We start from the raw sequence: 115,343 nt of genomic DNA, 5'->3' as shown, positions 1-115,343 counted from the left end.
CTAACCACTATAAATCAAGAATTAAAAATATTCACAAAAGAAGAGTGTCGTTTCGGATATCGTGAAAGCATCTTTAAAAACGAAGTAAAAGACCAATACATAATTACGTCAGTGGTTTTCAAATTAACAAAACGAAACCACAATATCAATACGTCCTACGGTGATATCACGAATGAATTATCTAAAAACAACATTACAAACCCTAGTTTGAAGGAGGTAAGTGATGCTGTTATTGCCATTCGACAAAGTAAATTACCCGATCCCAAAGAACTAGGAAACAGCGGTAGCTTTTTTAAAAACCCAATCCTTTTAAAATCTGATTTCGAAAAAATACATCAGCAATTTCCTGAAATGAAATACTATGACATCTCAGAAACCGAAGTAAAAGTACCTGCAGGATGGCTGATAGAGCAGGCTGGCTTTAAAGGAAAACGCTTTGGAGACGCAGGAATCCATAAAAACCAAGCGTTAGTTTTAGTGAACTATGGAAAGGCGACGGGACTAGAAATTCTAAATGTTTCAAAAAACATTCAAGAAACGATTTTTAAAACATTTGGCATTTACATTGAAGCCGAAGTGAATATAATATAAATTAAAGTTTCAATACCAAAATTCTAATGCTGAGTAATGCGATTTAGTGACCAAATTATAAAAACGTTAATCTAAAATCAAAAATCACATGTTCATCCCTGATATTTACAAAAATGAAAATCAAGAAGACATTCATGCTTTTTTACAAGCAAATAGTTTTGGCATCCTTATCAATCAAACAGAAGCCAAGTTAACTGCAACCCACATCCCGCTGGAGCTGGACACTAACAAAGAAGGGAAAACTATTTTGCAAGGACATCTTTCAAAAGAAAATCCACAATGGAAAGGTTTCTCTGAGAATGATCAAATACTGGCTATTTTTTCTGGTCCGCACTCCTATATTTCATCCTCATGGTACGATCATGAAAATGTTCCTACTTGGAATTATATCGCGGTACACGTTTATGGTAGAATTAGAATTATCGAAGGAGAAGCTGTTATAACATCTTTAAAGAAATTAGTAGATAAATACGAGAAATCATCTGAGAACCCTGTTCGTGTTGAAGGTTTATCAAAAAAAACCATGATGCAAACTCGCGGAATTGTCGCTTTTGAAATTGAAATTACCGAAATTCACGCGACAAAAAAACTATCTCAAAATCGTGATGATAAAAATTACGAGAATATCATATCAGAATTAGAAAAAACTGAAGACAATCAGTCAGTTGCACTTGCAAATGAGATGAAAAAATGTCCTCGATAATTTTTTAAAAATTCAATAATTTATCATTTACAATTCACAATTCTATTCATACCTTTGCGCTTTCCCGAAATTTCGGGTTTAATAACTCATAAAACTCAGATGCTTATAATAATTCTTTACTTTTTTATTGTTGTCGTTGCCATTCAACTTTCATATTATTTAGGTGTTTTCGGAAAATTTTCTTTCGCTAAAGCACAAAAAACAACACCGAAAAGACTTTCCGTATCTGTTATCGTATGCGCCAAAAACGAAGAGGAAAATGTGGTTAATTTTATTCCGCTACTTGCTGAACAGAACTACCCTGATTTTGAAATCGTCTTGATAGACGACGCTTCAAGTGATGGTACTTTGGATATATTTGAAGACTTTGAAAAACAATATCCAAATATCCGTTTGGTAAAAGTCCAAAATAACGAGGCCTTTTGGGGAAATAAAAAATACGCCCTAACCTTAGGAATAAAAGCTGCTAAAAACGATTATTTATTATTTACAGATGCTGATTGCTATCCTACTTCTAAAGAATGGATAACAGCCATGAGTTCTCAGTTTACAATGCAAAAAACGATTGTATTAGGATACGGAGGATACGAAAAAATCGCCAACTCCTTTCTTAACAAATTAATTCGTTTTGAAACTCTACTTACTGCAATACAATACTTTTCATGGGCAAAAGCAGGACATCCTTATATGGGAGTAGGTAGAAATTTAGCCTACAAAAAAGACGAGTTTTTTAATGTAAACGGTTTTATAAATCACATTCAGATACGATCGGGAGATGATGATTTATTTGTAAATGAAGCTGCTACAGCAAAAAACACGGCTATTGCTTACGCTCCCGAAAGTTTCACATATTCGAAACCGAAAACCAAATATAGAGATTGGATTACCCAAAAAAGAAGGCATGTTGCTACCGCAAACCATTATAACACATTAGATAAATTACAATTAGGCCTTTTCTATTGTTCCCAGTTATTGTTTGTTATACTTCCTATTATCTTACTATCCTTTCAATTTCGTTGGATTCTGGTATTAAGTTTAATTGCTGTGAGATATATTGCTGTTTGGATTGTTATCGGTTTTTCAGCGGGAAAATTAAAGGAGAAAGATTTAAAATATTGGTTTCCTATTGTTGAATTAGTGCTTATATTCACACAAATCAATATCTTTATATTGAATACTTTCTCAAAACCGGTACATTGGAAATAAATAATCAAATCGAAAAAGCAAAAAAAGGAGATCAAGCGGCCTTCACCTTTCTATTGAATTATTACTGGAATGAAGTATATGGCTTCATGTTAAAACGCACCGAAAACGAGACCAGCGCTGAGGATATTACTATAGAAACATTTTCGAAAGCTTTTGATAAAATTGCGAGTTACAACCCTGAATTCCAGTTTAACACTTGGCTTATTAGTATTGCTAAAAATGTGCATATCGATTTATTACGCAAAAAGAAATCCAGTCTTTTTGTAGAAATTACAGACCAAGAAGACAAGAAAGCTTACAATATTGCTGACACTACTCCATCTAAAGAAGACGAACTGATAACAGAACAAAATCTTTCTCAGTTACTGCGATATATAAAAGAGCTCAAACCCCATTACCAGGAAGTAATCCAATTGCGTTATTTTCAAGAAATGAGTTATCAGGAAATCGCCAACAAAATTGACGAGCCGTTAAGTAACGTGAAAATTAAACTCCTTCGCGCTAAAAAATTACTAGCAGAAATCATTCGAGATAAGCGCTAATTCAGTTCCTCATTAGCACCTTGTTAGCTTAAAAAATCCCCCTACACTATACTTTTCTACTCTTCCTATTTTTCTTGCAAAAATAACCTCTGTTTTACATACTAAATTTCTTGTTATTTGCGTTAGTACTTAAAATAGCACATGCTTATGATTTAACTGATACTTAACCCATTAAATCCATGAATTATGTCAAAACTAAGTCTTTACGAAACCAGCTGGATTAATCTAGTTTTCGAAAACAAAAACAAAGAATACGGGGCATATCAATTGCGTCAAGAAAGTGCCAAAACTTCCTTATTTGCACTTTTTATGGGTTTACTATTATGTGCTTCTCTAGCAAGTATTCCAAAGATTATGAGTCTTCTTAATCCTGAAAAAAACATACCTACACTAACTCCCGACAGTATTGATCAAATTATTCAGGTGACTAAAATTTTTCCGAATCAAGTAAAAAAGATTGAACAACCGATTCTCCCGAAGGCGATCCAACAAAAACCTACGGTCCTCATTGAAAAACAACAGTTCATAAATCCCACAATAGTAAAAGCTGCATTAGCGACTCCAGACATTGCGAAAAACATTGAAAACACAGCACCAATAAATGAGAGTTCTAATGGGGTTGCAATTATCGGGACCAATCCTGTTGCATCACAAGGAATAGGAAATGCTACTCCCGCAATCACTGATTACGGAAATACCGTTGTAACCAGTGCGCTACTAGACAAGCTTCCTGAATTTCCTGGGGGAATTGCTAAATTCTACACCTACATAGGGAAGAATTTTGAAAGCCCTGAAATAAACGCTGAAAGAAGTATTCGTATTTATGTTTCTTTTGTGGTTGAAAAAGACGGAAGTATGACTGACGTACAAGTAAAAAACGATCCTGGTTATGGACTAGGAAAAGAAGCTATTCGGGTGTTAAAGTCTTTAAAAACAAAATGGACTCCAGGAATGATAGGTTCTAAACCAGTGCGAACCTCCTACAATCTACCCATCATTGTTCAAATGAATTAGTCTTCAACAAAAAAGCAGAATCGAGAGGTTCTGTTTTTTTTATGTCTACACCTAGAAACAAAACATTAACAAATACCTATAGTTCTAGCCTAGAAAGCAATGAAAAGCTGGAATTAGCTCCAAAAAGCAGTATAAAAAAGCAATATAAAAACGGCGCTCAAGCTTCATGCCCGAAACACCCTATTTTAAATCAACATTCCTTATATTTGCAGTCTCAAAATTGATTTATGGAAACTGTTTTAGAAAATACTTTACCTGTTCAAAAACCAAAATGGTTGAAGGTAAAACTCCCGATAGGACAAAAATACACTGAGCTTCGTGGCTTAGTGGATAAATATAGTTTGAATACGATTTGTGCATCAGGAAGCTGCCCTAACATGGGTGAATGCTGGGGTGAAGGGACTGCTACATTTATGATTTTAGGAAATACCTGTACCCGTTCTTGTGGTTTTTGTGGCGTAAAAACCGGTAGACCTGAAACGGTAGACTGGGATGAGCCTGAAAAAGTAGCGCGTTCCATAAAAATCATGAATATCAAACATGCTGTAATTACCAGCGTAGACAGAGATGATTTAAAAGATGGAGGTTCTATTATTTGGATAGAAACTGTAAAAGCCATCCGAAGAATGAATCCAACCACTACTCTGGAGACTTTGATTCCTGATTTCCAAGGTATCGAAAGAAACATTGACCGTATTGTGGACGCGAATCCTGAAGTAGTTTCTCATAATGTGGAAACCGTACGCAGACTAACTCGTGAAGTGCGTATTCAAGCGAAATATGACCGTAGCTTAGAAGTTTTAAGATACCTAAAAGAAAAAGGAATCAAGAGAACAAAGTCTGGGATTATGCTTGGTCTTGGTGAGCAAGAAGAAGAAGTTTTTCAGACAATGAGAGATCTTCGTGAAGCTAATGTAGATGTGGTAACAATAGGTCAATACTTGCAACCAAGTAAAAAACACTTACCGGTTAAAGAATTTATCACACCAGATCAATTTGCCATCTATGAAAAATACGGATTAGAATTAGGATTTCGTCATGTAGAGAGTGGCCCATTAGTTCGTTCTTCCTATAAAGCACAGAAGCACATTCTATAATTATGTTAACTGTTGAATGCTAAATCTTAAATGAATATAAAAACAAAAATTGCCATAAATGGTTTTGGAAGAATTGGTCGAAATCTATTTCGATTGCTTTTAAACCACCCTACTATTGAAGTTGTTGCTATAAATGACATTGCTGATACAAAAACAATGGCCCATTTATTAAAATACGATAGTATTCACGGAGTTTTACCTTACAAGGTTAGCTCAGATGAGAAAGGAATTCTTGTGGAAGAAGACCATTTTCTATTTTTTCATGAGAAACAAATTTCAAATTTAGATTGGAAAAGTTTAGCTATCGATTACGTAATCGAATCTACTGGTAAATACAAAACTTATGAAGAGTTAAATGCGCATATAATCGCAGGAGCTAAGAAAGTAATCTTATCTGCTCCTTCTGAAGTCGACAGTATCAAAACTGTTGTTATAGGCGTAAACGATCATATTCTTGACGGTACAGAAACTATTATTTCTAATGCGAGCTGCACAACGAATAATGCAGCACCTATGATGAAGGTAATTGACGAACTATGTGGAATAGAACAAGCATATATCACTACCATTCATTCGTACACCACAGACCAAAGCCTGCACGATCAACCCCATAAAGATCTACGCAGAGCACGTGGAGCTAGCCAATCCATTGTACCTACAACAACTGGAGCAGCCAAAGCATTAACAAAAATATTCCCTACATTAGACGGCAAAATAGGCGGTTGCGGAATTCGAGTACCCGTTCCAGATGGATCATTAACGGATATTACATTCAATGTAAAACGTGCCGTTACAATAAATGAAATCAACGAAGCATTTAGATATGCTGCCCAAAATAATTTAAAAGGAATTTTAGATTACACAGAAGACCCTATCGTTTCTGTAGACATTATTGGAAATAAAAATTCATGTGTCTTTGATGCACAGCTTACATCCGTAATAGACAAAATGGTTAAGGTAGTAGGATGGTACGACAATGAAATAGGATATTCATCAAGAATAATAGATTTAATACTACTGACTGTAAAATAAAAATTGCCCAGAAAAATAAACAACAAATGAGATACCTTTTGGTTTTTATGTTTTTTATTAATTCATTTCTTTATTCTCAAAAAAAAGAGAGTACAGATAGCATTGCCTATTATACCAATCTGGCAAATTCTAGCATCAAAGAAAACAAATACAAAGATGCGCTTCTTTTTACTCAGAAAGCAATCAATTATTGCGACAACAATGGACAAACAGAAGCCCAAGCAATCCAAACGTATAATTTAGGTGTACTTTATTATAACCTCAATAAATACGGTGATGCCAAAGATATTTTTAATGAAAGCATCGCTTTATTCGAAAGTTTACCACCATCACACGAAGCTGCTAAAAATTATTATTACCTAAGCCTTTCCTACATTGGTGTAAACAATTACAAAGCTGCTGAAACCGCTCTTAATAAGGCATTATTTATTTATAAGGAATTAAATATCGATACTGACGAAGATTTACTTAATCTTCAAAAAGGGATTATTTACAAAGCGAACGGGAATCTTAATACTGCAGCATTCTGTTTTAATTCTGTAATTTCTAAACCGGACAATCCAGCTATCCTCGACGCTAAAGTAGAGGCTTTATATCAAATGGGCCTTATCGAAGCCTCTAATAATAGAAATAATCTCGCGCTAACTTATCTTAACAAAGCATTTGACCTTAACTCCAAGGAGAACAACTTAAATCAAAAATCAAGAGTTTTATTAGCACTAAGTAAAGTATATGAAAAAACTTTAGATAAGAGCAATGCCTACTTGTATTTGAAACAGCACCTAAACTTAAAAGAAAGTTTAGAAATTGCAAATAATGAAAAGTTAGGCATCGATGATTACGAAAACTTTAAAGAAACGCAGCGAATAAAAAAAGCAAAAAGAATTAACCATAAAAATGCTGAAGAAGAAAAAACCAATAAATTTTCTAAACTCATTAACATTCTGGCAATTGCCTTAATCACCATTTTATCACTGCTGAGCTTATCATTGTACAAAAACAATATCATCAGAAACAAATCAAACCTATTACTCAAAGAAAAAAACAATGAATTACTGATTGAAAAAGAAAAGACGGAAAAAGCCTCAAAAGCCAGGTCTGAATTTTTATCAACAGTAAGTCATGAGCTTAGAACACCTTTAAATGCCATAAATGGAATAACCCATCTGTTGCTGGAAGAAAACCCAAAGGAATCACAATTGCATTATTTATCCTCGTTAAAATTCTCCGGAAATTATTTAGCCACCTTCATTAATGAAATTCTTGAAATCAACAAAATCGATTCTAACAAAACTGAAATAGAGTACATTAAATTTAATCTAAAGGAACTTTTAGAAGATATAAAGAACTCGTTAAAAGGGCTGGCAATTACCAATAATGATGTTTTTACTCTCAATATCGATTCAAATATTCCAGATAATTTAATTGGCGACCCCACTAAGTTATCCCAAATATTCATGAATTTGATTAATAACGCCCTCAAGTTCACAAAGGACGGGAGCGTAACAGTTACTACCAAAGTAACTCAGTTAGAAACCGAAACCGTCATCCTATCCTTTGAAATTACGGATACCGGAATAGGAATATCTGAAGACAAATTAGAAACTGTATTTGAGAGTTTTTCACAAGGATCTGTGGAAATCAACCGCAAATTTGGAGGAACAGGCCTTGGGTTAACCATTGTAAAAAAACTGATTGAAATACTAGGAGGAGAAATAAAGCTCCAAAGTATCCTAGGGCAAGGTTCTACTTTCTTTTTTGATTTACAATTTAAAGTAGACAAAAATCAATTGCCAGAAGAGGCCCCTATACAAACTTATGACGATGAAACTTTAAAAAACAAAAAGATACTTATTGTTGAAGACAATAAAATCAACCAAATGATTACCAAAAAAATGCTCGAAAATAAGGGTATCGTTTGTGAAATCATTGACAACGGTGAAGAAGCAATTGAAACTGTTAGAAACAATAATTATGACATGGTTTTAATGGACGTTCATTTACCTGGAATCAACGGTACCATTGCAACAAAGCAGATAAGAGAATTTGATTCTGTTACTCCAATTATTGCAATAACAGCCATTTCTCTAGATGAAAACAGAGAAATGTTGCTATCCTTTGGTATGAATGATGTAGTTACTAAACCATTTGCTCCTGAAGTTTTCTACACTGTAATTGCAAATAACCTTTCTTAGTTTAGTACTTTAAAATTAATTCTTTGATTAACTTTCTTACGTTAGGTTCTGCATTTTGTGCTGCTTCTAATACTTCGTCATGAGAGATGGAGTCAATATTATCTTCGTCTCCTATGTCTGTAATTACAGATATTCCAAAAGTTTCTAAATCCATGTGACGCGCCACAATAACTTCTGGGACAGTTGACATTCCTACACAATCAGCACCTAGAATTTTAACCATTTTATACTCTGCCAACGTTTCAAAACTAGGCCCTTGCAAACCTAAATAAATCCCGTCTTTAACTTCTATATTTAATTCTAAAGCTAGCTCTTTTGCTTTTGCAATCATTTTTCTCGAATAAGGCTCACTCATATTTACAAAACGGGGACCAAAACGTTCATCATTTGCACCACGTAACGGATGCTCTGGCGTAAAATTAATATGATCCTTTATGATAATAATTTCTCCAATTTTATAAATAGGATTCACTCCACCTGATGCATTTGAAACTATTAGTTTTTTAACTCCTAAAAATTTTAATACACGTACTGGAAAAGTAACTTCCTTCATAGAATAGCCTTCATAGAAATGAAAACGCCCTTGCATGGCTACTACCTTTTTATCACCAATAGTCCCAAAAACCAAAGCCCCTTTATGGCCCTGAACAGTAGATACAGGAAAATTAGGAATTTCATTATACGGTAGTGTAAATTCTATTTTAATATCCTCCGTAAAACTTCCTAATCCAGAACCTAATATAATCCCGTATTCAGGATTGAAACTATTTATTTTATTGATATAACTTACCGTCTCTTGTACTTGTTCCCACATAATTAATAATTGTTTTTCTAAACTTTTCATCTGCTGCGAGAAATTGACTTTTTATCGGTAGATAAAAAAGCTGATCGGCGGGCAATCGTCCCTGCAATCGAACATAATCCTTCTCAGTAGTAATAATGATCTTGTTTAGCGATTTATTTTTAATGTCTAAAATGTCTTTTTCACTAAAATGATGATGGTCTGGAAAATCCATCGTTACATCATTTGCAGCCTGCAAATATGCAAAAAAAGATGCTGGTTTTGCAATACCCGCCAAAAGTAATTTATCTCGCCCTACTAAATCCGTTACTTTTATTTGCTCTTCATCAGAAAAAACAAATTCATCGTACTCAATGCTTGTAAAATACAACTCTTGATTTTTGGTGATTTTCAATCTATTTTTAATGCTATCCTGCTCTGCTGCTGACAGGTTTGAAGGGCATTTCGTAACGACAATTACATTGGCTCGTTTTGCTCCGCTCCTACTTTCTCTTAAATTCCCCGTAGGAAGAATAAAATCATCACAATATAACTCGCCATAAGACGTAAGCAAAATATAGAAACCCGCTTTTACTTTCCTATGCTGGTACGCATCATCCAGTAAAATAACCTCTGGCTTTTGCTTTTGCGAAAGCAGTTGTTCGATCCCGTTCTTCCGATTGGCATCAACAGCCACTTGAACGTTCTTAAATTTTTTATAGAATTGAAAAGGCTCGTCGCCCAACACTTCAGCATTAGATGTAGCGTCCGCTAAAATAAAACCTTCAGACTTTCGCTTATATCCCCGACTTAATGTCGCGACATTGTAGTTCTTTGCAAGTAACCTAATTAAGTATTCTATTTGAGGTGTTTTACCTGTACCACCCACACTAAGGTTCCCAACTGCTATAATAGGTAGATCAAAAGCATAGGATTTTAAAATTCCGTCATCAAACAGAAAATTCCGAATACCCGTTATGAAACCATATAAAACAGCAAACGGAAAGAGTATTTTTCGCAGTAAAATCATTATACGAAAGTATAATAAATTATCTTTGAATTGAAATCAAAAGTGTATTTGTTAGCTTGAGTATTCTTTTTTTCGAAAAATCAAGCCACTAAATAATCCAATATCATGAAAATAAAAGAAATCCTTTTAGTACTCGAAGAAATGGCACCGCTTGCTTATGCGGAAGATTTTGATAATGTAGGCTTACTTGTTGGAGACCAAAACACAGAAGCTACGGGCGTATTGGTATGTCATGATGCACTGGAAAATGTCATTGATGAAGCGATTACAAAAAAATGCAATCTAGTCGTATGCTTCCACCCTATTTTATTCTCAGGATTAAAGAAAATAACAGGCAAAAATTACGTGGAACGTTCCATAATCAAAGCCATAAAAAATGATATTGCCATTTATGCTGTTCACACGGCTTTAGACAACCATCAAAACGGAGTTAATAAAATATTTTGTGATGCGCTAGGACTTAAAAACACCAAAGTCTTGATTCCCAAACAAAACTTCATTCGGAAATTAGTTACCTATACTATTCCTGAAAATGCTGAAAAAGTGCGCAACGCACTATTTGACGCCGGAGCCGGAAACATTGGTAATTATGAAGATTGTAGTTTCAACTCTAAAGGAATTGGAACCTATATGGGTAACGAAAATAGCGATCCACAATTAGGAGAGCGATTTGAATTTGTGGAAACCGCTGAAATTAAGATCGAAGTGACATTCGAAAAATATCTAGAATCAAAAATACTTAAAACCCTATTTAGTAATCATGCTTACGAGGAAGTCGCGTATGAAATTTATGAATTACAAAATAGCCATCAAAATATAGGTTTGGGAATGATTGGTGAGTTTGAAACTCCAATGAATGAAAAAGCATTTTTAACTGCTGTGAAACAAAAAATGGAGGCAGAAGGAATTAGGCATTCTGCATTTACAGGAAAACCGATAAAAAAGGTGGCCGTCTTAGGTGGATCAGGAAGTTATGCGATAAAAAATGCAATTATGGCTGGAGCCGATGCTTTTTTAACCGCTGATTTGAAGTACCATCAGTTTTATGAGGCCGAAAATCAGCTTCTTTTGGCAGATATTGGACATTTTGAAAGCGAACGCTATACAAAAAATTATATTGTTGATTATCTTCGGAAAAAAATCCTTAATTTTGCAATCATTTTATCAGAAGAAAATACAAATCCAGTTAAGTACTTATAGAATATGGCGAATACGAAAGAATTAAGTGTTGAGGACAAGTTAAGAGCAATTTACGATTTACAACTTATTGACTCTAGGATTGACGAAATCAGAAACGTAAGAGGGGAACTTCCTCTAGAAGTGGAAGATTTAGAAGATGAAGTTGCAGGTTTAAGCACACGTTCTGAAAAATTGAAAAGTGAACTCGAAGTTATCGAAGACCTTATCAAAGGAAAAAAGAATGCAATTGACGAGCACAAAGAGGCTATCAAAAAATACACGAAACAACAAGAAACTGTTCGTAACAATAGAGAATTCAACTCTTTGACAAAAGAAGTTGAGTTTCAAGAGCTTGAAATTCAATTAGCTGAAAAGCAAATGAAAGAAATGAAAGCTTCTATCGAGCACAAGAAAGATGTTATTTCTCAATCTAAAGAAAGATTAGAAATAAAATCAAATCACTTGAAACATAAAAAATCAGAATTGGACGCTATTATGTCTGAAACTGCTAAGGAAGAGGAATTTTTAACAGAAAAATCTGCTGAATACCAAGAGCAAATTGAAGCTAGATTACTTGCTGCTTATACTAGAATTAGAACAAGTGTTCGTAATGGTTTAGCTGTTGTTTCTATCGAAAGAGGTGCATCTGCAGGATCTTTCTTTACAATTCCACCTCAAACGCAGGTTGAGATTGCTTCTAGAAAGAAAATCATAATCGACGAACATTCAGGAAGAATATTAGTTGACAGCGTTCTAGCTGATGAAGAAAAAGAAAAAATGGAAAAATTATTTTCTAAATTTTAAATCTATTTAAGTCCCGATTCACATCGGGACTTTTTTTTTATGGAATGAGCATGACCGTAATTTCTTCGCAAACACCAATAATCGTATGCGAATTACACATGACCGATAAAAATCAATAAATATCTACATGTGAAAAAAACAATCTACTTCCTCTTTACCAAATCTGTCGGATTATACATTAATGTTCTGAGTTTTCTATTGCCTGAAAAAGCGACCCAACTTGCGTATACTTTATTTAGTGAACCCCGAGACGGCAAGCTCTCTAAAGACAATCTTCCTGCAATACTACAAGAAACAGAGAAAGAAACCTACCACCACAACGAAACTCATTTTCAAACCTACACTTGGAAAGGAAATGATACTATTATTCTTTTAGCTCATGGCTGGGAAAGTAATGCCTCACGATGGGAAAATATATTACCTTATTTAAGAAAGTCAGGAAGCACTATCATTGCAATTGACGCCCCTGCCCACGGTCTTTCGGGCGGTACCGAATTCAACATTCCGCAGTATGCCGCATTTATTGATGTTCTAGTTCAAAAATTCAACCCACAATACCTCATCGGACACTCTTTAGGTGCCAAAACCTGTTTGTACTACCAATCGAATTACCCCAATAACAGTATTGAAAAAACAGTAATATTAGGCTCGCCGAGCGATTTCAAAATCATACTCAATAACTACATTGAGATGCTTAGTTTAAATTCAATAATTTTAGGAGGCATAGAAGCACACTATCTGAAGCATTTCCAACTCAAGTTAGAAAATTTTTCAGGAAAAGTATTTGCTGCCAACATACAAACAAAAGGATTTATCGCTCATGATAAAGATGACACCATCGTTTTATTTGAAGAAGGAAAAAAAATAGCCAGCACATGGAAAGATTCGGTTTTCATTGAAACTAGCGGCCTAGGTCACAGCATGCACAGTGACGAATTATACACAAAAATCTCTCAGTTTTTATTTGAATAATTTAAAATAAACTATTTTGCAAAGATTCACAAAGGATACACAAAGCTTCACGAAGAATTTTATAATTTTTAAAAAAAAACTTTGAGCATCTCTGCGTTTTAACTTTGAGCATCTTTGTGTAACAATACTTTTCAAATCAATTTTAAATAGTATCTAATTACCAAATTGATTACTTTTGCAGAATGGAAGATAATCTAAAACGCCTTAATAAATTCATAGGAGAAACTGGGTATTGCTCCCGTCGAGAAGCGGACAAACTAATCGATGAAGGACGTGTAACCCTAAACGGAGTAGTTCCGGAATTAGGCACGAAAGTTTCGCCAGATGATGAAGTGCGTATTGACGGTAAACTAATCCGTGAAAAACACGAGAAACCAGTCTACTTGGCTTTCTACAAACCTGTAGGAATTGAATGCACTACCAACTTAGATGTTCGTAATAATATCATCGATTATATTAATTACCCGAAACGTATTTTCCCAATTGGACGATTGGACAAAGCTAGTGAAGGATTAATATTCATGACTAATGATGGTGACATCGTCAATAAAATATTACGTGCTAGAAATAATCACGAAAAAGAATATACGGTAACTGTCAACAAACCCATTACAGATCGTTTTATTGAAAGAATGGGAAATGGAATTCCTATTTTGGATACGGTGACCAGAAATTGTAAAGTAGAGCAAATCAGTAATGATATCTTTAAAATTATTCTTACACAAGGTTTAAATCGTCAAATTCGTAGAATGTGTGAATATTTAGGATATGAAGTTATAGGTTTAAAACGAATCCGAATCATCAATATTTCACTTGATATCCCCATGGGACGATACCGCGATTTAACTGATGCCGAAATAAAAGAACTAAACGAGCTTATCGAACCTTCGAGTAAAACGGAAGAAGCGAGTTTGCCAAAAACAGAAACTCCTAAAAGAAGAACGGAATTCATCAAAAGAGATGATCCTAGATTTAAAGGAAGAGGAGATTATTAAAAATACAAAAACGGTGTAAAATTATTTACACCGTTTTTGTATTTTTAAAACCATCTTTTTCTCTTAAACAAGAATACCCCAAAAATAGAGAGAATAATGGAAACGAACACCAATACCCACAAACCCATTGGATTATCCTGTAAACCATTTGGAACATTCATTCCGTAGAAGCTGGCAATTACCGTGGGAATCATCAAGATAATGGAGATCGAGGTCATCTGTTTCATGATGTTATTCATGTTGTTAGAAATAACTGAGGCATATGCATCCATTGTTCCTGTCAAGATATCACTATAAATATTAGTGGTTTCCTGGGCTTGACGCAATTCGATTTCTACATCTTCTAGTAAGTCTAGATCATAATTAACACGTTGCGATTTGATGTTTTTAATTCGATGCAACAAAATATCATTTCCTTTTAAAGAGGTCATGAAAAAAACCAAACATTTTTCTATTTGCAACAAAGCCTGCAGTTCTTCATTTTTTATGGATTTCTCCAAATTGTCTTCGGCTAGTTTTATTTTTTGATTGACTTGTTTCAAATATTTCAAATACCATATACTTGAAGATAACAGTAGTCTTAAAACCAAGTCGAAGTTGTCTTTGATATCGATATTCTTTCTTTGCGTATAAGTTACAAAGTCGGTTAACATTTCTGTCTGATGAAAGCTAACGGTAACACAAACCTCATCTTTAAAGACAATTCCAACAGGAATAGTATGAAAAGGGAGCTTTACGTCGTTACTCTTCACTGGAATACGCATGATGATTAATGTCCATCCGTTTTCTACCTCGATACGAGGTCTTTCGTCAATATCTTCAATGTCGCTGTAAAATGCCTCTGGAATTTGAAGCTCTTCTAGTAAATATTTTTTCTCTGCTTCCGTTGGACATTCGATATTTATCCAGCAGTTAGGAAACCATTCTGGCACTGCAATTAATCCGTTATTGTTTTTGTAAAAAGCTCTCATTTCAAAATTCTATAGGTTTAGCATAGCCTCTTGAAATAACACAAGCGCTACAATTAGTTCAACATTTCCGAATAATAATCGTCCATTATAAAGTACTATTTTTTAGTGCTGCAAAAGTATTCTTTATTTCATACTCCTTAGCTATTTGCAAATATTTTAAGAAAAATTTAAGTTGCCAATACAACAAAATCTAGCCTTAATGACGTTTCCCTTACTTGACGATTAATGAACTTATTGTATCTTTCTTCTCCTAGCTTTAACAATCTGTTCGTCAATTGAAATAGCCTGATAGATCTGCTGCTTTAAAGAATCTACATCAATCTCACTAATTGAAGAAAATAGTGACTTCGAACTAAAACTAATCGTCTCAAAAGTCTCGTCTAAAAGCGAAGCGTCTTTACAGAAACCTATTCCCACACCATTATTAACCTTCTCCCAGGGAATGGAAGCGGGCCAAATATAACAAATCTTGGAATGGCGGTAATAAAAAGGCACATTATATGCTAATCTCTCTTTACAATCTGGCATACATTCCAGCACAATCTTACGAAGGAAAAGAACAATTTCTAATTCTTCCTCAGGCAAATAGTCCAAAAACTCTTGTATAGATGTTAATTCTATTTCTTGTGGATTTTCCATAATTCTAAAAAAAAGCCTATTCAGAGGAATAGGCTTAGTATTTATTTATTTATCTAATTTCAGTATTTTCATTTCTCTTGCCAGCAGCGTGTTTTTCATCAACATCGCAATAGTCATTGGCCCTACTCCTCCGGGAACAGGTGTGATAAAACTCGCTTTTTTACTTACATTTTCAAAATCAACATCTCCAGTAATCACATAACCTTTTGCGGTACTTTCATCAGCTACACGTGTGATTCCAACATCAATCACTACAGCACCATCTTTTACCATCTCTGCTTTCAAGTAATTTGGAACACCTAATGCGGTAATTATAATATCCGCTTGAGTTGTAATTTGAGCAATATTCTTAGTATAACTATGTGTTAAAGTCACCGTTGAATTTCCAGGAAACCCTTTTCTTCCCATTAAAATACTCATAGGACGTCCTACAATATGACTACGTCCAATAACTACAGTATGTTTTCCTTGTGTTTCTACACCGTAACGTTCTAACAATTCTAATATTCCAAAGGGAGTTGCAGGAATAAAAGTACTCATATCTAAAGCCATTTTACCAAAATTCTCTGGATGAAAGCCATCTACATCTTTACTAGGATCTACGGCCATCAACACTTTTTGTTCGTCAATTTGCTCTGGAAGTGGCAATTGAACTATAAATCCATCGATATTATCATCTTCGTTTAACTCCTTAATTTTTTTAAGCAATTCAGTTTCAGAAGTAGTACTTGGCATTTTGACCAAAGTAGATTCAAAACCTACTCTTTCACAAGCTTTTACCTTACTTCCTACATAGGTTAAACTTGCTCCATCGTTACCCACAATAACTGCAGCTAAATGAGGTACTTTTCCCCCTTTATTTTTTATCTTTTGTACTTCAGCTGCGATTTCAACTTTAATATCTTCCGCTGTTTTTTTTCCGTCTAGTAGTTGCATTTTATTTTTAGTTTCAAGTTTTAGTTTCTGTTTTTTTTTTACAAGAACTGATACCCCTATAAAAGAGTAAGGTTTAAAATTTCAATAAACATGAAACTTTAAACCTTAACCAAATATATTAGCGCATCGCTCCACCTCCAGGCATTCCTTTCATTCCGCCCATCATCTTCATGAGGTTTTTTCCTCCTGGCCCTTGCATCATTTTCATCATTTTGCTCATTTGCTCAAACTGTTTCATCAATTGATTAACTTGTTCAATTTTTGTTCCTGATCCTTTTGATATCCTTGCTTTTCTTTTGACATCAATAAGAGAAGGCTTACTTCTCTCTGCGGGAGTCATCGAATGAATAATAGCCTCAATATGCTTGAAGGCATCATCTTCAATCTCCACGTCTTTCATGGCTTTTGAAGCACCTGGTATCATTCCAACCAAGTCTTTCATATTACCCATTTTTTTCACTTGTTGAATTTGAGAAAGAAAATCATCAAAACCAAATTCGTTTTTCGCGATTTTCTTTTGAATTTTTCTAGCTTCTTCCTCATCAAACTGCTCTTGTGCTCTTTCCACTAACGACACAACATCTCCCATTCCAAGGATACGTTCCGCCATACGAACAGGATAAAACACATCAATCGCTTCCATTTTCTCTCCTGTACCCACAAACTTAATCGGTTTGTTAACTACAGTTTTTATCGAAAGAGCCGCTCCACCACGTGTATCACCATCTAATTTGGTTAATATAACACCATCAAAATTTAATATATCATTGAAGGCTTTTGCCGTATTTACTGCGTCTTGACCTGTCATTGCATCAACAACAAACAACGTTTCTTGTGGTTGAATTGCTTTATGAACACGTGAGATTTCATTCATCATTTCAGTATCAACTGCCAGACGTCCAGCTGTATCCACAATAACAACATCAAACCCTTTTGCTTTAGCATGCTTAATTGCATTTTGTGCAATTTCAACTGGATTCTTATTTTCAGGTTCTGAATATACCTCAACACCAATAGAATCTCCAACAACGTAAAGTTGCTGAATTGCTGCAGGACGGTAGATATCACAAGCTACTAAAAGCGGTTTTTTATTCTTTTTAGTTAAAAGATAATTTGCTAGTTTTCCAGAAAAGGTAGTTTTACCTGAACCTTGTAGACCTGACATTAAAATAACGGTAGGATTTCCAGAAAGGTTTATTCCAGCAACATCACCACCCATTAATTCTGTCAGTTCGTCTTTCACTAACTTCACCAACAACTGTCCTGGTTGAAGCGTGGTTAATACGTCCTGTCCTAAAGCTTTTTCTTTTACTGTATTCGTAAAATCTTTCGCGATTTTAAAATTTACATCGGCATCCAGTAAGGCTCTTCTAACTTCTTTTAAAGTTTCAGCTACGTTTACCTCGGTGATTTTCCCGTGTCCTTTTAGTATATGAAATGCTTTGTCTAGTTTATCGCTTAAATTATCGAACATAGTTTTTATTTCTCTTTAATTAAGCTGCAAATTTAAGCATTTGATTTTGAAGTTTAAATAGTATTTTAAATAAAATAAGGCCATCTTAAAAAGACAGCCTTATTTTATTTAAAATCACTTTTATTTTTAATTAATCCTTATCATCCAAATGTGTTTCATTTTCAAGCAAATCTCTTATCAGTTCACCTAAATCATGATGCCCATCATCATCATTTGTACTAATTTCAATAGTTCCATCCCCGTCAGTATCGACTAGCAAACCTTGTTTAGCTAAATCTGTAATTTTAACCATAATGGCATCGAGCTGAATTTTTATATTAAGAGATAAATCATTACTATTTACCGTAAAGTCTTTAGTAGGATCATTAAAATCCATTTCTAACTCTACCTCTTTAGCGCTCCATACTTCAAAAGGCTTTCCATCAACCGTACCTTTAATCAAGTAACTCTTCCCATTCATATCACCAACTGCAGTACTTGGTGCAAATTTAAATTTTATCTCTTCATATTTTGCATTTGGAATATTGACAGAAGTAATGATTTGAGATAAAGTTTTACCTGGGTCCAATAAATCTAACAAAAATGGTCCGTTAAGTTTAACATCTTCATGTGAAGGATCTGTGTCATGCATTTCATCTTGCTCATCAACTTCAAATTTGATATTCCCGATATTTATCTTAAAATCAGTAATCACTACTGTTGAAGTTGCTGTTGAACGAGCCGTTAAAGATGTTTTTCCTGTTGTTGAAACGGCAGAGGCTTTTAAGGCAACAGTTCCACTAGTTGTAGCTGAGTCATTTGTACATGCACTCGCCATTATGACAAGTAAAGCTAAGGTTGAAATTTTTTTCATTTTTTTCATTTTTTTAAGGGTTAAGTAATATATAATTAGGGGTTAATAATTAATATTTGGAATAAAGATTTCAAGGCGCGCCTTGAAAGTTTTATTAGTTTGGGTTATTTTTTAGTAAAAGACAGATACTCATCTTCATTTTTAAGTCTAATACTAGTACTTGTATACTCTAATATTTTCCAATCTCTTTCTAATTTATCTAATTTGTTGTTATCAAAGTCTAACTCCAATCCCTCTTGACCGTTATTAACAAAACCTGACCAATCGCCTGCACTGTTACTACTACCATCAGAAACTGTAATACTTCCATTAGGATTAAAGCTGAATTTATAAATTTTGTAACTTATGGTTTCATCTGTACTTTTAAAAAAATAAGAAACCTGCCATATTCCATTTGTTAAAACTGAAACGAAATTTGCATTCCCCGCTCCTCCTGAATTACTACCACAATCTTTAATACTAGATTCAATAATAGCCTCGAACTCTAAATTATTTACAATTATAACATTTTGACTATTAGAATTTGTAACAGAAATAGGATAGTTGATAGCGATAAACACGTTACTTCCAAAATTCTTTAATGCATTAAATAAATCTCTATCGTTTTGAATAGCAACCGTGTTCGCAATTTGATTATTTGCATTATAAACACTAATTTTTATTGGATAATTTATGTCTACACAGTCAATTTCATCAAAATCATCCTCATTATCTTCATTACAATTACTAATCACTTCGGCTAATTGATCTGAATTTAAAATTTGTTGCGTATTGAAATTTTTAAGCTGAATCGTTATTGGATAAACAAAATCTATTTCATCATCATCGTCAGAAAAAGCATCCAAAACCGACTGTACTGTTTTATAATCATTTTCATTAGAAACAATGATTTGTTTTCCGTCTACAATTACAACCACTGGTAAATGAATGCTGAAGCAACTAGAATTATCTAAAACATTATCCTTAGAAGTAGCACTTTGAGCTACTCTAGAAAGCAAATTTGTAAGAGGCGAATTATAACTTAAGTTTTGGGTGCTATCTTGAATAATCAATAGTTCATCCTTTTGACAAGCTATAAACAAAATCGCCACACAACTTAACAACAAATATTTAATCGGTTTCATAATAGAGCAAATAATATTAGTTTATATTAAAACAGTTAAAAAAGGAAATACCCTACCTAGATTAGTTATTTTTTTTAATTTCGTACAGAATTATTTATTTAACTTATGAAAGACCCATCATTATCAGGCCTTTGCGAAACAGCTGTTTTTTCAAACTTTTTTGAAAAAAATGCAAAAACTTTGCGAAACTACCTCTATTATAGATATGGGAACGAAGAACATGCGCAAGATATTTGCCAAGAAGCTTTTATAAAATTATGGAACAACTGTCATAAAGTTCCTTTGAATAAAGCAAAGTCATACATCTACACTATTGCAAACAACTCCTATTTAAATCAAATTGCACATCAAAAAGTAGTTTTAGAATACGAGAAAAGTTCAAACCATATTCAACATACATCTGAAAGTCCCGAATTTATTTTAGAGGAGAAGGATTTTAAACATAAACTCCAAAAAGCAATTGATACCCTGACCGAAGCTCAAAGAACTGCCTTTTTATTGCATCGGATTGAAGGAAAGAAGTATCTGGAAATTGCTGAGATACTAAATATTAGTGTAAAAGCAGTAGAAAAAAGAATTCACAGCGCATTAGTGTCTCTTAAAAAAGAAATTGACAACATCAGGTAGGGTTTTACCAACCTTATCTGTTTAATATAAAACAAGATATAATGAAAGAGAATCATAATCTAGGGAAATGGCTAGCAGGGGAAATGACAGCAATTGAGTTAGAAGCCTTTAAAAAAAGTTCTGAATATAGCACGTATACTAAAATCAAGGATTTTTCAGGGCAGCTAACCCCTCCTAGTTTTGACATTGATGCTACATATCAAAAAGTACTTCGATCCAAAAAAGGCACAACTGTATTTTTATTGCAAAATAATTGGCTTTGGAAAATTGCCGCGGTATTCACTTTGTTTATTGGTATTGGATTACTTTATTCAAACTTAAGCTCAACAACTCAAATGGCTGAAGCTGGCGCAAGAAATTCTTTCCTATTACCTGATCATTCTCAAGTTGTATTAAATTCAGTATCTGAATTGACCTATAAAAAATCCAACTGGGATAACAATCGAGAATGTAAGCTTCTAGGAGAAGCTTTTTTTAAAGTAGCAAAAGGAAAAACATTTGATATAAAAACAACTTCAGGGACGGTAACTGTTGTCGGGACACAATTCAATGTGAAATCCAGAAAAAACCGCTTTGAAGTCGAGTGTTATGAAGGTAAAGTAAAAGTACAATTCGACGGGAAAATGATATTTCTTACAAAAGGTCAGAATATAGTTGTTCAGAATGGCAAACAAATTGATGCTTTGAAATTAAATCAATCACAACCGAACTGGATGAATCGTGAAATGAAATTTAATTCAGAAAATTTAGTTGATGTTGTTGCTGAAATTGAAAGACAGTATAATATTACTGTTGAGTTGAAGACCATCTCAACTGATCAAAAATTTACAGGAATTCTCCCAACAGATAATATTGATATCGCTATGAAAATTATTAGCACTACTTATCATTTAGAACAAACTAAAACTGATAAAAAATTGATACTTCAATCAAATGACAATAAAAGTCTTTAAATATTTTTTACTTTTTTTTATTGTTTCGCTATCTACTTTTTCTCAAGAAAGAAACACTTTAAAAATTCCACTTAAAGATATTTTAACTACTATTTCAAATCAACATGAAGTAGGGTTTAGCTATATCGATGAGGATATCTCTGTTTTTAAACTAATCCCTCCTAATTCCAAATTATCACTAAAACAGAAACTGACCTATCTCAGAAAAAACACCTCTCTTTTTATAAATATTTTAGATGAAAAACATATCACAATTTCAAGTAAGAAAACGCTGTATGGTTATGTTTTTGATAAAGAGACAAATAAACCTTTAGGAAATGTAACTTTTAAAAATCCAAATGAAGCGCTCCCTATAATTTCGCAAGAAAATGGTTATTTCGAATTTACCAAATCCATCTCAAGTGCTATTGTTATCAGTTGTATTGGTTATGCAACAAAAACAATTACTATCAAAAATATACTTCAACAAAATTTTACCAATATCTACTTAGATCCAGTTATTGAAACATTATCTGAAGTAGTAGTCTCTAATTATTTAACTACCGGAATATCAAAAAAGCTAAGCGGTCTTTATGAAGTAAAACCAAAAAAATTCGGGATTTTACCTGGATTGATTGAACCAGATATACTACAAACTATTCAACAAATTCCGGGCATTAATAGTCCAGACGAAACTATTTCAAATATTAGTGTTAGAGGAGGTACTCACGATCAAAATTTATTTCTTTGGAATGGCATTAGAATGTTTCAAACGGGACATTTTTTCGGCTTGATATCTGCTTTCAATCCTTCTTTGGCACATACTATCAAAATATATAAAAACGGTAGTTCCGCTTTTTATGGCGAAAGCGTTTCCAGCGTAATTGACATTTCTACCCACCCAAAAGAAGTAGAGAGTTCTAATACAAACATTGGCGGTAATTTAATCAGTACTGACTTTTACAGCAAAATAAAAACCTCTTCGACCTCATCAATTGAAATATCTGGAAGACGTTCGTTTACCGATTTAATTTCTTCTCCAACATATAAAAAATACTACAATCGAGTTTTTCAAAATACAATAGTAACCAATTTAAACAGCAATAATATTATTAATTATAAGTCAAGTGAAGACTTCTATTTTTATGATTTCACAACACAATTTCAAAAGAAAATAGGTCATAAAAATGAATTAATAATTGATTTAATTGGAATAAATAATCAATTGGCTTTTACCCAAAACTCAATAGCATCCCAAACTCCTATTTCAAAAAACAGTAATTTAAGTCAACTAAATTTTGGAGGAAGCCTCCATTGGAAAACAAATTGGAACGAAAAAAATTCAACTCAGTTTAATTTTTATGGCACCACTTATAAATTAAATTCAACCAATCAGGCAATTGAAAGTAATCAAACTTTAGATCAACAAAATGGTGTATTTGATATGGGCTTTAGGGTAGAGAATCAGTATAAATTAAATGCTGTTTTCAGCTTCAATAATGGCTATCAATATAATAAAATTGTTGTCTCAAATATTGATCAAACTAACTTCCCCTCTTTCTATCGAAAAAGTAAAGAAGTACAAGAAAATCATGCTTTAATCTTGGAGACCCAATATAATTCTATCAACAACGCTACTTTTTTAAAGTCAGGTATTCGAATAAATTATCTAGAAAAGTTCAATAAATTCATAGTAGAACCTAGAATCCAACTCAATCATAAGTTATCTAACACTTTAAATTTAGAAATACTAGCGGAACTGAAAAGCCAAACCTCGTCTCAAATTATTGATTTACAGCAAGATTTTTTAGGACTAGAAAAAAGACGTTGGACATTGACAAATGACGGTACAATCCCGATTCAAAAAAGTCAACAACTATCATTGGGCTTCACTTATAAGAATAAAAAATGGTTAATTACCCTAGATAATTACTATAAAAGAGTAACAGGAATTACAAGTAGCGATCAAGGTTTTCAAAATCAATTAGAATTCACAAACATCTATGGAGAATACACGATTTGCGGTACTGAATTTTTGATTCAAAAGAATTTTAATCATTTTCATACTTGGTTGAGTTATACCTTTAATGATAATAACTACTCTTTCAAGGAATACCAACCCAATGTATTTCCAAACAATGTAGATATTGCACATACTTTTTCATGGGCAGGAAGCTACGAGTGGAACAATCTAAAAATAGCTTTAGGAAGCAAATGGCATTCTGGCAAACCCACAACAATTCCTTTGAATAACAACTTGGTTTCAGACTACCCCTATAGCCCTAAAATAAATTATAACAATCCTAATAGCGGGCGGTTGAACGATTATTTTCAACTAAATTTTTCAGCATCACAAAATTGGGATTTGAATTCAAAGACAAAGCTTTCAATAGGCGTTTCAATTCTGAACATTTTAAATAAAAAAAATATCCTTAATCGATACTACCGTGTAAACACAACCAATAATTCTATCGAAAGTATCGACACTTATTCTTTGGAGCGAACCCCTAATTTAAGTATAAAATTAAGCATTTAAAAAGAACAAACAATTAATCAAGTCTAATACTGTTTTAATATTTTGAACACGGATGTATTATTATTACGAATTACCCATAACAAAAAAAGCGGCCCCAAATTGGAGCCGCTTTTCTTTGATTATTTTGGTTTTATTACATTCTTTCCGGAACATTAATACCTAACAAGCTAAAAGAAGCCGCTATGGTATCTGCTACCTTTTTTGACAACTGCACTCTGAATATTTTTTCTATTGCTACTTCTGAACCTAGAATGGGCACTGCCTGATAAAAAGAGTTGTATTCACGTACTAAATCATATACAAAATTAGCTAATAAAGCAGGACTATGATTGTGTGCCGAATTTTGAATCACCTCTGGAAACAACTCCAATTGTTTCAATAACTCTTTTTCTTTTGCATGAAGTTCCACCATTCCTGATTCATTTGAAAAATCAAAATTAGCTTTACGAATAATCGATTGGATTCTCGCATACGTATATTGTATAAACGGCCCTGTATTCCCTGCAAAATCTACCGATTCTTCTGGGTTAAAAAGGATACGTTTTTTAGGATCTACTTTAAGAATATAATATTTTAAAGCACCTAGGCCAATCGTATTGTATAATTTCGTTTTTTCTTCAGTAGAATAACTGTCTAATTTACCTAAATCTTCAGCAATTTTTTGAGCAGTATCGGTCATTTCTTGCATCAAATCATCAGCATCTACTACAGTTCCTTCACGGCTTTTCATTTTTCCAGAAGGTAAATCCACCATTCCGTATGATAAATGATACAGGTTCTTAGACCAATCAAAGCCTAATTTTTTCAATATTAGAAACAATACTTTAAAATGATAATCTTGTTCATTACCCACAGTATATACCATTCCGCCCACATCTGGATAATCTTTGACACGTTGAATCGCAGTTCCAATATCCTGTGTCATATAAACGGCAGTTCCATCAGAACGCAAAACGATTTTACGGTCTAATCCTTCATCAGTTAAATCAATCCAAACAGAACCATCAGGATCTTTTTCGAAAACCCCTTTTTCTAAACCAATCTGAACTACATCTTTCCCTAATAAATAGGTATTGCTTTCATAATAATAACAATCAAAATCAACTCCTAAGTTTTTATAGGTAGTTGCAAAACCATCATAAACCCATTGATTCATTTTTTTCCAAAGTGAAATCACTTCTTCATCACCAGCTTCCCATTTCAATAGCATTTCTTGAGCTTCCAGAATGATTGGCGCTTGCTTTTTGGCCTCGTCTTCGGTTTTTCCTTCACTCATTAATTGAGCGATTTCCACTTTATAGGCTTTATCGAAGGCAACATAATAGTTCCCTACTAATTTATCTCCTTTTTGACCTGTAGACTCAGGAGTTTCTCCGTTTCCAAATTTCTGCCATGCCAGCATCGATTTGCAAATGTGAATTCCTCTGTCGTTTATGATTTGCGTTTTGTACACTTTTTTACCTGAAGCCTTAATAATTTCAGCAACAGAATATCCCAATAGATTATTACGAACGTGACCTAAGTGCAACGGCTTATTTGTGTTTGGCGAAGAATATTCTACCATTACTGCTGTATCTTCCGGATTTGGAGTTACGAAACCAAATTTCGCATCATCCTTTATTCCATTAAAGAAATTCAAGTAGTACTCATCTGATATAACAATATTCAAAAAACCAGAAACCACATTAAAACGGCTCACCTCAGATACATTTTCCACTAAATAATTTCCAATTTTATTCCCTAATTCGACAGGGTTGCTTTTGATAACTTTTAATAATGGAAAAATTACCATCGTGATATCTCCTTCAAATTCCTTCCGTGTAGTTTGAAACTCTACTTTGTCAATAGCGATATCAAATAAGGCTTGGACAGCTTTTTCAATTGAAGGGGTAAGAATTTGTGATAATGTCATTTTGCGTGTTTATTTTAAGGTTGCAAATATAGTTATAATGTGACAATTTGTAAATTGGAAAGCAAGATAATTTCCTATTTAAAAATCAGAACCTTTCTCTTAAAAACTTAAAATGTCAGGGTTTTTTATAAAAACTGTAACAAAATCAAGACTTGATAGTCTATTAAGTATCTTTTACTCTTCTAATTTATTTTATGCATAAAACAGTACTATGTATTGCATATATTTAAATAAATATTATACCTTTGCATCATCAATCAAATTTTTAATCAAAAATCATCAATCATGAAAATCAAATTAATCTTAGTATGCCTATTCGGGACCTTAGTTTCGATGCAAGCACAAACTTCAGTTAAAACATCGCTTCTAGAAAACCCTGGAAGTATTACCGGAAAAATAATTGACAAAAACAGTAACGAAACCCTTCCCTATGTCAATGTCATTGTAAAAGAAGGCGACAAATTTGTTACCGGTGGAATTACATCTGAAAAAGGAATTTTTTACATCAAAAACCTAGATTTAAAAAATTATACTGTCGAAATACAATTTATGGGATACAAAACCATTTCAACAGCGGTCACATTATCTACTGACAAAAAGAACGCAGATCTGGGAATATTTGCACTAAAAGAAGATGCTATCGAGCTTAAAGGTGTTGATATCGTCAGTGAAAAATCGACTATTGAACAAAAAATCGATAGAAAAATCATCAACGTTGGTAAAGATTTAATTTCGGCAGGAGCTACTGCAAGTGAAATAATGAATAACATTCCCTCCGTTAGTGTTGATCCACAAACAAAAACAATCAGTTTAAGAGGAAATTCTAACGTACGTGTTCTAATTGACGGAAAGCCATCTAATATTGACGCTTCCCAGTTATTACAACAAATCCCTTCGTCGTCTATCAAGCAGATCGAATTAATCACAAATCCATCTGCAAAGTACAATCCGGAAGGAATGAGCGGTATTATCAATATTGTATTAAACAAAAACAGTAAAATAGGTCTTAACGGAAGCATCAATAACGGAGTCACTTTTGGAAAAACACCAAAAATCAATTCAGCTTTCGACTTAAATTACCGAAATGGAAAATTTAATTTTTATGGAAATTACGGTTTAAATCATGGTAAAAACAATAATTATGGTTTTATAAAAAGCGAACAAGAAAACAAACAAAACACACAACTCTTTCAATTCAACAATCTTACCACCTCGCATTTAGCTAAAGTTGGAGTAGATTACTACATCAATGACAATAATACTGTTTCTTTTTACACCAATCAAAACTTCTATCGCGGAAAAGGATTTGGAAGCACTGATGTGGACTATGTGAATAATGCTACTACTGACTTGCTACAACTTTTCACAAGTGATAGTAAGAATCATTCTCAAACCTACAATTTCGATTATAAAATTAAATTCAAAAAAGAAGGTCATAGTCTTGAATTAGAAGCAAATTACAATGAAAATGACGATCCCGAAGATGCAGTTTACACAAATTTAAACAGAGACAATAAATCCCTAATCAATTCTTTTACTAATGACGTAACTACTCTTGGTAAAAACAGCATCATCAATCTTGATTATGTAAATCCGTTGACTGAAACTACCAAATTAGAATTGGGATTAGAGGCACGAGATGAGTCTACTGCCAATAATTTATTTAGAGATAATGCGTACAGTTCTGACTTTACATATGACCGAACAATCTATTCGGCTTACGCAACCCTTGGTAAACAATGGAAAAAATGGAGTTTTCAAGCGGGAGCACGTCTGGAACAATACAATGTTGAAGCAATATTCAAACAAGCATCTGCAGCAGACGGACAATTTAAAGATGACATCTTAAGTATTTATCCGTCTACATTTTTAAGTTATAATCCAAGTGAAAATAATTCCTTTAACCTTAGCTTTTCAAGAAGAGTAGACAGGCCGAGTATCGGACAGGTAAACCCTATTAGAGAATGGAGTACCGCTACTATAGATTCAGAAGGAAATCCAAACCTTATTCCGCAATTCACAAATTCATTTGAATTGAACTATACTAGAAAAACAAAAATAGGATCAATCACTTCGGGTATTTTTTACAGAAGAATTGAAGATGAAATCACACGAGTTATCTTTACAAATCCTGAAAATCCAAACAAGCAAGTATTGTCTTTTGATAATTTTGAAAACAACAATGCTTACGGTATTGAAGTATCCGGTAATTTAGACTTTAAGAAATGGTGGAGCGCTAATATTAGCGTAGACGCTTATCAGAAAAAAGTAAAAGGAACAGTAGAAAGCACACCTAGCACTTATGAATTTATCGAAGTAAATGCCACAACTTTCAACGCCAGAATCAATAATACCTTCAAAGCTACTAAAGATTTACGCTTTCAATTATTTGGTATGTACCAAGGTAGAGACCAAAACCTTCAATTTGACAGAGCGACAATGTGGAAAATGGATATTGGTAGCAGCTACAATATTTTAAAAGGTAGCGGAACAATCAGCGCACGTTTCAGCGATATTTTTAACTCGATGAATTTTGCTTTTGCTGGTGATCGACCATATAAATCAAACGGACAGTTCAACTGGGAAAGTCAATCTGTTTATGTAGGATTCAATTATAGATTTGGAAGCGGTAAAAACAAAGCCATTCAAAGAAAACAAAGAGACAAGAATGAAACCCAAGGTGGCGGTGGACTTTTATAAGAATTAGTTTTAAATTTTGTTACCAAAGAAAAACCCGGAGTATGCCAACTCCGGGTTTTTTAATATAAAAAAAAATCTATTTTAACTAAAATAAGGAGTTTCTTACCATCTAATGATAGCACTTCCCCATGTAAAACCACTTCCAAAAGCTGCTAAAACAACAGTGTCTCCACTTTTAATCTTTCCATTCTCCCATGCTTCGGTCAAAGCAATTGGAATAGAAGCGGCCGTTGTATTCCCGTATTTTTGAATATTATTATAAACTTGATCGTCATTAAGACCAAATTTCTTCTGTATAAATTGAGATATTCTCAAATTTGCTTGATGTGGTATCAACATATCAATGTTTGAAACGGATAGATTATTCGCTTCAAGTCCTTCATTAATTACCTCAGCAAAACGAACTACTGCATTTTTAAATACAAATTGTCCATTCATATGTGGATAATAACTTTCATCATTAGGATCATTATCTGCAATAATATCCGTTACCCATCTCGCACCCATACCCGGTGCGGTAAGTGCTAATTCCTCAGCATGTTGTCCTTCAGAATGTAAATGCGTTGAAAGAATCCCTTTAGTCAAGTCTTCTTCTCTACTCAAAACAGCTGCTCCTGCTCCATCACCAAAAATCACCGATACACTTCGACCTCGTGATGTCATATCTAATCCAGTTGAGTGTACTTCTGACCCAATAACCAAAACGTTTTTATACATTCCCGTTTTTATATATTGATCCGCAACAGATAAGGCATAAATAAATCCCGAACATTGATTTCGGACATCTAATGCGCCTACTGTTCTCAAACCTAAATCACGTTGTACTAGAACTCCTGGCCCAGGAAAATAATAATCAGGACTTAGTGTTGCAAAAACAACAAAATCAATATCTTCTTTGGCCAAGCCTGAACGCTCAATAGCAATTTCGGCAGCTTTAACCCCCATAGAAGTCGTTGTATCTTCTCCTCTTATAATGTGTCTTCTTTCTTGAATACCTGTTCTTTCTTGAATCCACTCATCATTGGTGTCAATAATTTTTGACAAATCGTCATTGGTGACCACATTGGAAGGAACATAAAATCCTAATCCTGCAATTTTTGAATGATACATATAATTGTTATTTTATAATAATAAGATTGTAAATTTAAAAATACTTTAAAACATTAGCCCACAAATTACTCTTTTTTTAGCAATTAACAATTTATAAATTTCAGTCGCTATTTCAATCACATTAAAAAATTAAGTTACAAATAGAAAAATACTATATTTTTACAAAATAAACCAGAATATGCTGTAACAATTCAAAAAGAACTAAGACCTATATTTCTAATCAAAAAAACAAAACCTATTTATGAAATCAAAATTGAGCCTGATTTTATTTCTTGGATTAAGCATACATGCTTTTGCACAAGAAAATCTTACTTATCAAAAACCTTCTAAGTCAATTCTCGATTTAGTAGACTATGAGAGAGCACCATCTGTAAGCATGGATACGAAGAAGGAATACATGATTCTAACTTATAGAAATACCTACAAAACCTTAGATGACTTAAATCAAGACGAAATGCGTTTGGGTGGTTTAAGGATTAACCCAACTACAAATATTTCCAGTACGGTTACGTATACAAATAACATCAAGCTTCGCAAAATCAAAGATAAAAATGAAATTCAAGTTAGCGGACTGCCTGCTGACGCAAGAATCTCTAATATTTCTTGGTCCCCTAATGAGAAGAAAATTGCTTTTTCACATACTACAAACTCAGGTGTAGAACTATGGGTTATTGATATCGCTTCGGCAAAAGCGACTCAGCTTACTGAAGACAATGTTAATGCTAACCTTGGAAATCCGTTTAGCTGGTATAGCGATAACGAAAATATCTTAGTAAAAATGCTCCCAAAAAACAGAGCTGCTTTATTAGATGAAAAGAAAAACTTACCGACAGGTCCAATTGTTTCAAATGCAACTGGAACAATTTCTCAAAACAGAACCTATCAAGATTTATTAAAGAACAAAACTGACGAAGCTAATTTTCAGAACATTTTGACTGCTGAGTTATACAAAGTAAATCTTAACGGAAACAAAACTTTATTCAAAGCGGCTGACATGTATTCAGGAGAAAATTTTTCTCCCGACGGAAATTACCTGATGATAAGCACGATTCAGAAACCATTTTCATACATTGTTCCGCTTAACCGTTTCCCTTCAAAAACTGTTGTTTATGACAAAGACGGTAAGGAAGTTAAGGTCGTTAACGAAGTGGCTTTAAACGAAATTATGCCAAAAGGTTTTATGGCGACACGTACTGGTAAAAGAAATATGAACTGGAGAAATGACGATGCAGCTACATTGTATTATGTGGAAGCGCTTGATGAAGGAAACCCAGAAAACAAAGTCGATTTCAGAGATGAAGTGTTCCAATGGAAAGCTCCTTTTAACGAAAACCCTTCGCTAATATTAAAAACAAAACAACGTTTTGGTGGTATTATTTGGGGAAATGAAACGACGGCAATTGCTTTTGATCAATGGTACGACACTCGAAATGCTAAAACCTATTTATTCAATCCATCTGATGCTACTCAAGAGCCTAAAATAATTACTGATAGAAACTCTCAAGACATCTACTCTGACCCAGGTAATTTTGAAACTATTAAAAATGCTTATGGTAAACGAGTTCTAGCGATTGAAAACAACAATCTTTATTTGTTAGGAGACGGATTCACTAAAAACGGGCAATTCCCATTTATAGATGAGTTTAACCTAAAAAACCAACAAACTAAGAGACTGTATACCTCAGCATATAAAGATAAAAAAGAAGACTTACTGTCTATTGAGGATTTCAAAAAAGGAGAAGTATTGGTACAAATTCAATCTAAGAATGAGTATCCAAATTATTACTTTAGAAACATCAAGAAAAAAGACCAGCTTACTCCAATTACTAGCTTCAAAAACCCTTTTGAAAGCATTAAAAATGTAAGCAAAGAAGTAATTCAATATAAAAGAAAAGATGGCGTAGCACTTTCTGGGACATTATATTTGCCTGCAGGTTACGATAAAGCAAAAAAAGAAAAATTGCCTTTATTAATTTGGGCTTACCCAGCAGAGTTTAAAGACAAAAATTCAGCAGGGCAAAATAACCAAAACCCTAATGAATTCACTTTCCCTTATTATGGATCATTTGTTTATTGGGTAACCAAAGGATATGTGGTATTAGATGACGCTTCATTCCCTATTATTGGTGAAGGAACAACAGAGCCAAATGACAACTTCATCACGCAGTTAGTTGATAATGCTGAAGCAGCAATTAACGCTGTCGATGCCTTAGGATATATCAATAGGAAAAAAGTAGCTATTGGAGGACATTCTTATGGTGCTTTTATGACCGCTAATCTATTGACACACTCTAATTTATTTGCTTGTGGAATTGCTCGTAGTGGTGCTTACAACAGAACGCTTACTCCTTTTGGTTTCCAATCAGAGCAACGCAATTACTGGGAAGTGCCTGAGGTTTACAATACCATGTCTCCATTTATGAATGCAGATAAAATGAAAACTCCATTATTATTGGTCCATGGAGAAGCTGACAATAATCCTGGAACATTCACTTTGCAAACCGAGCGTTATTTCCAAGCCTTAAAAGGTTTAGGAGCACCAGTAAGAATGGTTATCTTACCTAAAGAAGCTCACGGTTATGCTGCTAAAGAAAACATCTTACACCTGCTGTGGGAACAAGATCAATTCTTAGAGAAATATTTAAAGAACTAATACAAAAGCAAAGCCCCGAAATTAATATTTCGGGGCTTTCTTTTTTATGCTATCATCAAAGTCACTTCTTGATTCAACTCTAAAGGAACATCATGTTCAAAGAAAATTACTTTTCGATCAAAAACTGCTTTAATCAAATAGTGACTTCCTTTAAAATAAGATTGCTTCACTACTGCCAGTAACATTCCGTTGTCTACCACTGTTAACTGATGTGGATACAATAAAAGCAATTCATCTTCGTCTCCTTCTTCCAGTGCAATTAAATTTGATGCTTTTAACTCATTTACTTCTCCAAATAGCGAAGCCACATATTTATTTATAGGATTGTTGTACAAGCCATATGAACCCGCTTTATCAACTAGTTGTCCACGCTGTAAAACAATGGTCTCATCAGCAAACGAAAGCGCATCTGTACTATCATGTGTAGCTACAAGACAGGTAACTCCATTTGATTTCAAATAGGCAAACAAATTTCGACGAAGTGCGTTTTTTCTAAAATTATCGATATGACTAAAAGGTTCATCTAACAATAATATCTCCGGTTCTAAAGCCAAAACCCGAGCCAAAGCCACACGCTGCTGTTGTCCCCCGCTTAAATATTTTGTTTTCACATCAGCAAATTCAGTCATCTCAACGATCTCTAATAATTCGTTTATCCGTTCTTTTTTCTTTTCTGGAAAAACGTTAGAAAGAAACTTACCCACATTCTCAGCAACTGTCGTGTAGGGCATCAGGTCAAAATCCTGTGATAAATATTTGATAAAAGGCATGCCCGGCACTAAATTGTATTTTGGCCCTAACACTTCTGTGTCATTCCAGAAAATATTACCTTCCTGCAAATCATGAATACCGTAAATCAGTTTTAGCAGCGTGCTTTTTCCGCAGCCACTTTCGCCAATTATGGCAATATTTTGCCCTTTCTCGATAGTGAAATTGATGTTTTGAAGAACTATTTTTTCGGTATAACCGAATGTGATGTTTTGAACTTGAAGCATTTTTATGGTACTGAAATTTTGAGACTGCAAAGATAGATTTCTTTGACAAAAAGAATTTAATGTAAAGTGAAATTTATGTGAAAAAAGAAAGCCGTCTCGTTTTAAAAACGAAACGGCTTTCTATATATTTAAAAACACTACTGTTTTAGTTTCCTGCTTCTAGCTTAGCATCTTCACGCATTTTATCATTTGCTGTAATAGCAAACTCAACACGACGGTTTTGACTTCTTCCTTCTGCAGTATCATTTGTTGCAATTGGATCAGCAATACCTAAACCTGTAACATGAAATCTAGCAGAAGCTACTCCTTTACTCACTAAGTAATTTCTAACTGATGTAGCTCTTTCTTTAGAAAGTTTTAAGTTATAATCAGCAGGACCTGTAATATCAGTATATCCAAAAATAGTAATATCAGTATCAGGATATTCTGTAAAAACAGGAACTAATTTATCTAAATTCGCTTTTGCAGCTGCAGTAAGACTAGATTTGTTAGTGTCAAAACGTACCGCATTTTCATTTAATACTAATTGAATCCCTTCACCTACTCTTTTTACTTCAGCCCCTGGGATAGCCTCATCAATTTGTCTCGCTTGTTTGTCCATTTTATTACCAATAACTCCACCGGCAACACCACCAACAACTCCACCAAGTACAGCCCCCATTGCTGTGTTACCACCTTTTCCTAAATTATTTCCTAAAATACCACCTATTATCGCACCACTAGCTGCTCCAATTCCTGCACCTCTCTGCGTATTGTTTGTATTTTTTAACGCTTCACAACTTGTAAAAAACGTTCCGATTGACATTAATAAAGCCAATGTTACTATAGAAATCTTTTTCATAATTATTTTTTTTATTTAATTAGTTTGCTCTTTGAAATTGGTATACTACGCTGATTGTTTTACCCTCAACATTTCCTTTGTCGATTAATTGAAATGCATTTTCAGTTTGATTTGCTACATGTAATACGTAACCTTCTCTTACTTTTTTCGCTTTAATATCAGCATCTAATACTTTCAAAACAAACTCCCCATTTTTATTTACAAACCAAGTAATTGGCGAACTAAATACTGGACAGTCATACTTTGTCAAAGCCATATTTCCTTTGTTGTTATTAGAAACAAATTTCCATGTGCTTCCAACAAAACATTGTGAATCTGCAATTTCAAATGAGTTCACTTTAATGTATTCTGATCCCGGATAAGTAACAGAACTGATTACCCAGTTTCCTTTCATTGCCACCTGTGCCCCTTTATCTAATTTTGTATCAGTAGCAGAAGTCGATTTACAAGAAAATAACACTAAGGCCATTGCTGTTAAAAATAATATTTTTTTCATTTTATTTGGTTTTATTATTAAACTTAGACAAATATACGACAGGAACTAATTTTAACAGTTTCAAAATTAAGTTATTTTGTTTCAAAATTAACAGTTACGCCAATTTGTCACTTTACTGTTAATTGGTATTCTATTTGAAAGAATTCGAGGAGATTGTAAAACTCTTTAATAAAATATAAATATGACAACAGGAAAAATTAATGTTTCGGTAGAAAACATCTTCCCTTTAATAAAGAAGTTCCTATATAGTGATCACGAGATTTTTTTACGTGAATTGATTTCGAATGGAACAGATGCAACGTTAAAATTAAAGCACCTAACAAATATTGGCGAAGCCAAAGTAGAATATGGTAACCCAATTATAGAAGTAAAAGTTGACAAGGAAGGAAAAAAACTTCACTTTATCGACCAGGGAATTGGTATGACATCTGAAGAGGTTGAAAAATATATCAACCAATTAGCATTTTCTGGTGCTGAAGAATTTTTAGAAAAATACAAAGACACGGCAAAGGATTCAGGAATTATTGGTCATTTTGGTCTTGGTTTCTACTCGGCTTTTATGGTCGCTTCAAAAGTGGAGATTATCACTAAATCATACAAAGACGAGCCAGCAGCACATTGGACTTGCGACGGAAGTCCTGAGTTTACCTTAGAGCCTGCTGATAAAACGACTCGTGGAACGGAAATCATTCTGCATATCGCCGAAGATTCTTTAGAATTCCTAGAAGAGTCTAAAATCACGCAACTTTTAAACAAGTACAATAAATTCATGCCTGTTGCAATTAAATTTGGAACAAAAACGGAGAAAATTGAACAAAAAAAGGGCGAATCTGTTGACGCAGAAGATAAAGAAGAAACATTCAAATCGGTTGAAGTAGACAATATCATCAACAACCCAAATCCAGCTTGGACAAAACAACCAACTGAATTAACGGATGAAGATTATAAAAGCTTCTACCATGAGTTGTATCCATCTCAATTTGAAGAGCCTTTATTCCACATTCACTTAAATGTAGATTATCCTTTTAACTTAACTGGTATTTTGTATTTCCCAAAATTAAGTGGTGATTTACAAATCCAAAAAGATAAAATTCAGTTGTACCAAAACCAAGTTTACGTTACGGATAACGTAGAAGGAATTGTACCTGAATTTTTAATGATGCTTCGCGGAGTAGTAGATTCGCCAGACATTCCATTAAACGTTTCTCGTTCAGGATTACAAGCTGATGGTGCTGTGAAGAAAATTTCGAACTACATCACTCGTAAAGTAGCTGATAAATTGAAATCATTATTCACTGAAAACCGTGAAGATTTCGAATCAAAATGGAATGATATCAAAATCGTTCTAGAATACGGAATGTTATCAGAAGATAAATTCTACGAAAAAGCAGGAGCTTTCGTTTTATACCCAACCGTTGCTAATAAATATTACACGCTTGAGGAATTAAAAGAAAACCTAAAAGACAAGCAAACGGATAAAGACGGAAAATTGGTCGTGCTTTATGCAGGAAATAAAGAAGCACAACACTCTTATATCGAAATTGCACAAGAAAAAGGATACGAAGTTTTATTACTAGATTCTCCAATTATCTCTCACTTGATTCAAAAAATTGAAGGAGACAATAAAGACATCACTTTTGTACGTGTCGATTCAGATCATATCGATAATTTAATCAAGAAAGAGGAAAATACCATTTCTAAATTATCTGAAGAAGAGCAAACCAGTTTAAAAACAGTTCTAGAAGCAATTGTACCAAAACAAAACTACCAAGTTCAGCTAGAAGCAATGGACAGTCAAGCAGCTCCTTTTATCATCACGCAACCAGAATTCATGCGTAGAATGAAAGAAATGAGTCAGTCTGGCGGTGGTGGCGGAATGTTCGGGATGGGAAACATGCCGGAGATGTACAATCTAGTAGTGAATACAAATTCGCCATTAGCAACTACAATTCTAAACAATACAGACAAAGCTGACCAAGAGCACTTAGTAAAACAAGCGCTTGACTTAGCTAAATTATCTCAAAACTTATTAAAAGGAGAAGCATTAACTGCTTTTGTGAAAAGAAGTTTCGAAATGATCAAATAATTCCTCCCCAACCCCTCCGAAGGACGGGAGAAAGAGTATAATATAAAGACCCTCAAGTGAAAATTTGCGGGTCTTTTTTTTTGGAGCAGAACGAATGATTTTCATAAGAACTTCCCTCCCGCTATTCGTTACAATCCGTTGCTTTTGGCTAACGCCAACGCAAAGGATTTCCACTGCTATCGGGGCTATTGAGAGGATTTAGTTTTTATGATGATGATTAGGAAAGCGAATAATTACAAGATAGTTAAGCATATCAAAAAATCTGCCTATAAAAATCTAGTTGATGATATGTAATTAAAAAAACTATACATTTGATTATTAAGAGCCGCTATTGAGTAGCGCATCTATAAGTTAGGCGACATAACTCCGAAAAAAGAAACTCTGAAAATACTTAAAATGAAAAAGATTATTTACATATTACCCTTACTCTTTAGTTTATCTATAATTGGGCAAACTGAAAATTCAAAAAAAAAAATTAGAATTGAATTATTAACTATTGAAAAAAAGACTAAAGACACTTTAATTGGTTCATTTACTGAAATATATTCTGGACATAAAAGAATCAAAGCAAAATGCTGTACAGATTTTGATGGAATTGACATTTTTTATATTGATACTAAAGACATTGTCGATAATAGTATTTATATGAAAATTTATGGACGAAAATGTAAACCCTATAAAAAGAAATTTTCAATTAAAGATGACTTAAAAACAACAGTTTATCTTAAATACGGAAAAACAGAATATAACACTAAAATAAAAGACTTTGAAATGATGTTTAAAAAGTTAAATATAGAAACTGACTCTTTTAACTGTGGGGACAGTTGATTAGCCCCAACTAGCACTCGGTTCGTCTAATTATTCTGGTGCTTGTCTGCGACGAGTACCTACTTGAATAAGATAACAAATCGTAGCGTTTGCAACGCGGGCAATTAAAGTATTTCAAGTCCTCCACAAACCCTTTACGCAAAATCTAAAAAAAATCTAAAACCGATTATATGAAAAAAATAATTTTACTTGGATTTTTAATAATTTCCTTCTATGTTCATTCACAAAATAACAAACTAAATGAAGTAAATGTCAACGTGTCTAAAATTGAAAAACTAAAACAAAAAAACAAATTAGATTTAGTTGAAATTAATGACACAAAAACTTGTGGAGGAAATACAGTAGGATATTTTCATTTAAACAATCTATCCCAACTAGCACTCGGTTCGTCTAATTATTCTGGTGCTTGTCTGCGACGAGTACCTACTTGAATAAGATAACAAATCGTAGCGTTTGCAACGCGGGTAATTAAAGTATTTCAAGTCCTCTATTTTTATGAATTAGTATTTTTTATCGTATTTTCCTTTAGCAAAAAATGTGATGTTTTAAAATCTATAAACTCGCTAAATGCAAAGAAGTTGTACTTATTTTAAATCCAGTAATCCTTAAAAAAGAATTCCTGCAAACAAACTATTAATCATAATGAAAGTTGCCTTTTCCTTTTTTTATCTATTTTTTTGTTCCTATAGCTGCTTTTCACAAAGCAATTATCCAGAACCCACAAAAACAGCGACACGGTTGTTTTATATTCAACATAGCAATAACCACAATACATACGTGTATGATGCTAATATAAAAGGAGGAATTATTGATTCGTCTCAACCTATTAATGAATACCAGATAGTTTATACAGAGAAAGGCATACAGAAACCTTTATCTAGAATACAAAAAAAATTAGCTTATGGGATGGTTATACAAGAATCGAAACCTAATTTATTCAAATTACACCTTGCAGCTTCAGAAAAAATATATTTCTATCTTAATTATAATGAAAGTGCAGGAGCTAGAATCTATGTTACGGTAAACAATCAAAAGATGTACTTAGACAAGATGTTTGTACAACTTAAAGAGGGGCTTTTAGGCCTCAAAGCAAAAGCAGAATATGTACTATTTTTTGGTAAAAATTATGATTCTGGCAAACCAATAACAGAAAAAATCATACTTGAATAAGTTTCCGAATCTCTTCAAAACAAAACTTAGATCCGCTTTTATAAATAAACGAACGTATAGAATGTCAGCAAGACAATACTTATAGGACCTATATGTTTCAAAAAAAGACTATGTTCTTTCTCTTCGCATCTCTGTGAAACAAAAAACTATTTACGGTTACATTGTTAAAAAAACAACTAGTACTCACTTATACATGTATCCGATCGCGCAAATTTACCACAACAGTTAGCGCGGATTTGCAATCCGTGCCCTTTCCAATTGGCTTTTATACTGCGGTCAAAACAAACCTCGACCGCTATGACTTATTACCTCCATAAACTATTTCAATATCACAACAATTTTAATTGTAATTTTGAGGTTCATTGGCCAGACACAAAAAAGGAGCACTACTTGCTTCATTAACTGGTCAAGAAAAATAAAACTCCTAACACATGTGGTGGCAATATCTATTAGTTTTTTTTGGCGCTCTATTATTTGACATAGTCCCTTTTCCGTTTGCTCCGGCATTTACAATAATGGTGTTTTTTCAAATTCTTTTTGATTTAAATGTCTGGGCAGTGATTATCATTGGAGTTATGGGGTCGGTTTTGGGTCGGTCTATTCTACTTTTATATACTCCGCTAATGGCAGACAAATATTTAAAAGCATCTAAAAATGAAGACATTAAGTTTCTTGGAGATAAAATGAACCAAAATAAATGGAAAGGTATTTTAGTGGTACTCGCTTATTCTTTGCTGCCTCTTCCTACAACACCCCTTTTCTTAGGTGGAGGTATTTCAAAAATAAAACCACTTTATATCATTGCTCCTTTCTTAGTAGGGAAATTTACTAGTGATTCTATTGCTTTACATTTAGGCAAATTTGCATCCGAAAACCAGCAAAGTATAGTTGACAATATTTTTTCGTGGCAGTCTATAGCTAGTTTTGTTTTGGGATTTGTGATGCTGTTTTGTTTGTTTTTTATCAATTGGCGAAGCTTAATTCAAACTAAAAAACTAGCCTTTGATTTTAAAATCTTTAACTAAGTCATTCTAGCCTACCGCGAGGATAGATACAATATAATACCAATTATAAATTATAGTATGCCTCAATAACAATAGCGTTCTATTCTTTAACAAACTACACCACTTAGTTTGTCTCGCTGAAGGCGTCTCAAGATACCTGAGCCACTTTGCTGAGACGCTTCCAGCGTGACAAATAGTACGAGTGATTGTTAACTAAATCACATTAGACTGTAAAATAAGTATAATTTATATGTTTTAAAAAAAACGCTGTTCTTCCTCCGAGCGTCACTGCAAAACAAAAACTACTTTACTTTTACATTGTTAAAAAAACCGTACTATCTTTGTTAAATTCCATTCCTAAAAACTGATCTAATGACTCCAGAACTTCATAACTATTATTTAAATAAAAAGAAGTGAAAAAGCTAGAAAACACAACCACTAGCTGGACTAGTTGCCCGGAATGCAAAGGACAGGGCAAAAAAAGCCGAAGAATCAATAAGAAAGTCCGCCTCCACTACCTCAAAGCAGTCGAACAATTTGAAAAATCGAATGGTGAAGGAGCAGCTCCTATTCGCCCTAAGGCACATCTAGATTCTTGTTCGAACTGTTCCGGATCTGGTTTGGTTCCCTCTACTAGTCCTCCTATTGTGGATACAGAAAACTATCCAAACGTTGCTATTATTGGTGGCGGAATAGGCGGCGTAGCACTGGCTGTAGCCTGTTTACATCGCGGAATCCCGTTTACTCTTTATGAGCGTGATTCAAGTTTTGATACTCGATCTCAGGGCTACGGGCTCACTTTGCAACAAGCCAGTAAAGCGATCGAGGGATTGGGTGTTTTTTCACTTGAAAACGGAGTGGTTTCAACAAGACATTTAGTTCATACTACAGACGGAAACGTAATTGGAGAATGGGGAATGAGAAAATGGATGCAATCCGATGCTAAAAAGTCTCCCAAGCGCACCAACGTACATATCGCACGACAGTCTTTGCGCTTGGCATTGCTGGAGCAACTCGGCGGACATGAGGCTGTGCAATGGGGAAACCAATTAGTAGATTTGAAAAAAACGGAGGACGGAACTGTTGAATTGAGCTTTGAAGTAAACGGAGAAATAAAGAACGCCAAGGCAGATCTTGTGGTTGGAGCCGACGGGATTCGAAGTTCAGTACGTAAGCTACTTATTGGCGACGACATAACTCCTTTGCGATACCTCGATTGTATTGTAATATTAGGTATTTGTCCTTTGAGCGCACTCGAAGGGGTTGATAGTGCTTTACTGGACTCGGCGACCGTATTTCAAACTGCTAATGGCAATGAGCGCATCTACATCATGCCTTATGATTCAGAATCGGTGATGTGGCAACTTAGCTTCCCAATGCCCGAAGAAGAGGCTAAGGCATTAAGTGCTCAAGGCCCTAAATCACTCAAGGAAGAAGCCTGTCGCAGAACGCAGTGGCACGATCCAATTCCGCAGATTTTAGCAGCGACTCTAGAATCGCAAGTTTCTGGCTATCCCGTGTATGACCGAGAAATACTCGATAAAGAATTGTTGGAAAAGAACGGACAAATAACGCTAATTGGAGATGCAGCTCACCCCATGAGCCCGTTTAAAGGTCAAGGTGCAAATCAAGCGCTATTGGATGCGTTGTCACTGGCTCGAAGAATCACAAAAGAATGCCGCCCATTATCAAATTGGAGAGAAGCTGGAATAAGGAAAAGTGTGTTAACGGAGTTTGAATCAGAAATGTTAGAACGCAGTGCTATCAAAGTAAAGCATTCAGCAGAAGCTGCACAGTTCCTACATTCTGAAATTGTGCTCCATGAAGGAGATGAACCTAGAGGACGCTGCCTTAATAGAAAAAAGAAATAACAATGAATAATATTTGAAATGATTAAGTAATTTAAGTCAGTCTATAAAACCTGCAACCATAAGTCTGCAAATTTTTTTATGATTAATTTTCATATTTTTACTACAAAAACTTTTAAATGAAAAACAAAATTCTATTTCTCCTAGTTACATTCTGTCTTACTGCCCAAGGTCAAATTCGCGAGCAATTATCCTTTAATGATTTGTACAGAGAAAATCTTCGTGGAAAAGTGAAAGAACTAACAAAAATAGAATATGAACCGGTTTATAAAACGGATGGAAAATTTGATCTTGAAGTAAAATGGATATTTCTTATTGCAAACAATTACACTGAAAAATTTAATCGATTAGGTTATAAAATAGAACAATTAGAAATAAGCAAACACAAAGATTCTCTGTTGACTACTGGAACTTGGAAATATGAATACGATAGCTCTAATAGAATTTTAAGAGAAAACTATGATAAATTACATTCAAGATGGGATTATATTTATATAGGAGATAGTATTACCAAAATAACAAAAACAGATTTATCAAATTATTATAAACCTGAATACTATATCTACACTCAAAGAGGAAATAAAGAATTACTTAAAAATTATATTGACAGTAATTATATCTATAAAAGAATCTATACTTACGATAAATCTAAAAGAATAATTCGCCATGAAAACTTTGAAAACAAGGATTCCATACAGGATATTTTCATGAAAGCCTATTCTGACAGGAGTTCAAAAAAAGTAAAAAGTTTTTTTTATAAACGGGGGAAAAATGAACCCGTTAAATACTCTTATGAATATGATAAGAACAACAATGTCATTAAAGAAATTAAAACTATGTCTAGTAAAACAATCACCAAATTTTATGAGTATGTATATGATACGAATTCAAATTGGATTGAAAGTAAAGAATTCGATACCAACTATAAATTACTGACGGTTACTAAAAGGGAAATAAGCTATTATGATTAAAAATTCATATTTTAAATAACAAGTCAATTGTTTTTAGAATTTAACAGTACGAATCAAAGTACAATGTTATCCTCCATGTCGATTTTTAGAATAAAGAACAAAATATATATTTTTTACGCAAGTCTTCTACTTCTTGCAAGGGATTTTTTTTATACAAAAAAGTAGTTATCCGGAAAAGTTTATCGAAATTTGGTAATTCAAACCTACCAATCAATTACTACAAATGACACTACACATAGAAACTCCAGCTTTATTATTCTCAGCTACTTCACTTATACTTTTAGCGTACACCAATCGTTTTCTAACCATTGCTACAATCATCAGAAGCTTAAAGAAAACCTACGATGAAAACGAAAATAAAAGTATTTTAATCGAAATTAAAAACCTCAACTTGCGATTAACACTAATCCGTTATATGCAACTTTTTGGCGTGCTTAGTTTGTTCTTGTCGGTTTTTGCAATGTTATTGTTGTTTTTTGATTTTCAAATAGCTGGGCTATACTTTTTTGGGTTTAGCTTGCTAAGCTTACTTATTTCATTAGCACTTTCTTTCTGGGAAATCAGTATTTCTGTAAAAGCCTTACAAGTACATTTAAGTGATTTGGTGAAGTAACCAAATACCAAAAAAACATTTAAATAAAAAAGAGCTGTGAATGTATTTCACAGCTCTTTTTTATTTACTTCACGGATAACTATTGGTTTAAAATCCCGCTATCTTCTTTTTTATCTTTATTCAATAAGTTTGGATTTTCTTTAGCCAACTTGTTTTTTGTTGGAATCTTATAATTCAGGCTAAAGCCAAATTTTCTCGTGTCCATTTTATTGCTAATTAACAATGGTGTTTCGTAAGAATTAAAAGCATTTTCATTCGAGTTCAAGATATCATCCGCATAAATTGAAAGCGTTAATTGATCTTTCATGAATTTCTTAGAAAAACTTAAATCCAATGCATTTCTGAAAGGCTTAACCGCAATGAAATAAAAATAATTCCCTTTTGGAATAATGTAATTATAATTGGCAACAAATTTTATCTGTTTTGGCAATACAATTTGCGACATGAAGTTAAACATCCAGAATCCATTAGTATCTACATTTGGAATTTGATGGTATTGATAACCGGCATACACATATAAAAAGTTCATCGTATCTGGATTAACATTCATTTTCATGGTTTCGGCCAGTCCTTTGGTAAACAACATATAAGGTATTGGCATTCCCACACTAAAATTATGAATTTTTATCTCTGGAATATTCTCGTTACTATTTACTACTAAATCATTATTAAGCGTCACTCTATTAATTACTTGGTTTTTAGCCGAACTAATATTATAACTAACAAAGGCATAATCATAAGCACTTAACTTCACCTCATAATTATCAAAAATCGTAGGTTGAAGATTTGGATTACCTGAATAATCAATGTTCGGATTTTGATAATTGGTATTGTTAGGATTCAATGCAGATGTACTAGGCAGCGTTATCTTTTTATTATAATTCATATTAAAATAGATCGAATTATTAAAATTATACTGTGCGCTTGCATTTGGAAAAAAGCGAAACTGCTTGAACGTCGTTAATTCTGCCGTAGCTGTTGTACCTGTAATATTGTAATCTTCGGCTCGACCGCCAAGAATAAAATTCACTTTGTCAAACTTAGATTGCAACTCGATATAAGATGCCGCCGTTCTACGTTTATAATCTAAATTAGTAACCCCTTTACTTGCTGCATCAAAAAGTAATTCTTCGTACAAACTACCAAAACTTAATTTCCCTTCATCTGAAAATTTAATAGGCTGCGAATAATCAAACTTGAAGTTGTACAAGTTTTGGTTTGAGGAATTGTCTAAAGTCGAAGCCGAATTACCAATCGGACTTAATTCGAAATCATTTGTATTGTTATTGTAGTTAAATTTAAACTCGAGTTTTTTGGCCGTGTTTTCAAATTTTTTCTGGTAAGTAACTACTGCATCTTGGCGCAAGCCCGTGCTTACTGAGGCATCATTAGTTGTAAAACCAGGTCCGTTACCTAAAGTATAGCTATCATTATTGTTTTGCGTTAAATCATAATTCAATAACAAACGGTCTTTACCAATATCAAATGTCAATGCCGATTTAATAAAATTATTTCGCCCTATACGATCTGCATCGGTTCTTGACAGTAATGAAGTCATACCGTTTTCTTCTTTCTCAAGCGAGGTCCAAATCGCGCTTTCTCTGTAATTTTGACCTACATTCAATTGCCATCCAAAATACTTGTTTTTAGCACTCAACAATAAACTGTTATTCATTCTCCAGCGTACATCATCATAGCTCGTAAAACTCGTACTGTTAGTATAAGTAGCACTCAAGTAATTCTTAGCGTTTTTATTCGTAATGATATTCAAAATCGCTCCGCCAGAAGTAGCTGGGAATTCGGCGCCAGGCTGAGTGATAATTTCGATTTTCTCAATCGCATTTGCCGGCATTCCTTCTAAAAAGGCATTCAATTCTGTAGTAGAAATATTAAGCGGTCTGCCGTCCATAAAAACGTCTAGTTGTTTTCCTTGATACATCATTCCCGCAATATCTGAAGCTATTAATCCAGGTAGTTTTTTAATCCCTTCTAGAACCGAACCCGTATTCAAACTAGCTTGTCCCGCAAAATCAAAGATGGTTCGATCTGCTTTTTGCTCTATTACTTTCTTGGTTTTTATAATTGCAACCTCATTTAGCTCCGTTGTTTTCTCTGGAGCTTTTTCAGGCGTTGTTTGAGCAGAAAGCGTGGAAAAACTTCCTATAGCGAGCAAAGCAACCAAATATATTTTTTTCATGTTTTTTGTATCAGATATTCCATAAGTCAACGTTATACATTAGTTGTTACAACTTTGCCAAAAAAAATTTAATCAATTAAGCATTAAACCTTTTTCGATTTAAAATATCTAAACATATACCCAGCTACTAAAAATCACTTCTTATGAATCAAAGCGCACTATGGTCTCTACGATTAGGTTTTTCGAATAAAGAAAACAGCCGCATTGCGCAAAAAGGATTACGTCCCTTTCTAGAGGACTCCTTTAAAGTTTCTTTTGACAATACCATTCCTGACTTTTTAAAGGACAGTCCAAAAACGATTGAAGAATTAAAACAACTGCGTCTATTGTTTAAAAATGCTTCAGAAGAAGATAAAAAAGAAGCGAGACAAAAAGAAAATCAAACAGCGCAAGCCATGAAACAATGGTGGATAGACCGAATGATCGATGCCGAATATCCATTGCAAGAAAAAATGACATTGCTGCTACACAATCATTTTGTGTCAACCTATCAAAAAGTAAAAGTGAATTACTGGGTGTTTCAGCACAATCAGATTTTACGTAAAAATGCTTTTGGAAACTTCAAAACCTTAACTAAGGAAATTTTGAAGACTAATGCAATGGTGCGTTATCTTGATAATACTGATAATAAAAGAGGGAAAATAAATGAGAATCTCAGTAGAGAATTACTGGAACTATTCACCCTTGGAATAGGTAATTACAGTGAAGATGATGTTAAAAATGGTGCAAAAGGACTTGCCGGATTAAACCTTGGTGAAGAAGGAGCTCAATACAGAAGCGTTTTTGAAGACAACTCGGTTATCACGTACTTGGGAAAAACGGGTGTTTTTAAAGTCGATGAATTAGTAGATATTATTTTCGAACAAAAAAACATTCCCTATCTCATGACTCGAAAAATACTGGAATGGTTTATTTATGATAATCCAAAAGAGGAACTCGTGCGTTATTATGGCGATTATTTTAGAGAAATGAATTTTGAATTCCAACCGTTACTATTGAAAATTTTTACCGAAGAATTTGACAAGAATACCGCTGGTTCTAAGATTAAAAATCCTTTAGAATACAGCTTACAATTACTTGATGAATTGCAATTAGAAAATGTAAAAAGCAACGTAATTGTTAACTTTTTAAAACAGCAAAGCATGGATTTGTTCAATCAACCCAATGTGAAAGGTTGGGAAGGAGGAAAATCTTGGCTGACGACTCAAATCTATTTGCAGCGCGCCATTGTAGCAGATGCGTATTGTCAAGGCCGACTATACAATCGGCAAAAAACAGAACGGGATATGGAAGACAATATGGAGGAGAAAACGAACCAGAAAAATAAGATACCCAAAGACAAACCTATCGCATTAAACTGGCAAAAAGGCACCAATAAGGTAATTATCAAAGGCCTCACCGATCGTTTGTTATTTGGCGTAAGCCCAGAAGCTCAAAAAGATTTTGAAACGGTTTTAAAATATGATTTTGATCCAAATGCTCCAAATGCGGATCAGGTGGTTTTGAGATTATTCAATACCATAATCAAAGAACCTGAATTTCAATTAATCTAATAACAGCTTCTAATACCTTTTCATTATGAATAGAAGAATTTTTTTATCGTTAACGGGTACTTTTACAGGAGGATCGCTATTATTACCTGATTTTTTATTCTCTTTTAGCAAACAAGAAAACCTAATTATAGGCGAACAATGTGTCGTATTTGTACAACTAAACGGCGGTAACGACGGCTTGAATACTTTTATCCCTTATTTAGATCCTTTGTATTATGAAATGCGTCCTAAAATTGCGCTGTCAAAGGATGAAGTTATCGCAGGAAATAAAGAAATGGCTTTTCATCCCGCGCTAAAAGGCTTTGCGCAAATGCAACAAAACGGGGATTTATCCGTAATTCAAAATGTAGGTTATCCAGAGCCGAATCGCTCCCATTTTCGAAGTCAAGAAATTTGGCAAACCGCTTCTGCTTCTGATCAATATATAAATGAAGGTTGGCTCGGGCGTTATCTAGATTTGCAATGCACAACCCACACGCCTACTGCCGGAATTAATATTGACAATATCGACAACTTATCGCTAAAAGGGGAAATACCAAATGCGATTACCATTAAAGATCCAGAGAAATTTAAAATAAAAAATGGTAAGGAGGAAAGCACTGAACTATCCGATAATCCCGAATTAGATTTTGTTCAAAAAATAGCCAATTCAGCCGTAGAAGGTTCTGAGCAAATCCAGAAAGCTTTGGCACAAGCCACACAAGAAAACTCGTATCCGAAGACGGGTTTAGGAAAAAATCTAGCTTGGATAGGCCGTTTAATAAAAGGAAACTTGAACTCGAAAGTCTATTATACTTCCCTTGGCGGTTTTGACACGCACGATAATCAATTGGCCATTCATAAAAACAAACTGTCCGAGTTAAACGATGCTTTATTCAGTTTCTATACCGATATGAAGGATGCTAAACTGCTTCAAAATGTTACTGTTGTTGTTTTTTCAGAGTTTGGACGAAGAGTAAAAGACAATGGAAACGGTACAGATCATGGAACTGCCGCTCCTATGTTCATCATTGGCGGAAGCAATAAAGGAAAAATAATTGGAAATAACCCGAATCTTTCCGACTTACAACAAGGTGATTTGAAACATCAGATTGATTTTAGAAGTGTGTATGCTACCCTATTACAAGATAAATTAAACTTCAACCCAAGCTCCATTGGAATTGAAAATCCTGTAGTAAACGACTTATTTTAAAAAATAATGACTCCTCTAAAGTTGTGTTACACTTGAAAGCGTACCTTTGCCCCTCAAAAAAATAAAGAATGTCAAATAATAATGTTTTAAAAGGAGTTTTTTTAGTGGGTTTTGGCGCAACCAGTTATGGTATGCTAGCCACTTTTGTAAAAATGGCCTATAATGAAGGATACACCACGGCAGAAGTTACCACTTCTCAGTTTATATTGGGTATCATAGGAATACTACTTATTAATTTGTTCCAAAAAACTAAAAATAAAAATACTGCAATAAAAGCATCTCGCCAAAACATTTTTCATCTAATGCTTGCTGGAACTTCTCTTGGAATGACAAGCGTTTTCTATTATTTGGCTGTAAAATACATTCCTGTTTCTATAGGTATTGTATTGTTGATGCAAACCGTTTGGATGGGTGTTTTACTCGAAATGATTTTAGAAAAGAAGCTTCCTTCTACTCAAAAAATAGTATCCGTTATTATTGTCTTGATTGGAACTGTATTGGCAACTAATCTAATTCAAAATGAAGTTAAGTTAGATTGGCATGGCATCATGTGGGGAATGCTGGCAGCAGCATCTTTTACCACTACTATGTTTACTGCAAATCGCGTCGCAACTAATATATCTTCGGCACAGCGCAGTTTGTATATGCTTCTGGGTGGTGCAATAATCGTATTTTCATTTTCGATCGCTACACAAATCACTCCATTTAACTTTGACATTTTTCTAAAATGGGGAATTGTTTTAGCCCTTTTTGGAACTATTATTCCACCAATGCTTATGAATGCAGGATTCCCGCTTACCGGAATTGGGCTTGGGAGTATTGTATCAGCACTTGAACTTCCCGTCTCAGTAATGATGGCCTTTGTACTATTAAACGAAGATGTAAAACCAATTCAGTGGTTTGGAATTGTCCTTATTATTATCGCCATCGTAATTATGAATGTTAATTTTAAACGCAAACAGTTATAATAGTACTGCTGTTTGATTATAAAAAAATAGTACATTCGTAAACCTCATCTTTAACTTTCTCATTATGAACTTCCCTTGGCATTTGTACTTAATGGCTTTTATTTATACGCTAGCTGGAATAAATCATTTTAGAAACCCTAGGATGTATCAAAAAATAATACCTGACTATTTTAGCAACCCTAAATTATTAAATATCCTCAGCGGATGTGCCGAAATAATTTTAGGAATAGCACTAGTTATCCCTTTACTATCAACCTATGCAGCCTGGGGAACTATCGCACTTTTAATTGCTGTTTTCCCATCTCACATCTATATGTACCAAAATGAAAAGGCGAGAATGGGTCTTCCAAAATGGGCCTTAATAGCACGCATGCCATTCCAATTAGTTTTGATTTATTGGGCTTACCTATATACCTAAAACCTTGAGCAAAGCGAATTAATAATTAATTTATCGTTATGTCGTTATATCTAAAAAATGAGTATTTTTGGAATAAACAATAGTACTATGAACGAGATAATTAATTATTTTTCCACCATACCGTCCTCACATAGGAGTCTGATTTTAGTAAGTGGAATTACTATTTTTTGGTTAATCGAAAATGCTTTCCCGCTTTTTAACTTTAGTTACAAGAAATGGCACCATGCTGGTATCAATATATTTCTCACTTTAACGACTATTGTTATTAATTTCCTGTTAGCTTTTGTTTTATTAAAAACTGCTGACTGGACGGTTGAGAATAATTTCGGAATTCTTCAATGGCTTCCAGAAATACCATTATGGTTGTATACACTGATCGGTTTGTTGTTATTAGATTTAATCGGAGCCTATCTCGTACATTTAGTAGAGCATAAAACCAAATTCCTATGGCGATTCCACCTAATACATCATACGGATACCTGGATAGACACTACAACGGCTAACAGACATCATCCCGGCGAAAGCGTTATCCGTTTTACTTTTACAACTCTGGGCGTTTTAATCGTGGGAAGTCCTATGTGGATGGTATTCCTGTACCAAACATTATCAGTAATTGCAACTCAATTTAACCATGCTAATATTGCCTTACCAAAAAAATGGGACACTATCATGAGCTACTTAATTGTGTCTCCAGACATGCACAAAGTACACCATCATTATAAATTACCCTATACTGACAGCAATTACGGAAATATATTCTCCGTTTGGGACCGTCTTTTTGGAACATTCAGAACACTTCCCAAAGAAGAAATTGTATATGGAATTGACACACATATGAAGAATGAGGAACACAATGAATTGAAGAATTTATTGAAAATTCCTTTCCAAAAACAACGTTCCTCAGAAAAGAATTAAACCCCATAAAAAAAAATCGTTTTTATGGTTATAAGTAATTATATTTTTATTAATATTGTTCTATCTAATTTAGAATCAATTATATTAATCATTAAAAACAAATTGAATTAATTTTCACGTGATGAAAAAGAGTAACCGCAAAGAATTAACCTGGGAACAAACAGAAAAACTTGTTACATTGGCCTTAGAGGAAAAAAATCCTTTTGAAATTATTAAAAAGGAATTTGGCTTGGTCGAAAAAGAAGTTTTGGAAATAATGAAAAAGAAGATGCCGGCAGAGAAATTTGAGATGTGGAAAAAGAAAGCTACTGCAAATAAGCCAAAACCAAAACCCATTAAAATCGATGATTTTGATGAAGACTTGGATGGTAAATACTATATCAAAAACAAATTGGACTAACCAATTAGAAAACACCCTCTTTAGGGTGTTTTTTTTTACAAGAATATCAACCCTCTTTTAAATATATTTGCTATTGATAAAGTGTAACATTCTTAGCTTTTGACAGACTAATAACAAAAATCATATAGATAATGAAAAAAATAATTTTTGCATTTGCATTTACATCGATCCTTTGGAGTTGTAAAACTGCCAATTCGGTACCGACTGCAGCAACAAAAGATCAGGTTCAAGTCGCAATTAATCTGGATGTAATAACGAATGACCAAGTAATGGTAACCGTAAATGCGCCGTCAATCAAAACAGATGAAATTACGTACCACATTCCTAAAACAGTTCCTGGAACCTATTCAGAAGACAACTACGGTAGATACATCGAAGATTTAAAAGCTTATGACACAAAAGGTAATTTACTAGCCGTAAAAAAAGTTGACGTTAATTCTTGGTCCATTTCAAAAGCAAAAACGCTGGACAAAATCACTTATTTAGTAAATGATTCATTTGACACAGAGAAAGGTACAAAATTTGGCGATGAGGATATCTTTTCACCAGCAGGATCTAATATCGATGCAGGAAAAAACATTATGTTAAACACACATTGTTTTGTAGGTTACTTTACAAACTTTATGTCCACACCCTATAAAGTTACTATTACCCATCCCGAAACACTATGGGGTTCTACTTCAATGACTGATATGGATGCCAGCACTACTGCCGACACTTTTATCACGACTCGTTATGCTGAATTGGTCGAAAACCCTATTATGTATTCAAAACCGGACTACACGACTTTTACTGTTGACGGAATGGAAATCCTTATTAGCGTTTATTCTCCTTCTGGAAAAGTTACTGCTGAAAGCATAACACCAGAGATGAAAACGATGATGACGGCACAAAAGACGTTTTTAGGTAAAATAAATGCAACTAAAAAATACAGTGTATTATTGTATTTATCAACCATGCAGGAAAATGATGCAAAAGGTTTTGGAGCTTTAGAGCATCCTACAGCTACTACAGTTGTTTTACCAGAATTGATGCCAAAAGAAGAATTGGTAAAGTCGATGATGGATGTAGTTTCACATGAATTTTTTCATATTGTAACTCCGCTTAGCATTCATTCGAAAGAAATCCAATATTTTGATTACAACAATCCAAAAATGTCAGCTCATTTATGGATGTACGAAGGTGTTACTGAATATTTTGCCAATCTGTTCCAAATCAACCAAGGTTTAATCACGGAAGAAGATTTTTACAGTCGTCTTTCAGACCAAATGGAACGTGCTGCTGCGATGAACGACACCATGTCTTTCACCACAATGAGTGCTAATGTTTTGAAACAACCATACAAAGACCAATACATCAACGTATACCAAAAAGGATCGTTGATAGGAATGTGTTTGGATATCATTATCAGAGAAAAAAGTAATGGTGAAAGAGGAATTCTTGATTTGATGCAAAAACTATCTAGTGAATATGGCGTTTCAAAACCATTTAACGACGACGAACTCTTTGCTAAAATCACTTCTTTAACCTACCCTGAAGTAGGCGCTTTTCTTGCAACTTATGTAGCTGGAACTACTCCTATTCCATACGAAACTTACTTTGCAAAAGTTGGCGTTACACAGTCTACTGTAAAATCTCCTGGAAATGTATTCCTAAAAGGACAAGTACCGTACATCACTGTAAATCCAGAGACCAAAGAAATTGTTGTTATTCCGAATATCGAATTAAATCCTTTTTATACTGCCTTAGATCTTAAAGGAGGTGATATTATAATGGCTATAAACGACAAGCCGTATTCTCTGGACAACATCTACGATATGATTAGCGAAAGTCAGAACTGGAAAGAAAACGACGCTATTACTGTTAAAATAAAACGCAATGGAGCTGAACAAGTTCTTAAAGGAAAGATCAATCTTCCTTATGAAGAGAAAGCAGCCCTAGATGCAACCGACGCAACTAAAAAGACATTAAGAGAAGCTTGGTTAAAAGGTTAAAACTAAAAATCAGACAAGAAATCCCAATTTAGAAATAGATTGGGATTTCTTTTATAAAATTCACCTAATTTAGAGAGTAAAGTTTCCAACAATTTTCTTTATTTTGCAGCAAAATATTTAACCAATGAAAAAATCACTTCTTGCATTCGCTTCCCTATTACTTTTGGCATCATGTGCTAAAAATGAATCAAAAACAAACTTACACGTTACCGGAAATATTAAAGGCCTAAAAACAGGTACCTTATATATCCAAAGAGTAGTGGACAGCGCTCTTGTTGCCATTGACACCATTAAAATCGACGGCAGCTCTGCTTTTGAAAGCGATATCGATTTAAAATCACCTGAAATGCTATACCTGTTCCTTGACAGAGGAGTAAGCAATTCATTAGACAATAATTTATTGTTTTTTGCTGAGCCTGGAAACATCAATATAGACACGAACTTAGACTCTTTCCTTTCAGGAGCTAAAATAACAGGATCAAAAAATCAAGATTTATATGAAGAGTATAGAAAAATCAGCTCCCGTTTTAGAGATGAAAACTTAACTCTACTTGAGCAAAAATTCAATGCTATCAAAAACAACAACAAAAAAGTGATAGATAGCCTGAGTGCAAGACAAGACTCTAACACAAAAAGAAGGTACTTATATGCTACTAACTTTGCTATTAACAATAAGGATTATGAAGTAGCGCCCTATGTTGCTTTATCTGACATTTATGATATTAATCTTAAGTACCTAGACACGATCCAAAAATCAATGACTCCAAAAGTAGCACAGTCTCTTTACGGAAAGAAACTAACTAAATATGTAGCTGAGGTGAGAACTCAAGAACAAAACGATTAGAAAGCCTCGTTTCAACGAATTCTTAAAGCATAAAAAAATGCCCCAATACAATTGGGGCATTTTTTTGGTCCATACAGGAAATCATTATTCTATCCTCCATTGCATTAAAACAAAAAACCACCTAACAAAAGTTAGATGGTTTTACAAAGAGCCGGCGGAGGGACTCGAACCCACGACCTGCTGATTACAAATCAGCTGCTCTAGCCAACTGAGCTACGCTGGCATTCTTACGGCTGCAAATATAGTTCTGATTTTCTATTCTCCAAATAAAAAAAACAATTATTTATTAATAATTTTTACTTGATAACATCAAACTAATTACCTGCTTGCCTCTATTAAATACAAAAACCACCTAACAAAGTTAGATGGTTTTAAAATGAGCCGGCGGAGGGACTCGAACCCACGACCTGCTGATTACAAATCAGCTGCTCTAGCCAACTGAGCTACGCTGGCGTCTCATTACGGGTGCAAATATACAGATGAATTAGTGTTTTCCAAAATAAATCTGCACTTTTTTATCGTTTTTTTTGACTACAATTCGTTGATTTTAGCAATCAATTGATTTGCAGTTTGTTCCAATTCAACATTGATTTGTTTGAAGTGAGCTTTTTTATCTTCTACCTTCTTAGCGTTCACTTTTGTGATCAAAACATCAAAAGCAGCGATAGCTTCATCAATTAAATCATTAGTTTCTGTTGTTGGTTTTCCAGTAGTTGAAATTTCAAACAAGTAAACTGCTTCAATAATATCTCCTAATACGTAGTTGATGTCTTTTTTTAAATTCTTAATATTTGCCATTTTATTTTTAATTTTAATTTGCGTCTGCAAAAGTACATATAATCTTTCTATTACTAACTATGAAATGTAAATTTCTAAAATTGAAGCTTTTCCACTCATCACATAATAATCCATTGCCGCAGGAATTAATACAGTATCTCCTTTTTGATACTGATACATATTCATATCGTACTCAATTTCAAATGCTCCGTCAATACACATATACACTGTAAAGCTATTTCCTGTCTTCGAAATGTTTATTGTATCTGATAACGGAATAAAATTTGTCGTGAAATAAGGACAATTAACAATTGAGTTCGACTGATTTTCTTCTTCTAAATATTCTTTGTGAGTATCAACCTTTTCATAATTTATTGCTTCCAGCGCTAAATCAACATGCAGTTCTCTCGTATTGCCCTGCGCATCTATTCGATCAAAATCATAAATTCGATAGGTAATATCTGATGTTTGCTGAATCTCTGCCACCACTAAACCAGCGCCAATAGCATGCACCGTTCCTGTTTCAAGAAAGAAGACATCTCCTTCTTTTACATTTACACTATCGAGAATACTAAGCAAATCATTGCTTTTCAACTTTTCTACATATTCATTAGCATTCGAATCTTCTTTAAAACCAACAATTATTCTAGCTTCCGGATCCGCTTGCATGATGTACCACATCTCTGTTTTTCCAAACGAATTGTGTCTTTTCTTTGCCAAAGCATCGTTAGGATGTACTTGAATAGACAAGTCTTCACGAGCATCTAAATATTTAAAAAGCAATGGAAACTGTTTCCCAAAACGTTCATAAACTTCTGTTCCTAATATTTCATTTGGAGCTTCATCAATGACTTCTGTCAATGACTTCCCTTTCAATTCTCCATTAGCAATTACACTAACATCTCCTTCAACAGTCGACAACTCCCAACTCTCTCCAGTTATTTTCGAGCTAATTGGTTTATTAAGGACCGTTTTTAGCTTTTCACCGCCCCAAATTCTTTCTTTTAATATGGGATCAAACTGTAACGGATATATTTTTTTACTCATTTTTATTTATTTAAAAAAACAGCAACCTCTGTTTTACGATTGTATCTAATGCTATTTACTGATTTAAGGGACAAGTTTTCTAACCGCTTCTAACGCCTTTGGAATATGCTTAGAAGCCATCATACTATCAAAAATCATTATTATTTGCCCTTTTTTATCTGTCACATAAGTCACCCTCCCTGGAAGCAAGCCAAACATCCCTGATGGAACTCCAAAAAGCTTCCTGATTTTCTTATCATGATCTGACAAAAGAATAAATGGTAGTTTGTACTGTTTTGAGAATTTCTGATGAGACTCTACGCTGTCACTGCTAATTCCAATAACCTCAGCACCTAAATGTTTGAAATCTTCGTATTGATCCCGAAAGCTACAGGCCTGTGTAGTACATCCCGGAGTATTGTCCTTGGGATAGAAGTAAATAACCAATGGTTTATGACCTACGAGATTTTGACTATCAAAGTCATCTCCATTAGTATCTTTCGCTTTAAAACTCGGAATACTGTCTCCTATTTTTAATTCCATTACTCTCCTTTATAGGTTACGAAATTACGAGGAGTTTCATAAAGAACAACTTCTAAATCAAATTCTGCCTTAATTCTTTTTCTTATTTTATTCCAAATCACCACGACAATATTTTCGGCTGTAGGATTTAGGTTTTCAAACTCAGGAACATCTACGTTTAGATTTTTATGATCAAACTGGTTCTCCACTTCTTCTTTAATAATATCCGATAAAATTTTTATATCCATAACATAACCAGTCTCTCGATCGATTTCACCAGTAACACCTACAATCAACTCGTAATTGTGTCCGTGATAATTAGGGTTATTGCATTTCCCAAATACAGCATCGTTTTTCTCGAAAGTCCAATCCTTGCGATACAATCGATGTGCTGCGTTGAAATGTGCTTTTCTACTTATAGTTACCTTCATAATTGATTATAATTTTAAACTTTGCTTCCTTTAAAAGTCACAAATGGTTTTTGCATATCTAAAACATCCCGTAGAACATTCTTAAATTTTATGATCTTCCAAAAAATGATAGAATTCGTCGAAAATTATTTTAAACCAGACGGTATAGATTTCGGGATGGGACTGCATGTCATTTTTTACTTCATCAATAGCCATCCATTTCCAAGCTTCTACTTCTTCCGGATTTATAACTGGGCTTTCATCAGAATAACCAATCATCACATGATCTAGTTCATGCTCTGTCAAACCATTGTCAAACGGAGCCTTATATATAAAATGAAAAAGTTCTTTGAGATCAGTTCTAAAACCCATTTCTTCAAACAATCGTCTACTCCCCGCCTCAATATTCGACTCTCCATCTCTTTGATGACTGCAACAAGTATTTGTCCAAAGTAGTGGCGAATGGTATTTGTGATGTGCACGCTGTTGTAGCATGATTTCATTTTTACTATTCAACACAAAAACTGAAAAAGCACGATGCAAAATTGCTTTTTCATGAGCTTCTAATTTGGGCATCAATCCAATTTGCTCATCGTTCTTATTAACTAATATTACATTTTCTTCTATCATAATTATTTTTAGCCTCACAAAAATACAAAAAAGATAAATAATAGCGTGTCCTTTAACGTTCTGTTTCGAATTGTTGAAGTTAAAACAACACGATAGAATTAGATCGGTATTCGATAAAAACCATTCGCATATTCTTTCTTACTTTTGATACACTAAAACCGCCATGACAATGAATAAAATAAATATCCGCAAAGCCCGACTTGAAGACTTGAACATACTTCTCGAATTCGAACAAGGAATCATTACTGCCGAACGCCCTTTTGACCCTACTTTAAAAGAAGAGAAAATTAATTATTACGACATTGAAAAAATGATTACCGCACCTCATATTGAAGTACTAATCGCTGAAATCGACTCTGAAATTGTAGGCTCCGGCTATGCTCGAATAGAAACCGCAAAGCCTTATTTGAATCACGACAACTATGCTTATCTAGGATTTATGTACACGGACCCCAAACACAGAGGAAAGGGAATCAATGCAAATATTATTGACGCCCTAAAAAAATGGTGCCTATCTCAAAATATAACAGAACTTCGTTTAGATGTATATAATGATAATCCCTCCGCAATTAGAGCTTATGAAAAAGTGGGATTTAAAAAACACTTAGTGAATATGAGAGTTGAATTGTGACAATTAACCAATAACAGCACCAAAAGCATCTTTCGTACCTAAATAACAATAGTTAAAACTTACATAAATAGCTGTTAATACAAAACGCAGACGACATCAGGAAGTCAAATAGCTACTTATATTTGTGTGACATCAAGAAAACTAAATTAGCCATTAAGACGGGATGCTAAAACCTAATAAAAAAGGCATTACTTCAATAAATACTCCGTATTTACAAATGAAAAAAACAGCCTTTATCCGCTTTTTATTCATATTCTCCTTGTTTATGCATACCGCTTGTGGGTAAATAGCGAAAGATTACAATAAAACTAAAAAAACAGAAATTATGGAAAACAAAAATAGCAAACCAGAAAACCCATATTACTCCAATACAGATACCACAAAACTACATGTCACGGATGCCGAATGGAAAAAAGTATTAGCCGAAGACGTGTATGAAGTAACTCGAAATGCCGATACCGAACGACCTTTTACTGGAAAATATTGGGACTCGGATGAAAAAGGAACCTATTACTGTGCCGCCTGCGGTAACAAATTATTTCGTTCCGGAGCCAAATTCTCTAGTAGCTGTGGCTGGCCGAGTTTTTTCGAACAAGAAAATAAAAATAGTGTTATTTACAAAAAAGACAACTCCTTTGGCATGCAACGAATTGAAGCGCTTTGTGGAAGATGTGATGGTCATTTAGGTCATCTTTTTGACGACGGCCCTGCTCCTACGGGAAAAAGATACTGTATGAATTCTATAGCACTTGATTTTATATCTGACACAAAATAATAGCTAGAAAATAGTTATAATCATTGGATGTAGCACGTTGAGAACAATCCTGTTTTTCAACTTGCTACAGCCTTTTAATTTAAAAATAACGTACAAATCGCAACCAACAATCTTCTATAAAAAAGATAACTCAGCTAAATAAAAACAATTATTCATGCTAACATTCCAAACTATATTATAGATTTATTCACATGATTTACCGTCTAATAATTAAATAATATCACATTGTTTTTTATGTATCTTTACCTGATTTTTATTGAAAAAGGAATCTTAAATTATTACTATTTAAAAACACAAAAACACTGCAGTATTTAATTTAACATTCTATGGATAGTAGCGACTACATCAGCCTATTTGAACAATCTCCCGCCCTATTATTAGTGTTAGATTCCCATTTTAATATAGTCACAATCTCTGATACCTATTTAAAAACTACAATGACTGAAAGAGCAGATGTTGTAAACAAAAGTATTTTTGATGTGTTTCCTGATAATCCCACAAACAAAACCGCAGACACACTGAATTTGTTGCGTACTTCCTTAAATCGCGTACTTGAGTATCATGTTGCCGATAAAATGGACATTCAAAAACATGATATTAGAAAACCACAATCAAAAGGCGGTGAATGTGAAGAACGCTACTGGAGGGTTGTCAACTCACCATTGCTAGACAAAAATAACAATGTGAATTACATCATTCAGATGATTGAAGATGTGACCGCAAATAAAGAACTAATATCCAACAATCTTAAACTTAAAACTCACACTGAGCTGTTGGCAGAATCATACGAATATTCTGAAGAAATTATTGCAACGATCAACGAACCCATGTTGATACTCAATGAAGACTTAGAAATTAAATCTGCCAGTACATCTTTTTGCAAAGAATACTCCATCCGTAAAGGCGAGGCCGAAGGAATTGCTCTATTCGACCTTAACAACAAGCAATGGGACATCCCCGAATTACGGCTGCTAATTCAAAACATTCTTACCTCTGGAATAAGCTCTCAGGATCTAGAAGTGACAAATCCATTTTCTGATAAAGGTGAAAAAACAATATTATTTAACGCTAAAAGCATTTTTCAAAAAACACACGGAGAGCAATTAATCCTGTTAGCTATCAAAGATATTTCTGAAATACGACGATTATCCCTTGAACTACAGTCGAAAGAAAAAAAAGCATGGGAGAAGCAGCTTGAGACTGAAAAAAAAGCACTGAAAAAAATTGAAGATAGTGAGAAGCGCTATAATATGCTACTTACCAAATCCCCTTTTGCCATAGCAATATTAAAAGGTAAAAATATGGTAGTTACTTTAGCAAATGACAGCATCAAAGAAACTTGGGGAAAGGGTAATGACGTCATAGGAAAAGAGTTTACCACTATTTTACCTGAACTTAAGAATACAGAATTCCCTACATTGCTAAACAATGTATATACCACAGGGGTTCCTTTTTACGGAAATGAGCTTTTGGCACCTTTAGTTCGCAATGGCAAATTAGAACAGGTTTATTTTAACTTTGTATATCAGCCCTATTACGAGGCAGACAAAACGATATCGGGAGTAACCATAATTGCCTACGAAGTAACAGAACAGGTATTGGCAAAAAACGCATTAATTGAATCAAAAATTAATGCAGAGCAAAAAACACTAATTGCAGAAGAAGCCGTAAGGTCAAAACAGCAGTTTTTGTCAAATATGAGCCACGAGATTAGAACTCCAATGAATGCGATTATTGGATTTACCAATGTCGTTTTAAAGACCGAGTTAAATAAGTCTCAAAAAGAATATATCAGCGCAATTAAGGAATCAGGAGATGCTTTAATTATCTTAATTAATGACATCTTAGACATTGCAAAGGTAGATGCAGGAATGATGAGCTTTGAGAAAACGGCTTTCAAACTATCGAAGTCCATTTCTGCAACACTTCATCTTTTTGAACAAAAGATGCTAGAAAAAAACATAGCATTATCCCATAACTATGATCCAGCTATTCCTAAACTTTTGATTGGAGATCCGATGCGTTTGCGTCAGATTATTTTGAATTTAATGAGCAATGCCATTAAGTTTACTTCAAAAGGAAAAATAAGCATAAACACGCGGCTGTTGAACGAAAACACTGAGTCTTGTACCATTGAATTTCTAGTAACTGACACGGGGATTGGAATTGCTCAAGACAGACTTGAACACATATTTAAAAATTTTGAACAGGCTACTAAAGCAATTAGCAACTCCTATGGAGGAACAGGTCTCGGCCTTGCTATCGTAAAGCAATTGGTCGAAATGCAAGGAGGAACAATAATAGCATTTAGTGAAGAAGGAAAAGGATCGTCTTTTGGGTTTAAAATGAATTTCATAAAACCTAACCCACAAGAAATCGCAAGCGACACTGAACCGGAAACAATAAGACTTGATATTTCTACAGAATCAATGACCAAAGGAACAAAAGTATTGGTTGTCGAAGATATAATCCTAAACCAACTTTTAATAAAAATAATATTATTAGATTTTGGATTTGATATTGAGATGGCTGACAATGGCCAGATCGCGGTCGATTTACTTCAAAAAAACAACTATGACATTGTTTTAATGGACTTACAAATGCCGGTAATGAATGGTTTCGAGACTACGTCATACATCCGTAATGTTCTAAATTCTAAAATTCCAATTATTGCTCTTACTGCTGATGTCACCACTGCCGATGTAGAAAAATGCATCTCAGTGGGAATGAATGATTACATATCAAAACCAATCGACGAAAAATTATTGTTAGATAAAATTAACAAACATCTTTTTAAAAAATAAGTTGGTCAAGGTCAATTGTATCTTTTTTATGATTGCATTAAACCCGACTGAATTTTAATTTCCCGTACTTTGCCTTTCAAAAAAATACCATTTCAAACATGAAAGCACTTACTTTTTCGGCATTTGGGAATTCAGATGTCCTTGAATATATAGATATACCTGCGCCAGTACTAAAAAAAGATGAAATTCTAGTCGAAATGCGCGCAATAGGATTAAATTTTGCCGATGTGTACCGACGAAAAGGGAATTATCATTTAAAAGGAAATCCTCCGTTCATTGCAGGTTATGAGGGTGCAGGTATTGTGGTTGACTCTAATAACACGGAGTTCAATGTTGGAGATCGCATCGCATTTGCTGATGTTCCCTTTGCCAATTCAGAATTAGTAGCTGTTCCCCAAGAACATGTCATTCCATTACCGAATGCCATTAGTTTTGAAACTGCCGCTACCATTCTTCTTCAGGGATTAACTGCTCATTATCTAGCGACTGACAGTCATAAAACACAAAAAGGCGAAACCGTGCTTATACATGCTTCAGCGGGAGGAGTCGGTCAATTTCTAACTCAAATCAGCAAACTACTAGGCGCCAACGTCATTGGCCTAACTTCATCAGTATCTAAAGCTGAAATGGCTATGAAAAACGGAGCTGACAAAGTGTTTTTATATTCTGAAGACTGGAAATCTCAGGTATTAGAATATTGTCCTAAAGGAGTAGATGTCGTTTACGACAGTGTGGGCAGCACATTAAGTGATAGTTTTGAAGTAACTAAAGCTTGCGGACAAGTAGTATTTTTCGGGATGGCAGGTGGAGATCCAGATTTTATCAACCCAAGAATGTTAATGGACACTTCAAAAACCTTAACTGGCGGAGATTTATGGAGCTATCTGACATCTAAAGAACAACGTATCAAAAGAGCCCACCAATTGTTTGACTGGATCAGCAGCAATAAAATTACAATTGCTCCTCCTACTATCTTTAAATTATCCGAAGGTAAGAAAGCACATGATTATCTAGAAAGCAGAAAAAGTACTGGAAAAATAATTCTGATTCCTTAATTAGAATGAACAACTAAAATACTGGCCTCGATTTATTTAAAATTAAATCGAGGTTTTTTTATGCAAACTTTCGCCAATCATCAAAGCACATTTCTCTCCATCAATAGCAGCCGAAATAATTCCGCCCGCATAACCTGCTCCTTCACCACACGGATACAATCCTTTTATTTGCAGATGTTCATAGGTAATTGGGTCTCTTGGAATTCGTACTGGCGAAGACGTCCTCGATTCGGGTGCATGTAATATCGCATCATTAGTCAAATACCCACGCATAGATTTCCCAAACTCAGAAAATCCTTCTCTTAATATCTGAGTTAAGAAACCAGGGAAAACCTGTCCCATTTCAACAGAAGTTGTCCCAGGAACATAAGAGGTTTTTGGAATATCTGAAGAAACTTTACTTTGTGTAAAATCAATCATTCTTTGTGCCGGTACTTTTTGAGTTTCCCCAGCTAGATGCCAGGCGCGTTGTTCGATGCTTTTTTGGAATTCCATTCCTGCCAAAGCACCAAATTTAGCAAAGGGTTTAAAGTCTTCTAGCTTTAATTCAACTACAATACCAGAATTTGCTGTTGCCTGATCTCTTTTTGAAGGAGACCAACCGTTTGTCACTACTTCACCCGGACTGGTAGCACAAGGAGCGATTACGCCACCGGGACACATACAAAAAGAATACATTCCTCTGCCTCCCACTTGCTTTACAATACTATAAGGAGCAGGCGGCAAAAGTTCGCCACGATAATCGCAACTATATTGAATACTATCAATTAAAGATTGTGGATGCTCGGCTCTTACGCCCAAAGCAAAAGCTTTTGCCTCAATAAATATCTTTTTTCGATCTAATAATTCAAAAATATCTCTTGCAGAATGTCCAGTCGCTAAAATCATTTTATTGGCTAAAATCGTATCTCCCTTTTGGGTTACGATTCCCTGAACTTCATTATTTTTCACTAAAATATCAGTTACTCGAGTTTCGAATAAAACTTCACCGCCACATTCTATGATTTTCTCGCGAATATCTTGAATAATTTGGGGTAATTTATTAGTTCCAATATGAGGATGCGCTTCTACCAAAATATCCGGAGTAGCACCATATGCCACTAATAATTCCAGAATTCGGGTTACATCTCCTCTTTTTTTAGATCGCGTATATAATTTTCCATCAGAATACGTTCCTGCTCCGCCTTCTCCAAAACAATAATTAGAATCTTCATTTACAAGATGATCTACATTGATTGCTTTTAAGTCACGACGACGACCACGTACATCTTTCCCTCTTTCGAGAACTATTGGCTTTAAGCCTAATTCAATTAACTGCAAGGCGGCAAACAGTCCGGCAGGTCCTGCACCAACAACAATTACTTCCTGAGCGTTTGCTACATTTCCATAATCTGGAAGTTGTATTTTATTTTCTTCAAAAGGTTCCCCTTTCAAATACACCACCACTTTAAGATTGATTTTAATTGCTTTTTGACGTGCATCAATAGAACGTTTTAAAATGGAAACATGCTGAATTTCTTTTGGAGAAATTTTTAGTAGTTTTCCAAGGTGTTCCTTAAGCAACATTTCGTTTGCAGCAATTTCTGGAGATACTTGTAATAGGTGTTCTTGAGGCATTTCTTTAGTGCTAATTCGGTTATTTGTCCCTTGTCTTTATCGAAAAACAAAGTGCAAAAATAGTATTTTGAAGTGGATTTGATTGTTTGTTTTGGCGGTAATTATTTTTCGTCTTGGAAACTTTGTAACTTTGCCTCTTTGAACCTTATACTATCTTAGCATGTCCAGACAAATAAAACTAATATGGGATTTCCGCGGACCCGCTTCCGCAAAAACAGCTGAACATCACGAAATTCACCTTAAAGAATACATCGCAATTGAAAAATTACCATTAAACATTACTGGTTTTAAGATCCAGGGCGAAATGCAAGCAATTGCTTTTATGGTTGTTACTGATGAAAATATGATTCAGGTACGTGATGCCTTGAAACCGCATCGTGGCGAACTTTATGAAGAAAGTAATCAGTAGTCATCATTCAGCTTACTGTATTTCTGAACGCTGAAAACTAGTTTGTCATTCTGAGGAACGAAGAATCTCATCAAGCTGCTCAGCTAACAGCGATTCCTCCTTCGTCAGAATGACAAGTTTGCGGATATGTTTTATCAGTATTTTCAAAAGTCAAATAGTAGCAGAATCTCTGAATACTGTTAACTGAATACTTTTCTAATTCGCTACTTCACTGATGAATTTTATTCGCATCAAGCGCAATTCATCAATGTCGTAATCCCCTTCAAATTCTTTTAAGGCGCCTTCTATCTTATCTGATTCTGATTCCATAAAATAATCATAAATCTCTTCTTGTTGTTCGTCATCAAGCATTTCATCAACCCAATATTTGATATTCAATTTAGTTCCTGAATAGACAATTTGCTCCATTTCCTTAAGTAAGGCTTCCATTGTCAACCCTTTTGCTTTAGCGATATCATCTAAAGACAATTTTCTGTCAACATTTTGAATAATATATAATTTCATGGCTGACTTAGTCCCTGTAGATTTTACAACCAAATCATCTGGACGAACAATCTCATTATCGACAACGTAACGATTTATTAAATCCACAAATTCGGCACCATATTTCTTCGCTTTTCCTTCTCCAATTCCATGAATATTAATCAATTCATTTAAAGAAATAGGATATTTCAAAGCCATATCTGCCAATGAAGGATCTTGAAAAACAACAAATGGCGGTACGCCCAGTTTTTTAGATACTTTTTTACGCAAATCACGTAACATACCCATCAATACCTCATCTATAGCGCCAGCAGATTTAGACGCAGTCACAATTGCTTCGTCTCCTGCCTCATTGTATTCATGATCTTCAGACATCATAAAAGAGCTTGGATTCTTAATAAAATCTAGTCCTTTATCTGTTATTTTTACGATACCATAGGTTTCAATATCTTTAGATAAATAACCTGCCACGAGCACTTGTCTCAATAAGGCCATCCAATATTTTTCATCAAAAGCGATACCGCTCCCAAAAAAAGGTTGCGAATCCGTCCTGTGGGCTTTTATTACTGCATTGACTCTACCGATTAATGTAAAAACAATTTCTTTTGATTTATATAAATGTTTAGTATCGCGTACCACTTCCAATAGTTTCACTACCTGATTTTGAGCCTCTACTTTCGCTTTTGGATTCCTTACATTATCATCCATATCAGCACCTTCTCCAGTTTCACTGTCGAATTCCTCACCAAAATAATGAAGTAGAAACTTTCTTCTCGACATTGAAGTTTCGGCATATGCCACCACTTCTTGCAATAAAGCAAATCCTATTTCCTGCTCAGCAACCGGTTTACCAGACATGAATTTTTCTAACTTCTCCACATCTTTATAAGAATAGTAAGCAAGACAATGTCCTTCTCCACCATCCCTACCAGCGCGACCTGTTTCCTGATAATAACTTTCTAGCGATTTTGGAATATCATGGTGAATTACAAAACGAACATCTGGCTTGTCAATTCCCATTCCAAAAGCAATTGTCGCCACCACTACATCGACATCTTCCATAAGAAACATGTCCTGATGTCTTGCCCGTGTTTTAGCGTCTAATCCTGCATGATAAGGTACTGCACTTATTCCGTTGACCTGTAATACCTGAGCAATTGCTTCTACTTTTTTACGGCTTAGGCAATAAATAATTCCAGATTTCCCTTTGTGTTGTTTTATAAAACGAATAATATCTGATTCTATATTTTTGGTTTTTGTTCGTACCTCATAATATAGATTAGGTCTGTTAAATGATGCTTTAAAAGTAGTCGCATCACACATATCTAAATTTTTCAGAATATCTTCCTGAACTTTTGGCGTAGCCGTAGCGGTAAGACCGATGACAGGCACATCGCCCAATTGTTTAATTATATTTTTTAGATTTCTGTATTCCGGCCTAAAATCATGACCCCACTCGGAAATACAATGCGCCTCATCAATGGCTACAAAAGAAATAGTCACATTTTTAAGAAAATTGACATTCTCCTCTTTTGTCAAAGATTCCGGAGCAACATACAACAGCTTCGTCAATCCAGAAGTAATATCCTTTTTAACTTGAGCGATCTCTGTTTTTGTGAGTGATGAATTTAAAACATGGGCAATACCACTTTCTGAAGACAAACTTCTAATGGCGTCTACTTGGTTTTTCATTAAAGCAATCAAGGGAGAAACAACAATTGCTGTTCCTTCTTGAACTAAAGCTGGTAGCTGATAACAGAGTGATTTACCACCGCCAGTAGGCATAATTACAAAAGTATTTTGTTTATTAAGCAAACTTTTGATGACCTGTTCCTGCAGCCCTTTAAATTGGCTAAAGCCAAAATATTTCTTTAATTCTTTATGTATATCAATTTCGTTTGAATTCATTCTTTATTGTATGGTATTATGTGGTATTTTGTATAAATTTGCATCACATAAAGATACTAAATTCTTTTACACTCACAAATTTTAAACATTCTGTTTTGATATCTAAAGAAAACATATTGGCAATAGCCAAAAAAACCATTCTGTCTGAGAGCGAGTCAATTACCAAACTAACTGATTTTCTGGACGATAATTTCTCAGATGCAACGCAGGCAATCTATAATTCTAAAGGAAGATTAATCGTAACAGGAATCGGAAAAAGTGCCATTATTGCTCAAAAAATGGTCGCTACATTTAACTCTACAGGAACACCATCGATGTTTCTTCATGCCTCTGAAGCGATTCATGGAGACTTAGGTATGGTACAAAAGGACGATATTATCATCTGTATTTCAAAAAGCGGAAATAGCCCTGAAATAAAAGCTGTTGTTCCTTTTTTAAAACGTTTTGGAAACACATTGATTGCCATAACCGGCAACATGACTTCATTTCTTGCTAAAGGATCTGACTATGTTTTAAACACTACTGTAGATGCTGAAGCTTGTCCAAACAACCTGGCTCCTACCAATAGCACTACTGCTCAATTAGTGATGGGTGATGCTATTGCTGTTTGCCTAATGGAAATGCGAAATTTCTCAGCAGAAGATTTTGCAATATATCACCCAGGAGGTGCTTTAGGTAAAAAATTATTACTTAGAGTTAAAGACATGTTAGAGTATACTTTAAAACCTATGGTTTCTCCAGATACAGCAATAAAACAAGTGATTTTTGAAATCTCAGAAAAACGCCTCGGTGTTACTGCAGTTATTGAAAACGATAAAGTAATCGGAATTATAACAGACGGTGATATTCGAAGAATGTTAAACGAAAGAGATTCATTTGCAGAATTAACCGCAAAAGACATCATGACCAAAAATCCAAAATTAATTCAATCAAACGATATGGTTGTTGACGCATTGAATATTCTCGAAGATTTCTCTATCACACAATTAGTTGTGGTAGACAATGGAGAGTACAAAGGCGTTTTACATCTACACGATATTTTAAAAGAAGGAATAGTATAATGGCAAAGAAAAATCAAAACGAAATGTCGTTTTTAGATCATCTAGAAGATTTAAGATGGTTATTAGTACGCAGCACGATAGCAATCATAATTATGGCTATCGCCACTTATTTTTTTAGTGACTTCCTGTTTGACACGATCATATTTGGACCTACAAGGCCAACATTTTTTACCTATCATTTTTTCTGTGATCTATCTCATTCATTGGGTTTCGCAGATAGTATATGTATTACTGAAATGCCATTTATCATTCAGAACACCGAGATGGAAGGCCAAGTAAACGTATTTATTTGGGTCTGTATTCTTGCTGGATTTATATTAAGCTTTCCTTATATATTATGGGAAATATGGAAATTCATCAGTCCTGCACTCTATATGAATGAAAAGAAAAATGCTAAGGTATTCATCTTTTTTTCTTCGTTACTTTTCTTTATTGGTGTGCTGTTTGGCTATTTTGTAGTCATCCCCATGTCAGTAAACTTCGTGGCCACCTTTACGGTCAGTCCTGTAGTACTCAATCAGTTTACTTTAGATTCCTATATCGGAATGGTAAAAACATCTGTCCTAGCGAGTGGATTGTTTTTTGAATTACCAATTATTATCTATTTCTTGACAAAACTAGGACTTGTAAGTCCTGAATTTTTAAGAACCTACAGAAAATATGCAATTGTACTTGTTCTTATTATCGCCGCTATCGTAACACCACCGGATGTAGTAAGCCAAACTATTGTTGCAATCCCAATGCTATTAATCTATGAGGCAAGTATCTTTATCTCGGTATTTGTATCTAAAAATAAAAAAGAATAATTATGGCTGCTATTATTGAAGAATTTAATGAATATCGTTCTAGAATGAACGAAAAATTACTGGCTGACAACAACAAAATTGTAAAACGAATTTTCAACCTAGACACTAATGCTTATGCTGAAGGTGCTCTTAATGTGAAGACGAAAGAACTATTGGGCTTAGTGGCTTCTGCCGTTTTACGTTGTGATGATTGCGTGAAATACCATTTAGAAACCAGTCATAAAATTGGAGTAACCAAAGAAGAAATGATGGAAGCAATGGGAATTGCAACCTTAGTGGGTGGAACCATTGTAGTGCCTCATTTACGCAGAGCTTATGAGTTTTGGGAAGCTTTAGAAGAAACCACAACAAAATAAAATTCTTCTTCATTGATTAAAAAAGCAATTCTTGACCTCTTAGACTACTAACTAAACCGGGGAAGAAACTAAATAATTGTTAATAGGGTTATTTGTTTATTTGGTTATTCGTTTATTTGACGCGATTAAACAATTAAACGACTAACGTTTAAACCAAAGCATATGATTTTAAGAGCGGATAACTTAGTAAAAACATACAAAGGAAGAAGTGTAGTAAAAGGCATTTCGGTCGAAGTAAATCAAGGTGAAATCGTTGGTTTATTAGGACCTAATGGTGCCGGAAAAACAACTTCTTTCTATATGATTGTAGGATTGGTTAAACCAAATTCAGGTAACATCTACCTTGACGATTTGGATATTACCGATTATCCTATGTACAAAAGAGCACAGCAAGGAATTGGATATTTGGCACAAGAAGCTTCTGTTTTCAGAAAACTAAGTATTGAAGACAATATCTTGAGTGTTTTGCAACTAACTACTCTTTCTAAAGAAGAACAGGTCGCTAAAATGGAAAGTCTGATTGAAGAATTTAGCTTAGAACACATCCGTACCAATCGTGGTGATTTATTGTCTGGTGGAGAACGTCGTCGTACTGAAATCGCACGATGCCTAGCTACCGATCCTAAATTCATCTTACTTGATGAACCATTTGCTGGTGTCGATCCTGTAGCTGTAGAAGACATTCAAAGAATTGTAGCGCAATTAAAAAATAAAAACATCGGAATCCTTATCACGGATCACAACGTACAGGAAACTTTAGCTATTACTGATAAAACCTACCTAATGTTTGAAGGAGGAATCTTAAAAGCAGGAGTTCCAGAAGAGTTAGTGGAAGATGAAATGGTTCGTCGTGTCTACTTGGGACAGAATTTTGAATTGAGGAAGAAGAAGATCGAGTTTTAAGGTCCTCCCCCTGGCCCCCTCCGAAGGAGGGGGAGACTGTATGTGTGAAAATACTATCAAGAACATTGGAGTAAGGAAGGCTCTCGATACTCTCGCCCCTTCCGAAGCGCTAAACTATGAAACTGCTTCTAAAATCTATTGAGAACATTTCTAGAAATTCTCAATGTCTAGGAACGTACTAATGTAACAAGTTTAATTACCAAAAAATTCTTAATCTAAAAACGAACCCTACAATGAATCAAAACGAAAAACCAAGTAAAGAAACTTTAGAGAAATGGCATAAAGACCCTAACAATTGGATCATGGGCATATTCTATTTCAATAGAGAAGACAAACGTATTCTACCGCCTAAAAGAATTTCTTGGATGGGTTGGACTGTCAATTTCGCAAATACTATCTCAGTTGCGGTATTTGTACTTGTACTAATCATTATAATTGGGATCGCTTTTTTCTCTCCAAAAAAATAATTATCCTAAAGCAATACTACTAAAAACTATTCTATGGTAATAAATTGTAGCTGCTGCAAGTCACCATTATAGATATTCACATCTACACTACCTTTTACTCCTGAGACAGAAGCTTTTTCGGTAAATTGCCAAAACAGCCAATCTTCCTCCATATTTTCCCGGTAAAAATTATAGTTGGCGATCCAGAAAAGATAATCACTGAATTCTTCTTTTAAAAAATCATCATAGTAACTTTCGCCGGTATAGATAATAGGCTTTACTTTATAATGTTCTTCGACCCTTTTCAACCATCTTTTCAACCCAATTTTCAGTCGTTCTACCGATTGATTTTTAGGCAGTTTTTCAATATCCAGAACAGGAGGTAAATCCCCTTTCCTTAAAGTTACTGTTTTAATAAAAAGTTCGGCTTGCTCTAAGGAGTTTTCATTAGGACGATAGTAGTGATAGGCACCACGAATCAGTTTGTTTTTTTTGGCGCCAAGCCAATTCTGATCAAATTGCTTGTCCAGTCGGTCATTCCCAACGGTTGCCCGAATAAAAACAAAGTGTACAGGATATTTGCTTTCTAAGGTATCAACGTCCACCCAATTAATTTTACCTTGGTATTCAGAAACGTCCAATCCTATCGCTTTTCCTTCATGATTGTCTAAAACCTGGTAATTTCGAACATCCGAAAGACGCTTGTCTTCCGCCTCTTGTCGTAAAACTTTATTTGATTTAAAGCTAAAATAATAAGCTAGACCATTTCGATAGTGATAGCCCATCCCCAAAACGAGAAGTATAAAAAAAGCAAGGACCGCGAATCGTAGTACTTTTCCAGAGAAAAAAGAAGCTTTCTTTTTAGTCCCGCGACGTACTAGTGGTTTTCTTCTAACGCTTTTTTTTCTCATCCAATAAAAATTTATTGCTCACTATTGACAGTAGTACATACCCAATGATGACCAATGGAATTCCTGCATATTGGAAAAAAATCAACAATAAAAAAGAAAGGAATAAAAAGACAATTTGGAGTGCATTATCCTTAAGGTTAAACTTTTTAACCTTCAAAGAAAATAATGGAATCTCTGCATTCAAGATATAAGCACTAAAGAGTGTAATCGCTAACAAAACCCATTGGTTAGTCAAGATTTCAAGCACAACTAAAGAATCTGAATATTTCAGTACAAGAGGTAAACTTAAAATAAAGAGTGCGTTAGCTGGCGTTGGCAATCCAATAAATGAATTCGTCTGGCGTGTATCAATATTAAAAACAGCCAATCGATAACAAGAACCCATCGTGATAATAAATCCTAGATACGGCATCATAAAGTGTGTCGAAATTTCATGCTGACTGTTCGAAAGCAAATAAAACATCACATATCCTGGTACTAAGCCGCTGGTAACCATATCAGCTAAGGAATCTAACTGTAACCCTAGCGGACCTGAAACTTTTAATAATCGAGCAAAAAAACCATCAAAAAAATCTAAAAAGATCCCCAGACATACAAAATAAAAAGCCATTTCAAAATCAGAGTTAGTCACGAAGACCATCGCTATACAGCCACACAAAAGATTAAGTAATGTTATTGAATTAGGAATGTGTTTTTTAATGTTCATTGCAAATTGAAATTTAAAGTCTTAGCTGACAAATTTAATATAATAAGTGAATGCAACAGCCGTTTTTTATAGAGATTATCAACACTACCGCTGCCAAGCCTATTTATTTAGTAAAAGAACGAACTAAGCTCAGCAAAATATTATATTTTTGATGAAAATTAAATCCTGCTTTGGTTGGTAAAAAACTGTACGATTGAAAAAAATTCAATTCTTTTTATTGCTTTTGGTTTGTACCGTAAATTACGGGCAAGCCGTTAGAAAATATTCCAATGAGTTTATGAATATTGGAGTCGATGCAGCAGCCTTAGGTATGGCTAACGCGGTTACGGCTTCAACTGCCGACGTGAATTCTGGTTATTGGAATCCTGCAGGACTAACCAAATTAGAAGACCACCAATTGGCTTTGATGCACGCTAATTATTTTGCAAATATCGCCCAGTACGATTACATTGGCTATGCCAGTCCAATTGACGACCGCAGTGCCTGGGGAATTTCGTTAATCCGTTTTGGGGTCGACGATATTTTGAACACTACTGAATTGATAGACAGTCAAGGAAACATAGATTACAACAGAATCAGTCTTTTTTCTACGGCTGATTATGGCTTTACCTTTTCTTATGCTCGAAAGTTAGCCGTTCCCGGATTTCAATATGGAGTAAATGCAAAAATCATAAGAAGGATTATAGGTAAATTTGCTGATTCCTGGGGATTTGGATTTGACGTAGGTCTTCAGTTTGAAAAAAACGACTGGCAATTTGGATTAATGGTTCGCGACATCACCACCACCTATAATGTCTGGAACATAAACGAAAAAGAATATCAAAAAATTGCCGACGCAGTACCCGGACAAAATCAAGAACTTCCGGAAAGTACTGAAATTACAGCTCCAAAAGCGCAATTAGGACTTTCTAAAAAATTCATCGTGCGCTATGACTATAGCATTATGGCTGCGGCCAATGTAAACATGCGCTTTACCAAAACCAACGACCTGATTTCTTCTGATTTTGTAAGTGTTGACCCCGCCTTAGGACTTGAGTTTGGATATACAGACTTGGTTTTTGTGCGAGCTGGAGTAGGAAACTTCCAAAATATCGAACAACTAGACAATACCGAAAAAGTAGGTTTCCAACCCAACATCGGATTGGGTTTTAAATACAAAGGCATCCAAGTGGATTACGCCTTAACCGATTTAGGAAATCAAAGTGCTGCTTTGTATTCGAATATATTTTCGTTAAAAGTAGATTTATCGCTTTTTAGGAATTGAGTAATTTTAAAAAAAAACTGTAACGCAAAGATTCGCAAAGTAATTTATTTTTGAAAAACTTATAATAAAGAGTACTATTTTAAAAACGTAAGTTCGAGTGTCTCGCTTATTTGCGTGATGTATCTAGAACCATTTTTAAGATGTAACATAGAATAAGCCGATTTAGTTAAACAAATAGTCACACCATTTATCATAATAGTATACCCAATGAATTCATCATTATTATTTAAAAAAACAGCTCTATTCCTTCTGCTAATTGCCTCAGTAAACTTTGGCTTTGGACAAACCCCTATACTATCCGAAAATGCCCGTGTTAGTGTATTGACTTGTGGAACTGGAAATGAATCGTATTCCCTTTTTGGACATACAGCCATCCGAATTAGCGATCCAAACCAATTTATAGACTTGGTATATAACTATGGTGCCTTCGACTTTAACACACCTAACTTTGTCGCGAAATTTACAAAAGGAGACCTACAGTATTTTGCCGTTGCACATCCATACACTGATTTCATAAATGAATATACTTATGAAAGAAGATCTGTTTACGAGCAGGAACTAAACATTCCCGATACACTGAAACAAAGATTGTTTGACAACTTAAATACTTCCTTAGCTTCGGGAGAAAGCCATTACACCTATAAATTTATCGATAAAAACTGCACCTCTATGGTTGTGGATATCATCAATAAAACTTTAAGCACTACCGCGATCGTAAAAAATAGCGATACTGACATCACTTATAGAACCATATTATATCCTTATTTTGACGGACATTTTTATGAAAAACTGGGAACTAGTATTATTTTCGGAAAAAAAGTAGATCAACTAGGCACGCAGATTTTTTTACCCTTCGAATTAAACAAAAGTTTAAAAACAGTACAGTTCAACAACCATCTACTTGCTAAGAAAAACAAAACACTTCTCGAATACAATGAAACTCCTCCTAGCTCTTGGTGGAATAATTTCTATACGTATGGCCTCCTTCTTGGATTCATACTCTTTATGAATCGCAAAATAATAAACCAAATCTACTTTTTACTAATGGGAATGTTAGGGTTGTTCTTTTTGTTTGTTGGATTTTATTCGAGTCATCACGAATTGGCATACAATTACAATGTTTTATTGTTCAACCCCGCCTTGCTTGCGCTACTTTATTTCTACTATAAAGACAACAAGAAATGGATTTACAATCTCTGCTTGATTAACCTGCTTTCTTTAGCTGTATATTTAATTATACTCATCAACAAGGCGCATTTATTGATTGTGTTACCTCTTATAATTACGAGTGGTGTAGTATTGGTAAAATTAGCATTAAAGAACAAAAAGAAGATTCCCATTATTATCTAGACAAACTAAATCACGATCGTTTGCTTATACCAATATAAAAATTGAACCACCGATGAAACAGATTCCCAAAGATTAAAATTAATAAAATCCGCTTTTTATCCGTAAAATCCGCGTCATCTGCGTTCCATTTTTTTTGCTTTAGTCCGCTTGACAGACAGTCAAACAGCATCGAAATATAGCACTAAAAAAGGTGAGCTCATCTTATCTCGTCCCGAAAGCTTTCGGGAGTTCCGGAACGTGGTTTTATAAAACTGCATTGACTATTATAAAATCGAATAGAGGAAAGTTCAAAATGATTTTTCAAGCAAAATCAAGGATTGTTTTTGAATTAAATCAGCCGCTTTAAAAACAATTGCTTTTTGAAATTGTCATTGCTAATGCTATGGTAATTACCATTGGTATTGTTATTATCATTGACATTGGTATTGACATTGTTATTGTTATTATCATTGTTATTGCCATTGCTATTGTCATTGACATTGCTATTACCCCTTACTGCCCTCTGTAAAACAACACCGTTGTAATGGTTTTTAGTGCAATATTCAAATCCAAATAAAAGCTTCTGTGTTTAATGTAATAAAGATCGTATTGCAATTTAATCAAGCTGTCATCAATTGATGCTCCATACGAATAATTGACTTGCGCCCAACCGGTAAGCCCCGGTTTTATAACGTGCCTAGTCTCGTAGAACGGCATTATTTCTGAAATTTCTTTTACAAAAAAAGGACGCTCGGGCCGCGGTCCTACAATCGCCATATCTCCCCTTAAAACATTAAGAAATTGAGGAAATTCGTCAATGCGGGTTTTACGCATAAATTTTCCAAAAGCTGTAACTCTGCAATCGCCAGTCGTTGCAAAAACTGCCCCATTACTTTCGCAGTTATTCCTCATACTTCTAAATTTCAAAATGGCAAATACAACTCCGTCCTTACCTACACGTTCTTGTGTGTAAAATAATTTTCCCTTATTTCCGATTGTATTTCCGAGGACAATAAAGGGTATTAAAACCGAACATAAAAACAGACCAATTATGGAAAGTCCTATTTCAAAAACCCGAACAACGGCTAAATATAATTTATTATGATTATTCCGGCTAAACGGAAAAAAGCGATAAAAATCCCTTGCTATATATTGTACCGCTATGCGATGGGTCTTGCTTTCATAAACTTGGGTATATTCCCTAATCAGCTTTCCAGATTCTAACATCTGAATCAATTGCTGATACAATTCACTAGTAATCCCAGCTGTCTCTTGAGAAGCAATCACAATTTCGGAAACGGCATTTTTCTTTACAAAAGAAGCCAAATTATTTTTATCTATAGACTCCACATAATGATGATGACTAAAGTTTACATTTGCAGCTGTATCAGCACTTACATAACCAATGATTCTATAATGTGGATCAATACTTTCCAATCCTAGAATCAATTCTTCCACTTGTGCCTGTTCACAAATCAATACTGCATTCTGAAGAAATCGATTACTAGCTAAAAAACGCACATAAAACAACCTCCATAAAATCAAGACGATGAAGACAACACAGTAGAAAGCTAAAATTTGAAGGCGGTTAGAAGGAAGTTCTGGTGAAAAAACAGGAGTCAGTAAATAGACCAAAACTGTAGTAGATGACGTTAACAGCGTACTTTTTAAAACTTGAAACTCGTTACTGGCAACCTGTAGATTATACATTTCAAAAATGGCCCCAAAAACACTGAGATAAACTACCAAAAAAAGAGCCCAATACCCATTAGTGACAGCTGCTATTAGATATTCCAAATCGAAAAAAATACCTGCCAAATACAAAGCGCATAAAACAAAAACAACATCAAACAGACGAAGAATCATTTTCCGCTCTGATATTTCAAAATGTATTTTATTTTTCGGCATTATTTTTTTCGTGGTAATTCCCGCAATTTAGTGATTTTGTTCAAATATAGATTTAAGAAATGTTAAAATTTTTAACAATTACTAATCTAGCTTTTATTCCTCTTAATTTTATCAAAACCGACTACCATTAACATTGTTTCTTCCTTTTCAATTAAATTAAGACCGCTTTTCTATATTCGAATACTGTTCTTTTTTAGAGGACGTCCCTAGCTGCACATTCAACAAAGACAAGGAATAGACAAAAGCAGGAATAGCCGTTCGCATCGCGGCATGATTGATCGTTAGAAACCAGAACGCCACAAAACACAATAAAAACATATTGAACTTGTTTTCCAGATACAAGACCAATGGCGTGATAAACAAAATTAACAATCCTGTAATACCTAGTGCCCCATGCTCCGCCAGCATTCTAGTAATTTCGTCATGCGATAAAACAACAATACCAGTCTCTACTTCCCGAACTTCAACACCCTTACCCACACCCACACCAAAAACAGGATTCGCCAGAAAAGTTTTGATTTCATTTTCAGCAATATCCCCCCTTCCGGTAAATTGGTCTTCTTTTACTCTACCCGCTGCGTCTTGGTTCTTGTAGCGCTTATTAATTAACCCACCGGTTTGAAAAGAAGTATAAGACCACACAACAACCATGGCAAGACTAATGAACACTACAATATAATTTAGTTTTACCCTTCCCTTAAAATTAGACTTAAGATACAAGAACATTAGTAATAATACAATCATCAAAAAACCGGTAATCATTCCGCCACGAGAAAAGGTAACCATTCCCCTATAGCTTATGTTAAGTGCTATAATTAGATTTAACATTAGCATGAATTTTGACCTTGATTCTAATATAATCCGCGAAAAAAAAATGAACATCCCCAATCCTAAAAAAGTAGCCACCTGATTAGGCCCAAACCCCCCTGAAGTTTCATAATTAGAACCGGTTCCTGTAACTATATCGCGTATACTTGGTGTGTATAGGCTCAAATACACCGTACAACTTATAATTGGTAGCCCAATACATAATAATAACGAATTCATCTGCTCCAATCCAATTTTCCGTCTATAGGTGAACAAAGAGGCTATTGCCAAACAGACCGGGCCAGAAATATTAAACGCAATCGTATTTTTAACATTGGTATCAAAGTTTAAAACAAAAGTAGAAATAACGACCCCAGGAACCAATAACAATAAAAAGATCCAATAAGGCGCTGCGCCTTTGGAGAAGCCGCTAAAATACATCCCCATTAAAACAAATAGCATCACACCATATTTAGAAAATTCATACGTAATATTCCCCCCTGTCATTCGCAAGAGTACTTCACTCCCTGCGATGTACGCGGCCACCATCAGTGCTTCATTATTTCTGTTTTGCGTTTTAATTACATAATAGGTACCTATTATAAACATAGAATAGCCATATATTTTTGAGGTAAATGGAAATAAAAAAATCCCAATCCCAATGGCTACGTGGAATAAAATTAAATACAGATAGAATTGTTCTTCTTTTTTCATTTATCAATCTTTTGCAACCAATTTAAATATTGCTTTATAATCCCTTCTTCTGAATAGTTATTTAAAACTGCGTTATAAATCACTTCTCCAAAATCGCGGCGAAGATTTTCGTCTACTATCAATTCAACAAGAGCTGCATAAAACAACTCCTCTTTTTTCGGTACTATAAAACCATTTTTTCCATTTTGAATTACTGCAGGCATTTCCCCCACATCCGTTACTACCACTGGTTTTTTAGCCCTCCCATATTCGAGTAACGCAACAGGCAAACCCTCTGATTGAGAAGTTAAAATACAAATAGTGGCTTGTTTCAATATATTTTGAATATCATTTTTGCTACCGTACACAAAAACCATCTCTTTTAAATCATACTCCACAACTAACCTCTTAATTTCAGCTGAATAGTCATCCTCAAAATCTTTACCGACCAAATGAAAAGTCCAATCTGGATGGGTTTCTCTAATCCTATTTGCTACTTTCAATAGAAGAAAGTGATTTTTTTGTAGCCTCAAATTTGCCAAACACACAATCCGTTTACCCTCAATTCCTTTCAAAAAAGTCACCGCTTCAATCCCCTTTTCTTTAGATGAGAAATTAGGCAAATAAATAGTATTCTTAAAACCTATTTTTCGCTCTGACCAGTATTTTAGTTTTTGATTTACACTAATCACTCCATTAAAAAAAGGAAGTATTATTTTAAACATTAATGTAGCTCTCATATTCAAAAACTCGCTTTCGCCGTAATGGTCATGCCATAGTATTTTAACCGAAGGACAAACTAGTTTTAGTAGAAAAGCTATAAAAAAAGAAGTGCTATGAGCATGAACTATTGTAACTTTATTCCTGACTACAAACCATCTTAACCTTAACAAGGCTTTTAAATCAAAACTATTTCGTTTATTTAAAAAAAGATAATCCACTCTTTCGTCTAATTGAGATAAAAGCGGGCCTTCTTTTCGAGTGGTAACTAAACCTGAAAATTCGACTTTTACAGTTAAGCCATTGGCATAATTTATCGCCATGCGTTCAGCTCCTCCTGCCTCCAACGAATCAATAATTTGGATAATCCTCATGGTTGCAATAACTTTTTTATCTCTTCTTCAAAAATGTCTAGGGTGTACTTTCTGGACCAATCACACCCTTTCTTTTGCATCATATCGAAAAGGGGTTGATTATTCAATATAGCTTCTATGTGCATTACATCTTTTTCTAAATTCATATCTAACAGCGCGCCTCTATTTCCAAAATCTAACATGAATGGAACACAAGATACTGATGTTGCCAATGGAACACAACCCCAAAACATTCCCTCAGCTATAGCTTTTGGCCACCCTTCACTATCGGAAGGCAACAGCACAAAACGACTCTGTTTATAGGCCTCCTTGAGAGTTTCCTTAGACTGATTTCCTTCTAAAATAATTTGTTTTTCTAATTTTTTGTCGCTAATATAATTTTCAAGGATAATACGCTCACTTCCTTCCCCATATAAACTTAACTGTACAGGATATCCTTTTTGAATCAAACGTTCTACTAATTGTATAGCGTACAATGGATTTTTGCCTTTCACCAAAGTGCCAACGAAAACAAAATCAATACTGCAATTTACCTCCTTTGTAACTAGTGGAATCGCATCTGCTTCGTCATAAGTTGCCGTAAAAAAAGGTTTAATATTTTTAGAACTTCCTTCCCACTTTCCATAAACCAAAACCTGCATATTTCTTGTTAGGAAAGTATTACTCAGAATCCACTTTTGTAACCGATAACTTCGGGCCTGCTTGGATTTCGGATCCCAATTACCGGCATATTTGGCTGTTTTGGTTTTTTGAGGAAACAATATTTGGACAAAGCATCCTATTAGACCAATATTGCCCGGACACCGCAAATGAATATGATCAGAACGCTTCATTGCCTTAAAAATTTGCCAAATTATAGTGGGTGTTTTCAAGAAAGCTTTAAAGCCGTTTTGGACACTTAATAAATCAAATGTAGAAATGGGTAAAAATGTAATATTGGGCTGTTCATATTGGCACTCTATCTTTGCATTGGAGAAATCTTTTACTGGAGCTACAATAATAAATTCGTCCACATACTTTCCCCAGACATTCATTTCTCGAACATAAGGCGCATAGGCGAAATATAAATTTAGCTCAATACAATGTGGAACATGTGTGATAATTAAAAATCTCATCGTTTCAATTCATAAAACTCGTTTAATAATTCAATCGGTTTTCTTTGTACTGTGTCTTTTTTAAAAGTAAAGGCATATCCTTTGGGCATTGAAACTGTACGTCTATTCGGTAATGCTTGCAATTTATCTAAATATTTTAACCATCCCAACAATATACGTGTTATAAATAACCAGCTACTTCTAATTAGTCTTTTTGAACTAGTATTGATAAGATAATTTGATATCGTGACAGCAACCATAGAAGCATTACCTTCTGTTATTTCAGTATGAATGACGGCGCATTGTGGGAATAAACTGCGCATTCCCGTATAGGTAAACCTAAAAAAATCATATGGTTCTGCGTGATACGGAAAAGTTTGAGGGGCTTCAATTTGTAATAATCCACCAATTTTTGTAACTCTTTGTAACTCTTGACAAAATTTCCATGGGTTTATCGTATGCTCAATAACCTGTGCTGCTAAAACCATATCAAAACAATTATCACTAAAAGGAATGTAATGCCCATCAAAGATATAATCCGGTTTAAACTCATTGTGAACATCAGATGTTATTACTACACAATGTGAAAACTTATTTTTATAATACGCTGCTTTTTCTCCCACACCAATAATCAATACAATGCTTCTCTCTGATAGTAATGTAGACAGTTCGTCATATCTTTTATCAATATTAAAATCATTGCAAAGCGATGGAAGTAATTTTCTACGTATAAAGTTTTTTATATTAGAAGTGTCCAAATGAGCAGAGTCCTGCGTTGTTTTTCTAGCAATAATAACATCCTCTTCATTAAATATTGAATCAATACTAAACAAAATGGGAGTTCCATTATGGATTCGCAACTTTGACTTATCCTCAAATAAAAAACAGTCTTCAGTTTGTGATGCTAATTTAGAATGGGTATCAGGATGTATGATGTATTTATGCATAATAAAGATTTTTATTTAAATTTAATTTAAATCTAAATGGTTTAGACCAGCTGTTATGAGACTAGTATTCTATACAGTAATATCAGCAAGACATACTTTTTAATATACAGTGCAAAGTATCACAACTAGAAAAATTATAAAGACCGTTTTGGTCTATTGAACCACAAAACCCACCATCCGACAGTTCTCCCAAGAGTTTCAGTAAAAGCTTCTATTCGTTTGTTGCTCGTAAATATATTACTAAATCTAACAACCGTCAAAAGTATCGTGATGGCATGCCATTTGAAATGGTGTTGGATTGTTGGATGTGGATTTTTAACCCGCCACACATACCATCCATTACGCACTACCATTTTCCCATATGTATATTGGTTTGGTCTTCCTGAGCCATCGTGATAGTGATGGAGCTTGGCTGCGGTATTCAAATATAACTTCCCTATTTTTGCAACTCGCAAAGAAAAATCAGCATCTTCATACAGACCATAACCTACAAAATAAGTAGAAAAATTTATTGATTCGAATACTTTTTTTCGAAATGAAGATACGCCCCCCATCATCATTTCCACTTCATAAGTTTTCCCACTTGGTGGCAAGAAACCCACACTACGACCATGCGAATACATAGAGGAATATCCCGGAGGACAATCACTATCTAATCCCATTGCTTTTCGAAGTATGAATCGGCTTCCGTCATTTTGTTTCCATCCATCAAAATAAAATTCTCTGAGTGATGCCTTATAATTATCGCCTACAAATTCCCATTTGCTTTCATTGATGATGTTTCCTCCTACACCTAGTGCATCCGGTAAAACTTGATATGTTTTTAGTAACTCTTCAAAATAATTATTCTCTAGAATAATATCGTCGTCTAAGAAACAGACTACCTCTATCGCTTCAGCAACTTTCTGTATTCCAAAATTTCGTTGTTTGGTTAGCCCCCTGTCAGCTACTGTGACTTTAAAATAACATACGTTTTTAAATTGATTTTCTAAATTTAAATTTAGAGTTACATTATCAGTAGAACCATCCACAATCACAATCTGACTTGGATATACAGTTTGTTTGTCAACGGACTGCAGTAATTTCAATAACGGCGTAGGCCGCAAATAAGTGCATATAATTAGAGCAAATTTCATCTTTTTCAATTCTTAAATAGTGAATGTAATTTGCTAAAATAAGCTTCTCTTTCTAAATACTCTACCCATAATTTTCTATTATTCTCTTGCATTAAGATGAAAATTTGTTCAGAAATAGTATTATGAAATGAAATCAAATCCTCTTCAAGACTATCCTTTGACACAAAAACACAATGTGCTGGCCAATTGATTTCTATATTCAATGGCAACCTCATATCTGTATCTACCACTACAGGAATTCTACCCATAGCGAGGGTTTCATACAATCTAACCGAAAAATTCCCCGCTCCTCTTAAACAAAAATTATATGGGTTTTTTTCCATATTTAGAAAAAATTCTAGGGTGGTTTTTTGCTTCTCAATCGCTGTTTTTATCCCAGCTCGGTATTTTTTTCGAAAAATAAAATCAGTTTCAACTTTATTGCTTTTCAATAATAATGATAGAAAATGATATCGTTTTATACTAGAGGGATAAAAAGCCTGATAATCTGTACTTAGTTGTTTTGTCAAGCGCTTGTAGTTGTACCGTAAATATACAAATACTTCTTTTACTCTTTTAATCAATGAATTACTGGCGTTTCCCACAAAACCTATTCGAGGAAGAGCAGCTTTAGGAATAGCTTTGAATTCTTTTTGTAGTAATGAATAGGGGTCAGATATAAAAGAAGGTAGTATAACAGTGTTCGAATTTAATTTTGAATCAAATCCACCCATTCTAAACGTAAAAGTGAGTCTATCCATACTCAACCCATAATCTCCTGCAGTATAAACCCACACTTTCTTTTGCAAAGCAAGGGCTTGATCAACAAAACCATTTAACTCTATCATCTTGTTATTGATATCAAAATGCGCTACATCAACAGGAACTACAGCGATATCACAGTCTTCCATACGAGAAACTATTTGATACTTTTCAAGAAGCTTCAAATTATGAGTATAGTACAAATCAAATAACAGCGGAAAAACACTACTACGGTTTTCTGGTGTTAAGTATTGTTCGTCTGTGTATAGTTTTAGCATTGTATTTAAACTTTAATTTTGTCTGAAGTTTTTATAGGTGATTAATCCTCGTTTAGATTTATTATATAAAATACATTCTAAATATAATCTTAAAGCTCGAGCGATTTTAATAAAAGATTTATTAATTGGAACCTTCTTACTTTTCTGATTAGATTCACCCGCCAATACAGACTCACTCCCAATTACTGAAAAGGCTAATACCTTTTTTGTAATCCCAATTTTGGCATTTGATTTAAGAATCCTTATTGCATATTCCGTCTCCCCATATCTACCTGACGTATTTTCAAGATAACAACCGTATCTATTGTAAAATATTTTTTTTAGTAATAAAAGGATGATCACTATATTGATAATAATTCAATAAAAAGTTTTGAAAAGAAAACTTTGGAATCAAATCAATATTTGAGGATAAATGGAATAAATTTTTAAATTTATAATTAGCTGTAAATCGAATCATATCCACTTTTCGAGAATTTAATAACTCCAAACATTCCGGTAAAATGGTATTTATATCTGAACTTAAAATAAAATCTTCCTGACAGTAAATAATATATTCCCCCTCACAAACTTCAATTCCCTTATTACTACTAGCTGCTAAGCCTTGATTTTCATTAGCTAGAACTAACTTATCAATTGCATAGCCTTGTAATAATTCTATATTTTCGCTAGTACTACCGTCATCACTTACTACAATTTCATAATTTGAAATTGCAATTCTTTTAATTCCTTCTAAGCACTCGGCCAAATCAAATGGCCTGTTATAATGGGTTATGAGGAAACTGAATTGTATGGTACTATTTTTCATGTTTTATTTTATTAGCCCAATATTGACTCACTACCCATTTTTTTTGAAAGGAATTACAAAAATTAAAATAATTTAAAACCGATTCTTTTTTCAATAACTTTAAAAAAAGCACTAATTTATAGCTACGAAGCTGTTGCGTCGTATAATGCTTCAACAACACATACATCATTGTAGGAGATGGTTTTGGCAACAGGACTTCATTTTCCCATAACTGTTTTACTTTAATCCTAAAACCACCCATAGGCGCTTTGAGATGTGTGATTTTCAAATCAGGAAAATAGATTACATCATGACCTTGATTTCTTAACTGCATACCAAAATCCGTGTCTTCTCCATATCCAAATTCTAATGCCTCGTCAAAACGTATTTTTTGCAAAGATGCGGTCTTAACAAAACTGTTACCCGAACCAAAAATTCCCGATTGATGGATTAATGTATATTCTTGTTTTTGATTTACTAACAAACAAGAAGTTGTAAACACCGAAACCTGATATTGCTGGGCTAATGCAATAGCTTTTTCAAAAAAACTAGGATCAAAAACAATATCGTCATCTGCCAGAAATACCCATTCACTTTCCACTTGACCCAAAGCAACATTCCTCGCATTACAAGCTCCTGCTTGATGGGTAAATGTATGTTTTATAGTAAAGGGCCACTTTTCTGAAGTTAAATAATCTAATTCGGAGACACTACCCTGTTGTGGATTTTGTTCCGCTATAATTACATTTACAGGCAAATGCGTTTGTTTTGCTAAATCCTGCAAAACATTATATAAGTATTTTTTTCGCCCAATTGTTGGTATAATAACATCAATTGTTTTTTTTTCAACAACTTTTAAAGTTGATTGTACTGGAATAACATCAAAATTTAAAAGTGGTTTTTTTCGACTTCTATAACCCCACGAAAATAGGAATGGAAGTATGAGAAATCGTTTTTCGAAAACAAGTAAATTCAAAAACAGCAGTACACTCCATCTTTTTTTATAATGTTGTTTTACAAAACGAAACAACTCATAAGAACTTGCTTTTGTCAATTTAATTTCTGTGGTCTTATTTACCAATAACTGGGGTTCAGAATAACAAAAAAGCCCATAAAACATCCCCAACTTAGCCACGGAGTTCAAGAAGTAATCAAATTTTTTGTCTAATTGAATTTTCTTTGAAATATGATTTATTACAGAGGCATGAATAACCCCTACATCAACACTCATCAACCAGCTAGGATATCTTACTTTTTTATTGATATTGATAAATGGGGATTCCTCAACATAACCTATGCTGTTTCCTAAAAAATTAGTTTGCTCTAAGCCGTAGGAAAGCATCATTTTATTATGATGGAAAAGACTGGAGATCTCATTTAAATTCAAATTGTCTTCCAAAGAATCATGACACCAAACTATTTTAGAATTAGGAAATTGACTTGCAAAAAAAAGAATACTCTGAGCAATACTCTTATTCTTATCCACAACTAAAAGTTCCTTTGATGGGGGAACTACTTTAGTTACAGCGTTACTTTGATGATATACCACTACCACTTTAAGTTGATTATTGATTTATAAAATGCTCTATTTTCGTTTACTATTTTTTCAATATCAAAAAATTGTTCCACATGACTCCTAGCTTCTTTTCCCATTTTTAAACCGAATTCTTTATCCTCTAATAAATGGATTATTCGATTAGCAAACAAAATATGATCTTGTGGATGTACCAGATAACCGCTCTTTTCGTCTATCATTAATTCTTGTGCCCAACCAATATTTGTATTCACTACTGGCTTTTGTAATGCCATTGATTCTATGGTAACCATTCCTAACGTTTCGGCAAAACTAGGAAACACACAAACTTGCGCCTTTTTAATATACTCTTGTACTTCTTGATATGGAATTTTCCCTAGGTAGCTGATTTTTTCCAAATCAGTTCCCGTAATTTTCTGTTTCAATACATCCCAGGTAGAAGTGCTTCCCGTCTCAATATCAACGGAATCTCCTCCTATTAAAACTAATCGAACATTGGGGTGTTTTTTAATTACTAATTTAAAAATTTCTGGTAATTCAAAAACCCCTTTTTTTCTAATTATTGTTCCAATATATAATAACAATCCTGACTTAAAAACTGCTGGATTTTCATTTTGAAATTGTTCCAAAGCTAAACCATAATGAATGGTTTGTATGGTTTTATTTCTAATCTTAAATAATTTCGCCGAAAGCTGTCCTGCATAGGTTGTAGGTGCAATAAAAGCTTTGGCGCTACGAGTGGCTAATTTTTCGAACCAAAAATTTTTTATTTTTTGAGGACGCTTTTCAATATGACAAAAATAGGTATCACTCCCATGAAACCGGATTACCAAAGGCACTTTAAATTTCATAAAAGCAGTAATTCCGGTCCAGTCTGGTGCTTCAATTAGGTCTATTTGTTGCTCTTTGATAATTGAATTGCAATAATTTTGAATGTGCTTTCGATACAAAAACCATTTAAAGGCCTTGTAGCTTTTGTCAGCAATTAAATGAAAACTAATGCCGTTTTCTTGAAAAACAAGATTTTCTTTTTGCGCATAGACAAAAACGGTTACTTGCACTCCTTTTTGAACCAAAGCTTCTACCAAATTTTTGATACTGGTACCCAATCCTCCCGAATGAGAAATTTTTGAATCAGGATATTCTGGAGTAAGGAAAGCAATGTGCATAAGAGTTTTTGTTTTGAAACTGATGAAAAATAAGCTATTGACTCTAATTAGTTTCGATAATTATATTCAGTTGGTTAAAAATAGTATTTTGATTCTGTTTAAACCAGTATTACAACCATTTTACTGATGCTGTTTATTTTTTATAAAAAAATCATTGATAATAACCGTCGTGAACTTTCTCGCACCAACATCATTCAAATATCCGCAAAAGGAAAAATAGCGATCTTCAACCACCTCATTTTCGTAATTATAAATTTCAGGATACGCTTTTTCCCTTTTTCAAAATAGTTAATTCCATACGTATTTTCACACATAGGAGTCATAATAGACAAGAGTCGAATGTTGTTGTTTTTACAAATTAATTTGATATCTTCATAATACTGGTTATGAGGCAAAGCCTTCAAATAAGTAATATCATCGCACATTTTCTTTTTCTTTTTATTGTCTAAAGGATAATAGCCCAAATTATTCAAGAGACCAGAAGATTCTTTGGCAATGATCTTAAATCCTTCTCTAAAACCAATTTGAGAATCGTATTTTATGTAACTGTAAAATGGCACATAATACAAATAATCAAAATCAGGCTCGCTTTCAAAATGCTTTCTAATCACTTCTGCATCTTGAATATCCGGTAAAAACTTAGAAGCTACCCAACAGCACCATTCTCATTAGAAAGATTTAAATAGACTTCAATAATCAAGTCTTTTATTTCACACTTTCGCTCGATCATTAATTCAAAAGAAAGTCAGCCTCAATTATAAGGGAGCCACTCATTCAATAATTATACATTTTAAATTCTTTTTTTCAAATAATTCACTTGCGAAATGATTATTAGCTCTCGAAGAACCTAAAACAATCACATCATAATTAGTTGCTTTTGTGTTGCATACAGCATCAACCTTGCTTCTATGAAAAGAACTTAAATAGACTCTTGTATAAAACCTGTCTATGCCTATTGACAGTATAAAAATTATTACAATGATTCTAAGAAACAATAATAAAAATGTTTCATGACTTTTTTACTTTAACATTTTATTTATCACTTTTTCAGTGAAGTAATGCGCTCCTTCTTTATTTAAATGATATGCATTTTGAAACATCGTATCATCACTTATAGCTTGTGAAAAATCATATAATTCGGGAATTTTTTGTTTTAGCTTCTTAATATAATTTAGATTTTTAGTCTTTTTACTAAATGGAGCACAAAAAAATTGAATTTCCATATCGTTATCCATTGCATAAGCCTTGATTTTATTTAAATAACTATTCCCCTGACTTATGTTTCCCGGTAATGATTCATCAAAGTTAGTTGTATTACCTTCTAATCCATAAAACCCATAGTTTTCAGTTATAGGTGTTTTTTTATGTATACCATTTAAAAAAAACTCACGAAATCCAATTTTTGATTCAAAAATGCCATATCTATAAAACGGAATATAGTAAAGTTCTTTTTTATTTATAAAATGCAAATTAAAATAGTCTTTTGTTGCTTGATTTTCCTTTATAAATGGCATTATTTGATAAGGTAGCAAATTCGAATACTCTTCTTCAATATTAAAAATATAATCAACTTGAATTAAAATTTTTTCTGTTTTAATATTGTATTCTTTAATTAATTTCAACAATACATATATATCACTCATCCTAGCTGCTTGAAACCCCAAATTAAGTGCACTTTTTCCAGTTTTATCTATTATTAATTTAGGAACAATTGTGTTTTCAACTCGAGAAGAACCTAGAAATATAAAGTCTATTCTTTTATTTTCCAAACTTCTTAAATATTGAAATTTTGTTCTTGGAAACGCATGAGAATAAGTTGATGTATATACATAGTCGAATATTACCATCACTAGTAATGACATGGCAGTTATTTGTAGAATCAACAGTGCAAATTTTCTCATTAAAATTGAAAATAGATAAATTGTTTATAATCAGAATAAGTTCCTAGAACGATTATAGCGGCAATACAACACGCTAATTTCACTTTATCATATTTCCCTGAAATAGGCTCTACTTTAGTTCTAGAATTCCATTCAACAATGACAAACAATAATACTAGTAAAATTAGTTCATAATTGTAGCGTTCATTCTCTAGGTATTGGGAAGTGAAATTTCCGTTGACAACTATTCCTTTCAAATAAAAAACGGCATCGGTCACTGTTTTAGCTCTGAAAAAAACCCAGGCGACACAAGACAATAAAAAAGTACTAAGCATACTAAGGAATACTTTAAAGGACGCAAAATTCCATAACAAGACAGCACTCTCAATATTAGTTCGATTGCCTTTCAATAATAATAAGGGTAAAAAATACACGGCATTGATAAACCCCCAAACGAGATAAGTCCAATTGGCTCCATGCCAAAAACCACTAACTATAAATATTATAAATACATTCCGTACTTGATTGAGTTTAGAGCCTTTGCTTCCTCCAAGTGGTATGTATAAATAATCTTTAAACCACGATGATAAGGAGATATGCCAACGACGCCAAAACTCAGCTATATCCCTTGAAAAATAAGGATAATTGAAATTCTTGAGTAAATCAATCCCAAAGAGCTTAGACATTCCCAATGCCATATCGGAATACCCCGAAAAATCACCATAAATCTGAAAAGCAAAATAAATGGCTCCTAAAATTAACGATAGGGAATTCATTGAAGAATAATTATCAAAAATCGCATTAGCATAGGTGGCACAGGTATCTGCAATGACCACCTTTTTCAATAATCCCCAGATGAACTGATAGATCCCTTCTTTGGCTTTTTCGAAATCAAATTCTCGTTTTACTTTTACCTGAGGTAATAAATGCGTGGCTCTTTCAATAGGACCTGCCACCAACAAAGGAAAATAGGACACAAAAAGCGAATAATCAACAAAGTTATATTCGGCTTTGATTCTACTGTTATAAATATCAATCACATAGGACAATCCGTGGAAGGTATAAAACGAGATTCCCACCGGCAAAACTACATCCAATAAAAACGGACTTGATTTGAACCCTACACTTTGTATTAATTCAGCAAAAGAGCTCGCAAAAAAGTTATAATATTTGAATATCCCTAGAAATCCTAAGTTTACAATGACACTTAACCAAAACCAAAACTTTCTAATATTGCTCTTCTGGCTTTTTTCAATTTGTATTCCAGTATAATAATCTAAAAACGTGGAGAAAACTAGTAGGAATAAGAAACGCCAATCCCAACAGGAATAAAAATAATAACTCGCAACTATTAAAAGTAAATTTTGAGTGTTTTTATTTTTATTAAAAACAAACCAATACAGTACAAAAACAATGGGTAAAAATACCGCAAAGGCAAAGGAGTTGAAAAACATGTTCTATATTTTATACTTTCTTGATTTTAAAATTTTCTTGATTTCATTTGACAATTTCAATGAAAACACATGAGCTCCATTTTGATTCAGATGAAAAGTATCATAAAAAAACTCTTTGTTTTGTGAGATTTCATTATGAGACAAATCTATAAAATAGATAGATGAATTGTGTTTATGAAGTTCATTTAATTGTTCTTTAATGGGGCTGTATAATGGATTAAAAAGTGGATCCAAACGTGCTTTGTATTCTGGAGCCCACACAAAAATTAATATTGAATTGTCCGCAAGTAATGGTTCATAAAAAGCTAAAATCTTATTTAATTTACTTTTGTAAATCTTTTCATTATTATCAATACTTTTTAGATACCTTTTTAATTTAACAATGTTATATTGGTCATTTTTAAAGGTGTTAGATTTAGGCGAAAAACCATCACAAACTTCTTCCGTTGCACTTTTATTTGTAAAACTAGAAACGATTCCATTTTTAAAGACTTTAAAATTATTATTATACTTCAAAAGTGGTACAAATTCTAAATATTGATATTTTAAATCATAATGAGATAGCAAATCACTAACATCATTATCGTTTATAAAGGGGATGAATTGACTTTGGTTTGGCAACACATCATTATCGTTAAAATGTGCTAAATCTATATTTTGAACAAATATTTTAGGAGTATGATTGTGCTTTAAATAAATCTTTAGCTTTGATTGCTGCAATTTAAAACCTGCTGCATCATAACTAAGATTGTGTGTCTTTAAATTTGTTGAATTACCAATTATTTTCGGATCATAGCCTACAAAACCCCTTGACGACCCAACTATTACTATATCAGCATTGATAGTTCCCTGTAACAATCGACTCCAATCTTCATAATTACTGAATTTTATTTTTTTTAAACCGAAGTCTGCTACTAATTGAAAACTATATCCAATGATATACACGGCTGTAAGTAAGAATAAAATATAAGCTAAAAATTTGTTCATCTTTAGTGACTAAAATTGAAAATAAATAAACTCTTTTTTTACTCCAAACTGACCAAATAACAATATCAAAAGTAATACAAAAATTAACTTCAGTGTATTGGTTTTGTACAGTGGGAAATCAACATCTCTAAACCTCCATTCTTGATAATTAAAATAACATAGTAAGAAAGTCAAACTATAACTTATAAACTCTTTACAATTGGAGGTGAAATTAAAACTAAAAATCCCTTTTACGTATTGCAATGCGTCAAAAATTGTGTCTGATCTAAAGAATATCCACATAAAACAGGTCATCGAAAACGTATAAAGGATAGTGGCTACTGTTTTAACAGACGAAAAAGTCCAATTTATTCTAAACTTACTTATATGCTTTCTATTTATATTGAACAACAACAATGGTATAAAACAAATAGCATTGAGCACACCCCAAGCCAAATATGTCCAATTGGCACCATGCCAAAACCCGCTTACTACAAATATGATAAATACATTCCGTACTTGTTTTACTTTGGATCCTTTGCTCCCTCCTAGCGGAATGTATAAATAATCCTTAAACCAAGAGGATAACGAAATGTGCCAACGACGCCAGAATTCGGCAATATCTCTGGAAAAATAGGGATAATTGAAATTCTTTAATAAATCAATTCCAAACAGCTTTGACATTCCTAACGCCATATCTGAGTAGCCCGAAAAATCTCCATATATTTGAAAGGCAAAATAAACTGCTCCTAATATTAAATTAAAAGAATCTTGAGAAGGATAGGTATCAAAAATTTGATTTGCAAAAATCGCACATGAATCGGCTATCACTACTTTCTTGAAAAAACCCCAAACAATTTGGCTAATTCCTTCTTTGGCTTTTTCAAAATCAAAAACACGTTGTACTTTTACTTGAGGTAATAAATGCGTGGCTCTTTCAATAGGACCTGCCACCAACAAAGGAAAATAGGACACAAAAAGCGAATAATCAACAAAGTTATATTCGGCTTTGATTCTACTGTTATAAATATCAATCACATAGGACAATCCGTGGAAGGTATAAAACGAGATTCCCACCGGCAAAACTACATCCAATAAAAACGGACTTGATTTGAACCCTACACTTTGTATTAATTCAGCAAAAGAGCTCGCAAAAAAGTTATAATATTTGAATATCCCTAGAAATCCTAAGTTTACAATGACGCTTAACCAAAACCAAAACTTTCTAATATTGCTATTCTGGCTTTTTTCAATTTGTATTCCAGTATAATAATCTAGAAAAGTAGAAAAAACCAACAAAAACAGAAAACGCCAATCCCAACACGAATAGAAATAATAACTGGCGAAGATTAATAATAAATTTTGACTGCTTTTGTTTTTATTAAAAACAAACCAATACAGCACAAATACAATAGGTAAAAATACCGCAAAGGCAAAGGAGTTGAAAAACATATTATTGTTTTAAAATAGTTCCTATAGTGTTCCAAATGTTTTTTGAAGCTTCAGTAGGAGCTTCAGAAGCCACGATTTCAAACCATTTTTTTCCTTCGGACACATTTGATAATTTGCCCTCTAGGATTTGCTTAATTTGATTCTCTAATTCTTTTTTGTCAGTACAAAATACAGCCGCCTCGGGAGTTGGCATACTTCTAAAATGTACGTAGTTATAATTTTGTCCTATATCTCGAATGCCTTTTTTAAACTGTGGCTGTTCGTAATTGTAATAAACACAAGGCTTATTATGAAGCACAAAATCAAAAACGGTCGAAGAACAAACGTTAGTTACTAATTCAGAATGCTGACAGACATTATACAAGGCTTTCAAATCAGCTTTCGTAGGTAAAATTTCATTCCAATTCTTACCAAAGGGTTTCCAAAGTGGGTTCAATACAGCAATACAGTCTTTATACTTTTCTAAAACTAAATCGTATCTCGTGGTAGTATCCACAGGACATTTTCGATAAATGATTGCTAGATTTTCGCCTTTAGCATTTAAATTCCTAACGGCTACAGCCAAATCTTCTAAATAAAATTGGTCGAGTGGGGAAGTGGTTTCATCGTCACCAGAATAGCAAATGTATTTTTTAGTAGGATCTAAATTATTTTCGGCACAAAAATCGGCTCTGCTTTGCGATAAACCACTATCAAAATGGGGTTCAAACTGTGGCGTTCCTGTCACAATCACTTGGCTTTCTTTTATAAAAGGATAGTACTTCAACACCTCTTCCTTCATTAAGTCGCTCCAAACACAGTAATAATCGGTTTCAATTAAATGCATCGCTTTAGGAACATTGTCCCAAGAATAAACAAATCCAACAGTTGGAATTCCTATGTCTTGCGCTGCCAACAACGCACCGATGGATTGGGTGGCACGCTGTGTTGTACAAAATACCAAATCTGGTTTATGTTCTAGTAATTGCGCCTTACAATACTTGTATTTGTCCGTAGATCGCTCGAGTGCATTGATGCGATTTCGAACACGAATAATCCCTGCCTCAGAAGAGTTGAAACCAATCATTAATTTCGAAAAAATACTAATCAAACTATTTTTGAGTCCGTTATAACTAAAAGGAAATTTATAAGTTGCATATACTGTATCATTGAATTTCTGCCGCGAAACATTCAATTCAATGTGTTTTCTAATTCTAGTATAAATGGGGGTAAGCCGATGGATTTTATGGTTTTCGATTATTACCTCATCATAACCCAACTCCTCTTTTAACGAAAAAACAGTATTGTTCCAGTACACGATTTGATTCCCTCGCTCTTCTCCCAATTCCTTAAATTGCGTAAAAGCAAAATTGCGCAAACCCACACCATCGGGAAAAAAAATAAATATTTTTTTATTCATTTATAATGATTTCGATATCTTAAAATTATACCTAGCCACAGTTTTTTGACGTCTGTTTTTTAGAAGTGCAAACCTACTATTTTTTTATTTTTAAGCTGTTGATTTCTATCAAAAGAAAATGGTTTTTTAAATTGAACTTCTCGATACATTTTTATTTCTTTCCACTTCATAAAAACACTTGAAGAGACGTGCTACCTTACTATTTGGTTCCTCCACACAAACTCACTAGTACTGACGGAAACATAAAGGAACAACCGTACGTCAGTTCGAGTGCTTTTAGTTCAAATGCGATAGCTTTTGGAGGTAAAAGTGTATCGAGAACTTTTGTGGAAACGCGGCTTCTCAATACTTTTTTATTCCGTTTCACTTCATAAAAACACTCGAAGTGACGGGAAAAAGAACAACCGTACGTCAGTTCGAGTGCTTTTAATTCAAATGCGACAGCTTTTGGAGGTAAAAGTGTATCGAGAACTTTTGTGGAAACAAGACTTCTCGATACTTTTTTATTCCGTTTCACTTCATAAAAACACTCGAAGTGACGGGAAAAAGAACAACCGTACGTCAGTTCGAGTGCTTTAAGTTCAAATGCGATAGCTTTTGGAGGTAAAAGTGTATCGAGAACTTTTGTGGAAACGAGGCTTCTCGATACTTTTTTACTCTGTTTCACTTCATAAAAATACTCGAAGTGACGGAAACATAAAAGAACAACCGTGCGTCAGTTCGAGTGCTTTAAGTTCAAATGCGATAGCTTTTGAAAATAAAAGTGTATCGACAACCGTCAATTAACCTTTCTTATTCTTCAATTTATCCCTTTGAACTTGTTCAATTGGTAAAATATCGGTAGACTTAAATGACAAAGCGCTATGGACCGCTTTTAAATCTCTTGTTAATTTGCGCATTCCCATGGGCTCGAGTGAAGCTGCATGGTCGGTTCCTTTCCAAGTTCTGTCTAAGGTGTAATGTCGTTCAATAATATTGGCTCCTAACGTGTAAGCGGCGACATCTACCGCTATTCCTAAATGGTGTCCAGAGAAACCAATTTGTTTGACTAGCGACTCGTATTTATGCTTCAATAAATTAATATCCAACAAGCACACATCTTCAAAAGGAACGGGATAACCTGACGTACAGTTGTACAATACCAAATCTTTATTTCGTCCTTTGGAGACAAAAAACTGCACTAAATCTTCGGTTTCGTTTTTGGTTGTCATCCCTGTCGAAATATGGATTTCACCTTGGTAATGTTCACACAACCAAGCTAACATCTCATAATTATTATTACATGCAGACGGTATTTTAATAAAATCTGGATTTAGTGATGCTATTTCTTTTGCCGAAGTGGTATCCCAAACCGAGGTCGAATAGACCATGCCTATCGATTCACAATAGGCTTTTAGTTCGGCATGTTGTTGCACGTCAAACTCTAGGAATTCGCGATGCGCACCATAGGTGTCTCCGTAAGAATTATCAGTATTAGGATGTGGCGCATTGTATTGTTCTTCTGTTAATAGCTCTATATTATTCCTTTTTTGAAATTTCACCGCATCCACATTGCAAAAAATCTTCGCTATATGAATTAACTCTTTTGCAATCTCCATGTCTCCTTTATGGTTACAGCCTATTTCGGCGATAACGTAGGGCTTTAAATACTCATTCATACCTGTTATTATTCCTTACTATTATTTCACAAACTTCTCTTATAGCTCCTTCTGCCGATGCATTGGTTAGTACATAATCCGCATGTCGTTTTACTATTTCGGTACCGTTTGCTGGACAAAAAGACCAACCTACACTACAAATATTAGCCAAATCATTAACATCATCACCCACATAGGCTACTTGCGCAAAACTAGCCTTTCTATGGTTAAGAAATTGTGTTAAAAAAGCATACTTATCCTTTACACCCAAAAAACAATTATCGATTTGTAATTTTTTCATACGTTGTTCCACTAGTTCTGAATTCTCAGAAGTCATTATAACAACCTCAACTTGGTACTGACGTAAAATTTCGAGCCCCATTCCGTCACGCATATCAAATTTTTTCATCAATTCCCCTTCTGCCCCATAATAAACACAGCCATCTGTAAAAACACCGTCTACGTCCAAAACCAAATAATCGATTTTTTGATGTGATTTGTTTTTTTGCAAACGGGAAGCTAGTAATTTTTCAACAATTTCCCAATCGGCATTATTGTCAATTTCGGTATAACTGGCCTCTTCCATTTCGACCAAAGCAATGCTACCGCTTACTCTATTTTTAGATTTCAAGAATGCAGCGTTTGTAGTGGCGTAAACAGCTCCGTTTTCGACCAACAACCCTACAAAATCTTGTCTTCTGGGTCTATTGAACACATCATAATTTTGGGGCGTCCCGTCTGTATTCCAAGTAAAACGATGCGTTTTGACTACGGTCAATGCCGAATCAAAAGACTCCTTTTCTATTTTATTCAAAACGGCATTGATGTTGTGTCTCGTGGTCATAGGCGAAGTAGCTTGTAACAAACACAATACATCAAAATCAGTATCTACCTGTTTTGCGAATTCCAATAGTACACTTTCGGTCGAAGCGGTATCAGTAGCATTTTCATCGGATCGTAGAAGGACTTTAATCTTGGAATTCCAATAGTACTCTTTTTCGATGTAACTGATAATTTCGGTATCATCTGTAAAAACGAAAACTTCATCTAAATCTGAAAAAGCTGCCTCGGTCAAAACCCATGAAAACAAAGGACGACCTAGCATTTTCTTTTTATTTTTTCCTGGAATTCCTTTGGAGTTTTTTCGTAATGGAATCAAACCTATTTTTTTCATTTTGTGTATTGTTTTGATTGTATAAAGGTAATTATTTCATCGGGGTAAACTTTGGCTCCGATTTTAGTGTACTATTAAAATTATGATGGTACAAATACAATAACTACTTTGTAATATTAGTTCCTTATAGTTCTCTCTCTTCTAATAGGGTACATTTTTTAATTTTCTGATTCGGTTTTGTGTTACTTTTTGTATCGGTCTTCTGAATTTTAGAATATAAAAAAAAGTAAAAATCATGTTCCCCACTGCCTTCCAATATAATTTGAAATAAACGGCATCGGACAGAGCGTATTTCTTAAAATTATGCAACAATAGTTTTAAAATTCTCATTATTGGATTAGGATAATAAACTAAAAAAATCCTACAGCTGTTGCGTAGTTGCCTTTCAAAACGATAATAATTCCTTCCTTGCAATCTTCTTTTGGCTCTATCAATTCTATGATTTACTACAATGGCATTAGTATATAAAATATCATACCCAAGGTCTAAAACCTCCATAGACACACAAGATTCTTCTCCATAAATATCAATCCACAAGGGGAACCCTCTAGTTTCAAGATACACTTTACGTTTTACAGCAAATCCGCAACCTATAAATTCTGTAGTTAAATATTCCGCTTTTTTTTCTAATACACCGATTAAATTATCAGACTCAAAAACTCCTTTAACTTCTTTAAATGCTATAATTCCTAGATTAGGATTGAGATTGAATTTATTTTCAATAAGTGTAATTGCATTTGATGTAACTATGTGTGCATCATCATCAAGACCTATCAATATCGCTCCTTTTGCTTCTTTATACAATAAATGTCTTGCTGGAGATGCTCCAACACTTTTTTCTGAAATTTTCCATTTTACCCATGGAAAATTTTTAATAATAGATTCGGTTTTTTTGCATCCATCAATAAACACCCTTACCTCATGTACAGACAAATCAATACATCGTCTTACTTTATTTAAGGTAATACCCACTTCATCAGGTCTGCCCTTAGTAACTATAAGTATTGATATTTCCATTAAGAATTTTATTTAAAATAATTTATTATTATTTCCAAAGTAATAAATCATTGACTATCAATTCAATTTCTCTTTATATATATTTAAAAGTATATCTTGAAAAACACCTGTTGCATAAAACGAAGATTTTATATTATATTCAAATCCAGACTCTTCAAATGGCTTTATGAAAGAGGACAAGGATGATTTTCTATTATTAATCCTGTGATGGTATTCTATGATATAGTTTTTAGTGCTTTTAATTTTATCCGAGAGAACTAGGTCATTTAAAACTTGATTTTCCGAACCTTCAATATCAATTTTTATTAAATCGATTGTATCATTTAAATAATTAGATAATTTATCCGATTCTATTTTAAAATTTTCTTCACCCCCTCTTTCAGCAATTGTCGAAGCCAATAAAATCTCTTCATCATTTCCTATAAAAAAATCTATCTTCCCTCTATTGTCCGACAAAGCTAAATTGTGCAATACAACATTTTTCAAATTATTTTGCTCAACATTCTTTTTTAACAAATAAAATGCTTTCGGATTAGGTTCAAACGCGACAATTGAACAATTAGGATAAATAAACTTAAAGTACAATATTGACATTCCAATATTAGCACCACAGTCTATTATTTTAGGTATACTGTTATCAGCTTTAAAGAAGTAATCATTAGAAATAAATATTTCCTTGTATAAAAACAGTAAAGTATTATAATTATAGGCTGTTACTTTAAATTGGAAAATATCTTGAGTAACTTCATTTTTGTTTTTAAAAAAAACAGATTTGAAATACAAACTATTCAATATGTTAAAAATAATTATTTTTTCTTTAAATTTATATTTTGACTTTTTAGTAATTTGTATATTCTTTGAAACGATTTTGAATGTATTATATAACCATTTGATCATAAATAGTAAGGTTGATGTTGTTATTTATTTGTATTTCTCCAATGAGAATCAATTATCCTGCGCTAAATTCATATAGCTTTGTAGTACTTTGTTTCTAACAAAATCATAGTCAAATCTTTTAGCTATGTGCAGAGAATTATAAGCAATTCCATTTTTAATCATTTCTTCATTATTTAAAGCTCGTAATATTAAATTCCTTAAATTTTCAATATTTTCTGAATCTTCTATTAACAATCCATTAAATCCATCTTCTATTAGTTCTTGTGTGACCCCTCCTGGATTAGACTGGATTGGAAAAACATTCATGCATATAGCTTCAAGCATTGTATTAGGCATACCGTCAGATATACTGTTCCCTATGTATAAAAAAGATTCTCCCATAACATACAGTACTTCGTCATGTTGAATTTTTCCTAAAACTGTAATGTTTTTCCAATTAGAAAGTTTTGAATTCTTAACAAAACTTATAATTTCATCATCAGCACCAAATATAACAATTGGAAATGACTTCAATTCCTCTTTAATATCTATAATTGCTTTGAGAATATTTATCGCCCTTCCCCATCTTCCTTGAAACCCCTTAATAAGAATACTGTTTTTTCTTTCAGTTGCCATCGTTATATCTTCCATTTTGTCTAAAAAATAACCACCGCCACCAGGAAAAACTCCTAGAAAAGTATTTACAAATCCATGCTTTTTTGCTATTTCATAATCTCTAAAACAATCTGTGAACAAATAATTTACTCGTGGCAACACCTCTTTTATAGCTTTTAGCTCGTCTGGATAATTTTGAAAATCAAATAAATCGCTTCCCCAAGAGGAGTACACCCATTTTACATCTGGGTATTTATTCATTATAGTTACAATTGGAAAACATGAAATATAAATTGCAAAACTGTGAACAACATCTGGTTTCACCTCTAATAAGTACTTTTCAAATTCATCTTGTACTTTTCTTTCATTATATTTTTGAATCCATTTATATAATGCTGGAAATTCGCTTTTTACAAAAACTCTAAAAGGAAAGTCATACCTTAATTTCCATCCTACTTTTTGATGTAACCAGCTTAATTTTTCAACTTTATTACCATTATCATTTATGTCAAACCAAAATATTTCATGTCCTGACTCTTTGAGTTGTTCAGTCCATCTAACAAAGTGATAATTTAACATTGATACCATTAGTATTCTCATAACTAAATTCTTTAAAGATTTTTAACTATGGAATCACCTCTACTAAAACTCAAACAAAGAAAGGTGATTTAAAGGAATTTTAAGGTAATAAGTCCTAGCCAATAATTACCTTCCCTGATACACATCTATTAAATGCGGTAAACTATTTTTGGTTTACGTTCCAAATAAAAATTAAATATTATTTTTTATTTTGTGATTCTATCAATTCCTTTAATTTTCTAAACTATTTCATCCTCGTCATCAGATAGTAATCCAATTTAACTAATTACTAGAAGTATGTTAACTAATTGTCTATTGAAAAAGTGATGGGGTGAACTGGAGAGGAAACAAAAAATATTAATTACTGCTTTTTCGCAAAAATAAAATATAACATTCTTACCAGAATATTTCCTAATTTTCTTCCAATAATTGATTTGTCTATTTCAGATAACATTTTGTTTAATTCTGAATTATTCTTTCCTTGTAAACTATTCAATTCTACATAATCTAATACAAAGGGAGTAAAATTTTCTTTTCTTACTTTATTTTTTTCTTCTATAGTATTAATTTGAGAACTTATTCCTCCCAAATAATAACTTGCCACAATTATTTCTAATTTGTGATAACTACATTCTTCTTTAAACAAAGCAAGCATAAAAAACTTCCAATCGGAAACTACTTTCAAATTTTCATCATACAATCCAACTGTATCAAATAACGTTTTTTTTATAAACGTTGCAGGATGAGGTAAAGTATTAAAAAACATATACGAGAATCGTAATTCAGCTGGATAATGAACTATTTTTGAATTCTTCTCTCCAACCATTTCTAAATTAGAATAAATCAAATCATACTCTTTTAAGTCTTGTATGACTTTTTCAATTATAGTATCATTATATAAGTGATCACCGCTGTTTAAGAAAAGTAGATATTCTCCTTCGGCAGCACTAATTCCTTTGTTCATAGCATTATAAATCCCTAAATCCTCTTCACTAACCCAATAATCAATACTATCATTATTTTTTGCTATAAATTCTTTACTTCCATCTACAGACCCTCCATCAATCACTATATACTCAAATGCATGCAAAGTTTGATTCAAAACACTCTTCACTGTCCTTTTAAGACCTACAAGATCGTTATAATTAATTGTGATTATTGATAGTCTAGATTTCATTTTTTTTTAATTGATTTAACCAAAATTTTTTATTTTCCTTATACAGACTATCGTCTCTGTACCAAGCATGACAACAGAATGGAAGCTTTTCTATGGTATTAAATAGATATTCAGGATGTCTATCCCAAGAAAAAAACATTGCATCTTCAACTTTTGGAATTTTTATCTTTTTATATACAAGACCTGCTTCCACAAAATAAGCGTCTTCATTTTCAGCAAAAGTCTTTGCTCGATAGGAAAAATTGTTTTTATATCCCAAAAAACGAAATGGCAATAGAAGTATTCCTTTGAAATAACTAAGTATTCCAAATATTTTTAATCTTTTAGCATCTGTAAATAACTTTGGCATTCCCTTCATAGCCTTCTTTGAAGACAATAATTCAATCATGCTTTTTGTCTTTCTTAAAGATAATCCACCATTTCCAGCACACCATACTTTTGCTCCTTGGTATGGATTACCAATGTAGTTATCAAACCAAAGACCACCAATATAATCAAAATCTTTATTTGCCCAATGTAGCAATTCATCTCTAAAAACATAACAATCTGTTTGGTAAATGAGCATGTAATCATAATCTGTAAAAGTTTTGTAAAACTCAGGGTTCAACATTAGTTTATTGTATCCTTTTATCCCTTTAAAATAAACTTCATTAAAAAAAACATAATTCACTATCTCTTTAAATTTACATCGATATTCACTAGTATTCATTCCTTTTGGACAAACAAAATACAATCGATAATCAGACAGTAGTTTTATACATTGAACTACTGATTGAATTTCGAACTCATTCAAAACTTCCTTATATATGGGGATAACTATACAAATATCTTTTTTATCCATACCTTAATTTCAAAACTTCTTGGGTTTATTATTGATGAATTTCAATAAAAATAAAAACTTTTTTACAACATACCATAACTCAATTCCTAAATTTTTAAATGAGCTAAAAGTGCTCCCGAATAAACCTTTGAAAGCATTTTGAAATGTAATATCCTGATTCCACAACTGGTAATTGCCTACTATATCATTTTTAAACCTAAAAAAGTTCTGCCTATTTGTTCTGCTTATCTCATAATGAAAAATAGCGGCTACAAATTCAATTTCATAACCGTTTTCTAATACTCGTTTACTCCATTCTTTGTCTTCAAAAGTGGCTACGTCTTCCCGAAACGGATGTTTAACCCATACTTTTTTACTAAAGGCAGAACCTGAAAAAATTAATCCTGACTTATTAGGATCCTTCGTGGCTGATATACCATTAATATAGTTATGATAATCGTTGCTACTGTGCAAACATCTAAGTCCCGCCAAATTAACATTGGCATCAAACATTTCTTGAATTAAAGAAAAAAAGTCGTGACTTACAGGATAGGAATGGGCACTAAATATAACGACTATAGGACCGATGGCTTCTTGTGCAGCTAGATTAGCACTTCCACCGTAACTAAAATTTTCAATGGTTACAAATCGAGCCTCGTATTTAGCAGCAATGGCTTGGCTATCATCCGTTGAGCAATTATCGATTACTATGATTTCATTAATAGAATCGGTATAACGTTCTGTTAAGGTTTTCAACAAAAAGGACAATGCTACTGCTTGATTTTTATTCCGAATGACTACTGAAATCATAGGTTTATTTAATTTTTGAAATCCATTTTAAAATCCAGCGGTAAGGTTTCAAAATCGCTTTACCTATTTTATATTCTACCGCATTTTTATACCTATCATGTCCTACACGCTGCACCCTCAACTCATAAAACAAAACCTCCATACAGTTGTTAAAATCTTTGATATATAATTCTTTGTGCTTGGTAAAAATATATTGCTTTACCTCTTCAGAATGCTGTTGTATAGTAGAAGTCAACATCGATTTTTGTGCTTTGCGGTAAAAAAATAAGAATTCAGGCACAATACTATAGCTCCAACCTCGCTTGGTACAATTTAGCCAAAACTCCCAATCTTCAAATCCTTTTTTCATGGTCTCATCGTAACCACCATTTTGAACCCAACATGCCCTCCTGAACAAAGATGTGGCTATCAATTGATTTACGTACAATAAGTAATCACTGCTAAAACCGATAGGTTTTAACAGATAAATAATATTATTTTTAGTCTGATAGAAAAAATTACTATAACAGGACACAATTCCTAAAGAAGCATCATGCTGCAATACTGGAACTAACTTTGTTAAATAATCTAAATTTAAAATATCATCAGCATCAAGTGGCAGGATGAACTCGCCTTTGCTAATCTTTATGCCGGCATTACGAGCACTAGACAATCCCCCATTATCTTGGTATAAATAAATAAACCGTTTGTCCTTGACTATCCATAGTTTAGAAACAGCTGCTGTATGATCCGGACTACCATCGTTTACAATAATACACTCCCAATCCATAAAGACTTGATCGAAAACAGATTGCAAAGCCTCATCTAAAAAATGAGCTTGCTTATAACAGGGAACAATAATAGAAACTATAGGACTCATCTGCTAAATACTTTTTTCAAGAAACGCAATGGTTTCAATAAATTATACCCTATTCTATAATCAACATCTCGTTTAATCTTGTATGCAGTATTTCTAAACATAGAATTTTGGCGAAGTAATTCTAAAATATAAAACTCCCTATACTCTTCATAAACTTCCTTATGTTTTGTATAAATATATTTCCGAAGTTCAAAATCATGATTCACTAATGCTGAACGATCTCTTGATGTGTTTTTAACTCTATAAACAAACAAAGGTTCTTCGATGATATGCATCGTCCAATCTTGTTTTAAAACCGAAATCCAAAATTCCCAATCTTCATAACCGTCAATCATCTTTTCATCAAAACCACCGGCTTGTTCCCAACATTTTTTTCGATACATACAAGTTCCTAATGAACTATTTTTAACCAAAAAATGTTTTATTGCGCCTCCAGAGGGTTTGACAATAACTGTATTTAAAATATTATTTTCTAATGTTTTGTAAAAACAACCAACTGCCCCAATAGCCTCGTTAGTTAAAAGAACAGCAGCGGCTTTCTCAATAAAAGTAGGCTCATAAAAATCATCAGCATCCAGGTTAACAATAAAATCAGTCTGAGCCAAAGTAATTGCATTATTACGTGCAACACTTACTCCTTGATTTTCTTGATAAAAAACTTGAACTAATGAGTGCTGGATGCTCGCTAACACTTTTTGAGTTTCAGCATTTGACCCATCATCGACAATGATAATTTTTTCTGGTAATACTGTTTGGTTAAATATGGACTGCAAGGCTTGCACGATATATCGCCCATCATTATAACAGGGAATAATAACCGTAACATTGCTTTTCATATTTATATTCATATCTATTATTAAACTTATGGAAATTATCTAGACTTTCTAAAATATGGATTTCAAAACCAGAAACCTATGATGAAATGTAGTTCGAATTAATAGTTGAGTTTATTTTTCTGCTACTATTAATTTTCTTTACACACTTATTTAAGACAAAAAGTTGCTTAACTCCTCCCTTTATTTTAAAAAAATTAAAACTGACGACCCCAATAAAAATTAATTTATATGTTTTATTTTTTTCGATCTTAATATTGGTAGCAGAAAAATTATAATTTAAATCCCCATATTTGATATATAATTGTCTCACATAATGGGCATAGTAGAAATCCGAGAACAATAGCATTACTGGTTTTGGAGCTACGTTACTATCATGCCTGATAGAAACACCCGGAGCCACCCCTATTTTCAAGTTATGATATAAAACTCTTTGGCAATAATTATCATCCTCCCCATAATGAAAAAAAATAGGATCAAAACCTCCTATTTTTTTCAATGTATTTATTGGTATTAACCAGGATGCAGCTTGAATAAAAGGCACGTCATAGATTTTTTTAATCGCATTCGACAATACAAAATCTGAATAAAAAGATTTGGTAGTATTATTAGCCATAAATTTATAAAAATAATGTTCTAATAATTCACCTGAATAATCCAGCTGAATGGGGCTTATAATTCCATAGTCAGGATGTTTCGAAGATATTTCTATTAATTTCTCAATAGTGTATTTTTCAACAAAGGCATCTTGATTCAATAAGAAAACAAAATCAGCATTTTGCCTCAAAGCATAGGACATACCAATATTATTAGCTTTGCCAAAGCCTAAATTCTCTTTTTGCTCAAAAAGAAGTACATTTTTAAAATTTGATTTTATAAATTCTACGGTCCCGTCTGTACTGCAATTATCAATTACTATAAGTTCAACAGGAATTGAACTGTTTAAAACACCATTTAAACATTCTTCAATCCATTCCCCTCCGTTATAGCTAACTATAATGACTAAAGTTTTAATCAAACTCATTCTATTTTATCTAATCCGTTTAACAATTCATCATAATTTATATCATTGATTTCAAGCCACTTTCTAGAATTATTCCCTAAAATACCATCCAACAAACTACCAAAATCAAACAAAAAAACATTATATTTTTTATTCCAAATTCTTTTTATAAGTGGTCTACCAGAACATCCCATTGCTACACAAATAACAAAAAAACCTTCGTTTTCTGAAATAAATTTTAATGCTTCATATTCAATTCTATCAATTTCTGAATAAGCGTTTTTAACAGGCGTTTTTATGTGAATAGTTTTTTGTCCAAATAAATGAATTTTCATTTGTTCATTCACTTGTTCATTACCAATAAAAATTTTTGTTTTTGACTTTAATGTCTTTAAAAAAAAATTTGCTCTTTTAACATTAATTGCAGCCATAAAATGTAAAGCTACTGGGCTATATATATTTGAACCTATAAAGTATTTATAAGTATCTAAAAATAATTTCAAAGCAAATTCATCATTGTTTTTATGATTATCTTCACTCATTTCTTCTGAAAATCCAAAATAATCAGAATGAATTGCTAAGCATTTAAAAACATTTTGTCCGCTAACAGAAAAACATTCTCCCATTTCAATTGAAAGCGCTTTTGAATTCACTTGATAAGAATCTAAAACGTTTTTAAATAAAAACACATCACCATCACCAAATCTAAGGTAGGCTCCTTTTTTCGCATCTAAAATACATTGCTCTATTTCGTCGAGTGTGTTATCCGGCGAAACAATTTTAACATTTTGAGAAATCGATTTACCTAGCTCTAATTCATAAATCGCATTAAATCGATTTCCAAACAACCTGTAAATAAAATAATTAATTTTAATAATTGTTTTTCTAATTGTTTTTCTCATGATTTTCTTAATTGTTTTTCTCATGATTTTTATACTGATGTCCATTCGGTAGGCAAATATACTTTTGAATGAGCAGGCAATGATTTAGTTCTTTTAGAATAATCGCTCTGTTCTATCTCAAATGAAAAAAAATTCTTTATTTCATACAAACTTTCATTATGGCTTAATCCAAACCAAATATTCATAGAGTATAATCCAGGGACAAACAATAGATTTGATGTTACAATAGTTATATTCTTTTGAATGTTTGGTTTCAAATCATACATATAAAAACCATCATCTTCATTAGTCAAATGAGACATAAATTCTCCATTTTTATTAATAATATCAATGGCAATTGACAAATCATCTAAATAATCTCTAATCAAAATTTTTAATTCAATTTTAATTTTCTGACCAAGTAAAATTGTTGTATTAGGTTTTATAATATCATTATTATTCTTTACACAAAAATCAAGAATTGCTATCTTAGCATTATAATTAATATGCTTGGGAGGATTAATAAATGTTTGCGAAAAGATTTCAGAATAATAATTGATACTAGAATCAATAGAACCTGAATAAACCACTTTCCCATTCTCCAACACAACCCCCCTCGTACACAAACTCTTCACCGCCGCCATATTATGACTCACAAACAAAACCGTCCTCCCGCCTTCACGAGATATATCCTGCATTTTCCCAATCGCTTTTTTCTGGAACTCGGCATCCCCTACTGCCAAAACCTCATCGATCACCAATATTTCAGGCTCTAAAAATGCGGCTACAGCAAAAGCCAGTCGCACCGTCATCCCGGAGCTATAACGCTTTACAGGAGTATCAATATAACGTTCGCAACCCGAGAATTCTATAATTTCGTCTAGCTTGGCCGTAATTTCTTTTTTGGTCATACCCAGAATGGCACCGTTCAGAAAGATATTCTCTCTACCAGTCAACTCCGGATTAAATCCCGTTCCTACTTCAAGTAATGAAGCGATACGTCCACGCGATTTTATGCTTCCCGTTGTGGGTGCAGTAACCTTTGATAAAATCTTCAACAAAGTAGATTTCCCCGCCCCGTTTTTGCCTATAATTCCAAGAACTTCACCTCGCTCTACCTCAAAATTGATGTCTTGTAAAGCCCACACATAATCACTCTCCCCTTTAGTAGAACGGTCATTAGTATCCCCAATTTTTAAATACGGGTTTTCTTTGCCTCGTACTTGATGCCACCAGCGGTTCAAATCGTGCGTGAGCGTACCAGTACCCACCTGACCGAGGCGATATTGTTTTGAGATGTTTTCGGCTTTTAGAATTATATCTTTATTCATTGTTTTGTTTATCGCGTTTTAACGGTTCTGGAATGTAAGTTTCAAGATTTACAAAAATTTTTCTTTGTACACTTTTTCGATTCCTTGTTTCAGCGCAATCGAATTTTCCCACCCTAGTGAGCTAAGTCTGGATACGTCCATAATCTTTCTTGGTGTTCCATCAGGTTTTGTAGTGTCAAAAATAATTTCTCCTTGAAAACCTACAATCTCTTTAACCATATTAGCCAAGTCGCCAATACTTATTTCGCTACCAGAACCCACATTTACAAAACCACCATCGTCATAATTTTGCATTAAATATACACAGGCATCTGCCATTTGAGAGGCATGAAGAAATTCCCGCAATGGCGTTCCCGTTCCCCAAACGATAACCTCTGGCGATTTACTGTTTTTTGCTTCATGGAATTTTCTGAGTAGCGCCGGAATCACATGTGAGTTTTGCAAGTCATAATTATCATTAAAACCATATAAATTACAAGGCATTACCGAAATGAAAGAACATCCGTATTGTTTTCGATAGGCTTCGCACATCTTGATACCCGCTATTTTTGCTATAGCATAAGACTCATTCGTTTCTTCTAACAAACCCGTCAAAAGATATTCTTCTTTTAATGGCTGGGGTGCTAATTTTGGATAGATACAAGACGACCCTAAAAAAAGCAGTTTTTTGACCTTGTTTTTATAACTTTCATGAATTACATGCGTCTGAATAAGTATGTTTTCATAAATAAAATCAGCACTGTAGGTGTCATTGGCTACGATCCCTCCTACTTTGGCTGCAGCCAAAAAAACATATTCTGGCTTTTCAGATTCAAAAAACGTTTTCACTGCCAGTTGGTTCGTTAAATCCAATTCCTGTGAAGTTCTTGTAATAATATTTACAAACCCTTTTCTTTCGAGGTTTTCAACAAGGGCACTACCCACCATTCCGCGATGTCCTGCCACGTATATTTTTGAATTGAATTCCATATCCTACTGCTGCTTATTTATAGTTTTTAAGATATTTTTCTTTTTTAAATAGTTCTACATCTGCTTGAACCATTTCTTTAACTAACATCTCTAACGTATATTTTGGCTGCCAGCCTAATTTAGTTTTGGCTTTCGTACTGTCACCTATGAGCAAATCAACCTCCGTAGGACGAAAATAAGCGGGATCAATTTGAATTACTTTTTGCCCTATTTCGAATGAAAACTCAGCATTAGAAGAGGAAACAACAACACCAACTTCATCTATTCCTTCTCCATTAAAAGCAAGTGTCACACCCACTTCATTAAATGCCATAATAATAAAATCCCTAACTCTAGTGGTAATTCCAGTCGCGATTACAAAATCTTCCGGTTTATCGTGTTGCAAAACTAACCACATGGCCTCGACATAATCTTTAGCATGTCCCCAGTCTCGTTGAGAGTCAATATTACCCATATAAAGGGTTTTCTCTAATCCAAGAGCCATCTGAGCAATTCCTCGAGTAATCTTTCTAGTGACAAATGTTTCTCCTCGCATTGGACTTTCGTGATTAAATAAAATCCCGTTGCAAGCAAACATTCCATAAGCTTCCCGATAGTTAACCGTAATCCAATAAGCATACATTTTTGCAACAGCATAAGGAGACCTTGGATAAAAAGGAGTCGTTTCTGACTGCGGTACTTCTTGAACCAAACCATACATTTCAGAAGTTGAAGCTTGGTATATTTTTGTTTTTTTCTCTAAACCTAAAACGCGAATAGCATCCAAAAGACGAAGTGCTCCTATCCCATCCGTATTTGCGGTGTACTCTGGGATATCAAAACTAACTTTAACATGACTCATTGCCCCGAGATTATATATTTCGTCAGGTTGGGTCTCTTGAATGATTTTAATTAAATTAGTAGCATCACTCAAATCACCATAATGCAAAATAAATTTTTGATTTTCTGCATGTGGATCTTGATAAAGGTGGTCTATTCTTTCAGTATTAAAGGAGGAAGCTCTTCTTTTAATTCCATGAACGGTATATCCTTTTGAAAGTAAAAATTCTGCGAGATAAGAACCGTCTTGCCCCGTAACACCTGTAATTAATGCTGTTTTCATTTTTTATCTTTTTCCATTTCGAATGAATCTTTTACTATCACTTCAAAAATAAAGGTTTGAACACCTTCAATACCTTATATGCTTAGCTGAATTGAAGCTGCGTATTTTCTACTCAACAAACCATGAATTACCTAAAACCTGTCCACGGCTACGCATCCTGAGTCCCATTTTATTGACAACAGCTGCTACTTTATTTTATCTATTCTACACTACTCTTTGCCATGACAAGACTTCGCATCGACTCCCCCTCCTTCGGAGGGGGCCGGGGGGAGGAATTACTACACTGTATCTATAAAACTTTTCTCCGTTTTATTAAAAATCAACACCCCCACTAAAAACACGATCACCGTTACCGTGAATGTATACAGCAACCCAAAAACAGAAATCTGTCCCACATTGAGTAACATATAACGTGCTGTTTCTATAACGTAAGCTAATGGATTATATTGAACCAGCCAGCCATAACTGGGTATTTTTTCTTTAATTAACGCCATAGGATACATCACTGCAGATAAATACATCAGTAATTGCACACCAAAACTAATTAGATAAGTAAAATCCCTGTACTTGGTCACTAAGGACGAAATGAACATTCCCATTCCCAACCCTAAAACGCCCATCAGGACAATCAGTAATGGAAAGAGCGCCGCAGCGGCATTCAAACTTATAGCAGCTCCTTGAGCGTAATAATAAATGTAAAAAGCGATAAAGATGAGGAACTGGATTCCAAATTTAATCAAATTAGAAATCACGATAGAAATAGGCACTATCAACCTAGGGAAATACACTTTACCAAAAATTCCGGCATTAGCGCCGAAAGTATTAGACGTTCCTGTAAGACAGGCCGTAAAATAATTCCAAACAGTTATCCCTACCAGATTAAATAAAAATGGAGGCACGGTTCCAGTACTGATACCTGCCAAATTATTAAAAATGATTGTAAAGGTAATCGAGGTGAATAAAGGTTGAATTAAATACCACAGAGGCCCTAAAACGGTTTGCTTATATACAGTCACCACATCTCTCTTTACGAAAAGAAGTAGCAAATCTCTATATTGCCATACTTCCTTTAGATTAAGGGAGAAGAACTTGTTTTTTGGCGTTATCTCAAACAACCAATTGTTATCTGTATTTTCCTGGCTATCCATGTCTGTATGCTAAGCGGCTACTCCTAGGTTAAATCTTTGTTATTTACGTTTTTCAGCTTCGTGGTACTCTTAACTCACAAATATAACATTTCGTTCCAAATATTGTGTTTTATTTTAGATTAGTAATTGTGAAACATGGACTTTAACACATTAAAACATAAAATTGAAATCGTTTTTAAAAACAGTATTGTATTCGATTCACAAAATAATTCAACAGAACAAAAGCTCTTCTATTATACAAATTTAGAACCACTTCTCTCGGATCGCATATCTTAAAAGCCACATGATACACTAATATCAAAACTTAGGACAACAAAAACTCTTCTATTAAATGACTATTACTGTGTACTTTTGATTTTAAATCCGTTAAACTGTGATTTTTATACGAACTACCACCTAAAATTTTGTTACTTTACCGCATCATTTTTAATAACGAAGTAGTGTTTTTCTTTTCCAAAAATAAGCCAGTTTTAAAAGACCTCATCCCAGAAGGTCATATCGACATTCATTCCCATTTATTACCAGGAATTGATGACGGTGCAAGAACATTTGAAGATACTTTAAGACTTACCCTGGCGCTTCACCGTTTTGGAGTAACACAGTTCATCACTACTCCTCATATTATTCAGCACGTTTGGGAGAACACCCATGAAGGAATACTGTCTAAAAAAATAGAAACAATACAGCAACTTGAAAACAACAATATTACAATTCCCTTTCAAGCTGCAGCAGAGTACCTAATGGATGATCAGTTTGTACGGCTTTTTCAATCCCATGATTTATTGACCTTAAAAGACAACTATGTCTTGGTCGAAATGTCATACATCAATGCGCCCATTCAGTTGTATTCCATACTCTTTGACTTGCAGGTAGCAGGGTATATTCCGGTATTAGCGCATCCCGAACGTTATTTATTTTACCACAACAATTTTAATGAATATGTCAAACTAAAAAGAGCGGGATGTCTATTTCAGCTCAATTTATTGTCGGTAGTGGGTTATTACGGGCCCCAAATCACAAAAATTGCAGAGCAACTACTAGCAAAAGGAATGTACAGCTACGTAGGTTCTGATGTGCATCATGACAATCACATTAAAGCTTTCGACCAAAAAATAAAACTAAAAGATTTTGCACCACTAAAAGAAGCGATAGTGAATAATCAGTTTTTTAAGGTGGGCTAAAATCATTGCCTTTTTAATTTCCTCCAGTCATTGCGAAGAATGAAGCAATCTGAAGGGGAAAAATGAACCGCGGTTTACCCCTGCCCTAAAGGGAGACCTCTGTTTTTTTTTAGAAAGATAACTCGTTGAAATAATCAGTCCTCTTTTTTAATTTCTCCCAGTCATTGCGAAGAATGAAACAATCTGGTTGCGGAAAAAATTAAAAAAAACAACCCCATAACAAACCGCATATCCCTTCGAATAAAAACGTATGGATTAGAACCGCCCTTAAATTAAAAACGTAAAAAACAACGAAAAAACAAAGTGGCAGCGCTCCGCGAGTTGAGCCTGAAAGGCGAACGGCTCGGGGCGCGGAACGGCGTTTTGAGGTAGTTTTTGAGTTTTAAATTTTCAGGCAGTGAAATCGAAGATTCATGAATACCAAAAAACAATAATAAAGCATGAATAATTTTTTGTTACTTTTTTCATCAAGGAAAAAAGTAAAATAGTAATTCAAAAAACAATTTGCAATCGCAAGTGAAGCATCCGTTCCTTTCCCTTTTTTAATTTCTCCCAGTCATTGCGAAGAATGAAGCAATCTGGTTGGGAAAAAAATTAAAAAAAGTCTACAAAAAACAAAAAAGCCCAAACCTAATGGTCTGGACTTCGTTGTAGCTAACTCAAGAGCGTCTCAAGTCAAACTAAGGTTTGCGCTTCTTAATTAAAAATTTGAGTAGCATCGATACTATAAAACTGACTGTGGCGCCAATAGCAGCCAAAACAACAGTTTTGAAAATGTCTTCCGAATACAAATTCGGCACAATACTCAAAAAGATACCGCCTGCAGTATTTATTTTGGTGGAAATATCAATATGCATTGACAACTACACTTTACTGCCAGCTCTCCTAATCCCAGTCGAAGGACTAAGAGCATCGTCATAACTGGTTGTAATCTGACTTATTGCCGAAAGCACACCTCCAGCAACAGCTAAATAACCACCAACAGAACCCACTAAAGTAGGCAATGCGATGGGCGCGGCCAAAATAGTTCCACCAACTGCGGCCAACGCCAATCCAATATTTCGAAGCACTTTGAAAAATTTTGGCGTTGGAGCTTTCGCTCTTTTTACTATATTCATAATTTTACTTTTTTTTATTCCCGTTAGGGAATCAAGATTGAACAATTAGACTAACTTCCTCATCACGATCTAAAACTTTATAAATCGACTCTTTCAATTTATAAAATGCTTTTCGTGACATCAGACCCAAACCAGGTCCTGAAAATTGAGTTACGGGAGCTATACAGCCATTTAATTCTAAAAGGGCATTGTTCGCAGGATGAATCAGAATAAACTTTCTGCTTTCAACATTCATAACCTCCAAATGCCACTTGAATTTGTTACTGTAACGTTTTCTGATAAAATATTTCCCCTCCGGAATACAGGAAACCTTCGTTTCATTCTTTTTCCAAGGCAATTCAATGGTATTGCAAATAAATTTACCCTCACATTCGAGTTTGCTATTTGTTCCATCAGGGAAATAAGTTCTGGATAGTACTAAAACCATCTTACAATCCGTTTACTAAAATCAAAGCCAATGGATTGTAAGAACCATTTTTCAACGGATACATCCTTCCATTAACTTCTTGAAAATACTCAACTCCAAGTGCCAAAAACAACGGACTGACACTGTTCGGACTGACCGCATTCAAATGGTTGATTGCGACGGTGGGCGTGTTGTCCCACGGAAAGATAACAGTCTCCGAAGTCGCTACTTCAAAAGTTTCAGCTTCAAAATTAATTGCAGCACCTGCCGAAATAATTTTAAAATGACTAGTCCCTCCTGGAGCTGCAATCATGTTAGCTGGAATAAATGATGCCACATCAACCGAAACTTCACCGCTAGCTCGATCAATTGTCCCAACAAAAGGCGCAAACAAACTGGTTCCCAATTTGCCTCTAATGTTAAACTCAAAGCCCACAAGCAATTCCGCCTCACCATCAATTACATTACGCAATCCACGTTCATTAACTAAATCAGCTTGGATCACTTTAATCATGCTCTGGGTCAATCGACTCACCATTCTGCTGTCTGCAGAATTCAAAAGCAATGTTCGCAAAGCAGTTCGCAAAGTTTTCCCCGCCTTCCCTGCTCTGCCAAATTCAGCACCATTCTCCCTCGTTCGCTGAAACGCTGGATCGTTCGCAATTCTACTCGCTTCAATGCCACCTTTCTCCCGAGCCAAATGCCCGTCCTTGGTTTTGTAAAAAGTAATATCCCCGATAGTACCTTTTAATTTAATTATGCCTTTCTGTCTTGCCATAATTTCTACAAAATTTAAGTTTAAAATAATCCAACTACTCCCTCATTCCGAATATTCGTTGCAACTAAATCTTCAATGATTTCAAACAAAGATTCCATTAACTAATCGACATTTCAAAAAGCAACGGTCAAAAACGGTACTATAAAGCACATAATTACCTACTTTAGTCAATTAGTAACCGACTAATTTTCATAACTTTACAAACTAAAACTTCCTTATAGAAGCAAATAAGAAAAATAAGAGTAGATAATAGATTAAAAACAAAAAGTGTGATTGCAAGTAACGTCAGGGTATGTATTTATCCAAAAGATGTACAACGGATTACTGGTAAAACATACCGACAAGCAAGGTTGTATTTGAATAAAATCAAAACCAACTTGAATAAAGAACCACACCAACTAATTTCAATTGAGGAATTTTGTGTGTATTCAGGGCTTCAAATGGAACATGTTTTACGTTGTATAATCGGATAAGAGTTTAAAAGGCCATTCAAGAAAAGCCTCATATACTTCCACAATAAAGCAATACCAGTTCAATAACTAGTTCAACCAGTAGTTCAAATAACGAACCACTACTCAAAAGAAAATCCATCGTCAAAATCACCCTCAAATTTAAAACGTCAAAAAACAATCAATACTCCCTTTTTTAATTTCACCCAGTCATTGCGAAGAATGAAGCAATCTGGAGGGGGAAAAAATAAAAAAAACAGAGGTTTACCCCAGCCCTAAAGGGAGACCTCTGTTTTTTTTTTAGAAAGATAACTCGTTGAAATAATCAGTCCCCTTTTTTAATTTCACCCTTTAGGGAGGGGGAAAAAATTAAAAAACACCCATCCCCTTACCTTTTCCACCTTCTCCCAATCATTGCGAAGAATCAAGCAAACTGGCGAGAAAAAAATAACGT

104 protein-coding genes and 2 tRNA genes (1 of these 106 running past the window's edge) are annotated in these 115,343 nt (G+C 33.8%); 46 read left to right on the top strand and 60 right to left on the bottom strand.

Annotation, left to right across the window (positions count from 1 at the left end):
* The 8 genes from murB to BLV35_RS14935 form a co-directional block, all read left to right on the top strand.
* Positions 1-591 carry the 3' portion of a UDP-N-acetylmuramate dehydrogenase gene (gene murB, locus BLV35_RS14975; protein WP_091092063.1) on the top strand. The gene continues 423 nt to the left of window position 1, outside the view, so 591 of the gene's 1,014 nt are visible here — the last part of the coding sequence; the start codon falls outside the window, past its left edge; it ends in the stop codon at positions 589-591.
* An 88-nt stretch (positions 592-679) separates the two neighbouring features.
* Positions 680-1,294 carry an FMN-binding negative transcriptional regulator gene (locus BLV35_RS14970; protein WP_091092061.1) on the top strand — a complete coding sequence of 205 codons (615 nt, stop codon included), beginning with the start codon at positions 680-682 and terminating at the stop codon, positions 1,292-1,294.
* 99 nt (positions 1,295-1,393) lie between these two features.
* The gene (locus BLV35_RS14965) at positions 1,394-2,500 is read left to right on the top strand and encodes a glycosyltransferase (protein ID WP_091092059.1); all 1,107 of its coding nucleotides are present in this window, start codon (positions 1,394-1,396) and stop codon (positions 2,498-2,500) included.
* The gene (locus BLV35_RS14960) at positions 2,491-3,042 is read left to right on the top strand and encodes an RNA polymerase sigma factor (protein ID WP_091092057.1); all 552 of its coding nucleotides are present in this window, start codon (positions 2,491-2,493) and stop codon (positions 3,040-3,042) included. Before BLV35_RS14965 ends, BLV35_RS14960 begins: the two co-directional genes overlap by 10 nt.
* Before the next feature lie 186 nt (positions 3,043-3,228).
* Positions 3,229-4,056 (top strand): energy transducer TonB, encoded by an 828-nt coding sequence (locus BLV35_RS14955; protein WP_091092055.1) that lies wholly within the window; start codon positions 3,229-3,231, stop codon positions 4,054-4,056.
* Positions 4,057-4,283: 227 nt separating this feature from the next.
* Complete coding sequence (lipA, locus tag BLV35_RS14945; RefSeq protein WP_091092049.1) at positions 4,284-5,153, top strand: lipoyl synthase; 870 nt, start codon at positions 4,284-4,286, stop codon at positions 5,151-5,153.
* Positions 5,154-5,189: 36 nt separating this feature from the next.
* Positions 5,190-6,185: a type I glyceraldehyde-3-phosphate dehydrogenase gene (gene gap / locus BLV35_RS14940; protein WP_091092159.1), complete on the top strand. Its 996-nt coding sequence runs from the start codon at positions 5,190-5,192 to the stop codon at positions 6,183-6,185.
* 26 nt (positions 6,186-6,211) lie between these two features.
* On the top strand, positions 6,212-8,380 hold the full coding sequence (locus BLV35_RS14935) for a response regulator (RefSeq protein WP_091092046.1): 2,169 nt from the start codon (positions 6,212-6,214) through the stop codon (positions 8,378-8,380).
* A gap of 1 nt (position 8,381) precedes the next feature.
* Here the strand turns inward: BLV35_RS14935 and BLV35_RS14930 are convergent, their stop codons facing one another.
* Together BLV35_RS14930 and lpxK are read right to left on the bottom strand one after the other, a co-directional pair.
* Positions 8,382-9,194, bottom strand: a complete 813-nt coding sequence (locus BLV35_RS14930; protein WP_091092156.1) for a purine-nucleoside phosphorylase — start codon at positions 9,192-9,194, stop codon at positions 8,382-8,384.
* Positions 9,154-10,191 (bottom strand): tetraacyldisaccharide 4'-kinase, encoded by a 1,038-nt coding sequence (lpxK, locus tag BLV35_RS14925; RefSeq protein ID WP_091092043.1) that lies wholly within the window; start codon positions 10,189-10,191, stop codon positions 9,154-9,156. Before lpxK ends, BLV35_RS14930 begins: the two co-directional genes overlap by 41 nt.
* Positions 10,192-10,296: 105 nt before the next feature.
* On the opposite strand from lpxK, the gene BLV35_RS14920 reads away from it, so the two are divergent.
* From BLV35_RS14920 to rluF, 4 genes are all read left to right on the top strand, one after another.
* Positions 10,297-11,391: a Nif3-like dinuclear metal center hexameric protein gene (locus BLV35_RS14920; protein WP_091092041.1), complete on the top strand. Its 1,095-nt coding sequence runs from the start codon at positions 10,297-10,299 to the stop codon at positions 11,389-11,391.
* Between the two features lie 3 nt (positions 11,392-11,394).
* Entirely contained in the window at positions 11,395-12,174 is a 780-nt protein-coding gene (locus BLV35_RS14915) for a zinc ribbon domain-containing protein (RefSeq protein WP_074724399.1), read from the top strand.
* A 129-nt stretch (positions 12,175-12,303) separates the two neighbouring features.
* Positions 12,304-13,146 carry an alpha/beta fold hydrolase gene (locus BLV35_RS14910; protein WP_091092039.1) on the top strand — a complete coding sequence of 281 codons (843 nt, stop codon included), beginning with the start codon at positions 12,304-12,306 and terminating at the stop codon, positions 13,144-13,146.
* A gap of 182 nt (positions 13,147-13,328) precedes the next feature.
* On the top strand, positions 13,329-14,141 hold the full coding sequence (gene rluF / locus BLV35_RS14905) for a 23S rRNA pseudouridine(2604) synthase RluF (RefSeq protein ID WP_091092036.1): 813 nt from the start codon (positions 13,329-13,331) through the stop codon (positions 14,139-14,141).
* A gap of 44 nt (positions 14,142-14,185) precedes the next feature.
* Here the strand turns inward: rluF and BLV35_RS14900 are convergent, their stop codons facing one another.
* The 6 genes from BLV35_RS14900 to BLV35_RS14875 all read right to left on the bottom strand — a co-directional run bounded on the left by BLV35_RS14900 (position 14,186) and on the right by BLV35_RS14875 (position 20,138).
* Positions 14,186-15,112, bottom strand: a complete 927-nt coding sequence (locus BLV35_RS14900; protein ID WP_091092033.1) for a magnesium transporter CorA family protein — start codon at positions 15,110-15,112, stop codon at positions 14,186-14,188.
* A gap of 231 nt (positions 15,113-15,343) precedes the next feature.
* The gene (locus tag BLV35_RS14895) at positions 15,344-15,751 is read right to left on the bottom strand and encodes a DUF1801 domain-containing protein (protein ID WP_091092032.1); all 408 of its coding nucleotides are present in this window, start codon (positions 15,749-15,751) and stop codon (positions 15,344-15,346) included.
* A gap of 45 nt (positions 15,752-15,796) precedes the next feature.
* Entirely contained in the window at positions 15,797-16,687 is an 891-nt protein-coding gene (locus BLV35_RS14890; RefSeq protein WP_091092030.1) for a bifunctional 5,10-methylenetetrahydrofolate dehydrogenase/5,10-methenyltetrahydrofolate cyclohydrolase, read from the bottom strand.
* 118 nt (positions 16,688-16,805) lie between these two features.
* Complete coding sequence (gene ffh, locus BLV35_RS14885) at positions 16,806-18,161, bottom strand: signal recognition particle protein (protein WP_091092027.1); 1,356 nt, start codon at positions 18,159-18,161, stop codon at positions 16,806-16,808.
* Positions 18,162-18,291: 130 nt separating this feature from the next.
* Complete coding sequence (locus tag BLV35_RS14880) at positions 18,292-19,014, bottom strand: hypothetical protein (RefSeq protein WP_245712074.1); 723 nt, start codon at positions 19,012-19,014, stop codon at positions 18,292-18,294.
* 104 nt (positions 19,015-19,118) lie between these two features.
* Positions 19,119-20,138, bottom strand: coding sequence for a hypothetical protein (locus tag BLV35_RS14875; RefSeq protein WP_091092025.1), 1,020 nt, complete (start codon positions 20,136-20,138; stop codon positions 19,119-19,121).
* 105 nt (positions 20,139-20,243) lie between these two features.
* Between BLV35_RS14875 and BLV35_RS14870 the strand changes: the two genes are divergently transcribed.
* From BLV35_RS14870 to BLV35_RS14860, 3 genes are read left to right on the top strand one after another with little or no spacing between them, the layout of a single operon-like run.
* The gene (locus BLV35_RS14870) at positions 20,244-20,765 is read left to right on the top strand and encodes an RNA polymerase sigma factor (protein ID WP_091092023.1); all 522 of its coding nucleotides are present in this window, start codon (positions 20,244-20,246) and stop codon (positions 20,763-20,765) included.
* Between the two features lie 41 nt (positions 20,766-20,806).
* The gene (locus BLV35_RS14865; protein ID WP_091092020.1) at positions 20,807-21,718 is read left to right on the top strand and encodes a FecR family protein; all 912 of its coding nucleotides are present in this window, start codon (positions 20,807-20,809) and stop codon (positions 21,716-21,718) included.
* Positions 21,699-24,233 (top strand): TonB-dependent receptor, encoded by a 2,535-nt coding sequence (locus BLV35_RS14860; RefSeq protein ID WP_091092017.1) that lies wholly within the window; start codon positions 21,699-21,701, stop codon positions 24,231-24,233. Before BLV35_RS14865 ends, BLV35_RS14860 begins: the two co-directional genes overlap by 20 nt.
* 133 nt (positions 24,234-24,366) lie before the next feature.
* Here the strand turns inward: BLV35_RS14860 and argS are convergent, their stop codons facing one another.
* Positions 24,367-26,145 carry an arginine--tRNA ligase gene (gene argS / locus BLV35_RS14855; protein WP_091092015.1) on the bottom strand — a complete coding sequence of 593 codons (1,779 nt, stop codon included), beginning with the start codon at positions 26,143-26,145 and terminating at the stop codon, positions 24,367-24,369.
* A gap of 285 nt (positions 26,146-26,430) precedes the next feature.
* Here argS and BLV35_RS14850 point away from each other — a divergent pair, with 285 nt between their 5' ends.
* A complete protein-coding gene (locus BLV35_RS14850; protein WP_091092012.1) occupies positions 26,431-28,845 on the top strand; it encodes a TonB-dependent receptor in 2,415 nt (804 codons plus the stop codon).
* A gap of 102 nt (positions 28,846-28,947) precedes the next feature.
* Here BLV35_RS14850 and BLV35_RS14845 read toward each other — a convergent pair whose 3' ends face one another.
* On the bottom strand, positions 28,948-29,955 hold the full coding sequence (locus BLV35_RS14845; protein WP_091092009.1) for a 3-oxoacyl-ACP synthase III family protein: 1,008 nt from the start codon (positions 29,953-29,955) through the stop codon (positions 28,948-28,950).
* Positions 29,956-30,196: 241 nt separating this feature from the next.
* Between BLV35_RS14845 and BLV35_RS14840 the strand changes: the two genes are divergently transcribed.
* Positions 30,197-32,608: a S9 family peptidase gene (locus BLV35_RS14840; RefSeq protein WP_091092006.1), complete on the top strand. Its 2,412-nt coding sequence runs from the start codon at positions 30,197-30,199 to the stop codon at positions 32,606-32,608.
* Positions 32,609-32,652: 44 nt separating this feature from the next.
* Here the strand turns inward: BLV35_RS14840 and BLV35_RS14835 are convergent, their stop codons facing one another.
* The 3 genes from BLV35_RS14835 to BLV35_RS14825 all read right to left on the bottom strand — a co-directional run bounded on the left by BLV35_RS14835 (position 32,653) and on the right by BLV35_RS14825 (position 34,940).
* Positions 32,653-33,603, bottom strand: coding sequence for an ABC transporter ATP-binding protein (locus tag BLV35_RS14835; protein ID WP_091092003.1), 951 nt, complete (start codon positions 33,601-33,603; stop codon positions 32,653-32,655).
* 145 nt (positions 33,604-33,748) lie between these two features.
* The gene (locus tag BLV35_RS14830) at positions 33,749-34,444 is read right to left on the bottom strand and encodes a YiaD family glycine zipper/OmpA-like lipoprotein (protein WP_091092000.1); all 696 of its coding nucleotides are present in this window, start codon (positions 34,442-34,444) and stop codon (positions 33,749-33,751) included.
* Positions 34,445-34,463: 19 nt separating this feature from the next.
* Complete coding sequence (locus BLV35_RS14825; RefSeq protein WP_091091999.1) at positions 34,464-34,940, bottom strand: lipocalin family protein; 477 nt, start codon at positions 34,938-34,940, stop codon at positions 34,464-34,466.
* A 181-nt stretch (positions 34,941-35,121) separates the two neighbouring features.
* On the opposite strand from BLV35_RS14825, the gene htpG reads away from it, so the two are divergent.
* The 8 genes from htpG to BLV35_RS14785 all read left to right on the top strand — a co-directional run bounded on the left by htpG (position 35,122) and on the right by BLV35_RS14785 (position 43,480).
* The gene (htpG, locus tag BLV35_RS14820) at positions 35,122-37,026 is read left to right on the top strand and encodes a molecular chaperone HtpG (RefSeq protein WP_091091997.1); all 1,905 of its coding nucleotides are present in this window, start codon (positions 35,122-35,124) and stop codon (positions 37,024-37,026) included.
* Between the two features lie 396 nt (positions 37,027-37,422).
* Entirely contained in the window at positions 37,423-37,854 is a 432-nt protein-coding gene (locus BLV35_RS14815) for a hypothetical protein (protein WP_091091995.1), read from the top strand.
* A 170-nt stretch (positions 37,855-38,024) separates the two neighbouring features.
* Complete coding sequence (locus tag BLV35_RS14810) at positions 38,025-38,285, top strand: hypothetical protein (protein WP_091091993.1); 261 nt, start codon at positions 38,025-38,027, stop codon at positions 38,283-38,285.
* A gap of 307 nt (positions 38,286-38,592) precedes the next feature.
* Positions 38,593-39,024 (top strand): DUF4833 domain-containing protein, encoded by a 432-nt coding sequence (locus BLV35_RS14805; protein ID WP_245712073.1) that lies wholly within the window; start codon positions 38,593-38,595, stop codon positions 39,022-39,024.
* Positions 39,025-39,455: 431 nt separating this feature from the next.
* Positions 39,456-40,049 (top strand): hypothetical protein, encoded by a 594-nt coding sequence (locus BLV35_RS14800; RefSeq protein ID WP_091091988.1) that lies wholly within the window; start codon positions 39,456-39,458, stop codon positions 40,047-40,049.
* 392 nt (positions 40,050-40,441) lie between these two features.
* A complete protein-coding gene (locus BLV35_RS14795; RefSeq protein WP_091091986.1) occupies positions 40,442-41,899 on the top strand; it encodes an FAD-dependent oxidoreductase in 1,458 nt (485 codons plus the stop codon).
* A gap of 116 nt (positions 41,900-42,015) precedes the next feature.
* Complete coding sequence (locus BLV35_RS14790; RefSeq protein ID WP_091091983.1) at positions 42,016-42,867, top strand: hypothetical protein; 852 nt, start codon at positions 42,016-42,018, stop codon at positions 42,865-42,867.
* A 223-nt stretch (positions 42,868-43,090) separates the two neighbouring features.
* Complete coding sequence (locus BLV35_RS14785) at positions 43,091-43,480, top strand: DUF2721 domain-containing protein (RefSeq protein WP_091091981.1); 390 nt, start codon at positions 43,091-43,093, stop codon at positions 43,478-43,480.
* Positions 43,481-43,559: 79 nt separating this feature from the next.
* On the opposite strand, the gene BLV35_RS14780 is transcribed toward BLV35_RS14785, so the two are convergent.
* Positions 43,560-45,677, bottom strand: coding sequence for a TonB-dependent receptor domain-containing protein (locus BLV35_RS14780; RefSeq protein ID WP_091092151.1), 2,118 nt, complete (start codon positions 45,675-45,677; stop codon positions 43,560-43,562).
* Between the two features lie 143 nt (positions 45,678-45,820).
* Between BLV35_RS14780 and BLV35_RS14775 the strand changes: the two genes are divergently transcribed.
* The 8 genes from BLV35_RS14775 (at position 45,821) to BLV35_RS14740 (ending at position 53,961) form a co-directional block, all read left to right on the top strand.
* Positions 45,821-47,230, top strand: coding sequence for a DUF1800 domain-containing protein (locus tag BLV35_RS14775; RefSeq protein ID WP_091091978.1), 1,410 nt, complete (start codon positions 45,821-45,823; stop codon positions 47,228-47,230).
* Positions 47,231-47,255: 25 nt separating this feature from the next.
* The gene (locus BLV35_RS14770; RefSeq protein WP_091091976.1) at positions 47,256-48,422 is read left to right on the top strand and encodes a DUF1501 domain-containing protein; all 1,167 of its coding nucleotides are present in this window, start codon (positions 47,256-47,258) and stop codon (positions 48,420-48,422) included.
* A gap of 68 nt (positions 48,423-48,490) precedes the next feature.
* Positions 48,491-49,390 carry an EamA family transporter gene (locus BLV35_RS14765; RefSeq protein ID WP_091091974.1) on the top strand — a complete coding sequence of 300 codons (900 nt, stop codon included), beginning with the start codon at positions 48,491-48,493 and terminating at the stop codon, positions 49,388-49,390.
* A 64-nt stretch (positions 49,391-49,454) separates the two neighbouring features.
* Entirely contained in the window at positions 49,455-49,808 is a 354-nt protein-coding gene (locus BLV35_RS14760) for a DoxX family protein (protein WP_091091971.1), read from the top strand.
* A gap of 87 nt (positions 49,809-49,895) precedes the next feature.
* Positions 49,896-50,723 (top strand): sterol desaturase family protein, encoded by an 828-nt coding sequence (locus BLV35_RS14755; protein WP_091092149.1) that lies wholly within the window; start codon positions 49,896-49,898, stop codon positions 50,721-50,723.
* A 121-nt stretch (positions 50,724-50,844) separates the two neighbouring features.
* Positions 50,845-51,123: a DUF2805 domain-containing protein gene (locus BLV35_RS14750; protein WP_074724370.1), complete on the top strand. Its 279-nt coding sequence runs from the start codon at positions 50,845-50,847 to the stop codon at positions 51,121-51,123.
* A 131-nt stretch (positions 51,124-51,254) separates the two neighbouring features.
* Positions 51,255-53,117: a M61 family metallopeptidase gene (locus tag BLV35_RS14745; RefSeq protein WP_091091969.1), complete on the top strand. Its 1,863-nt coding sequence runs from the start codon at positions 51,255-51,257 to the stop codon at positions 53,115-53,117.
* Positions 53,118-53,241: 124 nt separating this feature from the next.
* Complete coding sequence (locus BLV35_RS14740) at positions 53,242-53,961, top strand: DUF4369 domain-containing protein (RefSeq protein WP_091091966.1); 720 nt, start codon at positions 53,242-53,244, stop codon at positions 53,959-53,961.
* A gap of 149 nt (positions 53,962-54,110) precedes the next feature.
* On the opposite strand, the gene BLV35_RS14735 is transcribed toward BLV35_RS14740, so the two are convergent.
* The 7 genes from BLV35_RS14735 to idi form a co-directional block, all read right to left on the bottom strand.
* Positions 54,111-54,184: transfer RNA gene (locus BLV35_RS14735), tRNA-Thr, on the bottom strand.
* Positions 54,185-54,340: 156 nt separating this feature from the next.
* Positions 54,341-54,414: transfer RNA gene (locus tag BLV35_RS14730), tRNA-Thr, on the bottom strand.
* Positions 54,415-54,492: 78 nt separating this feature from the next.
* Positions 54,493-54,759 (bottom strand): hypothetical protein, encoded by a 267-nt coding sequence (locus BLV35_RS14725; protein WP_091091963.1) that lies wholly within the window; start codon positions 54,757-54,759, stop codon positions 54,493-54,495.
* 57 nt (positions 54,760-54,816) lie between these two features.
* The gene (locus BLV35_RS14720; RefSeq protein WP_091091961.1) at positions 54,817-55,785 is read right to left on the bottom strand and encodes a type I phosphomannose isomerase catalytic subunit; all 969 of its coding nucleotides are present in this window, start codon (positions 55,783-55,785) and stop codon (positions 54,817-54,819) included.
* Positions 55,786-55,848: 63 nt separating this feature from the next.
* Positions 55,849-56,307, bottom strand: coding sequence for a peroxiredoxin (locus tag BLV35_RS14715; RefSeq protein ID WP_091091959.1), 459 nt, complete (start codon positions 56,305-56,307; stop codon positions 55,849-55,851).
* Positions 56,307-56,717 (bottom strand): 6-pyruvoyl trahydropterin synthase family protein, encoded by a 411-nt coding sequence (locus BLV35_RS14710; RefSeq protein ID WP_091091957.1) that lies wholly within the window; start codon positions 56,715-56,717, stop codon positions 56,307-56,309. Before BLV35_RS14710 ends, BLV35_RS14715 begins: the two co-directional genes overlap by 1 nt.
* Positions 56,718-56,798: 81 nt before the next feature.
* Entirely contained in the window at positions 56,799-57,326 is a 528-nt protein-coding gene (idi, locus tag BLV35_RS14705; protein ID WP_091091954.1) for an isopentenyl-diphosphate Delta-isomerase, read from the bottom strand.
* Between the two features lie 169 nt (positions 57,327-57,495).
* Here idi and BLV35_RS14700 point away from each other — a divergent pair, with 169 nt between their 5' ends.
* The 4 genes from BLV35_RS14700 to BLV35_RS14685 all read left to right on the top strand — a co-directional run bounded on the left by BLV35_RS14700 (position 57,496) and on the right by BLV35_RS14685 (position 62,591).
* The gene (locus tag BLV35_RS14700) at positions 57,496-57,957 is read left to right on the top strand and encodes a GNAT family N-acetyltransferase (protein WP_091091953.1); all 462 of its coding nucleotides are present in this window, start codon (positions 57,496-57,498) and stop codon (positions 57,955-57,957) included.
* A 325-nt stretch (positions 57,958-58,282) separates the two neighbouring features.
* Positions 58,283-58,732 carry a peptide-methionine (R)-S-oxide reductase MsrB gene (gene msrB / locus BLV35_RS14695; protein ID WP_091091951.1) on the top strand — a complete coding sequence of 150 codons (450 nt, stop codon included), beginning with the start codon at positions 58,283-58,285 and terminating at the stop codon, positions 58,730-58,732.
* A gap of 326 nt (positions 58,733-59,058) precedes the next feature.
* The gene (locus BLV35_RS14690) at positions 59,059-61,536 is read left to right on the top strand and encodes a PAS domain-containing hybrid sensor histidine kinase/response regulator (RefSeq protein ID WP_091091948.1); all 2,478 of its coding nucleotides are present in this window, start codon (positions 59,059-59,061) and stop codon (positions 61,534-61,536) included.
* A 98-nt stretch (positions 61,537-61,634) separates the two neighbouring features.
* Positions 61,635-62,591 (top strand): quinone oxidoreductase family protein, encoded by a 957-nt coding sequence (locus BLV35_RS14685; RefSeq protein ID WP_091091945.1) that lies wholly within the window; start codon positions 61,635-61,637, stop codon positions 62,589-62,591.
* A gap of 42 nt (positions 62,592-62,633) precedes the next feature.
* Here BLV35_RS14685 and BLV35_RS14680 read toward each other — a convergent pair whose 3' ends face one another.
* Complete coding sequence (locus BLV35_RS14680; RefSeq protein WP_091091942.1) at positions 62,634-64,208, bottom strand: NAD(P)/FAD-dependent oxidoreductase; 1,575 nt, start codon at positions 64,206-64,208, stop codon at positions 62,634-62,636.
* 160 nt (positions 64,209-64,368) lie between these two features.
* On the opposite strand from BLV35_RS14680, the gene BLV35_RS14675 reads away from it, so the two are divergent.
* Entirely contained in the window at positions 64,369-64,617 is a 249-nt protein-coding gene (locus BLV35_RS14675) for a hypothetical protein (protein ID WP_091091939.1), read from the top strand.
* 195 nt (positions 64,618-64,812) lie between these two features.
* Here the strand turns inward: BLV35_RS14675 and BLV35_RS14670 are convergent, their stop codons facing one another.
* Complete coding sequence (locus BLV35_RS14670; protein ID WP_091091936.1) at positions 64,813-67,008, bottom strand: ATP-dependent DNA helicase RecQ; 2,196 nt, start codon at positions 67,006-67,008, stop codon at positions 64,813-64,815.
* 95 nt (positions 67,009-67,103) lie between these two features.
* Between BLV35_RS14670 and BLV35_RS14665 the strand changes: the two genes are divergently transcribed.
* From BLV35_RS14665 to BLV35_RS14645, 5 genes are all read left to right on the top strand, one after another.
* Positions 67,104-68,069 carry a KpsF/GutQ family sugar-phosphate isomerase gene (locus BLV35_RS14665; protein ID WP_176980630.1) on the top strand — a complete coding sequence of 322 codons (966 nt, stop codon included), beginning with the start codon at positions 67,104-67,106 and terminating at the stop codon, positions 68,067-68,069.
* Positions 68,069-68,875, top strand: a complete 807-nt coding sequence (tatC, locus tag BLV35_RS14660; RefSeq protein WP_091091933.1) for a twin-arginine translocase subunit TatC — start codon at positions 68,069-68,071, stop codon at positions 68,873-68,875. Before BLV35_RS14665 ends, tatC begins: the two co-directional genes overlap by 1 nt.
* Positions 68,876-68,877: 2 nt before the next feature.
* The gene (locus BLV35_RS14655) at positions 68,878-69,231 is read left to right on the top strand and encodes a carboxymuconolactone decarboxylase family protein (protein WP_091091931.1); all 354 of its coding nucleotides are present in this window, start codon (positions 68,878-68,880) and stop codon (positions 69,229-69,231) included.
* 162 nt (positions 69,232-69,393) lie between these two features.
* Complete coding sequence (lptB, locus tag BLV35_RS14650) at positions 69,394-70,134, top strand: LPS export ABC transporter ATP-binding protein (RefSeq protein WP_091091928.1); 741 nt, start codon at positions 69,394-69,396, stop codon at positions 70,132-70,134.
* A gap of 233 nt (positions 70,135-70,367) precedes the next feature.
* Complete coding sequence (locus BLV35_RS14645; RefSeq protein ID WP_091091926.1) at positions 70,368-70,601, top strand: DUF5808 domain-containing protein; 234 nt, start codon at positions 70,368-70,370, stop codon at positions 70,599-70,601.
* A 26-nt stretch (positions 70,602-70,627) separates the two neighbouring features.
* Here BLV35_RS14645 and BLV35_RS14640 read toward each other — a convergent pair whose 3' ends face one another.
* Both BLV35_RS14640 and BLV35_RS14635 read right to left on the bottom strand, forming a co-directional pair.
* A complete protein-coding gene (locus BLV35_RS14640; protein WP_091091923.1) occupies positions 70,628-71,491 on the bottom strand; it encodes a glycoside hydrolase family 25 protein in 864 nt (287 codons plus the stop codon).
* Positions 71,472-72,197 carry a CDP-alcohol phosphatidyltransferase family protein gene (locus BLV35_RS14635; protein ID WP_091091921.1) on the bottom strand — a complete coding sequence of 242 codons (726 nt, stop codon included), beginning with the start codon at positions 72,195-72,197 and terminating at the stop codon, positions 71,472-71,474. The genes BLV35_RS14640 and BLV35_RS14635 overlap by 20 nt, the downstream gene beginning before the upstream one ends.
* A gap of 193 nt (positions 72,198-72,390) precedes the next feature.
* Between BLV35_RS14635 and BLV35_RS14630 the strand changes: the two genes are divergently transcribed.
* Together BLV35_RS14630 and BLV35_RS14625 are read left to right on the top strand one after the other, a co-directional pair.
* Positions 72,391-73,461, top strand: a complete 1,071-nt coding sequence (locus BLV35_RS14630; protein WP_449403929.1) for a putative type IX sorting system protein PorV2 — start codon at positions 72,391-72,393, stop codon at positions 73,459-73,461.
* Between the two features lie 207 nt (positions 73,462-73,668).
* Positions 73,669-74,811, top strand: coding sequence for a lipoprotein N-acyltransferase Lnb domain-containing protein (locus tag BLV35_RS14625; protein WP_091091919.1), 1,143 nt, complete (start codon positions 73,669-73,671; stop codon positions 74,809-74,811).
* A 492-nt stretch (positions 74,812-75,303) separates the two neighbouring features.
* Here the strand turns inward: BLV35_RS14625 and BLV35_RS14620 are convergent, their stop codons facing one another.
* The 32 genes from BLV35_RS14620 to BLV35_RS14455 all read right to left on the bottom strand — a co-directional run bounded on the left by BLV35_RS14620 (position 75,304) and on the right by BLV35_RS14455 (position 110,957).
* On the bottom strand, positions 75,304-76,701 hold the full coding sequence (locus tag BLV35_RS14620) for a sugar transferase (protein ID WP_394331048.1): 1,398 nt from the start codon (positions 76,699-76,701) through the stop codon (positions 75,304-75,306).
* Positions 76,702-76,854: 153 nt separating this feature from the next.
* Positions 76,855-78,219, bottom strand: coding sequence for an O-antigen ligase family protein (locus BLV35_RS14615; RefSeq protein WP_091091914.1), 1,365 nt, complete (start codon positions 78,217-78,219; stop codon positions 76,855-76,857).
* On the bottom strand, positions 78,216-79,292 hold the full coding sequence (locus tag BLV35_RS14610) for a glycosyltransferase family 4 protein (protein WP_091091911.1): 1,077 nt from the start codon (positions 79,290-79,292) through the stop codon (positions 78,216-78,218). The genes BLV35_RS14615 and BLV35_RS14610 overlap by 4 nt, the downstream gene beginning before the upstream one ends.
* Complete coding sequence (locus BLV35_RS14605; RefSeq protein ID WP_091091908.1) at positions 79,289-80,407, bottom strand: glycosyltransferase; 1,119 nt, start codon at positions 80,405-80,407, stop codon at positions 79,289-79,291. The genes BLV35_RS14610 and BLV35_RS14605 overlap by 4 nt, the downstream gene beginning before the upstream one ends.
* Positions 80,404-81,333: a methyltransferase domain-containing protein gene (locus BLV35_RS14600; protein WP_091091906.1), complete on the bottom strand. Its 930-nt coding sequence runs from the start codon at positions 81,331-81,333 to the stop codon at positions 80,404-80,406. The genes BLV35_RS14605 and BLV35_RS14600 overlap by 4 nt, the downstream gene beginning before the upstream one ends.
* 134 nt (positions 81,334-81,467) lie before the next feature.
* Positions 81,468-82,469 (bottom strand): glycosyltransferase family 2 protein, encoded by a 1,002-nt coding sequence (locus tag BLV35_RS14595; protein WP_091091904.1) that lies wholly within the window; start codon positions 82,467-82,469, stop codon positions 81,468-81,470.
* A gap of 5 nt (positions 82,470-82,474) precedes the next feature.
* On the bottom strand, positions 82,475-83,488 hold the full coding sequence (locus tag BLV35_RS14590) for a hypothetical protein (RefSeq protein ID WP_091091902.1): 1,014 nt from the start codon (positions 83,486-83,488) through the stop codon (positions 82,475-82,477).
* 301 nt (positions 83,489-83,789) lie between these two features.
* On the bottom strand, positions 83,790-84,293 hold the full coding sequence (locus BLV35_RS14580; protein WP_091091896.1) for a glycosyltransferase family 2 protein: 504 nt from the start codon (positions 84,291-84,293) through the stop codon (positions 83,790-83,792).
* The gene (locus BLV35_RS14575) at positions 84,283-85,821 is read right to left on the bottom strand and encodes a glycosyltransferase family 2 protein (protein WP_245712071.1); all 1,539 of its coding nucleotides are present in this window, start codon (positions 85,819-85,821) and stop codon (positions 84,283-84,285) included. The genes BLV35_RS14580 and BLV35_RS14575 overlap by 11 nt, the downstream gene beginning before the upstream one ends.
* Positions 85,821-86,975, bottom strand: coding sequence for a glycosyltransferase family 4 protein (locus BLV35_RS14570; RefSeq protein WP_091091890.1), 1,155 nt, complete (start codon positions 86,973-86,975; stop codon positions 85,821-85,823). Before BLV35_RS14570 ends, BLV35_RS14575 begins: the two co-directional genes overlap by 1 nt.
* Positions 86,976-87,169: 194 nt before the next feature.
* Complete coding sequence (locus BLV35_RS19530; RefSeq protein WP_245712070.1) at positions 87,170-87,586, bottom strand: hypothetical protein; 417 nt, start codon at positions 87,584-87,586, stop codon at positions 87,170-87,172.
* A 408-nt stretch (positions 87,587-87,994) separates the two neighbouring features.
* Positions 87,995-88,837 carry a hypothetical protein gene (locus tag BLV35_RS14560; protein WP_143031865.1) on the bottom strand — a complete coding sequence of 281 codons (843 nt, stop codon included), beginning with the start codon at positions 88,835-88,837 and terminating at the stop codon, positions 87,995-87,997.
* A 38-nt stretch (positions 88,838-88,875) separates the two neighbouring features.
* Positions 88,876-90,309, bottom strand: coding sequence for an MBOAT family O-acyltransferase (locus BLV35_RS14555; RefSeq protein WP_091091884.1), 1,434 nt, complete (start codon positions 90,307-90,309; stop codon positions 88,876-88,878).
* A gap of 3 nt (positions 90,310-90,312) precedes the next feature.
* Complete coding sequence (locus BLV35_RS14550; protein ID WP_091091882.1) at positions 90,313-91,296, bottom strand: hypothetical protein; 984 nt, start codon at positions 91,294-91,296, stop codon at positions 90,313-90,315.
* A gap of 9 nt (positions 91,297-91,305) precedes the next feature.
* Positions 91,306-92,727 (bottom strand): MBOAT family O-acyltransferase, encoded by a 1,422-nt coding sequence (locus BLV35_RS14545; RefSeq protein ID WP_091091880.1) that lies wholly within the window; start codon positions 92,725-92,727, stop codon positions 91,306-91,308.
* A gap of 1 nt (position 92,728) precedes the next feature.
* Positions 92,729-94,126 (bottom strand): CDP-glycerol glycerophosphotransferase family protein, encoded by a 1,398-nt coding sequence (locus BLV35_RS14540; protein WP_091091877.1) that lies wholly within the window; start codon positions 94,124-94,126, stop codon positions 92,729-92,731.
* 782 nt (positions 94,127-94,908) lie between these two features.
* Entirely contained in the window at positions 94,909-95,784 is an 876-nt protein-coding gene (locus BLV35_RS14530) for an N-acetylneuraminate synthase family protein (protein ID WP_091091873.1), read from the bottom strand.
* Positions 95,777-96,937 (bottom strand): acylneuraminate cytidylyltransferase, encoded by a 1,161-nt coding sequence (locus BLV35_RS14525; protein ID WP_091091871.1) that lies wholly within the window; start codon positions 96,935-96,937, stop codon positions 95,777-95,779. Before BLV35_RS14525 ends, BLV35_RS14530 begins: the two co-directional genes overlap by 8 nt.
* Before the next feature lie 141 nt (positions 96,938-97,078).
* A complete protein-coding gene (locus tag BLV35_RS14520; RefSeq protein ID WP_091091868.1) occupies positions 97,079-97,954 on the bottom strand; it encodes a glycosyltransferase family 2 protein in 876 nt (291 codons plus the stop codon).
* Between the two features lie 57 nt (positions 97,955-98,011).
* Positions 98,012-98,851 (bottom strand): FkbM family methyltransferase, encoded by an 840-nt coding sequence (locus tag BLV35_RS14515; RefSeq protein ID WP_091091866.1) that lies wholly within the window; start codon positions 98,849-98,851, stop codon positions 98,012-98,014.
* A gap of 48 nt (positions 98,852-98,899) precedes the next feature.
* Complete coding sequence (locus BLV35_RS14510; RefSeq protein WP_245712069.1) at positions 98,900-100,045, bottom strand: glycosyltransferase family 4 protein; 1,146 nt, start codon at positions 100,043-100,045, stop codon at positions 98,900-98,902.
* 340 nt (positions 100,046-100,385) lie between these two features.
* On the bottom strand, positions 100,386-101,201 hold the full coding sequence (locus BLV35_RS14505; RefSeq protein WP_091091860.1) for a glycosyltransferase family 2 protein: 816 nt from the start codon (positions 101,199-101,201) through the stop codon (positions 100,386-100,388).
* Positions 101,191-102,042, bottom strand: coding sequence for a DUF5672 family protein (locus tag BLV35_RS14500; protein WP_091091857.1), 852 nt, complete (start codon positions 102,040-102,042; stop codon positions 101,191-101,193). Before BLV35_RS14500 ends, BLV35_RS14505 begins: the two co-directional genes overlap by 11 nt.
* 9 nt (positions 102,043-102,051) lie before the next feature.
* On the bottom strand, positions 102,052-102,831 hold the full coding sequence (locus tag BLV35_RS14495; RefSeq protein WP_091091855.1) for a glycosyltransferase family 2 protein: 780 nt from the start codon (positions 102,829-102,831) through the stop codon (positions 102,052-102,054).
* Between the two features lie 4 nt (positions 102,832-102,835).
* Positions 102,836-103,690 (bottom strand): glycosyltransferase family 2 protein, encoded by an 855-nt coding sequence (locus tag BLV35_RS14490; protein ID WP_091091851.1) that lies wholly within the window; start codon positions 103,688-103,690, stop codon positions 102,836-102,838.
* Positions 103,687-104,526, bottom strand: a complete 840-nt coding sequence (locus BLV35_RS14485; protein WP_218133010.1) for a glycosyltransferase family A protein — start codon at positions 104,524-104,526, stop codon at positions 103,687-103,689. The genes BLV35_RS14490 and BLV35_RS14485 overlap by 4 nt, the downstream gene beginning before the upstream one ends.
* 76 nt (positions 104,527-104,602) lie before the next feature.
* Positions 104,603-105,547, bottom strand: coding sequence for a glycosyltransferase family 2 protein (locus BLV35_RS14480; protein WP_091091845.1), 945 nt, complete (start codon positions 105,545-105,547; stop codon positions 104,603-104,605).
* A complete protein-coding gene (locus tag BLV35_RS14475; protein WP_176980629.1) occupies positions 105,544-106,452 on the bottom strand; it encodes a GT-D fold domain-containing glycosyltransferase in 909 nt (302 codons plus the stop codon). The genes BLV35_RS14480 and BLV35_RS14475 overlap by 4 nt, the downstream gene beginning before the upstream one ends.
* A 5-nt stretch (positions 106,453-106,457) precedes the next feature.
* Positions 106,458-107,738, bottom strand: a complete 1,281-nt coding sequence (locus BLV35_RS14470) for an ABC transporter ATP-binding protein (RefSeq protein ID WP_091091840.1) — start codon at positions 107,736-107,738, stop codon at positions 106,458-106,460.
* Between the two features lie 48 nt (positions 107,739-107,786).
* On the bottom strand, positions 107,787-108,707 hold the full coding sequence (locus BLV35_RS14465; protein WP_091091838.1) for a GDP-L-fucose synthase family protein: 921 nt from the start codon (positions 108,705-108,707) through the stop codon (positions 107,787-107,789).
* A 13-nt stretch (positions 108,708-108,720) separates the two neighbouring features.
* Complete coding sequence (gene gmd / locus BLV35_RS14460) at positions 108,721-109,809, bottom strand: GDP-mannose 4,6-dehydratase (RefSeq protein ID WP_091091836.1); 1,089 nt, start codon at positions 109,807-109,809, stop codon at positions 108,721-108,723.
* 278 nt (positions 109,810-110,087) lie between these two features.
* Positions 110,088-110,957, bottom strand: coding sequence for an ABC transporter permease (locus tag BLV35_RS14455; protein WP_091091833.1), 870 nt, complete (start codon positions 110,955-110,957; stop codon positions 110,088-110,090).
* Between the two features lie 440 nt (positions 110,958-111,397).
* Here BLV35_RS14455 and BLV35_RS14450 point away from each other — a divergent pair, with 440 nt between their 5' ends.
* Positions 111,398-112,138 (top strand): tyrosine-protein phosphatase, encoded by a 741-nt coding sequence (locus BLV35_RS14450; protein ID WP_091092143.1) that lies wholly within the window; start codon positions 111,398-111,400, stop codon positions 112,136-112,138.
* Positions 112,139-113,001: 863 nt separating this feature from the next.
* On the opposite strand, the gene BLV35_RS14440 is transcribed toward BLV35_RS14450, so the two are convergent.
* From BLV35_RS14440 to BLV35_RS14430, 3 genes are read right to left on the bottom strand one after another with little or no spacing between them, the layout of a single operon-like run.
* Positions 113,002-113,256 (bottom strand): hypothetical protein, encoded by a 255-nt coding sequence (locus BLV35_RS14440; protein ID WP_091092140.1) that lies wholly within the window; start codon positions 113,254-113,256, stop codon positions 113,002-113,004.
* Positions 113,257-113,287: 31 nt separating this feature from the next.
* Entirely contained in the window at positions 113,288-113,683 is a 396-nt protein-coding gene (locus tag BLV35_RS14435; RefSeq protein ID WP_091091828.1) for a DUF5675 family protein, read from the bottom strand.
* A 1-nt stretch (position 113,684) separates the two neighbouring features.
* Positions 113,685-114,440 carry a hypothetical protein gene (locus BLV35_RS14430; RefSeq protein ID WP_091091826.1) on the bottom strand — a complete coding sequence of 252 codons (756 nt, stop codon included), beginning with the start codon at positions 114,438-114,440 and terminating at the stop codon, positions 113,685-113,687.
* Positions 114,441-115,343: the final 903 nt, after the last annotated feature.

It is taken from the genome of Flavobacterium gillisiae (genome assembly GCF_900107635.1).
GTDB lineage: Bacteria > Bacteroidota > Bacteroidia > Flavobacteriales > Flavobacteriaceae > Flavobacterium > Flavobacterium gillisiae.
This window is presented reverse-complemented; position numbering and strand designations above follow the sequence as displayed.

What these genes read in the sequence shown, in the direction of transcription:
- BLV35_RS14430 (WP_091091826.1), bottom strand. Translation starts at nt 114,440, where the DNA reads ATGGCAAGACAGAAAGGCATAATTAAATTAAAAGGTACTATCGGGGAT.
- BLV35_RS14825 (WP_091091999.1), bottom strand. Translation starts at nt 34,940, where the DNA reads ATGAAAAAAATATTATTTTTAACAGCAATGGCCTTAGTGTTATTTTCT.
- BLV35_RS14755 (WP_091092149.1), top strand. Translation starts at nt 49,896, where the DNA reads ATGAACGAGATAATTAATTATTTTTCCACCATACCGTCCTCACATAGG.
- BLV35_RS14865 (WP_091092020.1), top strand. Translation starts at nt 20,807, where the DNA reads ATGAAAGAGAATCATAATCTAGGGAAATGGCTAGCAGGGGAAATGACA.
- BLV35_RS14935 (WP_091092046.1), top strand. Translation starts at nt 6,212, where the DNA reads ATGAGATACCTTTTGGTTTTTATGTTTTTTATTAATTCATTTCTTTAT.
- BLV35_RS14560 (WP_143031865.1), bottom strand. Translation starts at nt 88,837, where the DNA reads ATGTCATTACTAGTGATGGTAATATTCGACTATGTATATACATCAACT.
- rluF (WP_091092036.1), top strand. Translation starts at nt 13,329, where the DNA reads ATGGAAGATAATCTAAAACGCCTTAATAAATTCATAGGAGAAACTGGG.
- BLV35_RS14530 (WP_091091873.1), bottom strand. Translation starts at nt 95,784, where the DNA reads ATGAATGAGTATTTAAAGCCCTACGTTATCGCCGAAATAGGCTGTAAC.
- BLV35_RS14435 (WP_091091828.1), bottom strand. Translation starts at nt 113,683, where the DNA reads ATGGTTTTAGTACTATCCAGAACTTATTTCCCTGATGGAACAAATAGC.
- BLV35_RS14515 (WP_091091866.1), bottom strand. Translation starts at nt 98,851, where the DNA reads ATGATCAAATGGTTATATAATACATTCAAAATCGTTTCAAAGAATATA.
- BLV35_RS14710 (WP_091091957.1), bottom strand. Translation starts at nt 56,717, where the DNA reads ATGAAGGTAACTATAAGTAGAAAAGCACATTTCAACGCAGCACATCGA.
- BLV35_RS14505 (WP_091091860.1), bottom strand. Translation starts at nt 101,201, where the DNA reads ATGAAATCTAGACTATCAATAATCACAATTAATTATAACGATCTTGTA.
- BLV35_RS14970 (WP_091092061.1), top strand. Translation starts at nt 680, where the DNA reads ATGTTCATCCCTGATATTTACAAAAATGAAAATCAAGAAGACATTCAT.
- BLV35_RS14890 (WP_091092030.1), bottom strand. Translation starts at nt 16,687, where the DNA reads ATGCAACTACTAGACGGAAAAAAAACAGCGGAAGATATTAAAGTTGAA.
- ffh (WP_091092027.1), bottom strand. Translation starts at nt 18,161, where the DNA reads ATGTTCGATAATTTAAGCGATAAACTAGACAAAGCATTTCATATACTA.
- BLV35_RS14775 (WP_091091978.1), top strand. Translation starts at nt 45,821, where the DNA reads ATGAATCAAAGCGCACTATGGTCTCTACGATTAGGTTTTTCGAATAAA.
- BLV35_RS14495 (WP_091091855.1), bottom strand. Translation starts at nt 102,831, where the DNA reads ATGATTTCAGTAGTCATTCGGAATAAAAATCAAGCAGTAGCATTGTCC.
- BLV35_RS14595 (WP_091091904.1), bottom strand. Translation starts at nt 82,469, where the DNA reads ATGAAATTTGCTCTAATTATATGCACTTATTTGCGGCCTACGCCGTTA.
- BLV35_RS14965 (WP_091092059.1), top strand. Translation starts at nt 1,394, where the DNA reads ATGCTTATAATAATTCTTTACTTTTTTATTGTTGTCGTTGCCATTCAA.
- BLV35_RS14570 (WP_091091890.1), bottom strand. Translation starts at nt 86,975, where the DNA reads ATGCACATTGCTTTCCTTACTCCAGAATATCCTGATTCAAAAATTTCT.
- BLV35_RS14655 (WP_091091931.1), top strand. Translation starts at nt 68,878, where the DNA reads ATGGCTGCTATTATTGAAGAATTTAATGAATATCGTTCTAGAATGAAC.
- BLV35_RS14675 (WP_091091939.1), top strand. Translation starts at nt 64,369, where the DNA reads ATGTCCAGACAAATAAAACTAATATGGGATTTCCGCGGACCCGCTTCC.
- BLV35_RS14790 (WP_091091983.1), top strand. Translation starts at nt 42,016, where the DNA reads ATGAAAAACAAAATTCTATTTCTCCTAGTTACATTCTGTCTTACTGCC.
- BLV35_RS14605 (WP_091091908.1), bottom strand. Translation starts at nt 80,407, where the DNA reads ATGAGATTTTTAATTATCACACATGTTCCACATTGTATTGAGCTAAAT.
- BLV35_RS14645 (WP_091091926.1), top strand. Translation starts at nt 70,368, where the DNA reads ATGAATCAAAACGAAAAACCAAGTAAAGAAACTTTAGAGAAATGGCAT.
- BLV35_RS14895 (WP_091092032.1), bottom strand. Translation starts at nt 15,751, where the DNA reads ATGGAAAATCCACAAGAAATAGAATTAACATCTATACAAGAGTTTTTG.
- htpG (WP_091091997.1), top strand. Translation starts at nt 35,122, where the DNA reads ATGACAACAGGAAAAATTAATGTTTCGGTAGAAAACATCTTCCCTTTA.
- BLV35_RS14845 (WP_091092009.1), bottom strand. Translation starts at nt 29,955, where the DNA reads ATGTATCATTCAAAAATTGCAGGATTAGGATTTTATGTTCCTTCCAAT.
- BLV35_RS14955 (WP_091092055.1), top strand. Translation starts at nt 3,229, where the DNA reads ATGTCAAAACTAAGTCTTTACGAAACCAGCTGGATTAATCTAGTTTTC.
- BLV35_RS14520 (WP_091091868.1), bottom strand. Translation starts at nt 97,954, where the DNA reads ATGGAAATATCAATACTTATAGTTACTAAGGGCAGACCTGATGAAGTG.
- BLV35_RS14930 (WP_091092156.1), bottom strand. Translation starts at nt 9,194, where the DNA reads ATGTGGGAACAAGTACAAGAGACGGTAAGTTATATCAATAAAATAAAT.
- BLV35_RS14835 (WP_091092003.1), bottom strand. Translation starts at nt 33,603, where the DNA reads ATGCTTCAAGTTCAAAACATCACATTCGGTTATACCGAAAAAATAGTT.
- BLV35_RS14850 (WP_091092012.1), top strand. Translation starts at nt 26,431, where the DNA reads ATGAAAATCAAATTAATCTTAGTATGCCTATTCGGGACCTTAGTTTCG.
- BLV35_RS14740 (WP_091091966.1), top strand. Translation starts at nt 53,242, where the DNA reads ATGAAAAAATCACTTCTTGCATTCGCTTCCCTATTACTTTTGGCATCA.
- BLV35_RS14640 (WP_091091923.1), bottom strand. Translation starts at nt 71,491, where the DNA reads ATGAGAAAAAAAAGCGTTAGAAGAAAACCACTAGTACGTCGCGGGACT.
- BLV35_RS14770 (WP_091091976.1), top strand. Translation starts at nt 47,256, where the DNA reads ATGAATAGAAGAATTTTTTTATCGTTAACGGGTACTTTTACAGGAGGA.
- BLV35_RS14670 (WP_091091936.1), bottom strand. Translation starts at nt 67,008, where the DNA reads ATGAATTCAAACGAAATTGATATACATAAAGAATTAAAGAAATATTTT.
- BLV35_RS14540 (WP_091091877.1), bottom strand. Translation starts at nt 94,126, where the DNA reads ATGAATAAAAAAATATTTATTTTTTTTCCCGATGGTGTGGGTTTGCGC.
- BLV35_RS14615 (WP_091091914.1), bottom strand. Translation starts at nt 78,219, where the DNA reads ATGAAAAAAGAAGAACAATTCTATCTGTATTTAATTTTATTCCACGTA.
- BLV35_RS14690 (WP_091091948.1), top strand. Translation starts at nt 59,059, where the DNA reads ATGGATAGTAGCGACTACATCAGCCTATTTGAACAATCTCCCGCCCTA.
- BLV35_RS14500 (WP_091091857.1), bottom strand. Translation starts at nt 102,042, where the DNA reads ATGGATAAAAAAGATATTTGTATAGTTATCCCCATATATAAGGAAGTT.
- BLV35_RS14815 (WP_091091995.1), top strand. Translation starts at nt 37,423, where the DNA reads ATGAAAAAGATTATTTACATATTACCCTTACTCTTTAGTTTATCTATA.
- BLV35_RS14465 (WP_091091838.1), bottom strand. Translation starts at nt 108,707, where the DNA reads ATGGAATTCAATTCAAAAATATACGTGGCAGGACATCGCGGAATGGTG.
- BLV35_RS14625 (WP_091091919.1), top strand. Translation starts at nt 73,669, where the DNA reads ATGAATTCATCATTATTATTTAAAAAAACAGCTCTATTCCTTCTGCTA.
- BLV35_RS14780 (WP_091092151.1), bottom strand. Translation starts at nt 45,677, where the DNA reads ATGAAAAAAATATATTTGGTTGCTTTGCTCGCTATAGGAAGTTTTTCC.
- BLV35_RS14880 (WP_245712074.1), bottom strand. Translation starts at nt 19,014, where the DNA reads ATGAAAAAAATTTCAACCTTAGCTTTACTTGTCATAATGGCGAGTGCA.
- BLV35_RS14810 (WP_091091993.1), top strand. Translation starts at nt 38,025, where the DNA reads ATGAAAAAAATAATTTTACTTGGATTTTTAATAATTTCCTTCTATGTT.
- BLV35_RS14715 (WP_091091959.1), bottom strand. Translation starts at nt 56,307, where the DNA reads ATGGAATTAAAAATAGGAGACAGTATTCCGAGTTTTAAAGCGAAAGAT.
- BLV35_RS14720 (WP_091091961.1), bottom strand. Translation starts at nt 55,785, where the DNA reads ATGAGTAAAAAAATATATCCGTTACAGTTTGATCCCATATTAAAAGAA.
- BLV35_RS14555 (WP_091091884.1), bottom strand. Translation starts at nt 90,309, where the DNA reads ATGTTTTTCAACTCCTTTGCCTTTGCGGTATTTTTACCCATTGTTTTT.
- gmd (WP_091091836.1), bottom strand. Translation starts at nt 109,809, where the DNA reads ATGAAAACAGCATTAATTACAGGTGTTACGGGGCAAGACGGTTCTTAT.
- BLV35_RS14525 (WP_091091871.1), bottom strand. Translation starts at nt 96,937, where the DNA reads ATGAAAAAAATAGGTTTGATTCCATTACGAAAAAACTCCAAAGGAATT.
- BLV35_RS14750 (WP_074724370.1), top strand. Translation starts at nt 50,845, where the DNA reads ATGAAAAAGAGTAACCGCAAAGAATTAACCTGGGAACAAACAGAAAAA.
- BLV35_RS14870 (WP_091092023.1), top strand. Translation starts at nt 20,244, where the DNA reads ATGAAAGACCCATCATTATCAGGCCTTTGCGAAACAGCTGTTTTTTCA.
- BLV35_RS14580 (WP_091091896.1), bottom strand. Translation starts at nt 84,293, where the DNA reads ATGAAAAATAGTACCATACAATTCAGTTTCCTCATAACCCATTATAAC.
- BLV35_RS14875 (WP_091092025.1), bottom strand. Translation starts at nt 20,138, where the DNA reads ATGAAACCGATTAAATATTTGTTGTTAAGTTGTGTGGCGATTTTGTTT.
- msrB (WP_091091951.1), top strand. Translation starts at nt 58,283, where the DNA reads ATGGAAAACAAAAATAGCAAACCAGAAAACCCATATTACTCCAATACA.
- lipA (WP_091092049.1), top strand. Translation starts at nt 4,284, where the DNA reads ATGGAAACTGTTTTAGAAAATACTTTACCTGTTCAAAAACCAAAATGG.
- BLV35_RS14700 (WP_091091953.1), top strand. Translation starts at nt 57,496, where the DNA reads ATGAATAAAATAAATATCCGCAAAGCCCGACTTGAAGACTTGAACATA.
- BLV35_RS14475 (WP_176980629.1), bottom strand. Translation starts at nt 106,452, where the DNA reads ATGAGAAAAACAATTAAGAAAATCATGAGAAAAACAATTAGAAAAACA.
- BLV35_RS14610 (WP_091091911.1), bottom strand. Translation starts at nt 79,292, where the DNA reads ATGAGGATTATCCAAATTATTGATTCGTTGGAGGCAGGAGGAGCTGAA.
- BLV35_RS14440 (WP_091092140.1), bottom strand. Translation starts at nt 113,256, where the DNA reads ATGAATATAGTAAAAAGAGCGAAAGCTCCAACGCCAAAATTTTTCAAA.
- idi (WP_091091954.1), bottom strand. Translation starts at nt 57,326, where the DNA reads ATGATAGAAGAAAATGTAATATTAGTTAATAAGAACGATGAGCAAATT.
- argS (WP_091092015.1), bottom strand. Translation starts at nt 26,145, where the DNA reads ATGACATTATCACAAATTCTTACCCCTTCAATTGAAAAAGCTGTCCAA.
- BLV35_RS14680 (WP_091091942.1), bottom strand. Translation starts at nt 64,208, where the DNA reads ATGCCTCAAGAACACCTATTACAAGTATCTCCAGAAATTGCTGCAAAC.
- BLV35_RS14725 (WP_091091963.1), bottom strand. Translation starts at nt 54,759, where the DNA reads ATGGCAAATATTAAGAATTTAAAAAAAGACATCAACTACGTATTAGGA.
- BLV35_RS14900 (WP_091092033.1), bottom strand. Translation starts at nt 15,112, where the DNA reads ATGAGAGCTTTTTACAAAAACAATAACGGATTAATTGCAGTGCCAGAA.
- BLV35_RS14915 (WP_074724399.1), top strand. Translation starts at nt 11,395, where the DNA reads ATGGCGAATACGAAAGAATTAAGTGTTGAGGACAAGTTAAGAGCAATT.
- BLV35_RS14860 (WP_091092017.1), top strand. Translation starts at nt 21,699, where the DNA reads ATGACAATAAAAGTCTTTAAATATTTTTTACTTTTTTTTATTGTTTCG.
- lptB (WP_091091928.1), top strand. Translation starts at nt 69,394, where the DNA reads ATGATTTTAAGAGCGGATAACTTAGTAAAAACATACAAAGGAAGAAGT.
- lpxK (WP_091092043.1), bottom strand. Translation starts at nt 10,191, where the DNA reads ATGATTTTACTGCGAAAAATACTCTTTCCGTTTGCTGTTTTATATGGT.
- BLV35_RS14510 (WP_245712069.1), bottom strand. Translation starts at nt 100,045, where the DNA reads ATGAGAATACTAATGGTATCAATGTTAAATTATCACTTTGTTAGATGG.
- BLV35_RS14600 (WP_091091906.1), bottom strand. Translation starts at nt 81,333, where the DNA reads ATGCATAAATACATCATACATCCTGATACCCATTCTAAATTAGCATCA.
- tatC (WP_091091933.1), top strand. Translation starts at nt 68,069, where the DNA reads ATGGCAAAGAAAAATCAAAACGAAATGTCGTTTTTAGATCATCTAGAA.
- BLV35_RS14590 (WP_091091902.1), bottom strand. Translation starts at nt 83,488, where the DNA reads ATGCTAAAACTATACACAGACGAACAATACTTAACACCAGAAAACCGT.
- BLV35_RS14635 (WP_091091921.1), bottom strand. Translation starts at nt 72,197, where the DNA reads ATGAACATTAAAAAACACATTCCTAATTCAATAACATTACTTAATCTT.
- BLV35_RS14830 (WP_091092000.1), bottom strand. Translation starts at nt 34,444, where the DNA reads ATGAAAAAGATTTCTATAGTAACATTGGCTTTATTAATGTCAATCGGA.
- BLV35_RS14490 (WP_091091851.1), bottom strand. Translation starts at nt 103,690, where the DNA reads ATGAGTCCTATAGTTTCTATTATTGTTCCCTGTTATAAGCAAGCTCAT.
- BLV35_RS14785 (WP_091091981.1), top strand. Translation starts at nt 43,091, where the DNA reads ATGACACTACACATAGAAACTCCAGCTTTATTATTCTCAGCTACTTCA.
- BLV35_RS14485 (WP_218133010.1), bottom strand. Translation starts at nt 104,526, where the DNA reads ATGAAAAGCAATGTTACGGTTATTATTCCCTGTTATAATGATGGGCGA.
- BLV35_RS14840 (WP_091092006.1), top strand. Translation starts at nt 30,197, where the DNA reads ATGAAATCAAAATTGAGCCTGATTTTATTTCTTGGATTAAGCATACAT.
- BLV35_RS14550 (WP_091091882.1), bottom strand. Translation starts at nt 91,296, where the DNA reads ATGAACAAATTTTTAGCTTATATTTTATTCTTACTTACAGCCGTGTAT.
- BLV35_RS14760 (WP_091091971.1), top strand. Translation starts at nt 49,455, where the DNA reads ATGAACTTCCCTTGGCATTTGTACTTAATGGCTTTTATTTATACGCTA.
- BLV35_RS14765 (WP_091091974.1), top strand. Translation starts at nt 48,491, where the DNA reads ATGTCAAATAATAATGTTTTAAAAGGAGTTTTTTTAGTGGGTTTTGGC.
- BLV35_RS14480 (WP_091091845.1), bottom strand. Translation starts at nt 105,547, where the DNA reads ATGAGTTTGATTAAAACTTTAGTCATTATAGTTAGCTATAACGGAGGG.
- BLV35_RS14800 (WP_091091988.1), top strand. Translation starts at nt 39,456, where the DNA reads ATGTGGTGGCAATATCTATTAGTTTTTTTTGGCGCTCTATTATTTGAC.
- BLV35_RS14920 (WP_091092041.1), top strand. Translation starts at nt 10,297, where the DNA reads ATGAAAATAAAAGAAATCCTTTTAGTACTCGAAGAAATGGCACCGCTT.
- BLV35_RS14470 (WP_091091840.1), bottom strand. Translation starts at nt 107,738, where the DNA reads ATGAATAAAGATATAATTCTAAAAGCCGAAAACATCTCAAAACAATAT.
- BLV35_RS14685 (WP_091091945.1), top strand. Translation starts at nt 61,635, where the DNA reads ATGAAAGCACTTACTTTTTCGGCATTTGGGAATTCAGATGTCCTTGAA.
- BLV35_RS14545 (WP_091091880.1), bottom strand. Translation starts at nt 92,727, where the DNA reads ATGTTTTTCAACTCCTTTGCCTTTGCGGTATTTTTACCTATTGTATTT.
- BLV35_RS14745 (WP_091091969.1), top strand. Translation starts at nt 51,255, where the DNA reads ATGAAAAAAATAATTTTTGCATTTGCATTTACATCGATCCTTTGGAGT.
- BLV35_RS14455 (WP_091091833.1), bottom strand. Translation starts at nt 110,957, where the DNA reads ATGGATAGCCAGGAAAATACAGATAACAATTGGTTGTTTGAGATAACG.